Here is a 113009-nt window from a genome sequence, read left to right as displayed (position 1 = left end):
GCCACCGATATCGCGCCCGGCTACGACCACATCACCTCCGCGATCGGCGCGGCGGCGATTGCCATGCACGGCACCGCGATGCTCTGCTACGTCACTCCCAAGGAGCACCTCGGGCTGCCCAACCGCGACGACGTGAAGACCGGTGTCATCACCTACAAGCTCTCCGCGCACGCCGCCGACGTCGCCAAGGGCCACCCCGGCGCCCGCGACTGGGACGACGCCCTGTCCAAGGCCCGCTTCGAGTTCCGCTGGCGCGATCAGTTCGCCCTCTCCCTCGACCCGCACACCGCCGAGTCGTTCCACGACGAGACGCTCCCGGCCGAGGCCAGCAAGACCGCTCACTTCTGCTCGATGTGCGGGCCGAAGTTCTGCTCGATGCGGATCAGCCAGGACGTCCGCGACTACGTCGCGACGGGCATGGCCGAGAAGTCGGCGCAGTTCGTGGAGATGGGCGCATCGGTCTATGTCGAGGATGATGCCTACACTGCGGCACCGTGACCTGGCGACGACCGGTGCCGCTCATCGGTGACCAGACCTCGGCGGCCGAGCGGGCCGCCCAGGTCGGTGCCTGGGCGTTCCCCGACCACGTGCGGGAGGGCTTCTACGACGTCCTCGGCGCTCGCCGGGACATCCGCAGGTACCGGCCGGACCCGGTGGAGCCCGAGATCCTCGACCGGGTGCTCGCCGCCGGCCACATGGCGCCGTCGGTCGGCCACAGCCAGCCCTGGCGGTTCATCGTGGTCTCCGAACCGGCGACCCGGGAGCAGGCCGCCCGGATGGCCGACGAGCAGCGCCTGCGGCAGGCGCGCCAGATGGAACCGGAGGCGGCTCGGCGGCTCCTGGACCTCCAGCTCGAGGGCATCCGCGAGGCCCCGTTGGGGCTGGTGGTGGCCTGTGACCGTCGTACGCCGGCGGGAGGGGTACTCGGTCGCGCGACCTTCCCCGACGCGGACCTGTGGTCGTGCGCGTGCGCCATCGAGAACCTGTGGCTCGCCGCCCGGGTCGAGGGCCTCGGGATCGGCTGGGTGACGTTGTTCGACCAGCAGGAGCTCGCGGACCTGGTCGCGGTGCCCGACGGCGTGGTCACCCTCGGGTGGCTGTGCCTGGGCTGGCCCGACGAACGACCTCCCGCTCCGGGCCTGGAGCGGGCCGGCTGGTCACGGCGCGAGCCGGTGAGCGAGGTGGTGATGACCGAGCGGTGGAACGAGGCCACCGCCGCGCCGCCGTCCCACCTGCGGGCGCCGGACAACGCCACGGTCGTCCACGTCCGAGACGACGCCGACCGCCTGCTCACCCCGCCCGGCTCGCTGGGCCTCCTCGACCGCTACGTCGACCGGGTCGAGGCCGCGACCCGCCGGCGCGACACTCCCGTCGACTCCGGCCGGCTGCTGCTCGTGGCCGGCCGGCACGGGGTGGTCGTCCACGGCGTGTCGGCGTACTCCCCATCGGTCACCGACGACGTCGTGGCCGCGAGCGCGGTCGCGGAGTCGGCCGGCGCCGCGGCGGCCCGGACGGCCGGCCTGGAGTTCGCTGCGGTCGACGCGGGCACCGCCGCCGGCGACCTGGTCGACACCGACGCCATGCCTGTCGAGCAGGTGCGCGCCCTGCTGGCGCAGGGTCGCGGCCTGGGGCAGGCGGCGGGCCACGAGCACGGTCTGCTCGCCCTAGGAGACTGCTGAACAAGGTGGGGTCTTGGTGCGCGTGTGGGCGTGGACGGCGGGCGGAACGCCGCCAAGGCCGTCGAGCGGCGTGTTTGGGTCAGCACTCGTGAGTGCGACAACGGGGTCGTTCCGCCCGCCTGTGAGCCATCGTGCGCGGCTCGGAGAGGATCAGCAAGGGCCCCGCTGGTCCTGTTTCAGGCCAGGACCCAGGTTCCGTTGGTGTTCGTCAGTCCCATCGCAACGAGCCGGCGCAGGTTGAGCGCGGCGACGCGGTGGTGGAGCCAGTTGTTGTTCTTCTCGACCCCGCGGTAGGGCACGCGGCGCGCGCCTCGGGTGAGCCAGGCGATGGAGCGTTCGACCATCGGCCGGTGCTGGCGATATGCGGCCTGGAAACCTTCGTCGGCGGCTCGTTGACGGTGCTCGCGCAGGAGGTGGGCGTGCTCGTGGATCTTGATGCTGCGACCCGCCGCTGAGGTGGTGCACTGCTCGCGGAGTGGGCAACCGCGGCACGCGGTCCCGAACGTTGCGTAGTTCTTCGCGGTGACCTGGCGCGTGACTCCTGCCGGGCAGGTCAGGGTGCCGGCGGCGGTGTCGTGGGCGAAGTCATCGATGGTGAACCCGCCCTCGACTGCTGGGCGCAGCGGCCGCGGCTTCAGCAGCGGCCGCCACTGGTTGTCGTTGAGCTCATCAAGCATGTCGCCACTGGCATAGGCAGAGTCACCCAGCACCTCAATGCCGTTCCCGTTCTCGTCATTGTTCTCGCTGATCGTCAGATCAGCGGTGACGAGCCGAGCTCCCACGCTCGCATCAGAAGTCCCCGCCCCGTTGGCCTTGGTCAACTCACACACCGTGCTCAGCCCGGTGTCCGGTTCGACCACCAGGTGGGCTTTGAACCCGTCCTGGCGCCGTTCGCGGGACTTGTGGGCATGCCGGGTGTCGGGATCGACGGTCGAGATCACCCGGTCCGGCGCGGTCCTGCGCGCGATGCGCCACCGCCCGTCGGTGCCGTCAGAGCCCTCCGCGGGCTCGACGTCTTGGCCGGCAATCAGGGCCAGCAATGCGACCGCATCAGCGGCCTTGCCGCCCTCGGCGGTGATCGCCTCGACATCAAGTCCGGCGAGCAGCGCGAGCGCGTCTCCCACCAGCGCGGTGACCAGCTCCTCGCGAGCGGCCTGGTCGTCCCAAGCGATCGACGGTTTGCCGGGCTGGTCGTAGTCCTGGCCGGTCAGTGTCGCCAGCCGGGTGCACACAGTCGCGATCAAATCCTTTGCGCCCGGTACCTCGCGGCCAACGCGGCGGATCTGGGCGATCAGCTGCGTGACGGTGTCTTGGCGGGCGACCGCGTCATCGAGGATCGTGGAATCCAGTGCCCGGCGCTGCTTGCCGGCCACCGCCCCGGTTTCGGTGATGACCTCGCGGACCACCTCGAAGATCCGCTGCGGGCGGTCGCTCGCGGCCAGCCGGCGCCGCCAGTAGGTCAACGTCGAGGGGTCGAAGCCCTTGGCGTCGATCGCATACCCGCATGCGGCTTTCCACCGCAGGTCGTAAGTGAGCGCATCGATCGCTTCGCGGTCCGAATGGCCATACAGCGCCTGCAGCACGATCACCGAAGCGATCACCTCGCCTGGGATCGAGGGCCGACCCCGCTTTGACGGGAACAGGTCGGCGAACAACTCGCCGGGAAACAGCCGGTCGCGATGCTCGGCCAGCAACGCGAACACGCTGCCCGGCTCGAGCAGATGCCCAGCCACCGACTCCACGTCCAACAACTCACGCTGACGATCCGCCTCACCCTGCACAACCCAAGGATCCCAGCACCCGCATACCGCCCCGGTCAGGCGCGCGGATTGTTCAGCAGTCTCCTAGGGCGTAGGGATCACGGGTTGGGGTGACACCCGGTGAGCCTGCGCGTAGGTGTGGGCCACGGAAGACAGTCTCTGGATTGCTGAGATCTAGAGAACAGGAAGTCATTCCGTGACCCACGACGACATTGTGTACGACAGGCGTGTGCGAGTGCTCGAGTACGCAGCGAGAATCAACAACGTGAGCGAGGCGTGCCGAGTGTTCGGCATCTCGCGCAAGACTTACTACGAGTGGGTCAACAAAGCCGAGCAGTACGGCCTCTCGGCACTGCTGCCGCGTGAGCGACGCCGTCCGCACATGCCGAACGCGATGTCCTCCGAAGAGGTCGCGGTGATCCTCTCCGAAGCGATCGCCAAGCCGACGCTGGGTCCGAAGTCGTTGCTTCGCCACCTCAGCAAGCGCGGTGTCGACCGGTCGGCCTCAGGCGTCGCGAAGGTCCTCAAGCGTCACAACCTGGGCACCGCCAAGCAGCGGATCATCGCGTTGGCCAGTCTGACTGCCACCGAAACCGGGCAGCTCACCGAGGCTGCCCTCGAGGGCCCCTTCGGGTTCTGCCAATACGCCTCCCGCCCGGGCCAGGTCGTAGCCCTGGATGCGTTCTACGTCGGGCGCCTCAAGGGCGTGGGTGCGGTGTGGCAGCTGACCGCGGTCGACATCGCCACCCGGATCGCGGTCGTCCAGCTCGTCGTGGGCGACAAGACAGCCGCCGTCACGGCGCTGCTCCTGGATCATCTGAAGAAGGCGCTGCGCAAGCACGGCATCACCCTCGAAGGGGTCCTGACCGACAACGGTCCAGAGTTCGTCGGCAAGGCGTTCCAAGCCCGCGTCGGCGAGCTCGGGCTGCATCATCACCGGATCCCGCCGAGGTCACCGAACCACAACGCGGTGTGCGAGAGGTTCCACGGAACCGTGCTCCACGAGTTCTACCGGCCCCACTTCCACCGAGGACGGGTCGAAGACATCGCGCTGCTCGACAGGGCCCTGCAGGCCTGGGTCGTCGACTACAACAACGAGCGCCCCAACCACGGCGACTACATGGCCGGCCGCACCCCGCTGCAAGTCAAGAAGGAACTCAAGCGCCGCATCCGGCAGACTGCTGCCTGACCGACCGGTCAAGCAACCCAGAGACACCGACCTGTCACCCCGACCCGTGCGCCGGAAGCCCTAGGGGAGGTGGGCATCGGCAACACGACGGTCGCCGCCGCGTTGGCGGCCCTGCTGCTCGATGTCGCTCCGGCCGAGGTGGTCGGCCTCGGCGCGGGAGCCGACACCGCCATGCTGCGACGCAAGACCGAGGTGGTGGGCGCGGCCCTGGCACGAGTACGGCGGTCCCGCGGCGGAGCGCCCTGCTCGCCGGAGGAGGCGCTCGCCGCCGTCGGCGGGCCCGAGTTCTGCGTCCTGGCCGGCGCCGTGCTCGGAGCGGCCTCGGTCGGCGCCGTCACTGTCCTCGACGGCCTGGCCACCACCGTCGCCGCTCTGGTCGCCATGCGAATCGAGCCGGGCGCATCGGCGTACCTGGTCGCCGGTCAGCGCAGCCGCGAATGCGGACATGACCTCGTTCTGGACCACCTCGGGCTCGAGCCACTGCTCGACCTGCGGTTGCGTGCTGGCGAAGGAGTCGGGGCCGCCTTGGCCGCTAGCATGTTGATCAGTGGACTCACGTTGCGCCGCCGAATCGGCCGAACTGCGCTATGAGCGAGGAAACGTCGTCGGCGCCACGACCTGACGTCACCGGTGAAGTCTCGGTGGAGCCGGCTGCGACGAGGCGCGTCTGACTGCGCACGACTTGTCGCGCGTCGGGCCCAGGCGCCGGTATGGGGCGGTGACTTGGTCGGGCCACGCTCGAGAGGCTCGGTTCCGTCCATGGTCAGGTCGCAGGTCCCGCCCGTCGCCGAGTGGGAGCGCTGCGAATCCGGTCCAAGGCCGTCAGATTCTTCTCGCCGGCGTCCGGCAAGGCGTGCAGGTATTTCTGGGTGGTGGTGATCTGGGCGTGCCCCATGCGGTGGTCGAGGGCCGCTCCAAGGCCGCGTTCAAGGCCTGGCTCGCCGAACGCCCCGCTCAGTGACGTGACGGCGTGGAGGTCGTGGCAATGGGCGGGTTCACCGGCTTCAAGACCGCGACCGCCGAGGAACTGCCCGAGGCGGTCGCGGTGATGGACCCCTTCCACGTCGTCCGCCTGGCCGGCGATGCCCTGGATCGGTGCCGACGTCGGATCCAGCAGATCATCCACGACCACCGCGGCCGCACCGGTGATCCGCTCTACCTGAATGGAGGTGGTCGCGGTGACCGTCACGATCAAGTCGATGCCCGCCGGCCACGGGGTCGACTACCTGCTGCGCAAGTCGTCATCGCCAACAAGGTCAAGACGATGCGTGATGGCAAGTGGCGCACTCCTCGACGGCACCCCGCTGCACCACTGGACCGTCGCCGTGTCCGAACTGGACGGGGCGGCGATCTCGCAACGGTCGCGGGACATCCACGTGACGATCAACAAGCTATCTGCGACCCCGATCTCCGTTCATGCTGCCGTCACTGGCCTCCGCCACCATGCCACCACCGAGCGGAAGGGCGGGTGTCGTCATGGTGCAACCGACCACGCCGACGGCGTACGTGCTCGGGCCCGATGCCGGGGAGGCGCTGTGGTTCCTCGGGAACCTCGTCATCCTGAAGGCAACCGGTGCTCACACGCGCGGGCAGCTCACCGTCGCCGAGTTCGTCAACCCGGCGGGGTTCGCGCCGCCGTTGCACCGGCACGTGGTCGAGGACGCCCGGGCCGCCGGTGAGCCGGCTGCGCGACGCGCCCTTCCGGACCCGGGGCCCATCGACCCGACCGCGCTCGGTCACGCGGCAGCCCAGCACGGCATCGAGCTGTTGGGGCCCCCCGCAGCACTGACCGACGGCCGCGGCGATCCGCCGGACCTTTGCTGCGTCCACGGGTCGACCGCCGGACCTGCGCGAGGTGCATCCACCCCTAGGGTGCCTCGAGCAGCGGAAGGAGCCGTCCCATGAACCGCACCGGCAAGGCCTGGTTGCTCATCCCCATCCTGCTGCTGGTGCTGGCGGCCTTCGTCGTCCCGTACGCCGTGCTCGGCGGCGTCGACGCGTGGTACGGCAGCTTCCTGTTCTGGACGCTGGCGACGGTCGTGGTGATCGCGCTCAACGCGGTCGTCAGCGCGGACTGGAGGGACTGACGTGGACACCGGATGGGTCTGGTTCGGGGTCGCGATCTACGTCGCGATCGCCGTGCTCACCGCCGTACTCTCGCGGTCCGGCAAGTCCGCCGACATGCAGCACTACTTCCTCGGCGACCGCAAGATGGGCGGCTTCGTCTCGGCGATGAGCTACAGCGCCACGACCTACAGCGCGTTCATGATGATCGGCCTGGCCGGCCTGACCTACACCGGCGGCGTCGGTGCGCTCGGGTTCGAGCTGATCTACCTGATGGGCGTGACGCTCGTGCTCGTCTTCGGGCCGCGGTTCTGGCTCGTGGGCAAGAAGTACGGCTACGTCACGCCCTCGGAGATGCTCGGCCACCGCTACGGCGCCCGCAGCGTCGCCACCGTCACCGCGCTGACCAGCTGTGTCTTCCTCATTCCGTACGCCGCCGTGCAGCTCGCCGGCGTCGGCTACCTGGTCTCCGGCATGACCGATGGCGGGATCTCGTTCGTGACCGGCACGGTCATGGCCACCGTCCTGGCGATCGTCTTCGCCCTCGTCGCCGGGCTGCGATCGGTGGCGTGGACCGACTCGCTGCAGGCGATCGTGATGATCATCGGCGCAACCCTCGTGGTCGGCTTCGTGGTCCACCGACTCGGCGGGATCGGCGACTTCTTCTCGTCGCTCTCCGCCGAGCACCCCGGCCACCTGTCGGTGCCGGGCAACGGGTTCTTCTCCCTCAGCATGTTCGTCGGGCTGACCCTGCCGTGGATGTTCTTCGCCATCTCCAACCCGCAGGTCTCCCAGCGGCTCTACACGCCCGGATCGATGCGGGATCTGCGCCGGATGCTGCTGGGCTTCATGGTCTTCGGGCTCATCTACACGCTCGTGTCGGTGATGTGGGGGTTCGCTGCGCGCCTGCGGTTCCCGGACCTCGCCACCGGCGACCTGGCCACGCCGACGCTGCTGGCCTCCGACCTGGTCCCGACCGCGCTCGGCATCGTGGTGATGGTCGGGATCCTCGCGGCTGCGGTCTCGACCATCGACTCGATCATGCTCACCCTGTCGTCCATGGTCAGCCGCGACGTCTACAAAGTCGCCCGCCCCGACGCCTCGGAAGCCAACCAGCTCGCGGTCGGCAAGCTCGTGCTGCCGGTGATCGCTGTGCTCGCCTTCGGCTTCGCCCAGCTCGAGCTGGACCTCATCGCCGTACTCTCCGTGTCGGCCTCGGCCGGCCTGCTGGTGATGGTGCCGTCGATCATCGGCGCGTTCTTCTGGCGTCGCGGTACGGCGGCCGGGGTCCTCGTCTCCACGGTCGTGGCCGGGACTCTCGTGCTCGTTCTGGAGCTGACGAAGACGCGTTTCCTCGACCAGGGCAGCGGCGTGTGGGGATTGGCCGTGGCGATCGTGCTCTATGTGGGGGTCAGCCTCATGACGAAGGCCCCCGCAGATCGCGCCGAGGAGTTCCTCGGACACGTCCGCGAGGGCATGCGCGCGCACCGCGCCATGTAGGCGAGGTCCGGGGGTGAAGCCTCAGATCTGCTGGTCGGGATCCACGACGTGGACCGCGGCCTCCTCGGCGCTGGCGGCTGCGCCGTCGATGCCCACGTCCTCGGCGATCGCGTCGCGCTCGGTGTCAGTCTCGACGCCCTCGTCCGGGGCAACCAGCCGACCGGAGCGCTCGGTGCCGACCTCGCCGCCGACGTCCTCCTTGAGGACCTTCGCCTCCTCATACGGGTCCGGCTCGGGGATCTCCTGCTCCAGGCGCTGGTCGAGCGTCTCGCCCATGGCCTCCTCGAGCGGGGTGTTGCCGTAGCGCTGACCGGCCGACCACTTCTCCGGCGGGCTGTAGCCCTCGTCCAGCGGCTCGGCGAGGCCGCGGTCGTCGACGAGGCTGTCGCCGCTGCCCTGCGGCTGCGTCTCGTCGTCGACGCTGTAGCCGTGGTAGCTCTCGTTGTCTCCTGCGTCGTTGGTGAGGTCGACCGCGGGGTCGGTGCCGATCTCCTCGGACACGTTGTCGGGCTGCTCAGTCATGTCTGGGCTCATACCCACGCGGACGCCTGCCAACCGGACGCGCGCGGCCTCACCTCGGCGCTGGCGCAGCGGGAAGGGGGACCCGGAGGAACCGCGGCCGGTAGCGGAACGGGTCCTCGAGGATCTCGGCGACGTCCTCGCGGTTGCGGCTGTAGGACACGACGACGGTCCCCGGCTCCGGGAGCAGGTCGGGGTGGGCCAGCGGCATGTAGCGCAGCTGACCGGTCGCGGCGTCGGAGGGCAGGGGAGCGACTGCCTGCCCCGCGTCGTACGGACCCCACGGGGTCGGTGCCGACCACACGGTGATGTCGGTGCCGAGGAACTCGTCGCGCTTGCTCAGGGCGTACCACCGGCCGTCCCGCTCGAAGACCGAGAGCGTCTGCGACGTGCCCCCGGTCGCGCCGATCAGCTCGACGGCGTCGCCCGGGCGACGCACCCACGTGGAGCCGTCCCAGAACCGCCACGCCCCGGTGTCGAGGACCTCCTCGGGGCGCACGCGCGCCACCCGCAGGGAGAAGCCGAAGACCAGCGGGGCCGGCTCGTGCGCGGTGCCGTAGAGGTAGAGCCAACCGTCGTCGATCGCGGATGCGGCGCCCCAGGCCGGGCGAGCCGCGTCGGGGGAGTCCTTGCCGATGTCGCGTACGCCGAGCAGCTGGGGTGTCTGCCCCGGCGCGACGACGAAGACGGCGACGGACGGTCCGAGGTTGGCGAAGTCGAACGCGGTCGTGCCGGTGGTCCGCACGCGCTGGAGCATCACGGCGACGAGGTCGTACCCGGGGAAGCTCTCGGCCGCGACCGACATCGGCCAGTAGCCCACCGGCGCCGAGGAGCCCGGGTCCGCGCGATCGGGCACGAGCGCCCCGCCGTCGGCGGGGAGCACGACCTGCAGGCACCCGTCGCCGACCAGCAGCATGGAGTTGCGCACGAAGCGCTGGCCGTCGAAGCGCGCCGCACGCAGCGTGTCGCCGAACATCATCAGTCGGCGGCCGTCCTGCAGCCGGACGCTCGCGCCCACGTCGGCACCCTGGAACTCCGGGCCCGCCCGTAGCTGCGTGGTGACCCGGTTGAGGTCGGCCACCGAGCGGAACTCGCCGGTGCCGACGCACTCCGTCGTCGTCGCGCGCGACGGCGGTTCGACGGCGGCCGCGAGCCGGTCCTCGCCGACGCGGTCCAGAGCCACCTGCAGCACGAGGAGCAGCAGTACGCCGGGGGCGATCGCGGCGAGCACGTGCAGTCGCCATCGCCGCAGCCGCTGCTCCGGTGCCGGCGCGGGCGACGTGCCGAATGCCGGGACCGGTGCGCCGCTCGCCGCCTCCCGCCGCGTCAGGACGAGGACGGCCAGCGCCACCAGCGCCCACGACGTCAGGACCAGGGCGGGGCGAGCAAGACCGTTGCCACCGTGGAGCACGGCAGCAGCGACGGCGTCGAGGGACGCGCCGGGCGGCCCGTGGACGACCAGGTCACCCCACGGACGGGAGAGCAGCAGCGGGTCGACCCGCAGGGTGAGTGGCAGCGACAGACCGACGAAGAGCGCGGCGGCCACGGCCAGCCCGGCGTACCCGGCCAGCGCCTCGAGCGCGAGGGTCACCAGGGCAGCGGTGACCAGCACGGCACCGGCGGCGACCGCGACGACGGCGAGGTCGGTCGCGCCCCCGTCCCCCCGCAACGCCAGGGCGACCGCCAGCCCCGCGGCGGCGGCTGCTGCCAACACGCCGGCGATCCGGGCCAGACCGAGCCTGAACGTACGCGCGAACGGCCCGCGCCAGAAGGAGATCGCGACGACCAGTGCGAATCCACCCCAGCCGCAGCAGAGGACGACCAGGCGCACCGTCGCGATGTCGGGGTCGGTGTCGGGGCGCAGAGCGCGCTCGGTCACGGTGCGGTCGCGACCGGATGCCAGCGCCCGGACCTGCGCCGCGATCGCCTGGTTGAGCGTGGGGTCGGCCGCGCCGTCGATCAGGAGCACGTCGTCGGTGTGCGCGATGTCGACGACCACGACGCCGCGTACGTCTGCGTTGAGCAGCGCTCGGGTCGCCTCCTCCTCCGTCGCGACCGGCAGCGCCGCGAACGGTCGGTTGGGGAGCTCGTTCGCCTCTGCTGCGACGGTGTCCGCGACGACCGGCGGCGCGACGATCGCGAGCGGCACACCCCGCGGCGCGGTCTCGGAGGCGTCGTGGGCGACGACGGCGATCACGAACAGGGGGATGAGCAGCAGGGCTCCCGTCCAGCCCAGCGACCGGCTGCTCATCGGGTTCCGCGCAGCCATCCGCGCACCCGCTCCAGCCAGGTCCGCCGCAGCCGTACGTCGCGCAGCCGGACCGCGCGGCCGGCGGTGCCGAGCTCCGCCACCTGAGCGAGGTAGAGCTCGGCGCACGCCAGGGCGTCGCCGAGGGCGTCGTGGGCCTTGGCGGTCGGGAGTCCGTAGTGCTCTCGGGCCCGCCACAGGCGCAGCGCGCCGCGGGGGATCTCGCCGTACCTGCTGAGGAGTCGGCGCTGCAGGGCGAGCGTGCAGACGATCGGGACGCGGGGGAGCGGCTGGTCGAGCTCGCGGTGGGCTGCCTCGAGGAACGACACGTCGAACGGCGCGTGATGCGCGAGCAGCGCGCGTCCGGCCAGCGAGGCCCGCAGCTCGGCGAGCACCTCGGCCAGCGGGCGTCCGTCGTCGAGGTCGTCGTGGGTGAGGCCGTGGATGGTGACCGCGTCACCGGGCTCGTCCTGGCGTACGACGTGGCGGCGCGCGCCGGATAGGTCGATGCGCGTGCCGTCGACGGGCACCCACCCGATCGCGAGGATCCGGTCCTGGCTGCGGGAGAGGCCGCTGGTCTCGAGGTCGACGGCCAGGAGGCGCAGCTCCTCGACCGGGGTGCCGTCGCCGGAGGTCACATCAGTCCCCGCACCGGGTACCGATGGGCGAGAGCCTCCTGGGCGGTGCGGATGACGCCGAAGGCGTCCTTGAGGTGGCGCTTCTCGAAGTGGCTCAGGGACGCGGGCGCGATCCGGTTGCTCGGCGGCTGGCCGTGCCGCACCTGGTCGACCTGGTTGCGCAACCGGACGTGGGCGAGGAACTCCCAGGCGTCGCGCAGGTCCGCGCCGAGCGCCGCGCTGAGGCGGCCGGCCGCGACGGCGTCCTCGAGACGCGCCACGGTCGAGGTCTCCTCACTTCCGGCGGCGAGCCCGTGGAGGCGGGCGATCTCGACGATGATGTTGATCCCGCCGCGCTTGAGGTCGAGGGTGTCGCGATGCTCGCCGGCGCGGTCGACGACCAGCCCGCGGAAGAACCCCAGCGGAGGCTGGGCCGACGCGGCGTGCGCAGCGAGGTGGGCGAGGAAGACCGCGCCACGTTGCGCTGCGGCGCGCTGGGTTGCTGCCAGCGCGGCGCTCAGCGCTGGGTCGCCGTACAGATGCCGTAGGTCGAAGAAGACGCTGGCCTCCAGCACGGCTTGCGGTGCCGGGTTGTCGACCCACCGCGCGACGTCGGCGCGCCAGGCGGCCAGCGGTTGGCGCCACTGCGGGTTGGTTGCCATCTTCTCGCCGCGACAGCGCGGATAGCCGACGGCCTCCAGGCCGGAGGTGACGTGCTCGGCGAGCTCGCGGAAGTACGCCGCGTGGGCGTCGGGCCGGTAGTCGTCGTGCAGGACGAGCGCGTGGTCCTGGTCGGGCGCGAGGGCCTGCTCGAAGCGGGCGCGCGAACCCAGCGTGACCCAGGCGTACGGCACCGGGGGAGCGCCGAGCTCAGCCTCGGCGAGCTCGAGGAGCCGGGCCTCGATCGCGTCGCCGACGGTCGTCACCACCCGACCCGCGTCGCGCGCTGAGGTGCCTTGCCGCACCAACCCCGCCACCACACCGGGCAGCCGGGCGGCCAGCGCCGCGACGACCGTGACGTCGCGGGCCTTGGCGATGTCGCCGACGAGGAAGACCGGGCTGGCCTGCTGCAGCCGGATCAGGTCGGTGTCGGTGATCATCCCGATCGGGCGGCCGGCGTCGAGGACGGGGAGGTGGTGGATGTTGCGGCGCACCAGCTCCAGAAGGGCCTCGATGGCCAGGGCGTCCGGGCCGACTGTGACCGGGTCCTTGGTCATCACCGCCGCCACCGGCGCGCTCGGGTCGATCCCCGCGGCCAGCACCCGGGTGCGCAGGTCGCGGTCGGTCAGGATCCCGACGAGGCGGTCGTCGTCGGTCACCAGCAGTGAGGAGATCCGCTCGATCGACATCAGCCGTGCGGCCTCGACGATGGGTTCGTCGGCGCGGACCGCGACCGGGGGTCGGCGTACGAGGTCGCGGACGTGGGTCTGCAGCACCGCACGGTCGGCGTCGGTCATGTGGCGCGCGCGCTGGCTGGCGACTGCCTCGCGCAGCTGACCGCCGCGCTGCTCGAAGAACGCCGAGAAGCCGTCGTGCTCGGCACGTAGCTGGTGGAAGACCACTGCCGGGCAGGCCAGCAACAGGGTGTCCTCGATCGCGTGCGCGGCGACGGGCTGCGGTGTACCCGCGGCGAGGGCCGACCCGCCGAGGCACAGTCCGGCGCTCCCGCGCTCGACCAGCTCGCCGTCGGGGTCGCGCAGCTCGACGGCGCCGGAGCGTACGACGAGCAGCTCCTCGGGGACGGTGCCCGCGTCCTGGACCAGCGTGCCGCGTCGGCGGTACACCACGCTCAGGCGCGCGGGGATCGAGCTCAGGACGTCGGGCGGCAGGGAGGCGAAGGGTTCGTGACCCGCGAGGAAGTCGCGGATCTCGGCGAGCTCGACGTCGAGGGGCACCAGCCCATCATCGCAAGCGCTGCGCGATCGGGCCCCGGTGCTGCACGGGCGGGCGAAAATCGGTTGGCCGACACCGAGCGCATCGGTGACCATGGACCCCGTCCCTCGCGAGCGGCTCGCGGGTGTCAGGGGACGAAGCGAAGGACGACGCGTGAGCGAGCACAGGAGCACCTCCGCCGCCCAGGTGCGCTGACGCCGTCTCCGGTGTCGGCGCGTACGTCGACCTCACGGAGCTCTCCTTGTCGTTTCCTTCCGCTGTCGTCCTGCACGACCTCTCCTTCCACTGGCCCGATGGCACGCCGGTGCTCACGCACGTCTCCGGTGCGTTCAGCGCCGGCCGCACGGGCCTGGTCGGTGCCAACGGCGCCGGCAAGTCCACCCTCCTGCGGCTGATCGCCGGCGACCTGCAGCCGACCGACGGCACGCTCACCACCACAGGGACGGTCGCCGTCCTGCGCCAAGACGTGACGCGAGCCGGCGGCACGCTCGCCGACCTCTTGGGCATCGCCGAGGTGCGCGCCGCCCTGGGTGCGGTCGAGTCCGGTTCGGTGGACCCCACGCACTTTGACGTCATTGGCGACGCCTGGGACATCGAGGAGCGCGCCGCGGCCGACCTCGCTGCCCTCGGCCTGCCGACCGACCTCGACCGCGCGGTGCGCACGCTGTCGGGCGGGGAGGCGATGCTGGCCGCGATCGTCGGCGTACGGCTGCGGGGTGCAGACATCACGCTGCTGGACGAGCCGACCAACAACCTCGACCTGCCCACCCGCCGCCGGCTCTATGAGCTGATCGACTCCTGGTGCGGGACGCTGATCGTGGTCAGCCACGACCTCGAGCTGCTCAACAGGCTGGACGCCACCGCTGAGCTGCGGGCGGCCGAGCTCACCGTCTTCGGCGGCCCGTACGACGACTACCGAGCCTGGCTCGTGACCCGGCAGGAGGCGGCGGCGCGCGCGCTGAGGGCAGCCGAACAGGTGCTGCGGCGAGAGAAGCGTGAGCGGATCAAGGTCGAGGAACGGATCGCGCACAGCCAGCGTCAGGGTCGCAGGGACCGGGAGAACCGCAAGTACGTCGCCGCGGTGGTCGACGATCGCCGCAACTCGGCCGAGAAGTCCCAGGGTTCCCGCCGGACGGCGGCGGGAGCCAAAGAGGCTGCCGCCCGGGAGGCCGTCGCCGCCGCGGAACTGCAGGTCCGTGACGACGACGCGATTCGCGTCGACCTGCCTGATCCGCACGTGCCGCGCGGCAGGCGGATCGCGGAGCTGCCGAGTGCGGACGGGCGCACCCAGCGCATCCAAGGGCCGGAGCGCATCGCGCTCGTCGGGGCGAACGGCGTGGGCAAGACGACGTTGGTCGAGGCCCTGCTGCCCACGCTCACCGTCCGCCACGGCTACCTTCCGCAGCGCATCGTCCTCGACGAAACCGCTACCGTGCTCGACCTCGTCCGCGGCTCCTGCCCGCGCATGCCGCCGGGGGAGGTGCGCAACCGGCTGGCCCGGCTGCTCGTCCGCGGCGACATGGTCGACCGTCCCGTCGGCGCACTGTCCGGGGGCGAGCGGTTCCGCGTCGCGCTCGCGCGCCTGCTGCTCGCCGATCCACCGCCGGAGCTGCTGGTCCTCGACGAGCCGACCAACGACCTCGACATCCCGAGCGTCGACCAGTTGGTCACAGCGCTCGCGTCGTTCCGGGGCGCGCTGCTGGTGGTGAGCCACGACCTCCGGTTCCTGCGGCGGCTCGGGCTGGATCGGGTGCTGGAGCTCGACGGCACGGGAACGCTCGCGGAGGGTGACGTGGATCTCCCCGGGGCGGGAATAACCACCTGAGCTCGTCGTTTGAATCTGATGTGCTGACACCCGTGACCCCCGGTGCGACGCTGACGCGTCGACGCGTCGTGGACCTGTCACGGATCAAGGTCGCGCCCTGTTCTCGCTGAGCCCTCGTCTCCGGAACTCCTCTTCATCCTCGCCGCCGCCGCACTCTGATGCGCCTGCGTGACGAAAGGTTCATGTCATGGTGACCACCGCTCCAGCGGGCCAGCCGACCCGCGACCGCCGCACGCTGCGGCTCCCGTCCTTCGGCACCCAGGTTCTCATCGGTCTCGTGCTCGGCGTCATCCTCGGCCTCGTTGCCCGTGCGATGGGTCCCGACGGCGCCGAGGACCCGAACTGGCTGACCGAGACCCTCAGCACGGTCGGCGGCATCTTCGTGACGCTGCTGCGCACGATCGTCCCGCCGCTGGTGTTCCTCGCGATCGTCGCCTCGATCGCCAACCTGCGTGACGTCACCGGCGCCGCCCGGCTCGCGTGGAAGACGCTGATCTGGTTTGCCATCACCGCCCTGATCGCGGTGGCCATCGGCATCACCCTCGGCCTCGTGCTCCGCCCTGGCGACCACGCCAGTGTCACAGCCGACGCCGCGGCGGCCCCGTCGAAGACCGGGTCGTGGCTGGACTTCCTCACCGGCTTGGTGCCGGTCAACGCGGTTGGCCTGCAGGCCAGCGCCGGGTCGGACGGGTCGGTCGGGCTGTCCTTCAACGTGCTGCAGATCCTCGTCGTCGCCATCGCGATCGGCATCGCCACGCTCAAGGTCGGCGAGGCCGCCGAGCCGTTCCTCACTGTCGTCCGCTCCGCGCTCGCCGTGGTGCAGAAGGTGCTGTGGTGGGTCATCCTGCTCGCGCCCATCGCGACCGTCGGCCTGCTGGGCAACGCGGTGGCGTCGTACGGCTGGGACGCGCTCGGCTCGCTCGGCACGTTCACCATCGCGATCTATGTCGGACTGGCGCTCGTGGTCTTCGGCGTCTACCCGGCGCTGCTGCGCCTCAACGGCCTGTCGATCCGGCGGTTTTTCTCCGGCGCCTGGCCGGCGGTCTCGCTGGCGTTCGTCTCGCGCTCCTCGATCGGCACGATGCCGGTCACCCAGTCGGTCACCGAGCGCAATCTCGGCGTGCCGCGCGCCTACTCGTCGTTCGCCGTACCCCTCGGCGCCACGACCAAGATGGACGGCTGCGCCTCGATCTATCCGGCGATCTCGGCGATCTTCGTCGCGCAGTTCTTCGGGCTCGAGCTCTCGGTCACTGACTACCTGCTGATCGTCTTCGTCTCGGTGATCGGCTCCGCGGCGACGGCCGGCGTCACGGGCGCCACCGTCATGCTGACGCTCACCCTGTCGACGCTGGGTCTGCCGCTCGAGGGCGTCGGCCTGCTGCTGGCCATCGACCCGATCCTCGACATGGGGCGTACGGCGGTCAACGTCGCCGGGCAGGCGCTGGTGCCGACCATCGTCGCCAAGCGAGAGGGCATCCTCGACCTCGAGACCTACAACGCCGGTCGCGACGGCAAGGCGTGGCGCGAGGAGCCCACGGAGCTCGTCCGGGCGTCGTGAGACCGTCGCGAATCGGATGTAACGCTTCGCGAGCCTCGTGACAGGTAGTCGGTGACAATGGTTCCGTCGCAAGGAGACACTCTGATGCAGAAGTCCCCCCGGTTCGCCGCTGCCGCCGCAGCTCTCGCCCTCTCGTTCGGTGCGCTGAGCGCACCGGCCGCCCACGCGGACGAGGAGGCCCCGGCCGAGCCGTGCGCCACGCAGAGCGCGCAGGTGCAGAAGGCGGAGGACGCCTTGGCTCGGGTGACCGCGGTCTTCGAGAAGAAGCAGGCCAAGGTCAAGAAGGCCCGCAAGGCCGTCGCCCGCGCGGACAAGGCCAACCAGCGCAGCAAGGCGAAGCAGGCGCTGACCAAGGCCAAGAAGCAGAAGAAGCAGGTCGTGAAGGTGAAGAAGGCCCAGGTTCAGCGCCTCGCCAAGGCCAACGAGCGCCTCGACAAGTGCCTCGCGGCTCAGGAGACGCCTGAGACGCCGGAGACGCCGGAGACGCCCGCAGCCTGAGGGCACGGCATTCCCACAGCGGCACAACGGCGGCGGTGCGCACCGCACCGCCGCCGTTGTCGTACCTGCTCAGATCAGCCGTTGCTCGATGAGCGTCGCTGGGGCGAGCGACTGCTCGCGTCGCAGTCGGCGCAGGCCCCGGTGACGAGCCACGCGCAGTGCCGTCACCGTGATCCCGAGGGCTTCGGCGGCGCTCTGGCTGTCGAGGCCGAGTACGTCGACCAGGCCGATCGCGTCACGCTCGCGCGGCGACAGGGGAGCCAGCACCGACCGGATCCAGTCCAGCCGCTCGTGCACGAGCGCGTGGTCCTCCGCGGGGCCGCTCGACTCCACCAGCGTCTCGGGCTCCTGTGGGGAGGTCGCTCGCCGCTCCGCCGTCCGCCGGGCGTTCGCCGCGACCCGGCGGGCCGTCCCGAACAACCAGCCGACGAAGTCCGCGGAGGTGCCGCGGAAGTCGTGGATCTTGGATGCCGCGACATACCAGGTCTCGCTCGCCACATCCTCGGCCGTCACCGCGGCGTCCCGGGTGGGCCGCAGGCGCAGCCAGGCCAGCAGTCGGCCGGCGTGAGCGGCGTACAGCTCGCGCCACGCCTCGGGATCACCGTCCTTGGCGCGGGTGATCAGCTCGCCGTCAGACATCGTCGCCCGACCCGGGTCGACCGGCGCGTCCTCCGGCATCCGCGCGGGTCCCGGTCGACGTCTCGTCGTCGGTGGCGTTCTTGTCACGACCGGGCGGATCGCCAGGGGACCGGCGCTGGGGCGGCTTGGTGGTGCCGCCCCCAGCTCCCGGCTTCCCGGGTGCCTCGGGCTTGGCCGCCTGACCGGGAGGTGCGGTCGGCATCGCGGGCTTGGGGCGCCCCCGCTCCTCAACGGCCCCACGACCCCGCTCCGGGGGAGGCCCCTGGCGTCCGGCGCCCGGCGCCCCCGGATCGGCGGGTCGGCCGCGAGCGTCGGGATCGTTGCGTCCATCGGGATCCGCCACGCCACGCTCCCGGGCCACTCGGCCGGGCTCGGGACGCTCACCGGGCCGGTCCACGTCGCTTGACCTGGCGGGGGTGTCCGGCGCGGTGGGCGTCTCGGTCTCGTCGTTCGGCGTGGTCGGGCCTGGGCGATCGCCTGGGGGCGGAGCCGGTGTCGGTGCGCCGGGTGCCGGCAGTCCGGGGACCTCGATCGCGCCGGTCGCCCACGCGCCGCCAGCCCCGAGCGCGAGGACCCCGGCCGTCACCATCGCGACGAGAGCGCCACGACGCCGAGCCGGCCGGGGGCTGGTCGCGCTCGCGAGCGCCGCCAGCTGATGCGCCAGGTGGTCGGACGCCTGAAGACGCGGTGGCTCGACGCGAAGGTCACGCAGGTCGGGATTCATGCGCACGACCTCTCTGGACACACGGGGACTGCTGGATTCTAGGTGCGATCTGCCCGTTCGAGGGCGGCCTCACGCGTGGGCTCGGCGGCGACCCCGCGCGCGGGCCGCGAGCGACGCCACGCCACGAACCCCGCAACGAGCATGATCACGGCCGGCAGCACCCACCCGGGGATCGCCGCGGCCCAGGCGGTGACGGCCTGCTGGGCGGCGTACTCCAGGTCGACGGTGTCGAACCCGAGCGCACCGGTCAGCCCGGCGGTCCCGTCGTAGCGCAAGAACAGCGCCCCGATGCCGATGAAGAGCAGCCCGGCGATCACCGACGTGGTGTGCACCCGCCACGGGCCCCACGTGAGCGTGCGCCCGCGCAGCCACGACCGCCGGCCGAGGTCGAACCGGTCCCACACCGCCGCGAGGACGAGCAGGGGAGCGGTCATCCCGAGCGCGTACGCCGCGAGCAGGACGCCGCCCTGCCACGGGGAGTCCTGCACCGCCGCGACGGTCAGGATCGCGCCGAGGACGGGACCGGAGCAGAAGCCGGCCAGGCCATAGACGGCGCCCAGCACGAGCGTCGAGACCCAGCCGGCTCCCTGCCGACGGTTCGACCACGCCTGGAGCCGGCTGCTGAACGGCAGCGCGAAGCCCTTGCCCGCGAGCTGCAGGACGCCGAGCCCGATGATCGTCCAGCCCGCCACCGCGATGAGCGTGCCCCGGTGGCCGTAGAACAGCGACGAGGCCGCCGCTGCGCCCGTGCCGAGCGGGACCAGGGTGAGCAGGAGCCCGAGATAGAACACCAGCGTCCGCACCACCAGCGCACGACGCGTGGTGAAGGCATAGGCGAAGAACGACGGCAACAGCAGCGCGCTGCACGGAGACAGCAGCGCCAGCACGCCGGCCGCGACTGCCGCCAGCAGACCGACGTCGCTCACTGCGCCGCAGCCTCCTCGATGACCTGCTCGAACACCTCGGTCGGCTGCGCGCCCATGACGGGGACGCCGTTGATGACGAACGCGGGTGTGCCGCTGACGCCGATCGTCTGACCCTCCTGGAAGTCGAGGGTTACGCGTCGGTCGGCGACGGTCGAGTCCATCGCCTCACGGAAGGCGGCGACGTCGAGTCCGGCCTCCTCGGCCTTGTCCTCGAGGTAGTCCTGGTCGAGGTTGCCGCTGTTGGGCGGCAGTTGCTCGGCGAAGAGCGCGTCGTGGAACTCCCAGAACTTGTCCTGCTCCGCGGCGGCGACCCCGGCGAGGGCCGCGGTCATCGACTCCGGCCCGAGGTAGGGGAAGTCGCGCCACTCGATGCGCAAGGTGCCGTCGGCGACGTACTTCTCGATCAGGGTCGGCGCGGTGTCACGCGCGAACTTGCCGCAGAACGGGCACTGGAACTCCGAGTAGTTCACCATCACCACCGGCGCGTCGACGTCACCGAGTGCACGGGGATCGTCGGGGTCGCGCCGGGGCAGCTGCACCAGCGGGTCGTCCGCCGGCAGGTCGGCGACCGCGCTCGATCCGGACGACCCGTCCTGCGCGGAGGCGTCGTCATCGTCGCCGGGCAGGCCGACGAAGCCGAGGACGAGGACGGCTGCGGCGATTACGGCGAGGAGCGCAGGCAGCAGCGGGCTCTTGCGGGCGCCCGGCTTGCTGGTGCTCGCCTTGGTGGGGGACGGGGTGCGGGTGTCAGACATGAACTTCCTCGGGACGGATGCGACAGGCGAGCTCGCCGCGCAGACGGGTGCGCAGCGCCCAGGCCAGCACGACGACGGCGAGCAGCTGCAGGAACGGTTGGACGGGCTCGAACCACGTCAGCGCGCCGGTGGTGCCGAGCGCGAGCAGGACGAGCTTGTTGCAGACGGGGCAGCCGACGGCGAAGAACGTCAGGAGACTGCCGGCCCAGCCACCGCGGGTGGTGGCGCGGTCGGTGGGCACGCGCGCGGGGTCCGCGACGTACGACGCCACCAACAGGCCGATGAGGATCGAAGAGACCAGCAGCGCGGGCCACGCCCACCAGGTCGGCGGGATCTCGCGCCCGAAGATCGGGGTCGCGATCAGCGCGGTGGGGATGGCGATGACGAGCGTCGAGCCAAGCGCGACCAGGGCAGCGATCAGCCAGCGGCGCGCCGGCCAGAACCGCAGTGCGGCGATCATGCGCCGACCTCGACCGGGTGGCCGTGGGTGCGCCACTCCAGCATGCCGTCCTCGAGCCGGAGCGCCTCGACGCCCTCACCACTCAGCAGCCTGACCGCGTCATGGGCCAGCACGCAGTAGGCGCCCCGGCAGTAGGCGACGATCGACCGCTCCTGACGCAGCTCGTCGACCGCGGTGGCGAGCTCGCCGAAGGGGAGGTTGCGGGCGCCCGGGATGTGGCCGGCGGCGTACTCCTCCCGCGGGCGTACGTCGAGCACCAGCGGCTCGCCGCGCGTCATCAGGTCGGCGAGCTCAGCACGCGTGATGATGCCGACCTCGTCGCCGTCGGACAGGTTGAGGTAGGCGTCCAAGGCACGCCCGACGTCAGCCGAACGCGTGCGAGCGACGGTCAGCATTGCGTCGTACAACGCCGCCACGTCGTCCCCGGCCAGTCGGTAGTAGATGCGGGTGCCCTCGCGCCGTGTCTGCACCAGGTTCGACAGCTTCAGGACCTGCAGGTGCGCCGACACCGTGCTCAGGCCCATCTCCGCGGCCCGCGCCAGGCTGTCGACGGTCCGCTCGCCCTGGGCGAGCAGGTCGACCAGCTCCAGTCGCTTCGCGCTGCCGAAGGCCTTGCCGACGACGGCGAGCTCCTGGAACACCGCATCTCTCGGGTCGCTCATCTGATCCTCCAAAGAATATTGGAATAGAGCGTAGCGGGCCGCCCGAGCGGTGTCGACTCGCCCCCGTTCGAGACGACCGGCGATGATCGGCCCATGGCGGACAGTGCCCGGGTCGCGGTGATCGGCGGTGGCCAGGCAGGGCTGGCGACCGGCTTCTACCTCCAGCGGGCCGGTCTGGTGCCCGGCGTCGACTTCGTGATCCTCGACGCCGGCGAGCGGCCCGGTGGGGCGTGGCCACGGATGTGGGACGGGCTGCGGCTCTTCTCGCCGGCCGGCTTCTCCTCGCTCCCCGGTTGGATGATGCCGCCCTGGGACGACGCCGCCCTCGGCTTCCCTCCGCGCGACCACGTCGTGGACTACCTGACCCGCTACGAGCAGCGCTACGACCTGCAGGTGCAGCGGCCGCGACGTGTCGCGGCCGTCACCCGGGCCGACGCCGACCCTGAGGGCCCGCTGTTGGTGGCCGTGAGCCACGCCGGGACCCGCGAGACGCTCTCAGCGCGCACGGTGGTCTCGGCCACCGGCACGTGGGAGCGGCCGTTCGTGCCGTCGTACCCGGGGATGGGGGAGTACGCCGGTCGCCAGCTGCACGCCGTCGACTACCGGGTGCCCGGGCAGTTCGCCGGCCAGCGGGTCGTGGTGGTGGGCGGGGGCAACTCCGCAGCCCAGATCCTCGCCGAGGTCTCGACGGTCGCCGAGACGACGTGGGTGGTGTCGCGGCCGCCGCGGTTCCTGCCCGACGACGTCGACGGCCGGGAGCTCTTCGCTGCCGCCCGCGCACGGATCGACGCGCTCGCGCAGGGTCGGGAGCATCCCGGTGTCGGCGGACTGGGCGACATCGTGATGGTGGCCAGCGTCAAGGACGCCCGCGAGCGCGGGGCACTGGTCGCACGCCCGATGTTCTCCCGGCTCACGCGCACCGGCGTCGCCTGGTCCGACGGGACGGAGCAGGAGTGCGACGCGGTGATCTGGTGCACCGGCTTCCGCCCCGCCCTGCGTCACCTGCGATCGCTCGGGTTGCGCACCGAGGCCGGCCGGATCCCCGTGGGTGGCCCGTCGGGCACCCAGGCGCGTGACGAGGCGCGGCTGTTCCTCGTCGGGTACGGCGACTGGACCGGCCCGGCCTCAGCGGCCGAAGAGGCGGCTGAAGAACCCGCCGCCCTGGCGCTCTTCCTTCGGGTGCCCGCCGGGGCACCACTGGTCGGCGGGCACGGTTGCCTTGACCTGCGCGACGTGCTGGCCGCAGCCGGCCCAGGTGGTCTTGCCGCAGGTCTTGCAGGTGGTGGGACGACACATGGGAGCTCCTTGCTCGGTTGTAGGACAGGGGTGGAGAGGTCAGAGAAGGGCGGGAAGGGCCCGGGCCCCGGTGTAGACCGCGACGGCGAGGACGAGCACGGTGAAGGCGATCTGGAGCCGGCCGGTGTCGGCCCGGTCGGCGACCCGCGCTCCGAGCGCCGCGGCGGCCGCGGAGGCGACGGTGAGGGTCGCGACGACGCCCCAGTCGGGGGCGGTGGCTGCACCGGCGCGTACGGCGAGCGCGGCGGCGCTGGTGATGGTGATGGCCACCAGGGAGGTGCCGGCGGCGTACCGCATCGGCAACCCGAGCGCGAGGACGAGCGCCGGGACGACAAGGAAGCCGCCGCCGACGCCGAGGAAGCCGGTCAGCAGCCCGACGGCGGTCGCGGTGATGAGCACCTTCAGCGCCCGCGGGCAGTTGCAGGCGAAGGTGGGGCTGAAGGAGATGATCGGGTCGTCGAGGTGCGGGCGGGCGGAGTGGGCACCGCGGCGGCCGTGGTGCAGCTGCCGCCAGGCCATGATGGCGCCGACGATCAGCATGAGGGCTGCGAACGCAGCCAGCAGGACGTCGTCATCGACGTACGCCGCCCCCTTCGCGCCCAGCGCCGCCCCGCCGATGCCGACCGCCCCGAAGACCGCGCCGCGTCCGAGCAGGACGTTGCCGGCACGCTGCGCGGTGACCGCCCCGATCAGCGACGTCACGCCGACCACCACCAGCGACCCGGTGGTGGCCTGGGTCGCCGTCTGGTCCAGGAGGTAGACCAGGACCGGGACGGCGAGGATGGACCCGCCGCCGCCGAGCGCTCCCAGCGAGAGGCCGATGAGGAGCCCGGCGGCGACGGCGAGGGCGAGCGTCATCTCAGGCGGTGCCCTCGGTGCTGTCCTGCTCGCTGTCCTGGCCGCTGTCCTGCTCGCCGGGGGTGACCAGGTGCAGGTTCACCTTCTCGGCGTTGTCGAAGGTGTCGTCGATCGCGACCAGCTTCCGGCCGGCCGCGGCGAGGAAGGAGGCGGCGATCGAGGCGCGGTAGCCACCGGCGCAGTGCACCCAGACCTCCCCCTCGGGCACCTCGGCCACGCGCTTGGGCAGGTCGTGGATGGGGATGTTGACCGCCCCGGAGATGGCCTGCTTGTCGTACTCGTCGGCACGACGTACGTCGAGCACGACGACCTCGCGGTGGTGGCGCACGTCGGCCAGGTCGGCGAACGTGGCGGTCGGGAACGAGCCGAGCTCGCCGGTGGCCCAGTCCTCGGGTCCGCCGGTGGCCTGCGCCGCGGGCCGGTCGATGCCGATGCGGACCAGCTCGCGCTGGGCGGTGGCGACGTCGTCGGCGGTCTCACCGAGCAGCGTCACCGGCGTGCCCCACTCGATCAGCCAGCCGAGGTAGGTGGCGAAGGCGCCGTCGAGCCCGAAGTTGACGGTGCCCGGCGCGTGCCCGGCCGCGAAGGCGGTGCGGGTGCGCAGGTCGACGACCCACTCGCCGGCCTCGATCCGGCGGCGCAGCTCCGTGGCGTCGGCTTCCTGGACAGGGGACAGGTCCGGGGCGTCCGGGCCGGCGGCGTTGGCGGGACCCATGTGAGCGTAGTAGGCCGGGTAGGCGCCCAGCCCGTCGAGCAGCTCGCGGACGTAGGTCTCCTCGTCCTGGGTGAGCGCAGGGTTCTCCTGCTTCTCCTCGCCGATCGTCGACTCGGTGGCGTCGGACTGGGTGGCCGAGCAGAACGAGCCGAACCCGTGGGTGGGGAAGACCTCGGTGGCGTCGGGCAGCTGCTCGGCGAGCTTGTGGGCCGAGGCGTGCTGGTGGCGCACGAGCGCGTCGGTGTGGTCGGAGCCCAGCAGGTCGGGGCGACCGGTCGCGCCGTACAGCAGCGACCCGCCCGTGAACACCGCGACGGGCTCGTCGCCGTCGGTCAACGCGTAGGACAGGTGGGTGTAGGTGTGCCCGGGGGTGGCGATCGCGCGCACCCGGATCCGGTCGCCGATCGCGACGACGTCGCCGTCGGCGATCGGGGTGCGCGCGAAGGAGACCTCGTCCTCGCCGTTGACGTGGTAGGCCGCCCCGGTCCGCTCTGCCAGGGCGAGCCCGCCGGTGACGTAGTCGTTGTGGATGTGGGTCTCGAAGACGTCGGTGAGGCGCACATCGTGCTCGGCGAGCAGGTCGAGGACGCGGTCGATGTCGCGTTGCGGGTCGACGACGAAGGCGACCTCGCCGTCGTGGACGACGTAGCTGCGGTCACCCAGGGATGCGGTCTCGATCGTAGCGATGGTCAGGTCGGTGCTCATGGGATCTCCCGTGCTGTCGTACGGCGGGGGTGGGCGGGCGGTCAGGAGGGCGCGGGTGCGCCGGTCTCGACGGGTCGCCCAGCCTGCGACCAGGCGGCGGTGCCGCCGGCCACAGAGTAGGCGTCATAGCCCTTCGCGATGAGGAAGTCGGTCATCGCGGCGCTGCGGTTGCCGGACGCGCACACGACGTAGACCGGCCGCGCGCGGTCGATCTCGTCGAGCCGCGAGGGCAGCTGACCCATGGGGATCGGGGTGGCGCCAGGCACGTGGCCGGCGACGTACTCGGCGAATTCGCGGACGTCGATCACCCTCGCGCGATCCGCCTCGGCGGCGAGCTGTGCGATGTCGATCTCCGGGGTACTGCTCATGTGTGGTCCTCCTTCATCCAGTGCTCTACCCGATACGCCGGGGGGTATTCAGGGAGCCGAACGTTAACACCCCAGGGGGTATTCCTGATGGGCGAGGAGGTTCTGCCCGGCAGGTTTCGGAATACACCGGGGGGTATCTTGGTTGGGCGGACAGAACCTGACCCGCACGTCCCGAGAAGGAGGGCCGCATGGCCACCATCGACCTCGGTGCCGAGAACTTCGAGAGCACCGTCAACGACAACGACATCGTCCTGGTGGACTTCTGGGCGTCCTGGTGCGGCCCGTGCCGCATGTTTGCCCCGATCTTCGAGCAGGCGTCCGAGACGCACGCCGACATCGTCTTCGCCAAGGTGGACACCGAGGCCGAGCAGGGCCTGGCTGCGGCCGCACAGATCACCTCGATCCCGACCCTGATGGCGTTCAAGGACGGGGTGCTGGTGTTCTCCCAGCCCGGGGCGATGCCTGCCGCGGGGCTGGAGCAGCTGATCACCGCGGTCCGCGACCTCGACGTCGCAGCCGCCCTCGCCGAGCAGGAGAGGAGCGCCTGATGGCCGACTACACCATCGCCGCGACCCTCGACCAGCCGTACGACGCCGCCGTGGAGGCGGTGCGCGCCGCGCTGGGTGAGCAGGGCTTCGGCATCCTCACCGAGATCGATCTCAAGGCCACGCTGAAGGCCAAGCTCGACGTCGATGTCGCACCGCAGGTCATCTTGGGCGCATGCCGCCCGGCGCTGGCCTACGAGGCGCTCACGACCGAGCCGTCGATCGCCGCCGTGCTGCCGTGCAACGTCGTGGTCCGCGCCCTCGACGAGTCCACCAGCGTCGTCGAGGCGTTCAACCCCGACACCATGATGGGGATGGCCGACGACCCCGGATTGCAGGTGGTGGCGGCCGACGCCAAACAACGCATCGTCGCTGCTCTGGCGTCGCTGCAAGCCGTCGAGGAAGGCCACTGATGGAGCTCGATCCCACGACCATGACCCCCGTCGTCAACCGCATCAAGCGCGCCCGCGGTCAGCTCGACGGCGTCCTGCGCATGCTCGAGGAGGGCCGTGACTGCGAGGACGTCGTCACCCAGCTCGCCGCGGTCTCGCGGGCCCTTGACCGCGCAGGCTTCGCGATCATCTCCACGGGGCTGCAGCAGTGCCTCACCGCCGGCGACGATCTCGACAGCGTCGACGTCAAGAAGATGGAGAAGCTGTTCCTCTCGCTCGCCTGAGCGGCCGGGAGCGGCGTTAGGGTCGCCACCATGGATGAGGACCGGCACGGGCATGGGCACGGGCATTCGCATGGACACGAAGGCGATCGGTTCGACGACGCCGCGGCGACCTGGGACGACGACCCCGATCACGAGCGGCGTCAGCAGGCCGTGGCCGAACTCATCGCCTCGACGGTGCCGCTGAGTCCGCAGAGCCGCGCGCTCGACGTCGGCGGGGGCACCGGCCGGCTGAGCATCCTGCTGGCCGACCGGGTCGGGTCCGTCACCGTGACCGACCCGTCGATCGGGATGGTGCAGGTCGCGCAGGAGCGGATCGAGGCCGCGGGGCTGACCGGCCGGATGCGCGCCGTGCAGGCCGACCTCTCGCAGGACCGGCTCGAGGGGGAGTACGACGTGGTGTGGAGCTCCCTGGCGTTGCACCACGTCCGCGACCTCGACACCCTGCTGACGGTCCTGGCCGGCATGCTGACGGACGGCGGGACCCTGGCGATCGCCGACCTCGAGCGCGACCGCGACGGGGCGTTCCACGCCGACAAGGTCGACTTCGACGGCCACCACGGCTTCGACCGGGTCGAGCTCACCGAGCAGCTCGGGCGCGCCGGCTTCACCGACGTCGCCTTCCAGGACGCGACGAGCATCGCCAAGGACGGTCGCGACTTCGGCGTCTTCCTCTGCACCGCGCGGCGCTCGCCCCGCTGAGGCTCGCCCGCGGCCGGTCTCAGCGCAGGTGCCGTGCGAGGTACGGCGCGGTCACGCTCGTCGTCGACGCGGCGACCTCGTCCGGCGTACCGGTCGCGACGACCTGACCGCCCGCGTCGCCGCCGCCGGGCCCGAGGTCGATGACCCAGTCGGCGGTGGCGATCGTGTCGAGGTCGTGCTCGACGAGCACGACGGTGTTGCCGGCGTCGACGAGCCGGTGGAGTTGGCGCAGCAGGAGCGCGATGTCGGCCGGGTGCAGCCCCGCCGTCGGTTCGTCGAGCAGATAGAGCGCGTGCCCGCGACGCGCCCGCTGCAACTCGGTGGCGAGCTTGATCCGCTGCGCCTCGCCGCCGCTGAGCTCGGTGGCGGGCTGCCCCAGGCGCAGGTAGCCCAGGCCGACGTCCTGCAGGGTCTGCAGGCTGCGGGCGGCACTGGGTACGTCGTCCAGGAACCCCGCCGCCTCATCGACCGTCATCGCCAGGACGTCGGCGATCGAGCGGTCGCGGTAGGTGACCTCGAGCGTCTCGGGGTTGTAGCGCGCACCGTGACACGTCGGGCACGCCGCATAGCTGCCGGGCAGGAAGAGCAGCTCGACGGCGACGAACCCCTCGCCCTGACACGTCTCGCAGCGACCCTCGGCCACGTTGAACGAGAACCGCCCCACGCCGTACCCGCGCGCCTTGGCCTCGTCGGTGGCGGCGAAGACCTTGCGGACGGCGTCGAACATGCCGGTGTAGGTCGCGAGGTTGGACCGCGGCGTACGCCCGATGGGCCGCTGGTCGACGCGCACGAGCCGGTCGAACGACTCCAGCCCGGCGGCGTCGGCGACCTCGAGCTCGAGCTGGGCATCGTCGGGGTCGTCGGGGGACTGGCCGAGGTGGCGGCGTACGACCTCGGCGAGGACTTGGGTGACCAGTGTCGACTTGCCCGACCCGGAGACGCCGGTGACCGCAGTGAGCACGCACAGCGGGATGTCGACCGCGACGTCGCGCAGGTTGTGCCGCGAGGCGCCGCGCAGGTGCAGCCACCCGTTCGGCGTACGCCGCTCGTGGTCCAGCGCGTCGCTGAGCCGCTCCCGGCCGAAGAGATAGCGGGTGGTCGCGGACTCCGCGACGTCCTCGAGCCCGGCCACGGGGCCTGAGTAGAGGATCCGGCCACCGCCCTCGCCGGCGCCCGGACCGATGTCGACGACCCAGTCCGCACGGCGTACGACGTCCAGGTCGTGCTCGACGACGAACAGCGAGTTCCCGGCGGCCTTGAGCCGGTCGAGCACGTCGAGCAGCGGCTCGGCGTCGGCGGGGTGCAGGCCTGCGGACGGCTCGTCGAGGACGTAGACCACGCCGAAGAGTCCCGAGCGCAACTGGGTGGCGATCCTCAACCGTTGCGCCTCGCCGGGCGAGAGGGTGGTGGAGCTGCGCCCGAGCGAGAGGTAACCGAGCCCCAGGTCGAGAAGCACCTCGATGCGGGCGACCAGGTCGGCGCTGATCCGCGCCGCGACCTCGCGTGTCTCGTCGGTCTCCGCGGCGAGAGGCCGCAGCACCTCGGCCAGCTCGGTGAACGGCAGCGCGTTGACGGCAGCGATCGACAACCCGTCGACGGTGACGGCGAGGGCCTCGGGCCGCAGGCCGCTGCCGTCGCACTCCGGGCAGGTCTGGGAGCGGGTGAAGCGCATGGCTCGTTCGCGCATCCGCTCGCTGGTGGAGTTCGCCAGCACGTTCATGACGTGCTTGCGGGCGCTCCAGAATTTGCCGTAGTAGCCGTGGTCGATCCGCCCCGGCTCGGGCTCGACCAACACCGACGGCTGCTCGTCGGTGAACAGCAACCAGTCGCGGTCCTTCTTCTTGAGCTTGCGCCACGGGGTGTCGACGTCGATGCCGAGACCGGTCACGATGCTGCGCAGGTTGGCGCCCTGCCACGCCCCGGGCCAGGCGGCGATCGCGCCTTCGCGGATGCTCAGCGAGGTGTCCGGGACCATCAGCTCCTCGGCGACGTCGTGGCCGACGCCCAACCCGTGGCAGCGCGGACAGGCGCCCGCGGCGGTGTTGGGGGAGAACGTCTCAGCGGCGAGGTGGTCGGCACCGGCGGGGTAGTCACCGGCGCGGGAGAAGAGCATCCGCAGCAGGTTCGACAGCGTCGTGATCGTGCCGACGCTCGAGCGCGAACTGGGTGCACCGCGGCGCTGCTGCAGCGCGACGGGCGGCGGCAACCCGCTGATCTCCTGCACATGCGGCGCGTCGAGCTGCTGGAGCAGGCGCCGGGCGTACGGCGCGACCGACTCGAAGTAGCGGCGCTGCGCCTCGGCGTACAACGTGCCGAAGGCCAGCGACGACTTCCCGGACCCGGAGATGCCGGTGAAGGCGACCATCGCGTCGCGGGGCACGTCGACATCGACGTTCTTGAGGTTGTGCTCGCTGGCTCCCCGGACGCGGACGAAGGGGTCGGTGGGGTCGGGGAGTGCGGCGGGGGCGGTGGTCACGCTCGGGGCATATACCCGGTCGGCACGGGCTACCACCCCACCATGAGCCCTGTGCAGATCCGCCCCCTCGGAGGGGCGACGGGATGCCTGCTGATGATTCTCGTGTCGGTGGTGCTGTCCGTGCTCCTGACCGTCGTGCTGAACGTCATCGTCCGTTGATGCGTCCCGTTCGGTCCCACCGGGCAGGATGGACCCCATGAGCACCACCACGGCTCCCACGAGCGCTCCCTCGGCGCCGGGCGGTCTGACCCCCGACGAGGTCGAGCTGCTCGGCCACGAGCTCGACGCGATCCGCCAGTCCGTCCTCGACGACCGCGGCGAGCGCGACGCGGCGTACATCCGTCGGCTGATCACCGTGCAGCGGGGTCTCGAGCTGGGTGGGCGCCTCACCCTCCTCGCGAGCCGTGGCCGGGCGACGTGGGTGCTGGGGACGACCGCTCTCGCGCTGGCCAAGATCCTCGACAACATGGAGATCGGTCACAACGTCCTGCACGGGCAGTGGGACTGGATGCGCGATCCCAAGATCCACTCCTCGACGTGGCAGTGGGACCACGCCTCGCCGCCGGAGCAGTGGCAGCGCGCCCACAACCAGGTGCATCACACCTACACCAACATCATCGGCAAGGACAACGACCTCGGCTACGGCATCATGCGCGTCGACGAGGCTCAGCCGTGGCGCCAGCGGCACCTCATCCAGCCGTTCTGGAACTTCGTCACCGCCTGCATCTTCGAGCAGGGCATCGCGATGTATGACCTCGACTTCGGCGAGCACATCCGCGAGAAGCGGAAGATGAGCCCGGAGAAGAAGGCCGAGGCGCTGGTGACGCTCAAGCGCGCGGTGCGCCAGGCGTCGAAGGACTACGTCGCGTGGCCCCTGCTCTCGGGTCGGCGCTGGCGCCGGACGGCCGGGGCCAACCTCACCGCCAACCTGGTGCGCAACCTGTGGAGCCACTCGATCATCATGTGCGGCCACTTCCCCGAGGGCGTCGAGGCCTTCGAGCTCGACCAGCTCGACGAGGAGGAGACCCGGGGGCAGTGGTACGTCCGGCAGATGCTCGGCTCGGCCAACATCTCCGGTCCGCCGCTCCTGCACCTGCTCGCCGGCAACCTCTCGCACCAGATCGAGCACCACATCTTCCCGGACCTGCCGAGCAACAGGTACGCCGAGATCGCCCCGCGCGTGCGGGAGGTGTTCGACAAGTTCGGGCTGAACTACTGCTCGCGCCCGCTGGTCCAGCAGGTCGGCAGCGCGTGGCACAAGGTCGTCCGGCTCTCGCTGCCCAACGGGTGGCTCGCCGAGACCAACCGGCGCAACCTGGGCTCGCAGCTGCGCAAGCTCGCGCGGCCGGCGCCGGCGCTCAGCCCCGCCTGAGCGCCCGCTCCGCTAGAGCTCCTGGATGTAGCAGAGCATCCGGTAGTCCTTGCCGGGCTCGACGTTGACGAACCCGTGCCGCTCGTAGAACCGGCGGGTGTCGGTGTCGATCTCGTCGACATTGATGTGCATCTCCACCGCTCCGCGTGCCCGGACCTCCGTCAGCGCCGCCTGCAGCAGGACGGTGCCGATGCCCTGGTCCCGCAACGGCGGTCGCACGTAGAGCTCCTCGAGCTGCGCCAGCGGACCATCGCCGTACGGCGTGGGGCGGAGCGTGAGGTAGGCGAAGCCGGTCGGCTCCGCGCCGCCGCTGAGCAGGACCAGCACGTTGTCGCGCTCGAGGAGCACCGCGAAGCGGCGCCCGAACTCCGCCGCCGACGGCGACGGGGTCTCGAACTCGTGGTTGAAGTCGAACAGCAACTGACCCACGAGGTCGGCGTCGGTGGGAGTCGCGGTGCGGATGGTGCGGTCGCTCATGGCGCATTCTCACGCGATGCGGGCACGATTTGCGACATCTCGCACCGTTTGCGCCGGCGAACTCGTGCGAGATGTCACAAGTCGGGGTCGCCCTCGTCGAGGGCCCCGTCCGAGCACAGACCCGTGACCAGCAGCGCCTGGCGGCACAGCTCGTGCAGGGTCAACGAGTCGTCGGTGGTCAGCCAGTGCTCGAAGGCCTGCTCCGATGCGGCCGCCGCCACCGCGACGTACACCCCGGGCGTGAGGTCGCGCGCCGGGTCGAGGCCCATGCGCCCTGCAATCAGCTCGGTGAGCTCGCGCCGCTCGGCCGCGCTCAGCACGCTGACGCGCTGCAGCTGGTCGGGTGCCTTGGCGATCGCGCGCCGCCAGGTCTGCACCACGCGGCCCGCGCCAGCGAACTCCGCCGTACGCCCGAGGATGGCGTGCGCGAGCGCGTCGAACGGCGCCTCGTCGTCCGGCCGCTCGCGCAGGTGGCGTACGACGTGGTGGGTGTCGAGCTGGGCGGCACCGACGAGCAGGTGCTCCTTGCTGGGGGAGTGCCGGAAGAGCGTGCTCAGCGAGACCCCGGCGGCCGAGGCGATCTGCTCCATCGTCACCGACTCGTAGCCGTGCTCGGCGAACAGCTCCAGCGCCGCCTCCTGGACCTGCGCCCGGGTCGCCTGCCGCTGACGCTCGCGCAGGGTGGGCTTCGGGTCGGCCACGGTCAGCCGCCGAGTGGTGGCACGGGTACGTCGATGGACGGGCGCTCGGTGCCGCCGTCGACCTGGAAGATCTTGCCGGTGACCCAGGACGACGCGGCGCTGGTGAGATAGAGCGCCGCGCAGGCGATGTCCTCCGGCTGCCCCGCCCGGCGCATCGGGGTGTTCGCCTCGAACTGCGCGCGCAGGGCGTCGTCGGTGAGCACCACCTCGAGGCCCTTCGTCGCGACGCCGCCCACGCTGATCGCGTTGATCCGCACGGCGGGAGCGAACTCGACGGCCAGGTTCTGGGTGAGCCGGTTGAGAGCCGCCTTGCCCGCGCCGTACGCCGCCATGCCGCTCATCGTCATGTCGGCCGAGCGCGAGGAGATGTTGAGGATCGCCCCGCCGCCGGCTGTGCGCACCATCAACTGCGCGGCGGCCGTGCTCATGAGGAACGGCACGGTCGCGTTGAACTTCATGGCCGTGTCGAAGTACCGCTCGCTGGTCGCGATCGCCGGCCGCGGCCCCGTGCCACCGGCGTTGTTGACCAGTACGTCGAGCCGGCCGAACGCCTCGATCGTGGCCTCGAAGAGCCGGGCCCGGTCGGCCTCCTCCATCACGTCCGCGCGTACGGCGAGCCCCCGGCGCCCGGTCGCCTCGATCGCGGCGACGACCGGCTCCAGGTCCGCGGCGGTCCGGGCCGCGACCACGACGTCGGCACCCGCCTCGGCCAACCCGATCGCGATGCCGCGCCCGATGCCCTGGCTCGCGCCCGTGACGATCGCGACCTGGCCGGTGAGGCGGAAGTTGTCGAGGATCATCTGCTCGGGCTCAACCTCGTGCGGTGCTGAGGTCGGGGGCGGCCTTGCCGGTGAAGAACGGCAGGTCGAGGTAGGTCTTGATGCCCGGCTCGGCGGCGCAGACGGCCGGGATCGCGTTGACGCAGTGGTTGGCCGTCGAGACGACGCCGGGGTTGCGCTCCAGACCGGCGGCGATGCTCTCGGGCTGCAGGCCGCGGATGATCGCGGTGACAGACGGGTCGCCGACGACCTCGACCTCGAACCGCTCGCCCTCCTCACCGAGGGTCCAGTCCGGGTCGAAGCCCTCCTCGCCCATCAGCCAGTTGACCCGTGCCGACACGACCGGCGCGCCGTCGACGGTGGCCTCCCAGCGGAACCGACGCGCCGCGACCTGACCGGGCTCGATCACGCCGATGGGGGAGTCGATCGGGCGGACGGCGACCGCGACCTCCTCGGTGGTGGAGGTGCGGGCATCGGTGCCGAAGCCCATGGCGTCGACGACCATCCGCAGCGACTGCTTGAACCCCGCGCCGAGCAGGGACGCCATGGGCGAGGCCATCGCCTGCTCCGGGGTGAGGCCGAAGCCCATGATGTCGCGGACGACGTCGGGCGCGCCGTACGTGCGGATGTCGGAGAACTCCTCGGCGCGCACGAAGCGGGCACCGGCGACCCAGCCGGACAGCAGCAGCGGCAGGCGCTCGGTGATGCCGCCGGGGTGGATACCCGTGCCGTGCAGCGTGGCGTCGCCGCGCTCGCACGCCTCGAGCAGCGTGCCGAGCCGGCTCTGGTCGGGGTAGACCCAACCGGTGGGCGTCACGACGTTCTTGCCCGACGCGAGGAGCGCCGCGACCTCCTCGGCGTTGGGCATCAACGGGGCGTAGACGACGCAGTCGGCGTCCAGCGCGAGGATCGCGTCGACGTCGTTGGTCGCGGTCACGCCGATCGCCGCGCCGCCCAGGATCTCGCCGACGTCACGCCCGGACTTCTCGGCGCTGTGGACCCAGCAGCCGACGAGCTCGAGGTCGGGGTGCTGGCGCACGCAGTCGATGGCAGCGCGGCCCACGCCGCCGGTGGCCCACTGGACAACACGGATCGTCATGTCTGATAGTCCATGTCAATCTGACAGTGACTGTCAATAGCCCGCCCGGCGGGCCGAGGGAGGCGTGCGATGGGTGTGCTCGACGAGAAGGTCGCGATCGTGACCGGCGCCGCTCGTGGGGTCGGGGAGGGTATCGCCACCGCGCTGGCCAAGGAGGGCGCCCGGGTCGCCGTCGTCGACCGCGACGCGATCACCGCCGAGGAGACCGCCGCCCGACTGCGCGGTTGGGGCGCCGAGGCGCACTACTTTCACTGCGACATCCGGGTGACGGCTGAGGTCGACGCGTGCGTGGCGCAGGTCGTCGAACGCTGGGGGACCGTCGACATCCTGGTCAACAACGCCGTCGCCACCAGCGCCGGGATGGCGGTGCAGGACATCACCGACGAGGACTTCGACCTGGTCTGGCAGACCGGACCCCGCGCCACCTTGGCGTTCATGCGGGCCTGCTACCCGCACCTGCGCGGTGGCGGCCGGGTGGTGAACCTCCGGTCCGGCTCGGAGTTCCAGACGTTGTTCGGCTACGGGCACTACATCGCGGCGAAGTCGGCGATCGGCGGGCTCACGCGCGCCGCGGCGCGGGAGTGGGGTCGCGACGGGATCACCGTCAACGCCGTCTGTCCGTTCGTCCTCAGCCCGGCGTCCGAGGCGTTCTTCGCCGACAAGCCCCAGCAGCTCGAACGCATCATCAGCGGGTTCTCGATCCCGCGCACCGGGGACGCCGAGGCCGACGTCGGCCGCGCGGTGGTCTATCTGGTCGGCCCCGACGCCGGCTACGTCACCGGCATGACGCTCAGCGTCGACGGGGGAGCGGTCTTCACGGCCTGACCAGATGCGTTCAGGCGTCCTCGACGACGCGTACGCCGACCACGCCCGGGACCGACCGAGCGAGCGCGGTCGCCAGCGTGCGCTCGGGCGCGCTCGGCGGACCGCTGATCTCGGCCACCCCGTGGTCGACGGTGACGTCCCAGTCGCCACGCCCCGCGGCGGTGAAGAGGTCAGCGACCTCCTGCTCGAGCACGTCGTCGTCGCGTGCGAGCACCCGCACGACGTCACGTCGGCTGAGGACACCGACGACGCGGTCGTCGTCATCGACGACCGGCAGGCACTTCATGCCCTTGGTGAGGACGAGATCGATGGCCTCGGTCAGGTCGCTGTCGGGCTTCACCGTCACCGCCGGCGAGCTCATCACGTCCTCGACGAAGGTGAACGGGGGTGGCGGGTCCTCGATCGTGCGCATCACGTGCAGCCGCGGATCCGGGCTGATGAGGTCGCGCAGCAGGTCCGCCTCGCTGACCACGCCGCGGATGCGGTGGTCCTCGTCGACCACCGGGAGCGAGGTGATGTCGTTCTCGTCCAACAGCTGCAGTGCCGCCTTCACCGACCGGGCAGCGCGCGTCGTGACCGGGTCGGGCGTCATCAGTTCATGGACCAGCACGGTTCCCCCTCGGGTCAGGCGACGGGTGCCTCGTAGGTCCGCAGCCGCTCGGCGAGGCCGATGGCGATCTGGCGGGTCACGCTCGGGTGGGAGTCGAGCAGCGTGGAGAAGCTGCGCGGGTCGAGCACCAGGAGCTCCATGGCGGTCTTCGCCGTCACGGTGGCCGAGCGCCGGCTCGTGCGGTCGAGCAGACTCATCTCGCCGATCATCTCGCCCTCGCCGACGGTGGCCACGACGCGTCCGTCGACCACGACGTCGGCCTCGCCGGACACCACCACGAACGCCTGCGTGCCGACGTCGCCCTGCGTGGTCAGCCCGTGGCCGGCCTCCACCGAAGCCTCGTCGAGGAGCGCCTCGATCTGCTTGAGCTCCTTGGGCGAGCAGGCGCGGAACAACGGCAGCGACGCGAGCAGGTCGCGCTTGGACGTACGAGCCATGGCAGTTCTCCTGACGGCGAGGGGACAACCGGGTCGGTCGGTGCGGGGCGCGGCCCCATGACTCATGTGTACCCCAACTGACCAGCCGGCGGCAGCCGAAGCGCACGTCGATGCCGCGCCCGGGGTAGCGCGGGGACCTGCGTGATCGGGGTGGGTCTGGTGCATCGGCTGCATTGAACCCACCCCGTTGTCATGTCGGAGTGCCTCCGTCACGGTGCTCGCGCAGCATCCGGACCGCCTTCGGTCCGACGCCGTGCAACGGGAGCAGCTCGTCCAGGTCCGCCGGCAGGTCGGCGATGGACCGGTAGCCCGCGTCTATCAGTGCACCGGTCGCCGGCCGTCCGATGCGGATGCCGTCGAAGAGTGGGCCGCGGTCCTCCATGGCAGGCAACCTAGCGTCGCACTAGCCTGACCGCCATGCTGAAAGCCGTCGTGGTCGGTGCCGGGCTGGCCGGACTCGCCGCCGCGCGGCAGCTCGTTGCCGACGGTCACGAGGTCGTCGTGCTCGAGGCGCGCCACCGGGTCGGCGGGCGGGTCGAGGGGATGACGCTCGAGGACGGTACGCCGCTCGAGCTCGGCGGTCAGTGGATCGGCGAGGGTCACGACCGCATGCGGGCGCTGGTGGCGGAGCTGGGGCTGACGACGTTCCGGACCTACAACGACGAGGGACGCCTCACCCTCGAGCTGCTGGGCAGGCGGACCACGATGGCCGCGCACAAGGGCGCCGTACCCACGCTGTCGCCGTTCGCGCTGGCCGACCTCGCCCAGGGGTTGAGGCGCTTCGAGCGCCTGGCACGGCGTACGGATCTCGAGCGCCCGTGGGCGACACCGGACGCCGCGCGACTGGACGGCCAGACCTTCGAGACCTGGGTACGGCGCAACCTGCGCACCCGGGCGGGGCGGGCGTACTTCCGCATCGCGTGTGAGGCCGTCTGGGCCACCGAGACCGCCGACGTCTCCTTGTTGCACGCGCTCTTCTACGCCCACTCCAACGCCGATCTCGAGACCCTGCTCGCCGTCGACCGTGGCGCCCAGCAGGACCGGGTGGTCGGTGGGAGCGTGCGGATCGCCGAGGCGATGGCGGCCGAACTGGGGGAGCGGGTCGTGCTCGGGAGTCCGGTACGCCGCATCGTCCAGACCGCCGACGGGGTGCGGGTCGAGACACGTGCCGGCGAGGTGCACGCCGCCGACCACGTGATCGTCACCCTCCCGCCCACGCTCGCGGGCCGCCTGGAGTACGACCCGGTGCTGCCGTCGTGGCGCGACCAGCTGACCCAGCGGGTGCCCGCCGGCTCGGTGATCAAGGCTTTCGCGGTCTATCCCGAGCCGTTCTGGCGTGCGCGCGGGCTCAACGGCCAGGTCGCCTCCGACGTCGGACCGGTCAAGGTCGTCTTCGACAACTCACCGCCGACGCCGGGCCCGGGCGTGCTGATGGGGTTCTTCGAGGGTGCCGCGGCGCGCACCTGGGCCCGGCGTACGCCGGACGAGCGGCGCGCCGCCCTGGTCGCGTGCCTCGTCCGCTCCTTCGGCCCGGATGCCGCTGAGCCGGTGGGCTACTACGAGCGCGACTGGATGGCCGAGGAGTTCACCCGCGGTTGCTACGGCGCCCACTTCGGGCCCGGCGTCTGGACGGCGTACGGCGAGGCCCTGCGCGCCCCGATCGGACGCATCCACTGGGCCGGCGCGGAGTGCGCACCGCGGTGGAACGGCTACATGGAAGGTGCGGTGCGCTCGGGCGAGGACGTGGCGCGCGAGGTGGGCCGGTGAGCCCCAAGGTCGACTTCAAGAAGTCTCTCGACAGCTACCAGGCGAAGGCAGGCGAGCTGCGCTTCGTCGAGGTGCCGGAGCTGCAGTACCTCATGATCGACGGCGAGGGCGACCCCAACACCGCGCCGGCGTTCACCGAGGCGGTCGAGACGCTCTACCCGGTGGCGTACGCATTGAAGTTCCACAGCAAAAGAGAGCTCGAGAAGGACTACATCGTCCCGCCGCTGGAGGGATTGTGGACCGTGCCCGACGGCGCGGAGACCGACAAGGCGCGCTGGACCTAGACGCTGCTGCTGATAGTGCCGGATTGGCTCGACGACCAGGCGTACGCCGCCGCGGTCGCCCGGGTGGCCGCGAAGGGCAGGGCGCCGCGGCTCCCCGACCTCCGGTTCGCGCCGTTGGCCGAGGGCCGCTGCCTGCAGACCCTGCACCTGGGACCGTTCGACGACGAGGCGCCCCTGATCGCGCGGATGCACGACCACATCGCGGAGACCGGGCACTCCCTCGGAGGGCGCCACCACGAGATCTACCTCAGCGACCTGCGGCGTACGGCGCCGGAGAAGCTGCGCACGATCCTGCGCCAACCGGTCGACCTGTCCTGACCGGGCGCCGTCGGCGGCACCACCTACCCTGTGGCGGGACGAGGAGCGAGGTGCAATGGAGTACGGCGAGATCGAGTCGCTGCGCGAACGGCAGGCCGCATGGCGACTCCTGCGCGCAGGCAACGTCAGCCTGGTCTTGTCCTTCCTCGGAGAATTCTTCGTCGAGGCCAACCGTGGTGCGACCCCCGCCTCTGAGGTGGTGGCGGCGCTTGACGACCACCTCTATGTCGTCAACGCGGCCGTGAGCGACCGCGAGGCGGACCCTCGCTTCCCGAAGTCGCCGCGTGCCTACCTCGACGACTGGGCGGCGACCGACGCCGGCTACCTCCGCCGGTTCTATCCGGCCGGCGACGAGGAAGTGCACTACGAGGTCACCGCTGCCCTGGAGAAGGCCTACTCGTGGGTGACGACGCTGCGCGGCCGGTCCTTCGTCGGCACGGAGTCGCGCTTGCACACCGTCGTGGAGTTGTTGCGCCAGATCGTGCACGGCACCGATGACGATCCGCGAGCCCGGCTGGTCGAGCTGCGCCGGCGCCGTGACGAGATCGACGCGCAGATCCTCGCCGTGGAAGCTGGCGAGGTGCCGGTGCTGGACGCGACCGGCGTACGCGACCGCTATCAGCAGTTCGCCGCCACGGCTCGGGACCTGCTCGCGGACTTCCGGGAGGTGGAGGAGAACTTCCGCCTGCTCGATCGCGCTGCACGCGAGAAGATCGCCGGCTGGGACGGTTCGAAGGGGGAGCTGCTCGCCGACCTCGTCGGTTCCCGCTCCGACATCGCTGGCTCCGACCAGGGCCGCAGCTTCCAGGCGTTCTATGACTTCCTCCTCTCCGACTCCCGGCAGGAGGAGCTGTCGGTGTTGCTGGGCAAGGTCGCCGGGCTGGACGAGATCGACGCCGACGTGCGGCTGCGCACCATCCACCATGACTGGTCGGAGGCCGCCGAGCGGGCTCAGCGCACCGTGCGCCAGATCTCCGAGCAGCTGCGTCGGTTCCTCGACGACCAGGTGTGGTTGGAGAACCGGCGTGTGCTCGAACTCGTCCGCGCGGTCGAGACAGCGGCCCTGGCGGTGCGGCCGGCGCCACCCGACTTCGGCATGCACGTCGACCAGCCCGGCATCGACATCGTGCTGCCGTTCGAGCGTCCCCTCTACGATCCGCCTGCCGCGGCGGAGGTGCGCAGCACGATGCCCGAGCTCGGCGACGAGGACCTCGCAGCCGACCTGCTGTTCGCCCAGTCCTTCGTCGACGCCGCCCGCCTGGCGGCCAACATCCGCGCCGTCGTCCCTGAGCGGGCGACCGCTCTGCTCTCCGACATCATCGCGATGTATCCCGTCGAGCAGGGGGCGGCCGAGATCGTCGGCTACCTGGCGCTCACCGACGCCGATCTGTCCGTGGAAATGGACGAGTCCGAGGAGACTCTGGTGGAGTACGCTGATCCCAACGACCCGGCCATCCGCCGGCGGGCCCGCCTCCCGAAGGTGACGGTGAGCCGTCGATGAACGACGAGCACGCCCTGGGCGCGGCGATCATCCGATTGATGCAGGGGGTGGTCTATCGCGAGCACGACGAGTCGACGTGGCAAACCCTGCAGCGCTCGGGCGCCGGCGTCCGCGACCACTTCGCCACCATCGGGGTCGAGCTCGTCATCGACGAGATCGAGGGCTACGCCTATCTCAAGTCCCGTCCCGAGATCGAGGGTGAGGACACGCTGCCACGATTGGTCCGTCGCCGTGCGCTGACCTACAACGTCAGCCTGCTCCTGGTGCTGTTGCGCAAACGGCTGTTGGAGTTCGAGACGTCGGGAACCGAGGGCCGATTGGTGCTGTCCCGCGAGGAGATCGTCGAGCTGCTGCGCACCTTCCAGCCCGACTCGTCCAACGAGGCCAGGACCGTCGATCAAGCCGATCGGACGATAGCCAAGACCGTAGAGCTCGGCTTCCTCGGCGCGGTGCGCGGAGCACGGGATCAGTGGGAGGTGCGCCGGATCCTCAAGGCCTACGTCGATGCGCAGACCCTGGCAGACTTCGCCGGCAAGCTACGCGAGTACGCCGGGGAGGTCGCCGATGAGTGAGGGCCTGTTCTCCGCCGTCGAGCTCGCCGACGCCAGCCGCGCCGGCTACCGGCTGCATCACCTCGAAGTCTTCAACTGGGGCACATTCGATCAACGCGTCTGGCGGTTCACCGCCGACGGAGACACCGCGCTGCTGACCGGCGACATCGGCTCCGGCAAGTCCACGCTGGTGGACGCGGTGACGACGCTGCTGATGCCCTCGCACCGCATCTCTTACAACAAGGCGGCCGGAGCGGAGTCGAAGGAACGCACCCTGCGCTCCTACGTCGAGGGTCACTACAAGTCCGAACGCCTGGAGTCCTCGGGCGTCTCGCGCGCGATCGGCTTGCGCCAGGACGGTGCGACGTACTCCGTCATCCTGGGCGTCTTCACCAACGGCGGGTACGACGAGACGATCACGCTGGCGCAGGTCTTCCAACAGCGGGAGCGCGCCGGCCAGCCCTACCGCTTCTATGTCACCGCGCCCAAGGCACTCGAGATCGCCGGTGACTTCGCCGACTTCGGCACCGACCTGCGCGACCTGCGGCGGCGGCTGCGCGCCGGCGGGGCCGAGGTGTTCGACGACTTCCCGAAGTACTCCACCGCGCTGCGTCGCCTGCTCGGGATCCGTTCCGAGCAGGCGTTGGAGTTGTTCCACCAGACGGTCTCGATGAAGTCGGTCGGCAACCTCAACGAGTTCGTGCGCGACCACATGTTGGAGCCGGCCGACGCGACCGGGCGGGTACGCGACATCATCGCGCACTTCGACGACCTCACCCGCGCCCACGACGCCGTCAAGCGGGCACGCGAGCAACTCGAGGCGCTGACGCCGATCGTCGCCCTGGCCGACCGCTACGACGAGACCTGGGACGAGCGCGCCAAGACCGAGCGTCAGCGCGACGCCGTACGCCAGTTCGTCGCCGAGCTGCGCCTCGAGCTGCTCACCGCCGAGATCGAGGCGCTGAAGGAGGAGACCGACCGCCTTCAGGTCGAGCAGGACGACGCCCGTCGCAGCCAGGCGGCGCTGTCGCACGAGCGTGACGCACTGATCGCCGAACGCGCGCAGGCGGGCGGCGACCGGATCAGCGAGCTGGAGCGGGTGGCGCGCGAGGCGCGGGCGCTCGCCGAGGAGCGCCAGGTCCGGCGGGTCGACTTCGATCAGGCAGTGACCGCAGCCGGACAGGCGCCGATCGACAACGCGGCCGGATTCACCGCACTGCGCACGACCGTGGCCTCCGCCCGACCCGACCTGGCCGAGGTCAAACGCACCCTGGACGCGGAGTACGCCGAGCAGCTCGGGCGCGCTCGTGACCTGCAGACACGTGCCGCCGGCATCGAGCAGGAGCTCGAGAGTCTGCGGCAACGCACCGACAACCTCCCTCCGGAGTACGTCGAGCTGCGGGCTGCGCTCTGTGCCGACCTCGGCCTGTCGACGGCGGAGCTGCCCTACGCCGGCGAGATGCTCGACGTCGCCGACGAGCACGCGGCGTGGCGCGGCGCCGCCGAGCGCGTGCTGCGTGGGTTCGCGCTGTCGTTGCTCGTGCCGCAGGAGCACTACGACGCGGTGAGCGCGTGGGTGGACGGGCGACGGCTGCAGGTGCGTGGGTCCCACGGGCGCCTGGTCGGCGCCCGCCTGACCTACGAACGGGTGGCGGCGCGGCGGGTGCCGCTGCAGCGAGACCACCACGAGGGGTTGGTGCTGGCCGATTGTCTGGAGGTCAAGGACGGTCCGTTCGCCGACTACCTGCGCGCCGAGCTGATCAAGCGCGCCGACCACCGGTGTGCCGTCGACCTCGCCGAGTTCCGTGCCCACCGACGTGCGGTGACCCTCCACGGACAGGTCCGCTCCGGAGAGCGGCACGTGAAGGACGATCGTCATCCGGTCGACGACCCGCGTCGCTGGGTCCTGGGATGGGCCAACGAACGCAAGGTCACTGCCTTGCAGGACGAGCTCGTGCAGGTCGCCGAGCAGCGCGCGGTTGTCGACGAGGACGTGGCGCGGGTCCAGGACCGGCGCGACGAGGTGCAGCGACGCGGCGATGCCTTCGCCCGGCTCGACGCCTACCGCTCGTGGTCCGACGTCGACGTCGCTTCGGCGCACAGCCGCGCGGCGACCGCCGACGCCGAGCGCGCCCGGCTCACGGCCGGCTCCGACCGGTTGCAGGAGATCGCCGAGGCGTTGCAAGCCAACGAAGACGCCACGAAGGAGGTCGGAGACACCCTCGAGCGCCTGACCGGCGCGTTGGCGCGGTGGCAGGCTGAGCGGCAACGCAAGGCGGGCGAGCGCGACCGCGACCAGCAGGAGGTCGGTTCCCGGCCGGAGACAGAGCGCGATGCCGCCCGGTCGGCGTACCCCGCGCTCCGCGAGCGTCTCGGTCGGGCGGTCCCGACGCGGTCCGAGGATTGTGGGCAGGCTGCGGATCGGCTGAGCGAGGAGCTGCACCGACGGGTCGAACGCCTCGGCGGTGAGCTCAACGGTCTGGCGCTCAACCTCACCAAGCTCATGAACGACATCGTGCGGCGTTGGCCGGAGGCGGGGGTTGACATGGACGCCAGCGTGGAGGCGCGTTCCGACTTCCGGACGTTCCACGAACGGGTCGCGACCGATGACCTGCCGCGTTTCGAGCAGGAGTTCAAGCGGCAACTCAACACCAACACGATCCGCGAGCTGGCGCAGTTCAGCAACTGGCTGCGCCGGCAGGCCGAGGAGATCGACGTCCGCGTCGGACGGATCAACGACGCACTGGGAGCCATCCCCTACAACCCTGGTCGCTACATCCGCCTCGAGAAGCAGCCGACCCCCAACCAGGACGTCGCCGCCTTCCGCGCCGAGCTGCGTGCCGCCACCGACGACACGCTCGTCGGGGACGACGACCAGTACTCCGAGCAGCGGTTCCTGGACGTCAAACGGATCATCGACCGGTTCCGCGGACGGGAGGGCTACTCCGACGCCGATCGAGCGTGGACCCGGCGGGTGACCGACGTCCGCAACTGGTTCGTCTTCTCCGCCTCCGAGCGCGACCTCGAGTCCGACGAGGAGTGGGAGCACTACTCCGACTCCGACGGCAAGTCGGGCGGGCAGAAGGAGAAGCTCGCCTACACGATCCTCGCGGCATCGCTGGCCTACCAGTTCGGTCTCGAGTGGGGCGCGCGGACCTCGCGCGACTTCCGGTTCGCCGTCATCGACGAGGCATTCGGGCGCGGGTCGGACGTCTCGACCCGCTACGCACTCGAGCTCTTCGCCAAGCTCGGCCTGCAGCTGCTGATCGTGACGCCGTTGCAGAAGGTGCACGTGATCGAGCCCTACGTCCGCTCGATCGGTTATGTCGACAATCCCGGCGGCACCGCTTCGCGATTGCAGACGATGACCATCGAGGAATACCACGCTCGCCGCGATCGGCACCGCGCCGCTCCGGGCGCCCCGACCCGCTGATGGCGCACCCGTGGACCCGTCCCGCTGACATCGCGGCCAAGGTACGCCGGCGTTGGGACGACGGGTCGCTGTTGCGTGCCTTCGGTGCCGGGGAGGAGTTCGGAGTCCTCGAGGTCCCCGTGCGAGGACCACGACCGGGCGACATCGGCGACGATCTGGACGCCGTGCGTGCGTGGATCGCTGAGCTCGACGATGGTCGACGCGGCGACAGTCGCTACGGGCTCGTGTGGGGTGACATCGGTGGTCGCCACATCGGACGCAACCGGATCCCGACGCGAGCGGTGCTGCAGACCTACGACCAGGCATGGGCGCTGCTCGGTGTGCGCGCCGACGTCGAGCGGTTCACTGCGATGCTCGCAGAGGCCGAGAGTGCCGGCGCGTTGCACGCGTGGGTTCTGCGTCATCCGGTGCGCGCCCTCGCCGTCGCCGACGTCTGGCCCGGGTTGGTGGCGGCCTACTCCTGGCTGGACGAGCATCGCGGATCCGGCCGCCACCTGAGAGAGATCAGCGCGCCCGGCGTCGACACAAAGTTCGCCGAGCGGCACCGAGCGGTGCTGGCCTCGATGCTGGAGGTCGGTGGCAGTGCTCGCGCGTTCGTCGCCGACCTGGGACTGCGGAGCAAGGCGGAGTTCGTGCGTTTGCGGGCCGGGGCCGACGTCGGGTTGCCTGCGTCGCTCAGCGAGGTCGCGGTCCGGGTCGACGAGCTCGCCCGCTGGGGCCTGCGGCCGCAGTCGGCATTGATCGTGGAGAACGAGATCACCTACCTCAGCGTGCCCGTGCCCGAACGCGGCATGGTGCTGTGGGGCAAGGGCTTCGAGGTCGACCGGATCGGACGATTGCCCTGGCTGGCCGGGGTCCCGGTGGCCTACTGGGGAGATCTCGACACCCACGGCTTCGCGATCCTCGATCGGTTGCGCGCCTGGCTGCCGCACGCCGAGTCGGTGCTGATGGATCGCGAGACCCTGCTGGGTCATCGCGACCGCTGGGGCAGGGAGGCCAGCCCCGCCCGCTCCCAGCTCACTCGGCTGACGAGCGCTGAGCGCGACCTCTATGAGGACCTCGTGACCGATCGTCACGGCGAGCAGGTGCGACTGGAGCAGGAGCGCATCGACTGGAAGTGGGCGCTCGCGCGGATGGGACAGCTACGGTGACCCGGATGGAACCCGTCGTGCAGACACGTCAGGGCCGCGTGCGCGGCACGGTCGAGGATGGCGTCGCCCGCTACCTCGGCATCCCGTACGCCGCCAGCCCCGTCGGCGAGCGGCGCTTCGCCGCCCCGGTCCCTCCGGACCCGTGGGATGGGGAACGCGCGGCGCTGGAGTTCGGGCCCACCCCGCCCTCGCCGGGGTACAGCCCGCCGTACGCCCGGATCCTGCACCAGCCCTCGATCCCCGGTGATGACTGGCTGACGCTCAACGTGTGGACCCCGGACAATGCGGCCGGGCTGCCGGTCATGGTGTGGATCCACGGTGGCGCGTTCACGATGGGCAACAGCGCAGCCGGGATGTATGACGGGAGCGCCTTTGCCCGCGACGGCGTGGTGCTGGTGACGATCAACTATCGCCTCGGTGTGGACGGGTTCGGCTACCTGCCCGACGCGCCGGCGCCGGTCAACCGCGGCCTGCTCGACCAGGTCGCGGCGCTGGAGTGGGTGCGCGACAACATCGCCGCTTTCGGTGGCGACCCGGACCGCGTGACGATCTTCGGCGAGTCCGCCGGGGCGATGAGCGTCGTCAGCCTGATGGCGATGCCCAGCGCACGTGGCTTGTTCGCCGGAGCCGTCGCGCAGAGCGGCGCGGCCCAGGCCGCCGCGACGCCCGAAGACGCAGCACGCGTCACCGACGAGGTTGCGCGCCAGCTCGGTGTGGAGCCGCGAGCCACGGAGATCGCGGCGGTCGGCATCAAGGAGCTCAACGCCGCACAGAACGCCGCGGGCAACGCGGTGAGCGCCGCCCCGAAGGAGTACGGCGAGTCGATCGCAGCCGCGCAGATGGCGTTCGTGCCCGTGGTCGACGGGGAGATCCTGCCCGAGCACCCGCTCGCCGCCATCCGCTCCGGGAGCGCGCAGCAGGTGCCGCTGCTGACGGGGACGACGACGGAGGAGTACCGCTTCTTCCTCGTGCCCGAGGGGCTCGTCGACGAGATCACCGACGCCCGCCTGGCGAAGATGGCGCAGGCGCGTGGAGTGCCAGACGAGATCATCGCGGTCTACCGCGCCAACCGTCCCGACGCGACACCGGCCGACGTGGCCGTCGCCCTCCTCAGCGACGCGTTCTTCCGGCTGCCGGCGCTCGACCTGGTCGACGCCCACGACGGTCCCGCGTGGGTCTATGAGTTCGCCTGGCAGAACCCCCACCTGGGACTCGGCGCGGCCCACGCGATGGAGATCCCGTTCGTCTTCGACACCTTGCGCGCACCCCACGCCGCCGACCTGGCCGGGCCCCAGGCACCGCAGACCCTGGCCGACACCATGCACGCCGCCTGGGTGCGCTTCGCCCGCGACGGCGACCCGGGCTGGGCGACGTACGACGTCGAGCGACCGGTCATGGTCTTCCGTGAGACCAACTCCGCGGTGGTCGAGGATCCGCGCGGCGACGAGAGGATGGCGTGGCGATGATCATCGGTCAGCGGGACGAGCCCGGGATGCCGCGTTATGGCGGGATCGCGACCTTCGCGCTGCTCCCGCGCATCGAGGACGTGGAACGCGCCGACATCGCGGTGCTCGGCATCCCGTTCGACGCCGGCACGAGCTTCCGCCCGGGTGCGCGGTTCGGTCCGTCGCACATCCGCGAGAACTCCCGGCAGTTGCACCCCTACCACCAGATCCACGACGCCTACCCGTTCCGCGACCTGCAGGTCGTCGACGCCGGTGACGTCGCGGTCGGGCCCTACGACATCCCCGCCGCGATCGACGACATCCAGGCGCACGCGGAGCGGCTCACCGACGCCGGGGCGCGGGTCGTCGCGCTCGGCGGAGACCACACCGTCGCGCTGCCGCTGCTGCGGGCCGCCGCCAAGCACCACGGGCCGCTGGCCGTGCTCCACTTCGACGCACACCTCGACACCTGGGACGTCCTGCACGGCGCCGACATCTGGCACGGATCACCCTTCCGTCGCGCGGCCGAGGAAGGCCTGCTCGACCTCGACCACTGCCAGCACGTCGGTATCCGTGGCGGCGTCTACGGGCCCGAGGAGCTCGAGGACGACGCGCGCGCCGGCTTCGCGCTCATCCGCAGCGAGGAGTTCGCGACCAGCTCGGTCGAGGCGATCGCCGAGCGCGTACGCCGCCGCCTCGGCGACCGGCCGGTCTACGTCTCCATCGACATCGACGTGCTCGACCCGGCGCACGCGCCCGGCACCGGTACGCCGGAGGTGGCCGGCCTCAGCACGCGCGAGATGTTCACGCTGCTGCGGCTCTTCCGCGGCCTGGACATCGTCGGCGCGGACGTCGTCGAGGTGGCCCCGGCGTACGACCATGCGGGGCTGACCGGGCTCGCCGCTGCGCACACGGCGTGGGAGCTGATCACCTTGATGGGCTTGCGCTGAGTCGCCACTGCATCTCGATACGCCGGTGCCGCCTTCGCGAGCTCAGGCGCCTCCGGCTACTCGATGACCGGTTGTGCTGCGGCGATCGTCGGCGTGCCGCGTGGTGAGCCCGGCGCGGTCGAGGTGTGCGAGCAGGGGGAGCGCGACCCGGCGGCTGGTGCCCAGTCGCTGACGCGCCTCGCTGGTCGTGAAGGGCTGGGGGATTTCGCTCAACCACGCGGCCGCACGACTCGCTGCGTCGGGGAGCAGCACGATGCCGTCCCCGAGATCGAGCAGCCGACCGGCGCGTGCGGCGACGGCGATCGCCTTGTGGTGCAGGCCGAGCTCGCGCAAGCGGTCCGCGGTGGGGGCGGCGAAGGGTTCCTGGGCCAGGTCCGTCTCGACGGCAGCGACGCCGCGCTCGATCGCGTCCGGCAACCCGATCCGCGGCGCGGTTGCGGTCACCCGGCCCTGCTCGAGGCGGAGCTCCTGCGGCATGAGCCGCCCGACGAGCTCGGGCGAGGGGAGCCGCAGGGCACGCGCCAGGGCGGGCAGCGCCATCCCCGGCTCGAGCGGGTGCTGGTCGTCGTACGCCTTCACGACCGCCACCATCCGCTCGGCGATCAGCCTGCGCGCACGGTCACCGACCAACCACTCGTCGGCTTCCGCAGGCACCGGTACGCCGATCCGCCGCAGCAGGTCGGCCGGTGCGACGCCGCGCCGCTCGAGCTCGGAGGCGAGGCTGGGTCGGTCGTCGAGGTCGGCGAGCACCTGTGCTCGTCGGGCACTCGCTCCCCGGCGACGAAGCGCCGGGGGCGACGGGTCGAGGACGCGGACGCCCCACAGCTCGCGGGTGCCGGGGTCGCGCAGGAGGGCGCGGTCACCGATGCGCAGGGGCAGGGCGCGATCCAGGGTCAGCCGGGCGTGCGCGTCGTCGAAGCGCCGTGCGCGCACCTGCATCGAGGTCGCGCCGATGTGCAGGACCGGGTGCTCCGGCAGCGCGCCGTCGCCCACGACCCGGACGTCGACCGAGGTGGTGAAGTGCCACGCGTCCGGGGTGACGAGCACGGTGTCCCGCTCGATCTCGACCTTGTCGTCGGCGACGACGTTGAGCGCGACCCGAGCGACTCCGGATACCTGATCGCGCTGGGTGCCGAGCGCCTGCACGCCCCGGACCCGGACAGTCCCGTCACCCGTCGCCAACCGGTCCCCGACCCGCACGGTCCCGGCGGGCAGCGTCCCGGTGACGACGGTGCCTGCACCGCGGGCGTGGAAGGCGCGGTCGGCCCAGATGCGGACATCGGTGCCGGGGTCCTGTGCCGGCATCCGTCCCAGCAGCGCCGCCAACGCCGTGCGCAGCTCGTCCAGTCCCGCACCGGTCGCGGCGCTCACGGCCAGCACCTGCGCGTGCCGCAACGAGGTGCGTGCGACCTCCTCCCGGGCGCGCGCCAGCATCGGAGCTGGATCGGCGAGGTCGGAGCGCGTCACGGCGACCACGCCGTGGGAGACGCCGAGGGCGTCGAGGGCGGCGAGGTGCTCGGCGGCCTGCGGCATCCACGGGTCGTCGGCGGCGACGACCAAGAGCACCGCCGGCACCGGACCGACGCCGGCGAGCATCGTGCGCAGGAACTTCTCGTGACCCGGTACGTCGACGAACGCCACCTCGCCGGCCTCCGGCAGCGTCGTCCAGACGTAGCCGAGCTCGATCGACAGGCCGCGGCGCCGCTCCTCCTCGAGCCGGTCGGGCTCGGCGCCCGTCAGCGCCTTGACCAGCGTGGACTTGCCGTGGTCGACGTGTCCTGCGGTGGCGATCACGTGCATCGGCGTACGGCCTCCACCAGCACCGGGTCGTCCGCGGGGTCCACGGCGAGCAGGTCGAGCAGGAGGCGACCGTCGTGCACGCGTCCCACCACCGGCCGGTCACCGGTGCGCAGCGGCTCTGCCAACCCCGCGGGCAACGACACCGCGGCGCTGGGCAGCTCGACGCCGGGAGCGCCGCCACCGCCGACCGCTCCCGCCGTCACGACGGCCTCGACCGCCAGGCCGGGGACCGTCGCCAGCTCCTCGACGATCCGCTGCGCACGAGCCAGCAGGTCGTCGGGCATGCGGGCCAGCGCAGCCGCGACCGGCGGTGTCGGACCGGTGAGCGTCGCCTCCAACGCAGCGAGCGTCAGCTTGTCGACGCGCAGGGCGCGGGCGAACGGGTGGCGGCGCAGTCGCTCGACGAGCTCGGCGTCGCCGAGCAGCAGCCCCGCCTGCGGGCCCCCGAGCAGCTTGTCGCCCGATGCGGTCACGATCGTCGCCCCGGCACGCAGCGCCGAGTCGGCGTCCGGCTCCTGCGGCAGCCGCGGATGGGGACGGAGCAGACCGGACCCGATGTCGACGACGACCGGCACGGGCAGCCCGGCGAGCTCGCGCACGCCCACGGCCGCGGTGAAGCCCTCCACGACGAAGTTGGACGGGTGGACCTTGAGGACGAACGCCGTCCGCTCGCTCAACGCCGCCTCGTAGTCGGCCAGCCGCACGCGGTTGGTGGTGCCGACCTCGACGAGCCGCGCGCCGATCGACTCCAGCAGCTCGGGGATGCGGAAGCCGTCGCCGATCTCGACCATCTCGCCGCGGGCGACCACGACCTCGCGACCTGCCGCGAGTGCGAGCGTCACCAGGCCGAGGGCCGCGGCGCCGTTGTTGACCACGTGTACGCCGCCCGCAGCCGGCACCGCGGCCGCCAGGGCTGCGAGTGTGCCGCGACCACGACGGTCCCGGCGTCCGGTGGCGAGCGAGAGCTCGACGTCGGTCGCGCCGGCCGCGATGGTCATGGCGTCGACCGCAGCGGACGAGAGCGGGGCGCGGCCCAGGTTCGTGTGGACCACGACGCCCGTGGCGTTGATGACCGACCGCAGCGTCGTCGCCGCCGACGGCAACCCGGCCACCGCGGCGTCGGCGACCTCGCCGGGCGACAGCTCGCCCGTGCGGCACCGGGCGAGCGCCTCGAGGACCACCTGCTTCACCAGCCCCGGCCCCAGCCGGTCGGCTGCCCCGACCAGGCGCGGATCGGCCAGGACCTCGTCGGTGCGGGGCACGTGTCGTCGAGGATCCTCCACCCGCAGCATGCTAGCCAGCAGGCGGGTCCCCGAGGTCAGTGGCGTCGCGTGGTGTGCCGGGGTCCTCGGTCGAGCCGCGGGACGACCACGTGGAGGATCACCGTGGCGGCAGCAGGGCCAGGAGGATGATGAACGCGGCGACCATGACGATCCCCGTCTGCGCGGGATGCTGAGCATCCGGTGACTGCTCCGCTGCTGAGGGCTCGGAGTCGATGCCCCGGGGGAGGGCCGCCCAAACGCCCCAGAAGACCTGGCGGAGGCGGACGGGAATCGAACCCGCCGGGGACAGCTACTGCCCCCCTACGGTTTTGAGGACCGCGCCCGTCACCAGACGAGGTACGCCTCCGCCGTCACCGTACCCTCGGGCACATGACGACCGACGAGCGCGTTCGCCTGACCCAGTTCGCCGCCGGTGGCGGGTGTGCCTGCAAGGTCCCGCCGGGGGAGCTCGAGGCGGTGCTGGCCGGTCTGCCCAACAGCCTGGCGGGCGGTGACCTGCTCGTCGGACTCGACCACGGCGACGACGCGGCCGCCGTACGCATCTCGGGCGACCAGGCCGTCATCGCCACCGCCGACTTCTTCACCCCGGTCGTCGATGACGCCTTCGAGTGGGGTCGCATCGCCGCCACCAACGCGCTGTCGGACGTCTATGCCATGGGCGGTACGCCGATCGTCGGCGTCAACCTGCTCGGCTGGCCGCGCGACAAGATCCCCTTCGAGCTCGCCGCCGAGGTGCTGCGTGGCGGGGGAGAGGTGTGCGCGGCGGCGGGCGCCTACCTCGCCGGCGGCCACAGCATCGACGACCCCGAGCCGAAGTACGGCGTCGCCGTCACCGGCCTGGCCCACCCCGACAAGCTCCTGCGCAACGACGCCGCCGAGCCCGGCACTCCGCTCACCCTCACCAAGCCGATCGGCGTCGGCATCCTCAACAACCGGCACAAGGCGACCGGTGAGTGGTTCGCGGAGGCGGTCGCCGTGATGACCACCCTCAACCGCGAGGCCAGCGAGCAGGCGGTGGCGCTCGGGCTGCGTGCCGCCACCGACATCACCGGATTCGGGCTGCTGGGCCACCTCCGCAAGATGATGCGCGCCTCCGGCACGACCGCGGTGATCGACGCCGCCGCGGTGCCGTACGTCGAAGGGGCCCGCAGGTCGTTCGCCGAGGGCTTCGTCCCCGGCGGCAGCCGGCGCAACCTCGACTGGGTGCAGCCCGACCTCGACAGCGCCGTCAGCGAGGACGAGCTCGTCCTGCTCGCGGATGCCCAGACCTCCGGAGGGTTGCTGGTGGTCGGGGAGATCCCGGGCTACCCGGTCGTCGGCGAGGTGGTCCAGCGCGGCGAGCACGCCATCGTCGTGCGCTGAGTCACAGCGCGGGCGCATGACCCGGCATCCGCCTGGGTAGGGCCCCCGCATGGCAGACAACGACGTCACGCCGGGTCGCTTCCGTTGGTTGCTGGTCGCTGCCGCCCTCCTGCTGCAGTTCTCGATCGGTGCGGTCTACGCGTGGTCGGTCTTCGGAGGCGCGTTCGAGGAGGCCGACAACTTCGAGGTGTCGAAGCTGCAGTCCTCGTTGCCGTTCACGGTGACGATCGGGATGATCTTCGTCGGCACCTACCTCGGCGGCCGGCTGCAGGACCTGCGCGGACCCCGCACCGTGGCGATCATCGGCGGCGTCGTCTACTCCGCCGGCATCATCCTCGCCTCCTTCGCCAACAGCGCCGACACCTACTGGCTGGTGATCCTCGGGTACGGCGTCATCAGCGGCTTCGGTCTCGGACTGGCCTACATCGTCCCGATCGCGATGCTGCAGAAGTGGTTCCCCGACAAGACCGGCCTCATCACCGGACTGGCCGTCGGCGGGTTCGGCTTCGGCGCCGTGGCAACCTCGCCGGTCGCGCAGTGGCTGATCGACCGCAACCCCGACGACCCGGCCAACGCGTTCCTCCCGTTGGGCATCGCCTACCTGATCATGTCGCTCATCGGTGCGTCGTTCTTCCGCAACCCGCCGGAGGGCTACACCGTCCCAGGCCACGACTCAGGCGGCGGGGAGAGCGGGACCGCCGGCAAGGACTACACCCAGGGCGAGGCGCTGCGGACACCGCAGTGGTATCTCCTCACCGCCATCCTCACGCTCAGCGTCGGTGCCGGCATCGCCCTGATCTCGCAGGCCGCCGCGAGCGCGACCGACATCGCCGGCTTCAGCGCTGCCGGTGCGGCCACCGTGGTCGGCGTCCTCGCCGTCTTCAACGGTGCCGGCCGGATCGTGTGGGCGACGATCTCCGACTACATCGGTCGGATGCCGACCTTCGCACTGATCCTCGGGCTGCAGGGCGTGTGCCTGATCGTCCTGCCCCACGCCAGCAACGCGGTGCTCTTCGTCGTGCTCGCCTCGGTCATCTACCTCTGCTACGGCGGTGGCTTCGGCACCATGCCAGCGACCGCGGGCGACTTCTTCGGCGTCCGCAACGCCGGCGCCATCTACGGCCTGATGCTCATCGGCTGGAGCCTCGGCGGCGTCGTCGGGCCGATCGTGGCCTCGAGCCTCATCGGCAGCGACGAGGCCTACACGCTGGCCTACACCGTCATCGGTGCCGTCGCCGTCGCCTCGGTGCTGCTGACGTTCATCACCCGGGTGCCAAAGGACCGCAAACCGGATACGGTCGACTCCAGCCAACCCGGAGGTGGTCGATGACCAGGCGTTCGTTGTTGCCGTGGCCCGTGCTGCGTCAGCTCACCGGCAAGGACTTCCTCGGTCGCGGCTCCGCGGCGCGGTCCAAGCGGACCGACGAGATCACCCCGCGGACGGCCACCGCCGACCGGGTCGCCAACAGCGTCTGCCCCTACTGCGCGGTGGGCTGCGCGCAGAAGATCTTCGTCAAGGACGAGCAGATCGTGCAGATCGAGGGCGACCCCGACTCACCCGTCAACCGCGGGCGACTGTGCCCGAAGGGCTCGGCGAGCAAGAACCTCGTGACCAGCGAGCTGCGGGAGACCACGGTCCGCTACCGCCGCCCCTACAGCACCGAGTGGGAGGACCTCGACCTCTCGACCGCCATGGAGATGGTCGCCGACCGCGTGATGAAGACGCGCAAGGAGACCTGGCAGGAGCACGACGAGAAGGGCCGCAAGGTCCGCCGCACCATGGGCATCGCCAGCCTGGGCGGAGCGACCTTGGACAACGAGGAGAACTACCTCATCAAGAAGCTCTTCACGGCGATGGGCGCGATACAGATCGAGAACCAGGCCCGTATTTGACACTCCGCCACCGTCCCCGGTCTGGGGACCAGCTTCGGACGCGGCGGCGCCACGACCTTCCAGCAGGACCTGGCCAACGCTGACTGCATCATCATCCAGGGCTCCAACATGGCCGAGGCCCACCCCGTGGGCTTCCAGTGGGTGGTGGAGGCCAAGAAGCGTGGCGCCCGGGTGATCCACGTCGACCCGCGCTTCACGCGCACGAGCGCGATCGCGGACACGTTCGTCCCGATCCGCGTCGGCACCGACATCGCGTTCCTCGGCGGCATCGTCAACTACGTGCTGCAGAACGAGCTCGACTTCCGCGAGTACGTCGTCAACTACACCAACGCCAGCCACCTGGTCAGCGAGGACTTCCAGGACACCGACGACCTGGACGGGCTGTTCTCCGGGTTCGACCCGGAGACCCGGACCTACGACCCGACGAGCTGGCAGTACGACGTGGAGGACTCCGACGCCGAGCTCGGCGATGCCCAGCAGGAGACCTCCGAGGAGTCCGAGCAGGACCGCGAGACCGCCAACGCGCTGCAGCACGAGACTCACGGGCAACAGGTGGGCAGCCACCCGCGCCGCGACGAGACGCTGCAGGACCCGCGCTGCGTCTACCAGGTGCTGAAGCGGCACTTCTCGCGCTACACCCCGGAGATGGTGGAGCAGACCTGCGGGATCTCGCAGGAAGCGTTCCTGGACGTCTGCCGCGCCTGGGTGGAGAACTCCAACCGCGAGCGCACCACTGCGCTGGTCTACAGCGTCGGCTGGACCCAGCACAGCGTCGGCGTGCAATACATCCGCACCGGCTCGATCCTGCAGCTGCTGCTGGGCAACATGGGTCGTCCCGGTGGCGGCATCATGGCGCTGCGCGGTCACGCCAGCATCCAGGGCTCGACCGATATCCCGACGCTGTTCAACCTGCTGCCCGGCTACCTGCCGATGCCGACCCCCGACGACCACGAGACCTTGCAGGACTGGGTCGACTCGATCCGCAAGCCGGGGTCGAAGGGGTTCTGGGCCAACGCGGGCGCGTACGCCGTCAACCTGCTCAAGGCCTACTGGGGTGACGCCGCCACCGCCGACAACGACTACTGCTTCGACTACCTGCCGCGCATCACCGGCGACCACGGCACCTACCGGTCCGTGCTCGACATGATCGACGGCAAGGTCAAGGGCTACTTCCTGCTCGGCCAGAACCCGGCCGTCGGCTCGGCCCACGGCCGCGCCCAACGACTCGGGATGGCCAACCTCGACTGGCTGGTCGTGCGCGACCTGTTCGAGATCGAGAGCGCGAGCTTCTGGAAGGACTCCCCGGAGGTCGAGACCGGCGAGATCGTGCCCGAGGAGTGCCGCACCGAGGTGTTCCTCTTCCCGGCGGCGTCGTACGCCGAGAAGGAGGGCACCTTCACCCAGACGCAGCGCATGCTCCAGTGGCGCGAGAAGGCCGTGAACCCACCCGGCGACGCCCGCTCGGAGCTGTGGTTCTTCTACCACCTGGGCCGGCTGCTGCGTGAGCGGTTGGAGGGCTCCACCGATGAGCGCGACCGCCCGCTGCTCGACCTCGCCTGGGACTACGACACCCACGACGAGGCCGAGCTCGACGGATGGGGCGAGCCCAGCGCCGAGCAGGTGCTCATGGAGATCAACGGCTACGAGATCGAGTCCAAGCGCCCGTTGTCGGCGTTCACCGAGATGAAGGACGACGGCTCCACGCTCGGCGGCTGCTGGATCTACACCGGGGTGTTCGCCGACGGCGTCAACCAGGCCCACCGGCGCAAGCCGGGATCCGAGCAGTCCTACGTCGCCCCCGAGTGGGGCTGGGCGTGGCCCGCCAACCGGCGGATGCTCTACAACCGTGCCTCCGCCGACCCCGAGGGCAGGCCCTGGAGCGAGCGGAAGAAGTACGTCTGGTGGGACGAGGAGGCCCAGGAGTGGACCGGTCTCGACGTGCCCGACTTCCAGAAGACGAAGCCCCCGTCCTATCGCACCCCGGAGGGCGCCGAGGGCACCGACGCGATCGAGGGGATCGACCCGTTCATCATGCAAGGTGACGGGAAGGGTGCGCTCTATGTGCCGCAGGGCCTGATCGACGGACCGATGCCGACCCACTACGAGCCGGTCGAGTCACCGTTCCGCAACCCCCTCTACGGGCAGCAGTCCAACCCGACCCGCAAGGAGTACCGCCGCGACGACAACCCGATGAACCCGTCGCCGCCGGAGGAGCACGGCGACGTGTTCCCGTTCATCTTCACGACCAGCCGGCTCACCGAGCACCACACCGCCGGCGGGATGAGCCGCTACCTCGAGCACCTCGCCGAGCTGCAGCCGGAAATGTTCGTCGAGGTCTCGCCCCAGCTCGCCGAGCTGCAGGGCCTGGAGCACCTCGGCTGGTGTCACGTGGTGACGGCGCGGTCGGCGGTGGAGGGTCGGGTGCTGATCACCGAACGGCTGCGACCGCTGCGGGTCGAGGGTCGCACGGTCCACCAGGTGTGGCTGCCCTACCACTGGGGCACGGGCGGCATGGTGACCGGTGACTCCGCCAACGATCTCTTCGGGATCACGCTCGACCCCAACGTGCTGATCCAGGAGAGCAAGGTCGGCACCTGCGACGTGCTGCCCGGTCGCCGCCCCACGGGGGTCGAGCTGCGGCGGTTCATCGCCGACTACCGGCTCCGCGCCGGGGTCAACGACGACGAGTACCCACCGATCGTGACCAGCTCCTCGGCGCGCCAGCCGACCCACGACGTGCACGACGAGACCGGGAAGGGGACGAGCCAGGAGTGATCGGGCGCAACAGTCTCTTCGGGCCGGTGGACCCGGCCGCCGATGCCGGGTACGACGACCACCCCAAGCGCAAGGGCTTCTTCACCGACACCAGCGTGTGCATCGGTTGCAAGGCCTGCGAGGTGGCGTGCAAGGAGTGGAACGACGTCCCGGAGAACCTCTTCGAGATGCTCGGCACCTCCTACGACAACAGCCACTCCCTGAACGCGAACCAGTGGCGCCATGTCGCGTTCGTCGAGCGGCCGGCCAAGCCGCCGGTCGACCTCGGGATGCCGTCGATGGGTCCGGGTGGGGTCGCGGTCGACGCGGTGACCCAGCAGACCGAGGTGGCGGGCTCGGCCGAGGACATGGACTTCCGCTGGCTGATGTCGTCCGACGTCTGCAAGCACTGCACCCACGCTGCCTGCCTCGACGTGTGTCCCACGGGGTCGTTGTTCCGCAGCGAGTTCGGCACGGTCGTGGTGCAGGACGAGATCTGCAACGGCTGTGGCTACTGCGTGGCGGCGTGTCCGTACGGCGTCATCGACCGCCGCAAGGGACCCGACGGTGCCGACAACATCGGCATCGCCCAGAAGTGCACGCTCTGCTACGACCGGCTCACCGAGGACCAGGTCCCCGCGTGCGCCAAGGCGTGTCCCACCGAGTCGATCCTCTTCGGTGACGTCGAGGAGCTGCGGCAGACGGCCAACGACCGGGTCGCGCGCCTGCACGAGCAGGGCGTGATGGACGCGCGGCTCTATGGCAACGACCCGGAGGACGGCGTCGGCGGGACGGGTGCGTTCTTCCTGCTGCTCGACGAGCCCGAGGTCTACGGCCTCCCGCCGGACCCGGTCGTCACCACCAAGGACCTGCCGGCGATGTTCAACAGGGCCGGCATGGCCGCGCTCGCACTGCTTGCCGGTGGGGTCGTGTCGTTCCTGGGGCGCAAGCGATGAGCGCGAAGCAGCGGGAGGGACACCAGCAGGGCGAGCGCGAGGGCAAGCACCGCGGGTCGCCCGCGCGCGACAGCATGGTCCCGGAGGCGGAGTTCGAGTCCTACTACGGCCGGCAGATCGTCAAGCCGGCTCCGTGGGAGCACGACATCGCCTACTACCTGTTCACCGGAGGCGTGGCAGCCGGCAGCGCGATCCTCGGCACGGGCGCCGAGCTGACCGGTCGTCCCGGGCTGAGCCGCGTCGCGCGCGCCGGCTCGCTGGTCGGCCTGCTGTCCAGCGTCTTCTTCCTCATCCACGACCTCGGCCGGCCCTCGCGCTTCCTCAACATGATGCGCGTGGTGAAGCTGACCTCACCGATGTCCGTCGGCACCTGGCTGCTGGCGCTGCACGGCCCGTTCGCCGGTCTCGCCTCGGTCGGCGAGGTGCTGCGCGTGCTGCCGCAGCGGTGGCAGCGCGGTCCGTTGGGGCTGGCCCTGAAGCTCAGCCGGCCCGCCGGGATCGTCGCCGCCGCGACCGCGCCTCCGGTTGCGGCGTACACCGCGGTCCTGCTCTCCGACACCGCGACGCCGGCGTGGCACGACGCCTACAAGGAGCTGCCGTACGTCTTCTGCGGCTCGGCAGCGGCAGCCTCGGGCGGCCTCGGGCTGATCGGCGCACCCCTGCACGAGGCCGGGCCGGCTCGGGCGTTCGCCGTCGGCGGCGCGCTCGTGGAGCTCGTGGTGGAGCACAAGATGGAGGAGTCCATGGGGCTCTCCGCCGAGACGCTGCACACCGGCACCGCCGGCAAATGGATGAAGGCGGCCAAGGTGCTCACGATCGCCGGTGCCGCAGGAGCAGTGCTCGGTCGGCGCTCGCGGGCGCTGTCGGTGCTCAGCGGCGCGGCGCTGATGGCCGGCTCGCTCAGCACCCGCCTCGGTGTCTTCGAGGCCGGTCTGGCCTCGGCGCGGGACCCGAAGTACACCGTCGTCCCGCAGCGCGAGCGGGTCGCGGCCGGCAACCCGGTGCGCTACGAAGGCTGATCTTCCGATCCTCTCCGCCACATCTGAGTAGGATCCGGTCCGCCCGTCATCGCGGTGTGTCCACGGGGGACATGCGGGCGGGGCACGAGAGCGGGGGAGCGGTATGCGCGTGCGCGCAGCAGCGATCAGTACGGCGCTGGTGAGCGCCACGCTGGTGGGCATCGGAAGTACGGCGACGGCCGTGGCGCCGGCGCCGGAGGCGGTCACGAAGACCGCGTCGGTGACGTTCCCCAGCTGCGAGCTGCGCGACCAGGACGACGAGCGCATCGGTGACCGGTTCCCGTGGACGACCGCGCTGACGCTCACGGTGGAGACTCCGGTCTCCGCCCGCGACCTCAACCACGTCGTCCGCGTCGACGTAGGTACGCCGATCGACTGGCCCGGCGGCGTGCTGCAGCTCGACACGGTCCGCGTGACGAAGACGTTCCGGTTCGCCGCCGGTGACGACACCGGCACCTTGCAGAGCGTGCGCACCAGTGACACAGCCAGCTTCGGTCCGCAACTGGCGATCGGCGAGCTCGAGGACACCAGCCACGTCTACGGCCGGTCGGGGTTCAAGGCGTGGAAGCCGCGGTCGCTGGAGGTGAAGATCACCGGCAACGCGGCAGGCACGACCGACTTCCGCTCCTACACGTTGTCGTGCGACCCGCTGCGCAACGCCCCGACGGTCGTCACCGCGGCGGTCTATGACGAGGCGAAGGCAGCGCGGCTCGACCTCAGGCGTCCCGATGGGCGCGCGATCGCCACCGCTGCGCAGGGCACCCGGGTGCGCTACGTCGGCCAGGACTTCGAGCCCCTCGGCACGGTCGTGCTGCGCCTGGGCCAGCACCGCGTAGTGACCACAAAGGCCGACCTCACCGGCGCGATCGTCGGCACCTTCCGCGTGCCTCCCACCCTGAAGGCGCGTGCCTGGCGCCTGGACGCGGTGGGCTCGAGTGCACTGAAGTCGGCCGAGCACAAGCACGTGTACGTCGTCCATCCGAAGGTGCGCGTCACGGCGCCGGCCCGCCGGCCGGCGGGTGCCCGGGTGAAGGTCGTCGGCGCGAAGTTCGTCGCCCAGGAGCGGGTGCGCGTGCAGCTGCGGGTCTACGGCAAGCGCACGGTGCGCGCCACGACCGTCGTGCGGGCCACGAAGGCCGGCCGGGTGACCGCACAGCTGCGCACCCGCCCGGCGCTGCGGGGCAACTACTACGAGATCGTCCTCACCGGTCTCGCGTCCGGGCGGAGCGCGACGACGTCGATCTACCTGCGCTGACGGGCGGGAGCCGGCGGGGGCTCCGGCTCAGTGCGTGTGGGCGATGTAGACGTCGCAGTCGGCGTGGCGCGCCACGTCGGCTGCGATGCTGCCCAGCACGCGCGCCAGTCCCTGCACGCGCTTGTTGCCGACGACGATCAGGTCGGCTCCGTGGTCGCGCGCGGCGTCGACCAGCGCCTCGGCCGGCTTGCCGCCGATGGCACGCGGGTTGACGGTGAGCCCGTCGAACTCGCCACGCAGCGTGCGCGCGACCTCGGTGGCGAGGGTCTGGGCCTCGTTCTCGTTGGAGAAGAAGAACTCCTCGCCACCGGCGTCGATGCGCTCGACCTCGAGCTTGCCGTAGGCGACCGCCACGTCGAGCTCCGCACCGGTCGCCGCGGCCAGGCCGGCGGCCTTCCGGGCGGCAGCCGCTGCGGTCTCGCTGCCGTCCACACCGACGATGATCCTGCTGACCATGCTGCCTCCTGAGGTCGTGGGATCCCACCGTAGCGGTGCCCACGGTTGTGACCGACGACGCGGGGTACCTCCCGGGCTGACCCCGCCACCCCGGAAGGAACCGCATGCGCGCATCTCGCACGGACGCCCTCGCCGACCTCGTCGTCGACGCGCTGGCGACGTACCGTCTCGTCAAGCTGATCCGTGACGACAAGATCACCGAGCCGGCCCGCGACGCCGTCGTCGACAAGCACGGGCCGCCAGCGAAGTCGAAGGTGTCCTACCTCGTCCACTGCCCGTGGTGTCTGTCCTTCTACTTCGGCGCGGCCCTGACCCTCGGGCGGCGGTTCGCCCCCGGCCCGACCAACGGTGTGTCCCGGACCTTCGCGCTCTCCGCGCTCGCTGGCATCGGCACCCAGCTCCTCGACAGCTGAGGCAGCGATGACGACGGCCACACCGAGCTCGCTCACGTTCGGGGGTACGGCGACCACGCTGTTGCGGCTCGGGGCGTTCACGCTGCTGACCGACCCGAACTTCCTGCACAAGGGCCAGCGCGCCTACCTCGGCAAGGGGCTGTGGTCCAAACGCCTGACCGAGCCGGCGCTGCAGCCCGGTGACCTCCCGCCGCTCGACGCGATCGTGCTGTCCCACCTGCACGGCGACCACTTCGATCGCATCGCGCGCCGCGAGCTCGCCCGTGAGCAGCCGGTCCTCACCACGCCTGCGGCTGCCCGCAAGCTCTCCCAGTGGGGCTTCGAGGCCGAGGGGCTGCGCGACTGGGAGCAGGTGCGGCTGACCAAGGGCGACGAGGAGCTCGTCGTCGAGGCGGTGCCGGGGATCCACGCCCGGGGCGTGCTGGGTGCGCTGCTGCCTCCCGTGATGGGCTCGGTGCTCGAGCACCGCGTGGGCGGCGAGGTGCAGCGCCGTGTCTACATCAGCGGCGACACCCTGACCGGCGACCACGTCTCCCAGATCGCCGAGCGGCATCCCGACCTCGACCTGGCGATCGTCCACCTGGGCGGCACCCGCGTCCTGTTCCACACCGTCACGATGGACGCCGAGCAGGGCGTGGACTTCCTGAGCCGGGTGCGTCCGCGCCACGCCGTGCCAGTCCACTACGACGACTACGGCGTCTTCGTCTCGCCGCTGCAGGACTTCCTCGACCGCGCCGCCGACGCCGGCCTGCCCACCGAGGTCCGCAAGGTCGAGCGAGGTCAGACGATTCAGCTCGGCTGACGCATGGGGCCACGGGGGTCGGGTACGCCTCGGACATGAGCGACTTCAAGGACATCCTGCAGGCCGCCGGACCGTTCGCGACCGTCCTCGTGGACGTGAGCACCGAGACCGAGACGGGGGAGCACGAGCGTCAGCTGCGCGTCCGCGAGTGCGTCGACGCGCTGCAAGAGCAGGGCGCACCCGAAGGAGTCCGTGACGCGGTGGCGCAGGCACTGGCCGACCCGACCGAGGGTCCCTCGCCGCGGTCGCGCTACGTCGTGGTCGGTGCCGACGGGTCCGTCCTGTGCGACGAGGTGCACGCGATGCGCACCCAGGGGCAGGCGACCTGGGCGCCGTTGCCGGACCTGTTCCCCGTCCTGGCGGCCGCGGCCGACGCGACGTCTCTGGTGCTGGTCTCCGTCGAGCACACCGGCGGCAGTGTCACGACGTACGACTCCCGCACCCTGGACCTGACCGACGTCGAGCAGTTCGACGGTGAGGAGCAGTACGCGCAGAAGGTGCGCAGCGGCGCCCTCGCCCACCGGCGCATGCAGCAGACCTCCGAGGACGTCTGGCGTGACAACGCCCGCGAGCTCGCCGACCTCGCACTCTCGCAGGTGCGCGCCGGCCGTCGGCTGGTCGTGGTGGCCGGCAGCCCCGAGTCCCGGGGCGAGGTTGTCTCGGCGCTCGAGAGCGCGGCAGAGGTGATCGAGCTCGACCGGGCAGGCGAGTCGAGCACCGACGGCGGCGAAGAGGCGCTCCTCACCGAGTTGCAGACCGTGGCCGAGCAGCACCTGGAGGAGCGTCGCCAGCAACTGGTGGCGACCGTGCAGGAGCGTCGCGGCCAGGGCCAAGCGATCGCCGACGACGTGCCGACGGTCCTGGACTGTCTGGTCCGCGGACAGGTCGAGACCCTGCTGCTCGACCCCGACGCGCTCCGCGAGCACGACGTGGACCCGGGCCAGCACCCCGGCCTGCCGCTGCCGGCGCTGGACGGCCCCGTGCGGACCGACCTCCTGCTGGTCGCGGCGGCGGTGAGCACCGATGCTGCGGTGCGGGCGCTCCCGCACGACGTCGACGGCCCGGTAGCCGCCCTGCTGCGGTGGGACCAGAGCGCCTGAACCGCGGGTCAGTCGGCCATCGAGATGATCGGGTCCAGCCGGGTCACCTCACGGGTGCCCAGGTCGATCATCACGGCGGTGTCGGCGGGCACGGGATCCCAGCCCGGCTCATCGAGACCGCTCGACACGATCTGGATGCTGTCGTCGGTGACCCGGTAGTCCATCGCGAAGTACTCGTCGGTGTGCCGGTCGGGGATGTCGTCCTCATCGTCGAAGAGCTCGCGCAGCGCACGCAGGGGTGAGTCCGCCTTCGAGTTGATGTGGATCGCATACATCCGCTCCGGCGTCAGCATCAACGCGTTCAGGCTCGAGTGCGGGAAGCGCTGGATCATCGTGCCGAGGGCGCGGGTGAAGCCGCCGACCTCATTGTCGTCCTCGCGCATGCACTGCAGCACGAACCGGAAGTAGCGCTCGCTGTCGGTGTCTCCGATCAACGCGGATCGGCTCTCGCGGGTCAGCAGCGCCTCGATCCGCGAGATCGGCGACACGTGCCCGTTGTGGGCGAACGCGTAACCGTCCTCGAAGAACGGGTGGGTGTTCTCCGGTCGCACGGGCAGACCGCCGGTCGCCCAGCGCAGGTGTACCAGCCCGGCGGCGGCGAGGGGTTGCCGCACGAGCCGCTGGTATTCGTCGTCGGTCGCGGCGGTGCGCGGTGAGGTCGCGGTGCGGGTGGCCTCGGCGTCCTCGTCACGCCACGCCATGCCCCAGCCGTCGGCGTGGACCGCTGTCAGGGAGGTGAAGGACTCGACGCCGTCCTCGCCCAGCAGGTCGGCGACAGCACGGGGACGATCGGAAACATAACCGAGTAGACGGCACATCGGGTGGGGACGCTCCTTGTCGAGGTCGGACCGGTTCCGCCTACCCCTCCCGGCCCGCTGTCACACGAAGAAGAGGTCCCGCATGAGTCAGATCGCACGACCGCGCACGGTCGGCGTCGAGGAGGAGCTGTTGCTCGTCGACGCTTCCACGGGCGACGCGAGCTCTGTCGCCAGCGAGGTGCTGCGCGTCGCGAAGGCCCGGGGCATCACCGGTGAGGAGAGCGCGGAGCCGTCCGGCGGGCTCGGGCCGGAACTGCAGGAGCAGCAGGTCGAGACCGACACCGCACCCGAGGAGGACCTCGGGCGGATCGAGGCGGATCTGCGTCTGTGGCGCGAGCGTGCCCGCCTCGCCGCCGCCGAGACCGGCTCGCTCGTGCTGGCCAGCGGTACCTCGCCGCTGCCGGTCGAGCCGCAGCCAGCCCAGGGTTCGCGCTACGAGCAGATGGCCGACCGGTTCGGACTCACGGTGGCCGAGCAGCTCAGCTGCGGCTGCCATGTCCACGTGGCCATCGAGTCCGAGGAGGAGGCGATCGCGGTCGTCGACCGGATCCGCAGCTGGCTGCCCGTGCTGCTGGCCCTCAGCGCGAACTCGCCCTTCTGGCAGGGCCAGGACTCACGCTATGCGAGCTACCGCTCCCAGTTGATCGGACGTTGGCCCACCAGCGGCCCCACGGCGGTCTACGGCAGCGTCGAGGGGCACCGTCGGCACCTCGACCAGCTGCTGGCCACCGGGGTGCTGCTGGACGAGGGCATGGTCTACAACGACGTACGCCTCGCCCAGCAGTACCCGACGGTGGAGATCCGGATTGCCGACGTATGCCTCGACGTGCACGACACCATCCTCATCGCCGCGCTGAGTCGCGGACTCGTCGAGACCGCCGCCCGCGAGTGGCGCGCCGGCACTGCCTCGCCGGACGCTCCGATCTCCCTGCTGCGGCTTTCGAGCTGGCAGGCGGGCCGCTTCGGTCTCTCCGGTGACCTCCTCGACCCGGTCGAGCACCGTCCCCGGCCGGCGAGCGAGGTGGTCTCCACCCTGGTCGACTACGTGAGTGAAGCGCTGGACGCCGCGGGCGACACCGCCCGGGTCGAGAAGGGACTGGCGGAGCTGCGCGACCGCGGCACCGGCGCGGACTGGCAGCGTGCCCGCGTCGCGGAGACCGGCGACCTCGCGGCGACGGTCCTGGAGATGGCGCGACTGACCGCACCGGAGCCGGGTACGGAGCAGGGGTGAGCCAGCGCCGCTGGTGAAGTCGACGAGAGGAGACGTCATGGCCAGCAAGAAGAGCAGCCGCGACCCGGGTCCGAGCGTGAAGGACAAGAAGGTCTACGAGGGTCTGCGCGACGACGGTGCGAGCAAGGAGAAGGCCGCCCGCATCGCGAACTCGGCCGCCAACAGCTCCCGCTCCGACGTGGGCAAGCGCGGGGGCACGTCCGGTTCGTACGACGACTGGACGGTCGACGACTTGCGCAAGCGCGCCGGCGAGATCGGCATCGACGGGCGCTCGAAGATGAAGAAGGACGAGCTCATCGAGGCGCTGCGCAACCACTGAGCCGCAGCGCCTCGCGGCCTCAGGACGGCGGGTAGGGCGCGTCCTTCAACAGCCGGGCGAGATGGGCGGCGTTGGCGGCTAGCGTGCTGGTCGTCTGCGCCGTCTTCTCCGGCGTCGGCTGCTTGTCCTTGAAGTCGACGCCCTGCATGGCTTCGCCGACCCAGTAAGTCGAGCCATTGGCCGGGATCGTGAAGCCGGTGTCGGACAGCGCCTGCGACAGCTCGGCGACGACGTGGTGTGCGCCGTCCTCGTTGCCGACGACGGCGATGCCGGCCACCTTGCCGAAGGTCAGCATCCGCCCCTGGTCGTCGGTCTCTCCGAGCTCGGCATCGAGTCGCTCGAGCACCATCTTGCACACCGGACGGCTGCCCCAGCCAGATCGGGGTGGCGAGCACGAGGATGTCGGCAGCCAGCATCTGCTCCCGCAACTGCGGCCACGCGTCGCCGTCGCCCTCGTCGGTGCTCACCCCGAAGGCGACGGGGTGGTCGACCACCCGCTCCATCGTGCCGGTCACGTCGTGCTCGGCCAGCGCGTCGAGCACCTGGCGACCCAGGAGCTCCGCGCTCGACTCCGCCGGCGACTTCTTCAGGGTGCAGTTGAGGACGAGTGCATGCAGTGCCATGAGTGTTCTGTGCCCGCCGGTCCCCACCTCATGCGGTTCGTCGAGTCGAGGGTCGTCCTCGGTGAGCCGGGCGAGGGATCTGGAGGTGCGCGTCCAGGGGCATGCCGGATGACAGCGGGGGTACCGCGCACAGCAGTACCCACGAAGCCGCAGGAGAACCGCCGAGATGAGCATCGCCGAAGTCGCCCGGCCGCAGTCGCACCGCACCATCACCGTCGCGTCGGTCCCGGCCGGTCACGTCTACGTGCGCCACCTCGACCCGGTCGAGCCCCCCGGCCCTCCCGGCGTACGTCGGCTCCCCGACCCGCCTGTGCCCGGAAGTGAGGACCGCGCGGCGGACCAGCGGTGGTGGCCGCCGGTGATGCTGGACCCGCGCTGGGCCGCCGAGGCCGACTACGACGTCTTCCACCTCCACTTCGGCTTCGACGCCCGCGACCCCGAGGACCTCGCGGAGCTGGTGCGCACGATCCAGGGTCGCGGCAAGTCCCTCGTCTACACCGCCCACGACCTGCGCAACCCGCACCACCGCGACCGCGAGCTCCATGACCGCCAGCTCGACGTGCTCGTGCCCGCCGCCGACGCGCTGGTGACCCTGACGACCGGGGCGGCAGCCGAGATCGAGCGCCGCTGGGGGCGTACGGCGCTCGTGGTCCCGCACCCGCACGTCGTCCCGTTCGCCCGCATGCGCGCAGCCCAGGCGATGCGGGAGGCGCAGCGTCGCGCGGGCACACCTGCCCGGGCGTTCCGGGTGGGGCTGCACGTCAAGAGCCTGCGCGAGTCGATGGACCCCGAGCGACTGCTGCCGACGCTGATCCGCGCGGTGGACGCGATCCCGGGCGGCGAGCTCGTCGTCAACGCCCACACCGACGTGATGGCCGCGACCGAGGGACGCCGCGCCAGCCTGGCCCGCGTCCTGCGGGAGGCCGCCGCCCGCGAACAGATCACGCTGCAGGTCCACGACTACTACTCCGACGACGAGCTGTGGGACTACCTGTGCGGTCTCGATGTCTCCGTGCTGCCCTACCGCTTCGGCACGCATTCGGGGTGGCTGGAGGCGTGCCGCGACGTCGGGACCGCGGTCATCGCCCCGACGTGCGGCTACTACGCCGACCAGGCGCCCGTGATGAGCTACACCCACACCGAGGACGACTTCGACCCGGCGAGCCTCGAGGAGGCCGTCCACCAGGCCCACCGCGGGCGACCCGCCACCCCCGTCGGCCCGGTCGCGCGCCGCCGGCAGCGCGAGGAGATCGCTGCGGCACACCTCGCCCTGTACGCCGACCTCGTGGACGCCCGATCGTGAGCGCGTCGTGAGGGTCTGCGTCGTGGCCGCCAGCGGGCATCCGGTCGCCGAGCCCTTCGCCGGCGGTCTGGAGTCGTTCACCCACACGCTCGTGCGCGGGCTGGCGCGCCGGGGCCACGAGGTGACGCTGTTCGCCCCGGCGGGCACGGATCCCGACCTGCCGGCGACGCTGCGCACCCCGCCGGAGTTCGCGCCGAGCAACGTCTCGTTGGCCGACCGCAACGCGCCGCCGCTGCGGTGGATGCAGGAGCACCACGCCTATCTCAGCCTGATGCTCGACCTGAGCCAGGACCGTGGCGTCGACATCGTCCACGACACGAGCCTGCACCACCTCCCGGTGGCGATGGCCCCGTTGTTGCCGGTGCCGACGGTGACGACCCTGCACGCCCCGCCGCTGCCCTGGATCGAGTCGGCGGTCACCCTCGCGCCGCAGTGCGCGCACTTCGCCGCGGTGAGTCGCGCGACCGCTCGGGCTTGGTCTCACCTGGTGCGCGCCCAGGTCGTGCCCAACGGCGTCGACCTCACCCGCTGGACCCCGGGACCGGGCGGGGAGCACGCGGTGTGGGCGGGACGGATCGTGCCGGAGAAGGCACCCCATCTGGCGATCCGGGCCTGCGCCGAGGCGGGCGTCCGGCTGCTGCTCGCCGGACCGATCCACGACCGGGCTTACTACACCCGCGAGGTGCGGCCGTTGCTGGGCGCGGCCGCCGACTACGTGGGACATCTCAGCGACGCCGGGCTGCGGGACCTGGTGCAGCACGCCGGCGTCTTGGTCGCCACGCCCGACTGGGAGGAGCCCTACGGGCTGGTCGCCGCGGAGGCGATGGCGTGCGGCACCCCGGTGGCCGCGCTCGCCCGGGGCGCGCTGCCGGAGGTGGTCGGCCGTGCCGGCGGCGTCGTCGTGCCGGCCGGCGATCCCCAGGCACTGGCCGCGGCAGTGCGCCAGTGCTTGCAGCTCGACCGTGCTGCGGTGCGCGCCCACGCCGAGGCGCAGTGCTGCGCCGATCGCATGGTCGCCCGCTACGAGCGGCTCTACGCCTCGCTCATCAGCGCCGGACGGGCGGCGTGATCGGCTACTACGTCCACCATGTCGGGCGCGGCCACCTACGCCGCGCGCGGGCTCTGGCGTCGGTCTGGGACGGACCGGTCACCGGGCTGTCGACCCTGCCGCGGCCGGACGACTGGCGCGGGGACTGGGTGCGGCTCGCCGCCGACGACAGCGGCCGCATGGTCGATTCGACCGCTCACGGTCAGCTGCACTGGGCGCCCGTGGGGCACCCGGGCCACCGGGACCGGATGGCCGCGATCTCGGCCTGGATCGCCGATGCGGCACCCGACGCGCTCGTGGTCGACGTCTCGATGGAGGTCCTGCAGCTCGCGCGCCTGCACGGCGTCCGCACCGTGGGTGTCGTCCTACCCGGTCACCGCGGCGACGTCGCGCACCTGCGCGGGCTCACGCTCGCCGACGCCCTCGTCGGCTTCTGGCCCGACCACATCCGGACGCCGGTCGAGGGGGTGCCCGAGGACCTCGCTGCGCGCATCCGGCCGCTGGGGGCGCTGTCCGGACTGACCGGCACCGACGCGGCGGCCGATGCGCGCGCGGTCACGGTCCTGCTCGGGGCGGGTGGTCATGGCGTGGGACCGGCCGACCTGGCAGCGGCGCAGGCGCAGACCCCCGAGTGGAGCTGGACCGTGCTCGCGCCGGGCATCGGCGACTGGGTCGCGGACCCGGCGCCGGTGCTGGCGCGAGCTGCCGTCGTCGTGACGCACGCCGGCGAGGGGGCCCTGGCCGACGTCGCGACCGCGCGCCGCCCCGCCGTCGTGCTCCCGCAGGAGCGCCCCCACGACGAGCAGTGGGCCACCGCGCGCGCCCTCACCCCCGCAGGTCTGCCGGTCGCGGTCCTCGGACAGTGGCCCGACCACGGATGGGCCGCGTTGCTCGACCGGGTCGCGGCACTGCCCGGCGCCGACTGGAAGCGGTGGTGCGACGGCGAGGCGGCCACCCGGTTCGCCGCGCTCGTGCGGGAGATCTGCTGATGGGGCGGGTCGGCGTGGTGACCCTCGCCCGTGGTCGGCACCGCCACCTCGCCCGCCAGCACACGAGCCTGGCCGCAGGGAGCCGTCGACCCGATGCCTACGTCGTGGTCGCCATGGGGGACCCCGACATCGAGGCTGCGGACGTCGACGGGCTGCACCGCGACGTGGTGCACCTCCCGCTCACCGAGCGGCTGCCGCTGGCCAAGGCCCGCAACACCGGTGTCGCGTGGCTGCTCGACCGGGAGGTCGATGTCGTCGTGCTGCTCGACGTGGACTGCATCGCCGGTCCCGACCTCGTCACGGCGTACGCCGCGGCGGTGGACGAGCACCCCGCGACGGTGTGGCTCGGGCCGGTCACCTATCTCCCACCCGAGGCCGACAGACTGAACCCGAGCGAGGTCGCGGCGCTGGATGACCCGCACCCCGCCCGGCCCGCGCCGCAGCCGGGGGAGCGGCGTACGGACGCCACCGTCGACCACTTCTGGTCGCTGTCGTTCGCGCTCAGCGCGGAAGCGTGGCAGAAGGTCGGTGGCTTCTGCGAGGAGTACGACGGGTACGGCGGCGAGGACACCGACTTCGCGCGGCTCGTGGTGGCCGCGGGACTCGACCTGGGGTGGGAGGGCTCGGCACGGGCCTACCACCAGCACCATCCGGTCTCGGACCCGCCGGTGGAGCACCTGGCGGACCTGGTGCGCCACGGGGCGCTCTTCTATCGCCGGTGGGGGACGTGGCCGATGCAGGGCTGGTTCGAGGCCCTCGAGCGCACCGGCCACGTCGTCCGCGACGGCGACGGCTGGCGTCGCGCCGACGACTCAGCCTGACTGGCGGTCCGAGCCGCGCTCCGCCCGCTCGTCGCGGCCCGGGGCGTCCGGTGTGTCGGCCTGCTCGCGCGGGGTCGCGTCGGGTCCGGCGCTGCCCTCCTGGGGTCCGTCGTCACCGGCCTGGGTGGGGTGTCCGGCGACGGCGTCGCCGGGCGTGATCTCCTCACCGGCGTCATCCATCGACGAGACCTCCGAGACCTGGCCCTTCTCCTGATCGCTCATCACTGTGCTCCTTCGGTCGGGTCGGTGGATCCGGTCGGTGGCGTCGGCACGCGACGCAGGCCGCAGGTGGCGGGAGCGTCGAGCACCTCGCCGTCGGCGGCGAAGCGGGACCCGTGCAAGGGGCAGTCCCAGCTGCGCTCGGTGTCGTTCCAGGTGAGGGCGCCACCCATATGGGTGCAGATCGGTCCGCGGCGGCGGTTGCGCACGACGTGGACGACGCCGCGCCCCATCGCCAGGCCGACCTCGGCGTTGTGCTGGGCGGCGCGCGGTGTCGTGCGGAGGTCGGCGACCTGCCACGGGTCGAAGGCCTCGGCCCACGGCACCTGTCCGCCGGTGATCCGGGCGGTGAGTGCCAGGGCGGCGGCGACGCCGTTGGTGAACCCCCACTTCGCGAACCCACCGGCGACGAGGACGCCCGGCAGGCGGGGAAGCGCGGGACCGACGTGGGGCAGACCGCGGGTGGGGGCGTAGTCCTGCGCGGACCACGACGTCACCGGCGAGGCGCCGGGGAAGTGCTCCGCGGCCCAGGAGGTGAGCTGCTCGACGTGGCGCGAGGTCGGCACCGAGCGGCCGGTACCGTGCCCCGCGCCGCCGACCAGCAGCACCGGCGTGCCCTCGGCACCCACCGTCGAGCGCAGCGAGCGCGACGGGGGATCCACGGAGAGGTACTGCCCGCGCACCGCGAGGTCCGGAGCCTTCAGCGCGACGGTGTAGGAGCGTTCGGCTTTCATGCGGGCGAACGCCGCGCTGCGGTCCAGGATCGGCATGCCGGTAGCGAGCACGACGGTGTCGGCCCGGATGTCGCCGCGTTCGGTCTCGACGAGGACCGGGCGGCGATGACCCACCGAGCGCACCCGGGTCCCCTCCACCACGACCACGCCGTGGGCGCGCGCCTGGTCGGCAAGGGCGGCGATCATCGCCACCGGGTCGACCTGGCCCTGGTCGGGGAGCCGGATCGCGCCGCGGACGTCGTACGGCAGCTCGGGGGTCTGCGCCCACGCCACCGGGATGCCGGCTGCGTTGCTGGCCGACAGCTCCTTCTCGAGCATGCGCAGCCCGGCGTCGGTGTTGGCGTAGGTGAAGCCGTCCCGGTCGTCCCACGGGACGTCGTGCTCGAGGCAGAACCGGCGCAGCCAGGCCTGGCCCTCGCGGTTGGCCTCGGCGTACTGCCGCAGCCGTTCGACGGACTGCCACCGCGAGATCTCGGAGAACCGCGACCCCTGCAACAGGCTGACCTTGGCCGTGCTGCGACTCGTGGTGCCGGCGCCCAGGGTGTGGGCCTCCAGGACCACGACCCGGACGCCGGCCTTGGACAGCTGCAGCGCGGTGGTGAGACCGGTCAGCCCACCGCCCACGACGACCACCTCGGCCCGCTCCGGGACGGGCTCGGGGGAGGCGGTCGGCGCGGCGGGGCGGTGGACCGACCACCAGGACGGACGCTGGCTCACAGAACCACGAGCCCGATGACGAGCATGATCGCCAAGACGGTCACGAACAGCGCCACCACGACGGTGGGCTGCATGAACTTCTTCGGGTTCTCCTCGGTCATGCCGTGCTCCCTTCCTCTCGCTCCCACACGCGGTGCTTGGCGAGCATCGCCAGCACCTCCTCGGTGACCTGGTCGGCCGATGTGGCCGCCACGACACCGGGCACCTGCTCCAGTCGGAACGACCGCAGCAGGTCGGCACCCGCGCCCCAACCGACGATCGGCTTGGAGTGGCGGAAGCACTCCTCGACGAGAAGGCGTACCCGAGGATCGAGTGGGCTACTCGGATCGGCGAGGTCGCGGGCGTCGAACGGCGCGGTCGCCGCACGGCTGGGGGCCGACAGCACGATGAGCGCGTCGAACTCGACCGAGCGGGCGGTGTCGAAGGTGCGCTGCACGGGGAGTCCGTCGGCGAGCATGCCGCCGCGGGAGGCGATGATCAGCGGGAGCGTGCCCTTGCCGCGCAGCGCGGTACGGATGGCGGCGATCTCCGCGAGCGCCCCGGCGTCGTCGGGGTCGACCACGATGCCGACCATGCGGCCGTCGACCGGCCACTCCTTGCCGATCTGACTCACGGCCGGGCTGGTCATCCGCGGCGGCTCGGGGGCGCTGTCGGGCACGGCGAGCCCCAGGCCGGTGGCGACCGCGGTGGCGAGGTCGCGGTCGATCTCGGCGAGCAGCGCCACCTGCCGCTCCTTGATCGCCTGCTCGAAGCACTTGCCCCAGCTCGAAGGTGTAGGCGTGGATCGTGTGCTGCTGCTCGACGGGCGAGAGGCTGTGCCAGAACATCCGCACCTGGCTGAGGTGGTCGTCGAACGACGCCGGCAGCTCGCGCACCTTGCGGGCGGCGGGCACCTCGGCGGGGAACTCGACGAACGGCCGGTCGCCCGCCCCCGGGATGAACGGGCACCCGCCGTCGAGGGAGTTCGGCTGGTACGGCGCCACGCCGGCGTGCACCGCGTGCTGGTGGAAGCCCTCGCGGAACATGTCGTTGACGGGCACGTGCGGGCGGTTGACCGGGATCTGGTTGTAGTTCGGTCCGCCCAGCCGGCTCAGCTGGGTGTCGACGTAGGAGAACAGCCGTGTCTGCAGCAGCGGGTCGTCGGTGACGTCGATGCCCGGGACGAGGTGGCCCACGTGGAAGGCGATCTGCTCGGTCTCGGCGAAGAAGTTGGTGGTGTTGCGGTGCAGCGTCAGCCGTCCGATCGGCTGCACCGGCGCCAACTCCTCGGGCACGATCTTCGTCGCGTCCAGCAGGTCGATGCCCTCGAAGAACTGGTCCGGGGTGTCGGGGAAGACCTGGATGCCCAGCTCCCAGGACGGGTACGCGCCGGCCTCGATCGCGTCGGCCAGGTCGCGGCGGTGGTAGTCGGGGTCGATGCCGCCGAGCATCTGCGCCTCCTCCCAGGTGAGGGAGTGGACGCCGAGCTCGGGCTTCCAGTGGAACTTCACCAGCGAGGTGGCGCCCTCGGCGTTGGTGAGCCGGAACGTGTGGACGCCGAAGCCCTCCATCATCCGGTAGGACCGCGGGATGCCCCGGTCGGACATGTTCCACATCGTGTGGTGCTGGGCCTCGGTGTGCAGCGAGACGAAGTCCCAGAAGGTGTCGTGGGCACTCTGGGCCTGCGGGATGTCGCGGTCGGGGTGCGGCTTCGCCGCGTGCACGACGTCGGGGAACTTGATGCCGTCCTGGATGAAGAAGACGGGGATGTTGTTGGCCACCAGGTCGAAGTTGCCCTCGGAGGTGTAGAACTTCGTGGCGAACCCGCGGGTGTCGCGCACCGTGTCGGCGGAGCCCCGGTTGCCGAGCACGGTCGAGAACCGGGTGAAGACCGGGGTCTCGACGTCCTTGGCGAGGAACGCCGCACTCGTCACCGTCTCGGCCGTGCCGTAGCCGACGAAGACCCCGTGTGCACCGGCGCCGCGGGCGTGCACGACCCGCTCCGGGATGCGCTCGTGGTCGAAGTGGGTGATCTTCTCGCGCAGGTGGTGGTCCTGCAGCAGGGTGGGCCCGCGCTCACCCGCCTTCAGCGAGCGGTCGGTGTTGCTCACCCGGGTGCCGGTGGCCGTCGTGAGGAAGGCGCCCTGCTGGTGGCGCGCGTCGGCCGGTCCGACCTCGCCGCCGGTCGCCGAGCGGCCGGCCGGTGCGGCCTGGTCGCCCTTCGGCGGCAGGGGCTCGCGGGGCTCGGTCGGCTCGGCCAGCGTCGGCGTGCCCGAGGCGGGTGCGCCGGGGACGTCGGGCGGGGTGTCGCCCTCGCTCAACAACCGCTCAGCGGTACGACGGACGATGTCTGCGGGATCCATGGTGCTCCTTCGCGCGGCGGTCGGGAGTGCGGGCGTACCCGCGCGGTGGGCCCGGGGAAACCGCCACGGGGTCACGTCACAGGATCGGGCGACCACCCGTGACGGCGACCCGGGCGCCGGAGACGTAGCTGCCCTCGTCGGAGGCCAGCAGCACGTAGACCGGGGCGAGCTCGGCCGGCTGCCCGGGGCGCCCCAGCGGGGTGTTCTCACCGAAGCTGCCGACGGCCTCGGCCGGGAGCGTGGAGGGGATCAGCGGGGTCCAGATCGGGCCGGGTGCGACGCTGTTGACCCGGATACCGCGGTCACCGAGCATCTGGGCGAGCGAGGCGCAGAAGTTCGCGATGGCGGCCTTGGTGGCGGCGTACGGCGCGAGTGTGGGGTTGGGGGAGTCGGAGTTGACCGACGAGCTGCCGATGATGGCGCTGCCCTCGCCCATGTGGGGCAGCGCCGCCTTGGTGAGGTGGAACATCGCCGACAGGTTGGTGTTGATCGTGAAGTCCCACTCCTCGTCGGGGATGTCCTCCAGCCGTTCGCGCGACATCTGGAAGGCGTGGTTGATCACGAGCACGTCGATCCTGCCGAACTCGCGGACGGCGGTGTCGATCACCTCGCGGCACTGTGCCGGGGCGCTGAGATCGCCGCCGACCAGGACGGCGCGCTGCCCTGCGTCCCGGACGAGACCGGCCACCTCCTCGGCCTCCTCGTGCTCGTCGAGGTAGGAGATGAGCACGTCCGCGCCCTCCCGGGCGTAGGCGATCGCGACGGCGCGGCCGATGCCGCTGTCGGCGCCGGTGATGACCGCGACCTTGCCGGTCAGCTTCCCGGAGCCGCGGTAGGAGCTCTCCCCGCAGTCCGGCACCGGCTCCATCCGCCGCTGGTCGCCGGGGAAGTCCTGGGTCTGCTCTGGCTGGCTCATGGTGATCCTCTCGTTGGGCACGTACGCCGTGCGGGGGTCGTACCCCGCGTCGCGCCCGGGCATGAGTCCTCCGGCGCCGGGTATGAGGGACGCGTGACCACGCTGCGCGCGCCGATGGGCGCCACCGAGACGATCGCCTTCGGCCCGCTGGACATCACCTTCAGCGAGGGCGTGATCCGTCCGCGGCCCTGGACCACCGCTCAGTCGGAGTGGGCGGCCGAGATCCTGCTCGACGCGCCGGCCGGCCGGGTCCTCGAGCTGTGCTCGGGCGCCGGCCACATCGGGCTGCTCTCCGTCCTGGGCAGCGGGCGCGACCTCGTGTGCGTGGACCGCTCGGAGATCGCCTGCGTCAACGCCCGCTTCAACACCGAGTGCGCCGGTCTCGCCTCCCAGGTCGAGATCCGCAACCGTCCCCTGGAGGAGGCGGTGGCCGATGGCGAGGAGTTCGCGCTGGTGGTCGCCGACCCGCCGTGGGTGCGGCACGCCGAGATCGGCCGGTTCCCCGAAGACCCCGTCACCGCGATCGACGGCGGCGACGACGGCCTGGTCATCGCCCGGTTGTGCCTGCAGGTGATCGCCAAGGCGCTGATGCCGGGTGGCTCCGCGATCCTCCAGCTCGGTCCCGAAGGTCAGGTCGAGACGCTCGCCGACGAGCTGGCGGCGTACGCCGAGGACCTCGTCCACACCGACACGCGCCGGTTCCCGCGGGGTGCGCTGATGCGGGTCGACCGCGTCCCGAGCTGCCGCAGCTGACCCGGCCGACCCACCGTCAAGCCGGGCGCTTGTCGGGCGGCAGCAGCTTGTGGGTGCCGTCGCACCACGGTTTGATCGACGACTTCAGGCAGCGGCAGAGCGCGACGATCGGCTTGTCGACCTCGTGGACCGTCCCGTCGGAGTCCCGGATCGAGCCCGCGTTGCGCACGAGCATCGGTCCGCCGGCGCAGATCTCGACGTCGGCGTGGGGGTAGGTCGGCGCCTCGCTCATGCCGACACCCCCCCATCGGGCGAACGCGGCGTGGGCCGCGCGTGACTCCATGTCCATGCAGACGAAGGCTCCGAAGAAGACCTCCTCGGCCTGGTCGGGCTCGTCCTCGACCAGCGTGCCGCAGATCGACCGGACCGCGAGCTGGTCGTGGACGGCGTCGGCGGTGACGTGCTCGTCGTAGTACTCCGCGAGCTCCTCGGCCAGCTCCAGGCGGCGCAGCCCCTGGGCGATCCGGCGCGACGGCTCGGAGCTGGTGGTCTCGAACGCCGCCAGGTGGCCCAGCGACGCCGACCGGAGCCGCCGGTGCAGGCCCAGCATGGACAGCGCGTTGTTCATCTCGAGGAACTCCGTGGGTGCCTCGTTGACGTAGCGGCCGTACTTCTCGTTGAGCCCGACAGCCCGCATGCCACGGGTGAAGAGGTTCTGATGCAGGCGGTTGGGGTTGCCGCCGCCGTACTCGTCGTACTGCAGCTCCGCCAGCGCGGCCTTCGCCCGGACGGGGAGCCGAGGGATCACCCAGGCGGTCGGGTCGGCCTCCTTGAGGTGGTAGATCGAACGCCAGCGCAACAGCTCCAGGACCTGGTCGCGGGTGGCGTCGGTCTGCACGAACCGCGCGAGCGAGGGTCCCTGGAAGTTCTCGATGTAGCTGAACAGGTCGGCGGCCAGGTCGCCGGTGTCGGGACGCGGGTCGGCCGCCGCCCAGCGCTCCCGCATCCGCGCCTCGAGGTCGTCCTCGAGGCGGCGCCGCACGGCCAGCGCGCCGAGGTCCCACTCGGCGGCGTCGTCGACGTCGTCGAAGCCGCGGTAGGAGAGCTCGTGCAGCACCCACAGTGCAAGGGTGGCGTCGTCGAGGCCGGCCTCGGCGCACAACGCCTCGACCGAGGCATCGACAGGCGACCGGGGACTGGTGCGCAGGGCGGCGAAGAGGGCCTCGCTCAGGGCGCCTCGGGGCTCAGGCAGCAACATGCCCCAGCAAATACCCCCCGATCCGTGCTGTTAGTCGCGCGCGGCTGTGACGTGCGCGGCGCGGCTCAGCAAGGGCCTCAGGGCCGGTCGGGCATGTTGGTCCAGCCCTTGCCGTCGGCCCGGGCGTACCAGCCCGACGCGGCGAGCGTCCCGCCATCGACGGGCAGGGTGTGGCCGGTGACGAAGCGGGCCTCGTCGGAGGCGAGGAACGCCACCACCGCGGCGTAGTCGTCGACGTGGCCGAAGCGTCCGAGCGGCAGCCAGTGCCGTACGAGGTCGGGGTCCCGGCCGCGCAGCATCGCCGCCGCCGGTGTCTGGTCGGTGTCGGCGAGGTCGGGGGCGACGGCGTTGACCCGGACGCCGTGGCGTCCGACCTCGACCGCGAGGGTCTTGGTGAAGGCGGAGACACCCGCGTTGAAGGCGGTGTAGGGCGCGTGGCCGGGGTTGCCGCGGAAGGCCTCGACGGTCGAGTTGTTGACGATCGCGCCCCGCCCGGCCTCGACCATCCGGGGCAGCAGCGCGTGGGTGACGGCGAGGACGTGGTGGAGGTTGAGCTCGTAGAGCCGTTGCCACTGCTCGGGCGTGCTGTGCAGGAAGGTCCGCGACGCGGGGCGGAAGTCCCCGACGTTGTTGACGAGCACGTCGAGGCGGTCGAGCTCGTCGACGGCCTCCCGCAGGGCGGCGACGGTGGCTGCCTCGGTGATGTCGCCGACGACGATGCGGACGCTGCCACCGGCCCGCTCGATCTCGGCGGCGGTCTGCGCGGCGGCGTCGGCGTCGACGTCGTTCAGCACGACGAGGTCACCGTCGGCGGCGAGCCGGCGACTGACCGCGCCGCCGATGCCCCGGGCGCCGCCCGTGACCACGCTGACGCGACTGCTGGTCGTGCTCATCGTGCCTCCCGGGCGTGGGCGACCGAGCGGGACTCGATCAGGTCGAGGTGGAGCTCGCGGCGGGCGATGCGCCACCCGTGCGGCGTACGGCGGAAGTCGTCGAGGTAGCGCAGGTGCCACACGACGTCGCGCAGGGCCCCGTCGTGCTCCGTTACGTGGTGCGCGGTGGCCGTCGTGCGCCCGCGTACGTGGTCGTCGGTCTGCGGATCGAGCACGATCCCGGCCACGGCGTGGACCGTCAGGCGCAACGCGGACAGGCCGGCGATCGCCGTGGCGATGGCCTCGTGCCCGCGGGCCTCGTGGACGGGCGCGAGCTCGCGCGGAGGGTCGGGGGAGACGAGGACACCGTCGGCGAGGAAGAGGTCGGCCAGAGCGGTCGCGGCTCGGTCGTCGGCGAGCGCGGCGTAGCGATGCACCAGATCGGTCAGTGCCCACCGGTCGTCCGGGCTCAGCGCGGCTGACGTCATCGCGGCGTGAGGCCCAGCCGCTCGGCGCACGCAGAGACCTCGTCGCACGCCTCCTCGATGTCGGCGGTATCGCTCATGGCCAGCGCCAGGCGGGTCGCGCCCTGCTCGGCGAGACGCGCGGCCCGCCCCTCGTCGATGCGGGCCACCAGGTGCCCGAGGGTGAGCTCGAGGGCGTCGGGGTCGCGACCGGCGTCCTCCGCGGCCCCGCGCATCGTGGCGACGAGGGCGGCCAGCTCCTCGCCGGCGACACCGAGCGGCTGCAGGCCGTTGCCGAGGCGGCCCGCGCGCCGCGCCGCCGCCTTCGTGTGACCGCCGATGTGCAGCGGCACGTCGCCGCGGACCGGCTTCGGCCAGGTCATCGCGCCCCGGAAGGAGAAGAACTCGCCGTCGTGGTCGACGCCCTCGGCCGAGGTGTCGGACCAGAGGTCGCGCAGGATCCGGATCTGCTCGTCGGCCCGTCGCCCGCGGGCCTCGAACGGCACGTCGCACGCCTCGAGCTCCTCACGCAGCCACCCCATGCCGAGCGCGAGCCGCACCCGTCCGCCCGACAGCACGTCCAGCGTCGCGATCCGCTTCGCGAGCACCACCGGGTGGTGGACCGGCAGGACCAGGACCCCGGTCGCCAGCCCCAGCGTGGTGGTCCGGCCGGCGACGAAGGAGAGCAGCTCGAGCGGGTCGGGGATCGGCAGGTCGGCGGCGAGCTCGACCCGGCCCGACGGTGCGTAGGGATAGACGCTGTCGTAGCGGCTCATCATCACGGCGTGCTCGACGACGACCAGCGACTCGAAGCCGCAGGCCTCGACGTGCTGGGCGAACCGGGTGATCCACGCGGGGTCGGCGGTCCTGCCGTTGGCGACAGGTGCGATGACGGCGTACTTCAACGGGTCGGTCATGGCGGGTGACGCTAGGGACTCGCGTACGCCGACCTGCCCGGACTCCCGGTCATCGGGAACGTCGCCGTGCCGGAGGCCACCGGTGGCGGAGCATGCGCGAATGCGCACCGTCACCCCCGACCAGGCCGTCGCGGTCGTCCGCGGATACGAGGGCAACCGCTACACCATGGTCGACTACCTCGGCACGTTCGCCGACACGCTCCCGGGGGAGCAGGCCTACCTGGTCCGGCAGCAGGCTCCCGAGCTGCGCCCGCACTTCCACGAGGTCGACCAGTTCCAGGTGATCACCGCCGGCGAGGGCACCCTGGGGCGCGACCGCGCGGTCGCGGGCGTGCTGCACTACACCGACGCCTACACGTCCTACGGCCCCATCTGCACCGACCCCGAGATCGGGCTGTCCTACTTCACCCTGCGGCGCCAGCCGACCACGGGCGTCAACTACATGCCCGAGGAGCGCGAGAAGCGCGCCCGGGAGGCCGGTGCCAGCCAACACTTCACGGTCCTGCTCGACGACCGGTGCACGGTGGGAGCCGGGCTCCACGAGCTGGCCCGCACCGACCGCGGCGCGGCGGCGTACGGCGTACGGCTGGGCGGCGGCGAGGAGCTGCGCGCGCAGACGCTGCCGACGGGCCAGGCGGGCTACGTGGTCGTGCTGGGCGGAGTGGTCACGGGGCCGCACGGGCGGATGCCGGCCGAGAGCCTGGTGTCGTTCGACGACACGAGCGAGCTCCAGGACCTGCGCGCCGAGCGCGGCGCCACCCTCGCGGTGCTGCTGTTCCCGTGCGTCGCGGTGGCCGGCGCGGCCTGACGGTTTCGTCCAGCGGGACCTTCAACGGCCCGCTCCGACCCGGCGCCTACTTTGCGGAACATGCCCAACCCGGTCCTCATCGATGCCGCCCGCACCCCCTACGGACGCCGGGGTGGGGTGCTGTCCGGCTTCCACGCCGTGGAGCTCCTCGCCCGCACCCAGCGCGCCCTGCTCGAGCGGGTCGGCCTCGATCCGGCCGAGGTCGAGCAGGCCATCGGCGGATGTGTCACCCAGGCCGGCCAGCAGTCCGGCAACGTGACCCGGATGGCCTGGCTGCACAACGGCTTCGCCGACGACACCGGTGCCGTCACGATCGACGCCCAGTGCGGTTCGGCCCAGCAGGCCGTGCACCTGCTCGCCGCGCAGATCGCCGCCGGTGAGATCACCACCGGTCTGGCGTGCGGCGTCGAGGTCATGTCACAGGTCCCGCTGCTGGCCAACCTCGGCGGCGAGGAGCGGCCGTACGGCGTCCCGCGTCCGCCGAGCTGGGAGGTCGACCTGCCGGCGCAGTTCGAGGCGGCCGACCGGATCGCCGCCCGTCGCGGCTTCACCCGGGAGGACCTCGACGCCTTCGGGCTCGCGTCCCAGCAGCGTGCGGCGCAGGCGTGGGACGAGGGACGCCTCGATCGTCAGGTCATGCCGGTCACCCGCGACGACGGCACCCGCGTGACCCGCGACGAGGGGCTGCGCGAGACCAGCACCGAGGCACTCGCCGGGCTGCGCACCATCCGCGAGGGCGGACTGCACACGGCCGGCACGTCCTCACAGATCTCCGACGGCGCGACCGCGGCCCTCGTCATGGACGAGGACCGGGCGCGGGCCCTGGGGCTGCGCCCGCGCGCCCGGATCGTCGCCCAGGTCCTCGTCGGCGCGGAGCCGGAGTTCCTGCTCGACGGCCCCGTCCGTGCCGGCGAGCGGCTGCTCGCGCGCACGGGCATGAGCATCTCCGACATCGACGTGTTCGAGGTCAACGAGGCGTTCGCCGCCGTCCCGATGTCGTTCCGCCAAGTGCACGGCGTCGACCCCGACAAGCTCAACGTCAACGGCGGCGCGATCGCGCTCGGCCACCCGGTGGGCTCCACCGGAATCCGGCTGCTCGCCACCGCGATGGACGAGCTCGAGCGCACCGACGGCACGCTCGCCATGGTCGCCATCTGCACCGGTGGCGCGATGGCCACCGGCGCCATCGTGGAGCGGCTCGCGTGAGCACCGCCGCGATCGACCCCACCCGCGTCACCACGCTCGAGCCCGCACACCGCGAGGCCCTCGAGCAGCTGGTCGACGCGACCTACCGGCTCAACCTTGCCGTCGCCACCAGCGACCTCGACGAGGCCGTCCTGCGCGAGGCACGCGCGCAGCTGGACGCGGTCAGCGACCGGCTCGGGGCCCGCACCCGCACGCGCGCCATGCGCAACAGCTTCGAGGCGCCCCGGCAGGCGCGGCGGGAGGGGACGCCGTACCGACTGTGCGGCTACACGCCATGGGGCGTGCCGATCGAGGCGCGGTTCGAGGACGACGGCCAGGCCGTGCGCTCCCGCTTCGTGCCCAACGCGCTGCACGAGGGCCCGCCCGACGGCATGCACGGCGGCGTCGGGGGCTACCTCATGGACTGCGTGCTGGGGATCCTCATCCAGGCGCAGGACAAGCGGGCGGTGACGGCGCGGCTCGAGATCGACTACCGCGCCCGGACCCCGCTGGACCAGGAGATGGAGCTCTACGGGCGCATCACCCGCCGCGAGGGGCGCAAGATCTGGGCCGAGGGGTGGATCGAGTCCGGTGGCACCCGCACGCTCGAGGCCTCCGGGCTGTTCATCGAGATCGAGCACCCCGTCGTGAGCGCGGCCCGATGAGCTACGCGCTGACCGGCCTCGACGGGAAGGTCGCCGTCGTCACCGGTGCCGGCCGCATGCGGTCGATCGGCCGGTCCATCGCCGTCGAGCTCGCCCGGGCCGGCTGCGACGTCGTCATCACCGGCACGGGACGCTCGCCGGAGACGATGCCGGCCGACGAGCAGGCCGCCGGCTGGCGCGACATCGAGTCGGTGGCCGACGAGGTCCGTGCGCTCGGGCGACGTGCCCTGCCGGTCGTCGCCGACGTGGCCTCCGAGGACGGCGTACGACGGCTCTTCGACCAGGTCGCCTCCGCGCTGGGCGAGCCCGCGGTCCTGGTCAACAACGCTGCCGCGAGCCGCGGCGCCGACCGCGTGCCGGTCGTCGACCTCGAGGTCGGCAGCTGGGACACCGTGATGGCGGTGAACCTGCGCGGGACCTTCCTCATGAGCAAGGAGTTCGCGCGCCGGTGTGCCGACGCCGGGCGGGGCGGGGCGATCGTCAACGTCTCCTCCATCGGCGGCAAGCTCAGCGGTGCGTCCACCGCGGCCTACTCCGCCTCGAAGGCGGCCGTGCAGTCACTGACCTCGTCGATGGCCAAGGAGCTCGGCTCGCACGGCGTGCGGGTCAACGCGATCTGCCCCGGCGTCGTCGCGACCTCGCGGCTCGACGACTGGGACGACGACACCTGGCAGGCCTACGTCCGCGGCAACATCCCCGTCCAGCGCGTGGGCGACCCCGCCGAGGTCGCCGCGGTCGTCGTCTTCCTCGCCAGCGACCAGGCGTCCTTCGTCACCGGACAGAGCTGGAACGTCGACGGTGGCCAGCTCACCGTCCGTTGATGGCCCCGACAGGAGCACCATGACCACCACCACCCCTGCCCCTGCGCCCGCGCGGACGCGCGACGAGGCACTCGCCCGGATCACCGCGCAAGGCCAGCGCTTCGAGCTGCGTGTCGAGGACGTTCGCGGTCAACAGCTCGAGGTCTTCGCCCACCGCCAGCGCACCCTCGGTGAGCTGCTGCGCGCGTCGGCCGACCACGGCGACCGGCCCTACCTCGTCACCGAGCAGCGCCGGATCACCTACCGCGAGCACCTCGAGCAGGTCGCGGCGCTCGCGACCGCGCTGCGCGATGAGCATGGGGTCACGAAGGGCGACCGGGTCGCGATCTGTGCGGCCAACTGCCCGGAGTGGGTGCTCGCGTTCTGGGCGACCACCGCGCTCGGTGCGGTCGCGGTGGGGCTGAACTCCTGGTGGGCCGGTCCCGAGATCGCGTACGCCGTGGACCTGGCGGCGCCGAAGGTGGTCTTCGCCGACGAACGTCGCCGGGAGATCGCCGGCGACCTCGGCGTCCCGGTCCTGTCCGTCGAGCACGACCTGCCGGCTGCCGTCGCTCGCCACCTGGGCGCCGCACTGCCGGCGGAGCCGGTCGACCTGGGCGAGGACGACCCGGCGGTCGTGCTCTTCACCAGCGGCACCACCGGTCGTCCGAAGGGTGCCACCCACTCGCACCGCAACGTGATCGGCGCGGCCTGGTTCCACCTGCTCAACGACGCGGTCGCCGCGGAGATGGGGATGCCGCCGGCGCCGGACCGTCGGTTCTTCGCCGTGACCCCGCTGTTCCACATCGCCGGCCTGCACAACCTCGTCGTCCCGCGGCTGGTCGTGGGCGACACAGCGGTCATGCACCTGGGGCGCTTCGACATCGAGCGCGTGCTGCGGCTGATCGAGGCCGAGCGGGTGACCAGCTGGGGGATGGTCCCGACCATGGCGGCGAAGCTCGTGGAGCACGCCGAGGAGCACGGGCTCGACGACTACGACCTCAGCTCGCTGCGGATGGTCAGCGTGAACTCCGCACCGTCGTCGGCCGCACTGAAGTCCCGGCTGCGCGAGGTGCTGCCCGTGGCGGGGCGGGCACTCGGGACGACGTACGGCCTGACCGAGTCGTCCACGGCGGCGACGTTGGCCAGTGCGGCCGAGCTCGCCGCGGACCCCGAGACGGTGGGCCGCGCGGTGCCGACGATGCAGGTCGAGATCCGCGACGAGCAGGGCGAACGCGTGCCCGACGGCGTCGAGGGCGAGGTGTGTCTGCGCAGCCCGCTGGTGATGATCGGCTACTGGGACGACCCGGACGCGACCGCCGCCGCGACGACCCCGGACGGGTGGTTCCGCACCGGTGACCTCGGGATCCTCGTCGACGGCGCCCTCCGCATCAACAGCCGCCGTTCCGACCTGATCCTGCGCGGGGGCGAGAACATCTACCCCGCCGAGGTCGAGGCCGCCCTCGAGACGCACCCGGACGTGCGCGAGTGCCTCGTGATCGGGGTGCCGCACCCGAGCTACGGACAGGAGGTCGGTGCCGTCGTGGTGCTGACCCCCGAGGGCACGGCGAGCGCCGAGTCGCTGCAGGCCTACGTCGCCGAGCGGATCGCGCGCTACAAGGTGCCGTCCCGCTGGCGGGTCACCACCGAGCCGCTTCCGCGCAACGCCACCGGCAAGGTGATCCGCAAAGAGGTGCCGCTGCCGTGAGCCACCGCGACGAGTGGCAGCCGCTGCTCGAGGACCTCGATCGACGACGGACCGCCGCACGTGCGATGGGCGGGCCCGAGAAGGTGCAGAAGACCCGCGCAGCCGGGCGGCTGCCGGTCCGCGACCGGGTGGCGGCCCTGCTCGATCCGGGCACCTTCGTGGAGCTCGGGGTGCTGGCCGGCGACGGCGCCGCACCGGCGGACGCGTTCGTCGCGGGGTCGGGTCTGATCGACGGCCGGCCGGTGCTGGTCGGCGCCGAGGACTTCACCGTCGCCGGTGGCTCGATCGGCACCGCCGGGGCGACCAAGCGGGCCCGGCTCGCCGCGCTCGCGCTGCAGGAGCGGGTGCCGCTGGTGATGATGCTCGAGGGCGCCGGACATCGCGCCACCAACGCCCTGCACCCGCACCGTCCCGCCCCCAACGACCTGCAGGCGATGGTCGACCTGGCCGGCCTGGTGCCGACCGTGGCCGTCGTGACCGGACCGTCGGCGGGCCACGGCGCCCTGACCGCGCCGCTCTCGGACCACGTCATCATGGTCGCCGGCCAGGGGGCTCTGTTCACCGCCGGACCGCCGCTCGTCAAGGCGTCCCTCGGCGAGGTCGTCGACAAGGAGACCCTCGGGGGCGCGAGCGTCCACGGCACCCACAGCGGCGTCGCGCACGAGGTCGTCGCCGACGTCCGCAGTGCCCTGGCCGCCGTACGCCGGTGGCTGTCGTACCTGCCGTCCAACGCGTGGGAGCACCCGCCGCACGTGCCCGGCGTCGACACCGGACCGCGATCGGTCGATGCGCTGCTGGACCTGATCCCGCCCAACTCGCGCCAGCCCTACGACATGCGCGCGGTGCTGACGGAGCTGTTCGACGCCGGCTCGGTGACGGAGTCGCAGCCCGACCACGGCGCGTCCGTGATCACCGCGCTGGCACGGCTCGGCGGCGACCCGGTCGCGGTGGTCGCCAACCAGCCGGCCGTCCTCGCAGGAGCGATCGACGCGCCCGCGGCGGAGAAGGCGGCGCGGTTCGTGGAGCGGGCGGCCGCCTTCCACCTGCCGCTGGTGCAGCTCGCCGACAACCCCGGCGTCCTGGCCGGCAGCGCCTCGGAGCGCGCGGGCATCCTGCGGGCGGGGGCGCGGATGTTCGCCGCGCAGCACCGGGCGCGCGTGCCGAAGCTGCACGTGACCCTGCGCAAGGCCTTCGGCTTCGGCAGCTCGGTGATGGGCCAGAACGCCTTCGGGGGCCAGACCGTCTCGCTCGCGCTGCCCGGCGTCACGCTCGGCGGCATCCCCGCCGCGGTCGGGGGCGCCACGGCGAAGGCCGACGACGCCACGCGGGCGTCCCTGGTCGAGAACGAGAACGCCGGGCCCTGGCGGCTGGCCTCGACTGCGACGTACGACGACGTCGTCGACCCGCGTGAGCTGCGAGACGCGCTCCTGGCCGCGCTCCGGCTCTCGCGCCGCAGCGGGACGCCGGAGCCGGTGAGCCGGGTCGGCTACCTGCCCTGAGCCGGGTCAGCCGGTCAGGCGGTCTCGGACTCGGCGAGCCGCAGGTTGCGGCCGCCGACGGTGCCCCCGAGGTCGGTGGTGAGGTGCCGGGCCGCGGACAGCAGCAGCGGCGCGACGTGCTCGGGGACGAGCTGGCCGTCACTGCAGGAGACGCCGATCGAGGCGAGCAGGCCGTCCGGACCGTGGACCGGGGCGCCCAGGGCGTTGATCCGCTGGTGGGGGCCGCCGTTGCGGACGATGTCGACGCCGCCGCGCTGGCGGCAGGCACCGAGGCGCCGGTGCAGGTCCATCAGGTCCAGCGGTGCGCGGCGCGGGTGGTCGGCCGTGCTGGCGACGAGCGCGTCGACGCGCTCGGGGGAGAGAGTCGCGAGCATCGCGCGGCCCATCGGGGTGGTGTCGGCCGGGACGCGGGTGCCGACCGTCGACGGGATCGAGTCGAGCACCGGGCCGCCGACCTTGTCGAGGTAGTAGAGCAGCCCGCCCTCGAGCACCGCGAGATGCACGACCGCACGGGTCTGCAGGTGCAGGCGGTTGAGCATGCGCGCCGCCATCGAGCGCAGCCCGCCGTGGTCGTGGGTGCGTGCCGACATGCCGATGGCCCGGGCGCCGAGGCGGTAGCCGTGGGCGTCGTGGTCGAGCCAGCCCAGCTCCACCAGCTGCGTCATCAGCCGGAACGCCGTCGACCGCGGGAGGGAGGTGATGGCGGTGACGTCCTCGAGGAGCAGGCGGTCCGGGGACTGCTGGAAGGCGTCGAGGATCTGCGTCACCCGCTCGACCACGGACGGTCGCTGCACGCGCTCGTCCGATCCAGCGATCGGGGTGTTCTCCTCCGGCGTGAACGACATCGCACTCCTCCCAGGTGCTAGCAACCAAACATTTGCTTGGTGCCAGTGTAGGTGTCCGTCCGTGGGATTGACACTACCCCTCGGGTCGCGGTGTGGTTATATCTATTAGGAATACTTCGACAAGTTTTACTCGACGTGTCAGAGGGAGACCGTGGACTTCGAACTCGACCCCGGCCAGCGCCAGTGGCTGCAGGAGGTGCGGGCGTTCCTGCGCGAGCACGTGACTCCCGCGCTCGTGGCAGAGCTCGCCGAGCACGACCTGGAGAAGCGCGACGGCGAGCTGGCGGCGTTCCGGCGCAAGATCGGCGACAAGGGCTGGTTCGGCCTCAACTGGCCCACGGAGTACGGCGGCCTGGGTCTCGGCCCGATCCACCAGCACCTGCTGGTCAGCGAGTTCGAGCGCTGGGGCGTGCCCGGTCCTGACCTCACCGTCACGTCGGTGGCGCCGATGATCATGCGCCACGGCACCGAGCAGAACAAGGCGGAGTTCCTCCCGCCGATCGCCCGCGGCGAGATGGTGTGCGCGGTCGGCTACTCCGAGCCCGACGCCGGCACCGACCTGGCCAGCCTGCGCACCCGCGCGGTGCTCGACGGCGACGAGTGGGTCATCAACGGCTCCAAGATCTGGAACTCCGGCGCGCAGCGGTCCACCCACGAGTGGCTGTGCGTGCGCACCAACCCCGACGTCCCCAAGCACAAGGGGATCTCGGTCATCATCGTCCCGATCGACGCGCCGGGCATCTCGATCCGCCCGTTGATGGCGTGGTCGGGCTACCGCACCAACGAGACGTTCTTCGACAACGTGCGGGTGCCGGCGACCAACCTGATCGGCGAGGTCGACAAGGGCTGGCGCTACATCACCGGTGCGCTCGACCTCGAGCGCGGAGCGCTCACCAACGCCGGTGACCTGCGCCGGGCGGTCGACGACCTGCTCGCCCTGGCGCGCGAGCCGCGCCGCGACGGCGTCGTGCCCGTGCACGACGCGGGCGTACGCCGCCGGCTGGCCGAGCTCGACGCCGACGTCGAGGTGGCCACGCTCATGGGCTTCGAGGCGGCCTCCCTGCTGGAGGACGGCACGATCCCCAGCGTCGAGGTCAGCACCGAGAAGATCTTCACCTCCGAGCTGCGCCAGCGCATCGCCGAGGCCGCGCTCGACCTGCTCGGGCCCGACGGCCTGCTGGGTCACAACACCGCTGCGGCGCCGTTGGCCGGCAGCTTCGAGCGGCTCTACCGCGCGGCCCCGTTGCTGCGCTTCGGCGCCGGCACCAACGAGGTGCTGCGCGACGTCATCGCCCAGCGCGGGCACCGGATGCCGTCCTACGGCCGCTGACCGACTCGCCGACTGAAGACCTGAGAGAGGACCCGACGTGAAGCTGGTGGCCACGGAGGAGGAGCGCGACCTCGCTGCGGCGATGCGCGACCTCTTCGCCACGCACTGCCCGACCACGCTGGTGCGCGCGCTGCGCGAGCCCGGCGGCGAGCGGTTCCCGCAGAAGCTGTGGGAGGCGCTGACCCGGGCGGAGGTGTTCGCCCTGCCGTTCGGCGAGGACGTCGGCGGATCCGGCGGGACCCTCGACGACCTCGCGGTGGTGTACGCCGAGGCCGGCCGCGCGCTGTGCCCGAGCATCGTGCTCAACACGCTGCACCTCGGTCTCGCCATCGACGCGCTCGCGGGGCCCGAGCAGCGCGCCGCGGTGCTGGCGCCGCTGGTCCGTGGCGAGCTGCGGGGGAGCGTGGCGCTCGCCAGCCCGTACGACGCCGGTGACGTCCGCCCGGTGCTGCGCGCCGAGCGCGTAACTGAGGGGGTGCGCGTCTCGGGCCGGGTCGACCACGTCGGCGACGCCGACCTGGCCGACCGGCTCCTGGTCACGGCGGAGCTCGCGACCTACGGGGAGCCGGCCAGGACCATCGCGCTGCTGCTCGACCCGAGCGCGCCGGGCGTGACCCGCACGGCACTGCCGACCAGCGACGGCGACCGCGGACACGCGGTCGAGCTCGACGGGGTGGCCGTCGCGACCGACTCCGTCATCGAGGACGTCGACCTCGCGACCCTGCGCCGGGTGGCGCTGACCGTGCGGGCGCTGCAGTGCGTCGACATGGCCGCGGGCGCCGAGGCCGTGATCGAGCGGACCGTCGCCCACACCACCTCGCGCGAGCAGTTCGGCCGGGCGATCGGCTCGTTCCAGGCCGCGCAGCACCTCGTGGCCGACATGCACATCGCCACCCAGGCCGCGCGTCTGGCCGCGCGCAGCGCGGTCTTCTGGCTCGGCCGCGGCAGGCCCGGACAGCGCGAGACCGCCGTCGCGGTGCTGAAGGCCGCCACGGCGTACCGCCGGGTGACGCTCGACGCCCACCAGCTGCACGGCGGCATGGGCTACGTGCTCGAGACCGACCTGCACCTGTGGTCCGAGCGCGCCCGCCGCCTCGGCGTGGAGGGCGGCGGCCCGGACGCGGCCGCCGGCTGGATCGAGGAGGCGATCGGCCTTGTCTGAGCAGACGACCGACCCGATCTCTGGGCAGCAGCAGGCGCTCGCGGGCCTGCGCGTCCTCGACCTGAGCCGGTGGGTCGCCGGTGAGTACGCCACCAAGCTCTTCGCTGACTTCGGTGCCGACGTCGTCAAGGTCGAGAAGCCGGGCGAGGGCAGCCTCACGCGGGCCTGGGGGCCGTTCCCCGACGACGTGCCGGACCCCGAGCGCAGCGCGCTCTTCCTGCATCTCAACACCAACAAGCGCTCCGTCGCACTCGACCTCACCGATGCCGACGACCGGGCGGTCCTGCTCGGTCTGGTCCGCGACGCCGACGCGCTCGTCGAGTCCTTCCGCCCCGGCCATCTCGAGGCGCTGGGGCTCGGACCCGAGGTGCTGCGCGAGCTCAACCCCCGCCTGGTGATCACCCGGATCAGCGCGTTCGGCCAGACCGGGCCGTGGCGCGACCGGGAGGCCAGCGGCCTGGTGCTGCAGGCGGCCGGCGGGCCGATGCACGCCACCGGCCAGGCCGACCGGTCCCCGCTGCGCAAGCCGGGCCTGCTGGAGCACTACACGGTCGGGCGCAGCGCCGGCCAGGCGACGATGGGTGCGCTGCTGCGCGCCCGGCGCACCGGTCGCGGTGCCGTGCTCGACATCTCCGGCCAGGAGGTGCTGCTCGCCGGCGCCGACCGGCGCGCGTCGTACCTGCTGTCGGCGTCGTACTCCGGCATCACCGCACCGCGCGGCGCCCGCAGCCCGCACCGGCACGGCGCGACCTTCACCGGACCGTTCCGCGCGGCCGACGGGTTCGTCATGGTCTACGTCACCAACCAGGCCTTCTGGAACCGGTTCGTCCACCTGGTCGGTGCCGAGGACGAGGCGTTCCGGGAGCGCTACCTCGACCGACAGACCGTGATGGACGCCGACCGCGACGACTTCATGGCCTACGTCGCGCAGTGGATCGCGAAGCGGCCCAAGATCGAGGTGATGGAGGCGGCCGAGGCCGCCCGGATCCCGGTGACCGCCTATCTGTCGGTCTCCGAGGTCCTGGCCCACCCGCACTTCCGCGAGCGCGGGGCCTTCGTCGAGGCCGAGCACCCGGTGGCCGGGCGGTTGGAGTACGCCGGCCCGCCGTGGCGGATGGATCGCGGCTACGCCCTGCGCTGCACCGCACCCCTGCTGGACCAGCACGGCGACGCCGTGCGTGAGGAGGCCCTGTCGTGAGCGCGCCGTACACCCCCGACCCGGACCTGCCCCTGAGCGGGGTCCGCGTCATCGACCTCACCGTCGTGTGGTCCGGGCCGGGCTCCACCGCGCTGTTGGGGGACCTGGGCGCCGAGGTCATCCGGGTCGAGGGCAACGACCGGGTCAGCCGGCAGGTGTCGGCGCGGACGACCAAGGAGTCGATCGCCAAGACCGGCTATCACGGGGGCACCTATCCCGACAAGGATCCCGGCGAGCGCCCCTACGACCGCTCCGCGCTGTTCAACTGGCACGCGCGCAACAAGCTCGCGGCGTGCATGAACCTCGACACCCCGGAGGGGCACGAGGCGTTCCTGGAGCTGGTCGCCGTCAGCGACGTGCTGGTGGAGAACAACTCCAACGGCGTGCTCGAGAAGCTCGGCATCGGCCACGAGCGGCTGCTCGAGGTCAACCCGCGGCTGATCGTGGCGCGGATGCCACCCCTCGGCATGAGCGGGCCGATGAGCAACTACCTCGGCTACGGACCCAACTTCAACAGCCTGGTGGGCATCGCCGCGATGGACGGCTACGAGGGCGAGGAGCCCGACTCCGCCGGCGAGAACTACCACATGGACGAGGCCGCCCCCGCGGGTCTGGCCTTCGCCGTCATGGCGAAGCTGTGGGACCGCGAGACGACCGGTCAGGGCGGCCTGATCGAGTTCGCCCAGGCCGAGACGGTGATGGCCGAGATCGGCGAGTTCGTCCTCGACCACCAGCTCAACGGCAGGGACCCCGCGGTGCTCGGCAACGGCGACCCGTGGGTGGTCCAGGACGTCGTACGCGTGGTGGGGGAGGACGCCTGGGTCGCCTGGAGCATCCGCGACGACCGCGACTGGGCCGGGTTGCTCGGCGTCCCCGGCCTGGGTGACGACCCGCGGCTTCCTGGCGTCGACGCGGACGCGGAGACCCGGCGCGCGTCGACCGTGGAGATCCGCGCCGCCGTCGCCGACTGGGCGGCGGACCGCACCGCCGACGAGGTCGTCGAGGCCCTGGTCGCCCGGCGGGTGCCGGTGGCCGAGGTGGTGACCGAGCCGCAGCTGCTCGCCGACGAGCACCTCGCCGCGCGGGCGTGGTGGCGCGAGCGCAACCACCCGTCGGTGGGCACCCACCGCTACCCGGGCCATCCGTGGCGCGCCGATGACTTCGACCTCGCCTTCGGCCGGCCGGTGCCGGGCTTCGGCGAGGACAACGAGCACGTCTACCTGGCCGTCCTGGGCTGGCCCCGCGAGCGCTACGACGCCCTCGTGGAGCGCGGCCTCATCACCGACCGCCAGCTGGCCTGACGCCCGCCGGCACCCCCTTGATCGAAGGAGAGCAGTGAGCACGAGCAGCACGCAGACCCCGGACCTGATCCCGCCCGAGGCGCTCGAGCAGGTCGGCGAGGTCGTGGCGACCAAGACCGGCGCGGTCGACCAGCGGGAGTGGCAGCGCTGGGCAGTCGCCGTCGGCGACCACAACCCGCTGTGGTTCGACGCCGACCACGCCCGCGCCCACGGCTACGACGACGTGATCGCCCCGCCGCTCTACGTCCAGTACGCCGTCCTGGGGGTGACCCGTCTCGACGAGCTGCGTCCCGACGGCTCTTCGGGAGCGTCGTCGGGCAACCTCGCGTTCCCCGCCGCGCCGAAGCGGATGGCTGGTGGGGAGAGCACGACCTTCCACGCGCCGTGCTACCACCGCGACGAGATCACGATGGAGCGCCGCGTCGAGTCGATCGTGCAGAAGCAGGGCCGCTCCGGCGCCTTCGTGCTCGTCACCTGGCGCACGACGTACACCAACCAGCGCTCCGAGCTGGTGGCCGAGGCCACCACCTCGATGATCGCGCGGCCGTGAGGAGGACGAGATGACCACGAGCACGACCCAGCTGTACTTCGAGGACGTCGCCGAGGGCGACGAGGTCACCCCGCTGACGGTGACCCCCGACGCGACCCAGCTGTTCTTCTTCAGCGCCGCGACCTACAACGGCCACCGCATCCACTACGACCGGACGTGGGCCGTCGACGTCGAGGGCTACCCCGACGTGCTCGTGCACGGTCCGCTGCAGTCGGCCCTGCTCTCGCGCGCCGTGACCGACTGGATCGGCGGGCACGGTCGCCTGGTGAGCTTCTCGGCGCAGAACCGCGCCGTGGCCCACCCCGGCCAGGAGCTGACCTTCGGTGGCCGGGTGTCCGGCGTACGCGTGGAGGAGGGCCGGGGTCTGGTCGACCTGGAGCTCGCCGGGCGCCGGGGCGAGGACGTGCTGATGCCGGGGACCGCCACCGTCGAGCTGCCCCTGCGTGGGAGCGCCGGCTGATGGGGCTGCGTGGTGAGGCCGCGATCATCGGGATCGCGGAGCTGCCGGCGGAGAAGAAGCAGAGCGGACCGGCCCGCTTCACGCTCGAGCAGTACGCCGAGCTCGCCAAGCTGGTCATCGACGACGCCGGCGTGCCGGCATCGGTGGTCAACGGCCTGGTCACCCACGGGATCCAGGAGTCCGACATGTTCGCCCCGGCGACGCTGTCGGAGTACCTCGGCCTGCCGGTCGACTTCGGCGAGCGGGTCGACCTGGGTGGAGCCACGTCGGCGGGCATGGTCTGGCGCGCCGCCGCCGCGGTCGAGCTCGGGATCTGCGACGCGGTGCTGTGCGTCGTGCCCGGCTCGATGATCCTGCCGCGCGCCGCCGAGCCGAAGCCGCCCGCGCAGCCGCTGTGGATGGGTGCCTCGAGCGGCAAGTACGGCTCGCCCCAGGCGGAGTTCGAGATCCCCTACGGCAACGTCGGCCAGAACGCGCCGTACGCCCAGATCGCCCGGCGCTACGCCGCGGAGTTCGGCTACGACCCGCGCGCGACGGCCAAGATCGCCGTCGACCAGCGCACCAACGCCTGCGCCCACCCCGGTGCGGCGTTCCATGGCAAGCCGATCACGGTCGACGACGTGCTTGCGAGCCCGATGATCGCCGACCCGATCCACATGCTCGAGGTCGTCATGCGGGTCCAGGGCGGGACCGCGGTGCTGGTCGGCAACGCCGACGTGGCGCGCCGGTCGAAGAACCGTCCGGTGTGGATCAAGGGGTTCGGCGAGCACGTCGCGTTCAAGACCCCGACGTACGCCGAGGACCTGGTGCGCACGCCGATCGCACGCGCGGCCGACAAGGCGTTCGCGATGGCGGGCCTGGAGCGCAGCGACGTCGACATGGCCTCGATCTACGACTGCTACACGATCACCGTGCTGATGAGCCTCGAGGACGCGGGGTTCTGCGAGAAGGGCACCGGAATGTCGTGGGTGCTCGAGCACGACCTGACCTTCCGCGGGGACTTCCCCGTCAACACGGCCGGGGGACAGCTGTCGTTCGGACAGGCGGGGATGGCCGGGGGCATGCACCACGTCGTGGACGCGGCGCGGCAGCTGATGGGGCGCTCCGCGGACGCCCAGGTCGCCGACTGCAACACGGCGTTCGTCTCGGGCAACGGCGGCATCATGAGCGAGCAGGTCGCCCTCCTGCTCCAGGGCGAGTGAGGACGACCATGACCACGACGACGACCGAAGCGATCCCCCTTCCGGAGCCGACCCCGGTCTCCCGTCCCTTCTGGGACGGGCTGGCCGAGGAGAAGATCCGGATCCAGTACTCCCCGTCGCTGGGCGCGTATGTCTTCTACCCGCGGCTGTTGGCGCCCGGGACGCTCGCCGACGACCTCGAGTGGCGCGAGATCAGTGGCCTCGGGACCCTGCACACGTTCACCGTGGCCGACCGCCCGACGGCACCGCCGTGGGCAGACCACGTGCCGCAGGTGCTCGCCGTGGTCGAGTGGGACGAGGGACCGCGGATCAGCACGGAGATCGTCGAGGCGGATCCCGCGCAGCTGGAGGTCGGCATGCGGGTGCAGCCGGTCTTCTGCCCGGTCCCGGAGGCCGGGATCACCCTCCTGCGCTACCGCCCGGCCACGTAGAAACGCCCACCAGCGTGGCGAGCGCCACTCCGCGCTCCCACTGACATGAACTAGTTCACATCGAAATATGACGCGTCGTTAGTGTCGCGCCCATCGACCCCGACGCCTCGGGGTGCAACACAGGAGGAAGCATGAAGCGACTCAGGACCGGGCTCCGGCCCGCAGTGGCGCTCGTCGCAGCGGCACTGGTGCTCACCGCGTGCGGTGGCGGCTCCGACGACGACCAGGACTCGAACGCCGCGCCCGAGCAGGGCTCGTTCGAGTACGTCGATGGCATGTTCGGACCCGAGGACGACGCCAGTGACCCCCAGCAGGGCGGGACATTGACCTACGCGGCGTACTCCGAGGCCCGCAGCCTCGACCCCGCGGTCTCCATCGCCGCCGCCTCGACCGGCGGTATCGAGATGGCCGCGCTCTACGACGTGCTCATGCGCTACGACGCGGAGAGCGAGGAATTCGTCCCGCAGCTCGCCGAGGGCCTCGAGAGCAACGACGACCTCACCGAGTGGACGCTGACGCTGCGCGAGGGCGTGGAGTTCTCCGACGGCACCCCGCTCGACGCCCAGGCCGTCGCCGACAGCCAGGAGCGCTACTACTCCCACACGGCGCCCGACGCCGGTCTGTGGAACGCCAACATCGCGTCGGTCGACGTCCAGGACCCGCGCACCGTCGTCTACACGATGAAGCAGCCCTTCGCCTGGTTCGACTCGCTGCTCGCCAGCGGTCCGGGCATGATCGTCGCGGAGGCCGCCGGCCCCGTCGGTGACGCGTTCAAGCCGGTCGGTGCCGGTCCGTTCGTCCTCGAGCGGCAGCGCGCGGGCGAGGAGCTGGTCCTCGCCGCCAACGAGAACTACTGGAACGGTCGCCCCCACCTCGACGAGCTCCGCTTCGTCTTCCTGGGAGAGCAGACGACGGTCCAGGACTCCTTCGAGAGCGGCAGCATCCAGGCCGGCTACTTCCGTGACCCCGACGTCGTCGACCCGGTCCTCGAGAGCGGCGTGCGCGGCTACTCCAACCTCGTCGCCATCAGCGACACCGCCCTGATCAACGGCACCGAGGGTCGCCCCGGCGCCGACGTCCGGGTCCGCAAGGCGATGCAGCTGGCGCTGGCCCCGGAGATGGTCCGGACCCGCGTGTACGACGGTCACGGCATGGCGAGCGCCCGGATCTTCCCGGAGTACTCGCGCTGGTACGCCGAGGACGTCGACGTCCTCGAGCCGGACGTGGAGGAGGCCAAGACGCTCCTCGAGGAGGCCAAGGCCGACGGGTACGACGGCAAGATCACCTACCTCGACTCCAACACCTCCGCGGGTCGTGACACCGGCCAGGTCGCCAAGTCCGCTCTGGAGGCCGTCGGCTTCGAGGTCGACATCGAGCTGCTCCCGACCGTCACCGACCTCATCAACCGGATGGCCGTCGAGCGTGACTACGACTTCGCCGGCTGGGGTCTGAACTACCGCGAGGCCGACCCGTTCTCCAAGCTGTTCACCACGCTGCACAGCACGGCCACGCAGACCTACGGGATGCCGACCAGCCCGGAGATGGACGCGGCGCTGGAGAAGCTCCAGGGTGCCCAGGACGACGCCACCGCCCAGGAGGCGCTCGCCGAGGTCCAGGAGGCCTACAACGAGACCGTGCCGTTCCTGACCTGGATGCCGTTCGCCGAGCTCAGCGCCTGGGCCGACAACGTCCACGGCGTCAAGGGTGCAGCCAACTCGATCGTCTTGTTCGACGAAGCGTGGATGGACTGACCACCGTCCCTCGCAGCACCTGTTCCACCGCTTGCACCGATCGCCCGGCAGCCCCCTGGCTGCCGGGCGATCGGCGTCCGGGGGAGGCGCCAGAGCCGGCGTCGAGCCGGCGCACGGTCGCCCCAGGGGCGGGGTTGCACGGCGATGGGACCCCCGATTTGCGAACCGCCCCGCGGGTGCGTACTGTTCTCTCTTGTCGCCACGGAGCGGCGGGACGCAAGGCCGAAAGGCCGGGCGGCCGGCCCCGGGAGACCAGCTTCCACCAGTTCCACTCCATCGAGATCGATGAGGCGCGCTCCGGCCCGCTTGACTCGAGATCGACGCGTGCTGAGACGGTGGGGGAGCCGAACAGCAGCCCGGTTTGACCCGGGCCCGCCAAGTCGGTAAGTTTGATCGGGTTGCCCCGCGACGAAGGCCGAGAGGCTGGGACGTGGGCGCGCTTGATCCTTGAGAACTCAACAGTGTGCTAAAAGTCGACGAATTAATTTGTAACGCCCCGTCGGCATCTTCCGGTGGCTGCTCTCTTTTTGGGGGTGGTTGTTGATAGGTGTTGACGGTTCCTTTGGTAAGACGCTTGGCATGGGCCTTTTGGTTTGTGTCGGGTTTTTCTTGCCGGGATACTCCTAAATGGTCGATGGACTGCTCGTTTCGGCGGGTGGGCATCAGCATTTTTCTATGGAGAGTTTGATCCTGGCTCAGGACGAACGCTGGCGGCGTGCTTAACACATGCAAGTCGAGCGGTAAGGCTCCTTCGGGAGTACACGAGCGGCGAACGGGTGAGTAACACGTGAGCAATCTGCCCTTCACTTCGGGATAACCACCGGAAACGGTGGCTAATACCGGATATGACCACTTCAGGCATCTGATGGTGGTGGAAAGTTCTGGCGGTGGAGGATGAGCTCGCGGCCTATCAGCTTGTTGGTGGGGTAATGGCCTACCAAGGCAACGACGGGTAGCCGGCCTGAGAGGGTGACCGGCCACACTGGGACTGAGACACGGCCCAGACTCCTACGGGAGGCAGCAGTGGGGAATATTGGACAATGGGCGAAAGCCTGATCCAGCAACGCCGCGTGAGGGATGACTGCCTTCGGGTTGTAAACCTCTTTCAGTAGGGACGAAGCGCAAGTGACGGTACCTACAGAAGAAGCACCGGCCAACTACGTGCCAGCAGCCGCGGTAATACGTAGGGTGCGAGCGTTGTCCGGAATTATTGGGCGTAAAGGGCTCGTAGGCGGTTTGTCGCGTCGGGAGTGAAAACTCAGGGCTTAACCCTGAGCCTGCTTCCGATACGGGCAGACTAGAGGTATGCAGGGGAGAACGGAATTCCTGGTGTAGCGGTGAAATGCGCAGATATCAGGAGGAACACCGGTGGCGAAGGCGGTTCTCTGGGCATTACCTGACGCTGAGGAGCGAAAGTGTGGGGAGCGAACAGGATTAGATACCCTGGTAGTCCACACCGTAAACGTTGGGCGCTAGGTGTGGGGCTCATTCCACGAGTTCCGTGCCGCAGCTAACGCATTAAGCGCCCCGCCTGGGGAGTACGGCCGCAAGGCTAAAACTCAAAGGAATTGACGGGGGCCCGCACAAGCGGCGGAGCATGCGGATTAATTCGATGCAACGCGAAGAACCTTACCTGGGTTTGACATATGCCGGAAAGCCGTAGAGATACGGCCCCTTTTAGTCGGTATACAGGTGGTGCATGGCTGTCGTCAGCTCGTGTCGTGAGATGTTGGGTTAAGTCCCGCAACGAGCGCAACCCTCGTCTTATGTTGCCAGCACGTTATGGTGGGGACTCATAAGAGACTGCCGGGGTCAACTCGGAGGAAGGTGGGGATGACGTCAAGTCATCATGCCCCTTATGTCCAGGGCTTCACGCATGCTACAATGGCCGGTACAAAGGGCTGCGATACCGTAAGGTGGAGCGAATCCCAAAAAGCCGGTCTCAGTTCGGATTGGGGTCTGCAACTCGACCCCATGAAGTCGGAGTCGCTAGTAATCGCAGATCAGCAACGCTGCGGTGAATACGTTCCCGGGCCTTGTACACACCGCCCGTCACGTCACGAAAGTCGGCAACACCCGAAGCCGGTGGCCCAACCCTTGTGGAGGGAGCCGTCGAAGGTGGGGCTGGCGATTGGGACGAAGTCGTAACAAGGTAGCCGTACCGGAAGGTGCGGCTGGATCACCTCCTTTCTAAGGAGCATTTGTATGGGAGGCTTACCGGTTAGCCGGTGGTCTCTCCAGACATGTTGGTTTCGAGGGCGAATGTTCCTCGGCTGGCATTGCTCACTAGTGGAACGTCGATTATTTGGTCGCGCTGTGAGGCGCTTCGTCAGTACAGCCGCCTCGCTTCCTTTGGGGAGTGGGGTGGAGTGGAACCTCGAAGCTTCGAGCAGTTCGGTCTAGCACACTGTTGGGTCCTGAGGGATCGAGATTCTTCGATCGCCTCGTCGGGCCATCAGCGCCATGAACTGTTGCTCCCTGTGGGGGGTGGTAAGCGTGGAGTTGGCTGGTGGTGCCGCCCGTATCTTGAGAACTACACAGTGGACGCGAGCATCTTTGTAGAACGACAAGCTACTAAGAGCACATGGTGGATGCCTTGGCACCAAGAGCCGATGAAGGACGTAGGAGCCTGCGATAAGCCCCGGGGAGTTGGCAACCGAGCTGTGATCCGGGGATTTCCGAATGGGGAAACCCAGCTGGAGTCATGTCCAGTTACCTCTGCCTGAACACATAGGGCAGTTGGAGGGAACGTGGGGAAGTGAAACATCTCAGTACCCACAGGAAGAGAAAACAAGAGTGATTCCGAGAGTAGTGGCGAGCGAAATCGGAACAGGCCAAACCAGTTGCGTGTGATAGCCGGCAGGCGTTGCGTGACTGGGGTTGTGGGGCCGTCTTGTTGGTTCTGCCGAACCAACGCAGAGTAAGAAACCATCGTTGAAGTTGAAGTGGATTGGAAAGTCCCGGCGTAGAGGGTGATACCCCCGTACACGTAAGACGATGGCTCTGAGACGTCACCCCAAGTAACACGGAACCCCTGAAATTCCGTGTGAATCTGGCGGGACCACCCGTTAAGCCTAAATACTCCTTGGTGACCGATAGCGGACAAGTACCGTGAGGGAAAGGTGAAAAGTACCCCTGGCGGGGAGTGAAATAGTACCTGAAACCATGTGCTTACAATCCGTTGGAGCGAGATCTTTGGATCTTGTGACAGCGTGCCTTTTGAAGAATGAGCCTGCGAGTTAGCGTTGTGTTGCGAGGTTAACCCGTGTGGGGAAGCCGTAGCGAAAGCGAGTCCGAATAGGGCGTTTGAGTAGCGCGACCTAGACCCGAAGCGGAGTGATCTATCCATGGGCAGGTTGAAGCGCGGGTAAGACCGCGTGGAGGACCGAACCCACTTAGGTTGAAAACTGAGGGGATGACCTGTGGATAGGGGTGAAAGGCCAATCAAACTCCGTGATAGCTGGTTCTCGCCGAAATGCATTTAGGTGCAGCGTCGCGTGTTTCTTACCGGAGGTAGAGCACTGGATGGTCTAGGGGGCCCACAAGCTTACCGAAATCAACCAAACTCCGAATGCCGGTAAGTGAGAGCGCGGCAGTGAGACTGCGGGGGATAAGCTCCGTAGTCGAGAGGGAAACAGCCCAGACCATCAGCTAAGGTCCCTAAGCGATAACTAAGTGGAAAAGGATGTGGAGTCGCAAAGACAACCAGGAGGTTGGCTTAGAAGCAGCCACCCTTGAAAGAGTGCGTAATAGCTCACTGGTCAAGTGATTCCGCGCCGACAATGTAGCGGGGCTCAAGTTATCCACCGAAGCTATGGCATTCACATATTAAGCTAGGCCTTTGTGGTCCAGGTGTGTGGATGGGTAGGCGAGCGTCGTGTGGCGGGTGAAGCGGCGGTGTGAACCAGTCGTGGACGCTACACGAGTGAGAATGCAGGCATGAGTAGCGAAAGAAGAGTGAGAAACTCTTCCGCCGAATGATCAAGGGTTCCAGGGTCAAGCTAATCTGCCCTGGGTAAGTCGGGACCTAAGGCGAGGCCGACAGGCGTAGTCGATGGACAACGGGTTGATATTCCCGTACCGGCAAAATAGCGCCCATGGCGAACCTAGTGATGCTAAGTGCCCGAAACCATCATTGATCCTTCGGGACGATGGTGGCGGAGCGCATGACCCGAACTAGTAGTAGCCAAGCGATGGGGTGACGCAGGAAGGTAGTCCAACCGTGGCGATGGTAGTCCACGGCTAAGAGTGTAGGGCGATGAGTAGGCAAATCCGCTCATCATGTGCCTGAGACTCGATGGGGAGTCCTTTTGGACGAAGTGGATGATCCTATGCTGTCGAGAAAAACCTCTAGCGAGCTATGCGCCGCCCGTACCCCAAACCGACTCAGGTGATCAGGTAGAGAATACTAAGGCGATCGAGTGAACCATGGTTAAGGAACTCGGCAAAATGCCCCCGTAACTTCGGGAGAAGGGGGGCCGGATCCGTGAACCACCTTGCGTGGGGAAGCGGTGATGGCCGCAGAGACCAGGCCCAAGCGACTGTTTACTAAAAACACAGGTCCGTGCGAAGTCGTAAGACGATGTATACGGACTGACTCCTGCCCGGTGCTGGAAGGTTAAGGGGACGTGTTAGCACTTTGTGCGAAGCGCAGAACTTAAGCCCCAGTAAACGGCGGTGGTAACTATAACCATCCTAAGGTAGCGAAATTCCTTGTCGGGTAAGTTCCGACCTGCACGAATGGAGTAACGACTTGGGCGCTGTCTCAACCATGGACTCGGCGAAATTGCATTACGAGTAAAGATGCTCGTTACGCGCGGCAGGACGGAAAGACCCCGGGACCTTTACTACAATTTGGTATTGGTGTTTGGTTCGGCTTGTGTAGGATAGGTGGGAGGCTGTGAAGCGGCGACGCCAGTTGTCGTGGAGCCATCGTTGAAATACCACTCTGGTCGTACTAGATGTCTAACCTAGGTCCGTTATCCGGATCAGGGACAGTGCCTGATGGGTAGTTTAACTGGGGCGGTTGCCTCCTAAAATGTAACGGAGGCGCTCAAAGGTTCCCTCAGCCTGGTTGGCAATCAGGTTTCGAGTGTAAGTGCACAAGGGAGCTTGACTGTGAGAGTGACAGCTCGAGCAGGGACGAAAGTCGGAACTAGTGATCCGGCGCTGGCATGTGGAAGCGGCGTCGCTCAACGGATAAAAGGTACCCCGGGGATAACAGGCTGATCTTCCCCAAGAGTCCATATCGACGGGATGGTTTGGCACCTCGATGTCGGCTCGTCGCATCCTGGGGCTGGAGTAGGTCCCAAGGGTTGGGCTGTTCGCCCATTAAAGCGGCACGCGAGCTGGGTTTAGAACGTCGTGAGACAGTTCGGTCCCTATCCGCCGCGCGCGCAGGAGTCTTGAGAAAGGCTGCCCCTAGTACGAGAGGACCGGGGTGGACGAACCTCTGGTGTGCCAGTTGTTCTGCCAAGAGCACGGCTGGTTAGCTACGTTCGGAAGTGATAACCGCTGAAAGCATCTAAGCGGGAAGCACGTTTCAAGATGAGGACTCCCACCGGGTTAACCGGGTAAGGCCCCCAGTAGACGACTGGGTTGATAGGCCGGAGGTGTACAGCAGTAATGCCTAGCCGACCGGTACTAATAGGCCGAGGGCTTGTCTCTCAAAGATGTTGCGCGTCCACTGTGTGGTTCCCGAGTTGCGGTCGGTGAACCGATCGACAATTCCATAGAGTTTCGGCGGCCATAGCGATGGGGAAATACCCGGCGCCATTCCGAACCCGGAAGTCAAGCCCTTCAGCGCCGATGGTACTGCGACCGGGAGGTCGTGGGAGAGTAGGACGTCGCCGGACAATTCTTTGGTAGAGGCCACCCCTTTGGGGTGGCCTCTACGCTTTTCAGCACACCTCAAGAGGATTCAAAGGAGATGCCCGATGCCAGCCGATCGTCGTCCGTCTGCAAACGGCAACCCCCGCAAGCGCGGCGGAGGCGCACCCCAGGGCAGGGACGAGGGCCGCGGGCGCGGTGGCCCCGGTGGTCGGGGCGGCCCGCAGCGTGGGTCGTCCAGCGCCGGACGCCCGAGCGATCGCCGCGAGCGACCCGACCGTCGTGACGCCGAGTCGCGCTCGGACTCGCAGGCGAAGTACGACGGTCCGCCGATCCCCGAGGCCATCACGGGCAAGGAGCTCGACCGCAACGTCTACGCCCAGCTGAAGGGTCTGCCGGAGAAGCTTGCCGCGCGGGTGGCGCGCCACCTCGCCGCGGCCGGCATGCTCATCGACGAGGACCCGCGCACGGCGTACGAGCACACGCTCGCCGCCCGCGCCCGGGCCGCGCGCGTGGCGATCGTGCGCGAGGCGTGTGGCGAGGCGGCGTACGCCGCAGGGGAGTACGCCGAGGCGCTCTCCGAGCTCCGTGCCGCCCGCCGGATGAACGGCGTCAACGACTACCTGCCGATCATGGCCGACTGTGAGCGTGCCCTGGGGCGCCCGGACCGCGCCCTGAAGCTGGCGCAGTCGCCGTCGGTGCCGAACCTCCCCGTGGGGCTCAAGGCCGAGATGACGATCGTCGAGGCCGGGGCCCGGCGCGACCGCGGCGAGGTCGACGCCGCGTTGCGGACGCTGGAGCAGGCGCCGCTGTCGAGCACCCACCGTGAGTCGTGGGTCGCCCGGCTGCGCTACGCCTATGCCGACGCCCTGCTGGCGGCAGGCCGCGAGGAAGAGGCGCTGGAGTGGTTCCACCGCGCCGACGCCGCGGACCGCGAGCAGGCCACCGACGCCGCTGCACGGGCCGAGCAGCTCGAGCGCGACCGGGGCTGACCCGGGTCGCTCGTCGTCCCCAGGCGCGCATCCTCCGATCGCGTCCACAGCCGGCGCCGGACTGGCGAGCGTGGAGACGCCGGTCGACCACGCTCCGCGTGGAGGTGGTCGACATGACGATGCAGAACCCAGACCCGGACGAGGCGTGCACGGTGCACCTTCGTGGCCGGGTCTCCGGCGAGCCTGAGCACCGGGTGCTGCCCAGCGGCGACGAGCTGTGGACCGTCCGGGTGGTCGTACGCCGCCCGCCCGGCGACGTACGCGCGGGCGGACCCGTCTCGGACTGGATCGGCTGCACCGCCCGCAGCGGCGCCGCGCGGCGCTCGGTGCAGTCCTGGCGCGACGGTGACGCCGTCGAGGTCGAGGGCGCCCTGCGGCGGCACTACTACCGCTCCGGCACGGGTGCCGCCCTCAGCCTCGTCGAGGTCGAAGTGGCGCGTGCCCGCCGCCGACGACGGGCCGTGCCGCCGCCCTGAGGCGCCGGCACGACACCGTTGGTCAGGTCGTGCTGGGCGCGCGGAGGGCGAAGCCGGGGTAGCCGTCCGCGGCGATCTTGGCGCAGTGCTCGCGGTAGTAGCCGACGCCGCCGATGTAGGGCAGGAACACGCGCGGCTTGCCGGGGATGTTGGCGCCCATGTACCACGAGTCGGTCTCGGGGTAGAGGGTCGCGCGACCGGCGACCTGGACGTGCTCGGTCCACGCGACCTCGGCGTCGGGCTCGGCCTCGACGACCGCGATGCCCTGCTCCTCCAGATGGGTGAGCAGGTCGGCGACCCACTCGACGTGCTGCTCGATGGAGACGACGGCGTTGCTCAGCGCCGACGGACTCCCGGGGCCGCAGATCATGTACATGTTCGGGAAGCCGGCGGTGGAGATGCCCAGGTAGGTCACCGGGCCGTTCTCCCACTTGTCGGCCAGCCGGGCCCCGTCGCGGCCGCGGATGTCGATGCCGAGGAGCGGGCCGGTCATGGCGTCGTACCCGGTGGCGAAGACCAGCGCGTCGAGCTCGTGCTCGGTGCCGCCGGCGATGATGCCGGTCGCGGTGATGCGCTCGATCGGGTCACGCCGGACGTTGACGAGGGTGACGTTGTCGCGGTTGTAGGTCGCGTAGTAGTTCGTGTCGAGGCAGGGCCGCTTGGTGCCGTAGGCGTAGCCACGAGGGGTGAGGTCGTCGGCGACCTGCGGGTCGTCGACCATCTCGGCGATGCGCTTGCGGACGAACTCCGAGGCGTGGTGGTTGGCCTCGTGGTTGCGCACGGTGTCGTTGTAGGCCTGGAGGATGCCGGTGAGCGTCCCCTCCTCCCACCGCTCGCGGTAGGTCGCCTCGCGCTCCTCGTCACTGACCTCGAGGACGCTCTTGGTGGGCGGCTCGAGCAGGATGCCGTACGACGAGCTGCGCAGCTGCTCGCGCGTGCCCTCGAAGTCCTCGTGGAACTTCCTCACGAATCGCGGGTCCGGGTCACCGTTGCGGGCGGGCAGGGAGAAGTTCGCCGTGCGCTGGAAGACGGTGAGGTGGTCGGCCTGCTCCGCGACCAGCGGGATGAGCTGGATGCCGGAGCTGCCGGTGCCGATGACACCGACGCGCTGCCCGGTGAAGTCGACGGGCTCGTGCGGCCAGGCGCCGGTGTGGTAGGTCGGTCCCGCGAAGTCGTCGCGGCCGAGAATCTGCGGCAGGTTGGTGCTGGACAGCAGGCCGACGCCGAGCACGAGGTGCTGCGCCGAGACGGTCTCACCCTGGTCCGTGGTGACCGTCCAGCGCTCGGTCTCCTCGTCGAAGTGCGCGGACTCGACGCGCGTCGACAACGTGATGTCCCGGCGCAGGTCGAAGCGGTCGGCGACGTGCTGGAGGTAGGCGAGGATCTCGGGCTGCGCGGCGTACCGCTCGCTCCACTGCCATTCCTTCTTCAGGTCCTCGTCGAAGGAGTAGGAGTAGAAGATGCTCTCGATGTCGCAGCGGGCGCCGGGGTAGCGGTTCCAGTACCAGGTGCCGCCGACGTCGTCGCCGGCCTCGAAGACGCGGACGTCGAGGCCGCGCTGGCGCAGCAGATGCAGGGCGTAGAGCCCGGCGAACCCGGCGCCCACGACGACGACGTCGGGACGGTCCGTCCCCGTGCTGGGGCCGGTGCTGGGGCCGGAGGTGGGGGTGCTCATGACTGCTCCTCGTGCGTGGTGGTCAGCAGGGGCTCGAGCTCCGCGGCGACGTGGGCCAGCGCCTCGGCGCCGGCGGGCAGCAGGCCCGACATGGTGAAGAAGCCGTGCATCTGGCCGTCGAAGCGGCGCAGGGTGGTGCGGACGCCGGCGGCACGCAGCTGCTCGGCGTACTTCTCGCCCTCGTCGCGCAGGACGTCGTGCTCGGCGGTGACCACGATCGCCGGCGGCAGGCCGGAGAGGTCGTCGGCGCGGGCGGGGGAGACGTCGGGGTGGTCGCGGTGCTCTGCGTCGACGTAGTGGTCCCAGAACCATTCCAACGTCTGCCGGTTGAGCGCCAGCTGGTTGGCGGGGTCGGTGTAGGACCCGTTGTCGAAGTCGGCCTCGGTGACCGGGTAGACGAGCACCTGGGCCGCGATCGCCGGCCCGCCCTCGTCGCGGGCGCGGCGGGCGATGATCGTGGCCAGGTTGCCGCCGGCGCTGTCGCCGGCGACGACGAGGGGCGAGCCGGCGGGCGCGAGCTCACCGTGGTGCGTGGAGATCCAGCTCAGCACGTCCCAGGCGTCCTCGACCGCTGCGGGCCAGCGGTGCTCAGGAGCGAGCCGGTAGGCACCGAGCACGACCGCGCACCCGGTGCGGACAGCGAGCTCGCGTGCGAGCGTCTCGTGCTCGGCCGGCGAGCCGACGACCCAGCCCCCGCCGTGCAGGTAGAGCAGGACCCCGCGGGGTGACTCCGGGGCCACGAGTCGGCAGGCGGCACTGCCGGCGCGCGTGGGGACCTCGAGGTCCTCGGCGCGCGCGACCTCGGGACCGGTCGGGTACAGCGTCGCCATCCCTGCCATCCGCGCTCGTGCCTCGGCCGGGGTCGTCTCGTGCATGGGTGCGCCGCCCGCCTCGGCGAGCTTGGCGAGCAGTGCGGTGGTGGCAGCGTCGAGTGCCATGAGGAGCTCCTGGAGTCGTGGTCAGGCGGTCTGATCAGGCGGTCTGATCAAGGGGTGGCGGGCGGCTGGATGGACTTGACCTCGAGGAACTCCTCGATGCCGAAACGTCCGTACTCCCGGCCGAGCCCGGACTGCTTGTAGCCGCCGAAGGGCGCCAGCCGGTTGGAGTTGAGGCCGTTGACGTGCACGACGCCCGACCGGATCCGTCGGGCGACGGCGATCGCCCGGTCCTGGTCGCGGCCGAACACGCCGGCGGAGAGGCCGTACTCGGTGGCATTGGCCAGCCGGACGGCGTCGTCGTCGCCGGTGTGGGTCTGGATGGCGAGCACGGGGCCGAAGATCTCCTCACGACCCACGCGCATCTCGGTCGTCACCCGACCGAGGATCACCGGCGCGAGGTGGAACCCGCGCTCGGGCAGGGCGGGGGAGGCGTCGCCATGCTCGACGACCGCGCCCTCCTCCACCGCGGAGGCGAGGTAGCCGGTCACGCGGTCCCACTGGGCGCGCGAGGCGACCGGACCGAGCGTCTCGCCCGGGACGGCCGCCCCGGCCACCTGTCCCGCGATCGCGACGGCCTCGTCGTAGCGCGCCTCGGGCACGATCAGCCGGGTCCATGCCGCGCAGGTCTGGCCGGCGTTCATCAGGCCGAACCCGACGCTCGTGCGGACCGCGGTCGCGAAGCCCTCGTCGTCGAGGTCGTCGAGCAGCACGCTGGGGGACTTGCCACCGAGCTCGAGCGAGAGCCGCTTCAGGGACGCGCCCGCGCCGGACGCGATCGACCGACCGACGGCCGTGGACCCGGTGAAGGAGACCGCGTCGACGCCCGGGTGCGTGGCCAGCGCCGCCCCGACGACCGTGCCGCGGCCGGGGAGCAGCTGCAGCCAGCCCGCCGGGACGCCGGCCTCCTCGGCCGCCTCCATCAGGAGGTACGCCGACAGCGGGGTGGTCTCGGCCGGCTTGAGGATGACCGGGCAGCCGGCGGCCAGCGCCGACCCGATCTTGGTCAGCGACTGGTGCAGGGGGAAGTTCCATGGCGTGATCGCCGCGACGACGCCCATCGGCTCGCGGGCCACGACGATGCCGGCGAGGTGCTCGTCGAAGGCATAGTCCTCCAGCACGTCGATCGTGGTGGCCAGCGTCGCCAGGCCCATCCCGACCTGCACCTGGCGGGAGAACTGCGCCGGAGCGCCCATCTCGGCCGAGATCACCTCAGCGATCTCCTCGGTGCGGGCCGCGATCGCGTCGTGCAGGCCGCGCAGGGCCTTGACCCGCTCCTCCACCGGCCAGGCCGGCTCCTCGTCGAAGACCCGGCGGGCGACCGCGACGGCACGATCGACGTCGACCTCGTCAGCGTGCCGGACGCGGGCGAACACCTCGCCGCTGCGCGGGTCCACCAGCTCGTGGACCTCCGTCCCGTGCGGCTCGACCCAGCGGCCGTCGAGGTGGACCTGGTCCCGTGTCTGCATTGCGCCGTCCTTGACTGGTTGCGGTGTACTAGGTTGAACTATTCCTAAACGACATACATCGAAATGGCAAGGTACTCGCTGTGACGGATGAACTGCTGCAGGCCCCCCTCGCCCTCGAGCCGGGCGCGAGCCGCACCCCCGTGCGGGCCGCCGTGCTCGCTGCGGCCCCCGGTCGCCTGGAGACCGAGGAGCTGCTCCTCGACGACTGGCTCGCCCCCTCCGAGGTGCGCGTGCGGGTGGCCGCCTGCGGGCTGTGCCACTCCGACCTGCACATGATGGAGGCGGAGCTACCGGTGCTCCTGCCCACCGTCGTGGGGCACGAGGTCTCCGGCATCGTCGAGGCCGTTGGCGCGGATGTCACCGACCTGGCGGTCGGGGACTACGTGGTGGCCTGCCTGTCGATGTATTGCGGGCGGTGTCGCGCGTGCGGCGAGGGCCGGACGTTCCTGTGCGAGCGGCGCAACGACCTCGGCCGCGCCGAGCGTCCCGTCCCGCGGCTCGTGCGCGCAGACGGCGAGCCCGTCGGCCAGGTGGCGGGCATCGGAGGCCTGATCGAGCGCACGATCCTGCACCGCAACTCGGTGGTCGCGGTCCCGGCCGAGGTGCCGGCCGATCGCGCCGGGCTGCTCGGCTGCGCGGTGCTCACGGGCTACGGCAGCGTGGTCCACGGTGCGCGCGTGCGCGCCGGCGAGACGGTGGCCGTCATCGGCTGCGGCGGGGTCGGGTTGAACCTCGTGCAGAGCGCCGTGCTCGCCGGTGCCCGCGAGGTCATCGCGGTCGACCTGGGCGCGGCCAAGCTCGAGACCGCCCGCCGGTTCGGCGCGACCCAGGTGATCGACGCCGGCGAGACGGACCCGGTCGCCGCCGTCCAGGCCCTCGTGCCCGGCGGCGTCGACCACGCCTTCGACGTCGTCGGTCGCAGCGCGACCGTCACCCAGGCCGTCGGGATGGTGCGCGCGGGGAGCACGGCGTACGTCGTCGGCATCCCGCCCGTGGGCGAGCAGTTCAACCTCATGGGCATCGGCGTGGTCACGCAGGCCAAGGGCCTGCGGGGCCTGCTCATGGGTGCCAACCACTTCCCGCGTGACATCCCCGCGCTGGCCGACCTCTACCTCCAGGGCCGTCTCGAGCTCGACGCGCTGGTGTCACAGCGGGTCGGTCTCGACGACGTCAACCGCGGCTTCGACCTGATGCGCAGCGGCGAGGCCGCCCGGGTCGTGACCGTCATCGAGCCGGGTCTGCCGTGACCCGGGTCCTGCCCAGCGAGAACGACCGGCGGTCGGTGCCGTCGGTTTGCCAAGATCCTCCGCGCGTGGCGACCGCCACGTCCACTGGGAGGGGAGACTGATGACCACGACGGTCGAGCCGACACCGGCTCCGGCGCCGCCGCGCCCCGCACGGCGTCGTCGGCGTACCGATGGTCGGTTGCGCGGCGTGCTCGGTCGGCTGACCGAGCTCGTGCTGGTCCTGCTGGTCGTCAGCTTCGGCACCTTCGCCCTGGTGTCCCTGATGGACGTCGACCCCGCGGTGTCGATCCTCGGTGAGGGCTACGCGGCGGAGGACTACGAGAAGGTCCGCGAGGACCTCGGGCTCAACGACCCGATGCTGGTCCGCTACTTCGACTGGCTGGGCGGCGCGCTCACCGGTGACCTCGGCCGGTCCGTGATCCCGCCGTACCACGACGTGGTCGACCGGATCCTCGGCGCGCTCCCCGTGAGCGTCGAGCTCGCCGCGCTCGGCATGGGCATGGCGCTGCTGTTCAGCATCCCGCTGGCGATGTGGTCGGCCTTCCACGCCGGTGGACGCGTGGACCGGTTCGTCAGCGCCGGCACCTTCGCGGTGCTCTCGCTGCCGAGCTTCCTCGTCGGCCTGCTGGTCATCCTGGTCTTCTCCAACACGCTGGGGTGGTTCCCGCGGGCGGAGTGGTCACGGCTCAGCGAGGGGCTGGGCGACAACCTCTACCACGCGTTCCTGCCGGCGCTGACGATCGCGCTCGCCGAGACCGCGATGTTCACCCGCATCCTGCGCAACGACCTGATCGGCACGCTGCAGGAGGACTTCATCCTCGCCGCGAAGGCCAAGGGCATGGGCACGGTCCACGTCCTGTTCAGCGACGCGCTGCGTCCGTCGTCGTTCTCCCTGATCACGCTCATGGGCATCAGCCTGGGCCGCCTGATCGGCAGCACGGTGATCGTGGAGTACCTCTTCGCGCTGCCCGGCATGGGCACCTTGGTGATCGGTGCGGCCAACACCGGTGACTACGTGACCGTGCAGGGAGCGGTGTTGGTGATCGCGGTGATCTATGTCGTCACCAACGCCCTGATCGACATCTCCTACGGCTACCTCGACCCGCGCGTGCGGAGGTCCCATGTCTGAGCAAGTTTCCGGGCCCCGGTCTGGGCAGGTCGTCGACTCCGCGGCCCCCGAGGTCACCCGCGACGAGGTCGCGCGCAAGCCTGCCTGGCGGGGACCGCTGGTCGCCGCGGTCGGCCTGGCCATCACCGTCGTGGCGATCGTCGCCATGGCGGGTCAGGGCTGGGCCCAGGCGGGCGTGGTCCTGCTCGGCCTCGTCGTGCTCTACGTCGGTGCGGTCGAGGTCGGTCAGCGCCGGTTCGGTCCGGAGTTCGACCTGACGACCTGGCTGTGCCTGGTGTGGCTGGTCGTGCTGATCACGGCCGCGATCGCCGCACCGCTGCTGCCGATCGGGGAGCACGAGAACCTCGCCGCCACGATGATGGACCCGGCGATGGCGCGGCCCGACCTGTTGTCGGACCACCCGCTGGGCACCAACAACTTCGGTCTCGACCTGCTCGCTCGCGTGCTCTACGGCGCCCGGGCCTCGCTGGTCGTCGCGCTCGGCGCGGTGCTCATCGGCATGGTCGTCGGCGGCGCGATCGGCATCCTCGCCGGCTACCGACGCAAGTGGACCGACCAGGTCGTGGCGATCTTCGCCAACTCGCTGCTGGCCGTGCCGCCGCTCATCCTGCTCATCGCGCTGGCGACCGTGCTCGACCCGAGCCTGCGCAACATCGCCTTCGCCCTGTCGCTGATGGCGCTGCCGAGCATGATCCGGGTCGCGCGGGCCAGCACGATGTCCTTCGCGCAGCGCGAGTTCGTCCTCGCCGGACGCGCGATGGGCGCCTCCAACGTCCGGATCATGGTGCGTGAGCTGCTGCCCAACGTGCTGCTGCCGCTGGCGTCGTACGCGATGGTCATGGTCTCGGTCCTGATCGTCGCCGAGGCCTCGCTGAGCTTCCTCGGTCTCGGCATCCAAGCGCCCACGCCGTCCTGGGGGAACATGATCTCCGAGGGGCAGGGACGCGTGTTCGAGCAGCACCCGCACATCGTGATGGTGCCGGGGACCGTGCTCTTCTTGACGGTGTTCGCCTTCAACGCACTCGGGGAGCGGGCGCGCAAGCGCTTCGACCCGCGCGCGGGCAAGCTCTAGGAGAACCTGATGACCCAGTCCACCTCTCAGGTCCTCCCCGGCGCAGCGCCGGCGACCGACCAGCCGATGCTGGTCGTCAACGACCTGCGCACGGTGATCCAGACGGCGCGCGGCCCGCTGCGCGCGGTCGACGGTGTGTCGCTGACCCTGCGCAAGGGGGAGTCGCTCGGCATCGTCGGTGAGTCCGGCTCGGGCAAGTCCGTGCTTGGGCGCACCATCATGGGCCTGCACCGCACCGAGGGCCCCATCACGGTCACCGGTCAGGTGCTGCTCGACGGCGTCGACGTGCAGCAGCTCGGCCGCAAGCAGCTGCCGGGCCTGTGGGGGAGCAAGGTCGGCATGGTCTTCCAGGACCCGCTCACCGCGCTGAACCCCGTGAAGAAGGTCGGCGTCCACCTGACCGAGACCGTGCGCAAGCACCGTGGGCTCAACCGTGCCCAGGCCCGTGAGCGTGCGCTGGAGCTGCTCGACCTCGTCGGCATCCCCGACTCGCGCCGGCGCATCGACCAGTACCCGCACGAGCTGTCCGGCGGCATGCGTCAGCGCGTCGTGATCGCGATGGCCCTGGCCAACGAGCCGGAGCTGCTGATCGCCGACGAGCCGACGACCGCGCTCGACGTGACGGTGCAGCGCCAGATCCTCGACCTGCTCGACCGGCTGCGTGCCGAGCTCGGCATGGCGTTGATCCTGATCAGCCACAACCTCGGGGTGGTCGCCGGTCGCACCGACCGGGTCGCGGTGATGTATGCCGGCCGGGTCGTGGAGACCGCCGACGCGCGCTCGCTGTTCACCCAGCCGCACCACCCGTACGCCGAGGCACTGCTCGCGGCGATCCCCGAGCTCGACGACGCACCGCACCTGCGGCTGGCGGCGATCGACGGCTCCCCGCCCGACATGACCTCGCCGCCCCCCGCGTGCCGGTTCGCCCCGCGCTGCCGCTACGCCCAGGAGGACTGCGTGACCATCACCCCGCCGCTCGACGGTCCGGGTGGTCACCTGTTCGCGTGTCACCACCCGGTCGGATTCGGCGGCCGGTCCGAGCGAGGAGAGAGCTGATGGCTGGTTCCGGCAGCATGCACCTGCGTCCCGAGGGCGAGCGGGTGCTCAGCGTCGAGGAGCTGGTCGTCGAGTTCCCGGCCAAGGGCGGCCAGACGGTGCACGCCGTCTCCGGCATCAGCTTCGACCTGGTCGAGGGGGAGACGCTCGGCATCCTGGGGGAGTCCGGCTGCGGCAAGTCCAGCGCCGGTCGCGCGATCATGCAGCTCCCACCGCCCACGTCGGGCTCTGTCCGGCTGGCCGAGGAGTCGCTCACCGATAACCAGGGCGAGAAGCTGCGCCAGGCGCGCTCGCACATGCAGATGATCTTCCAGGACCCGGTGTCGTCGCTGAACCCGCGCCGCAAGGTCAAGGACCTCGTCGCCGAGGGTCCGCGGATCTGGGGTCGTGAGGTCAGCGACGAGAAGATCCGCGAGGTGCTGGACGCGGTCGGGCTCAACCCCGACGTGGTCTGGGACCGTCGCCCCCACGAGCTGTCCGGTGGACAGTGCCAGCGCGTGTGCATCGCCCGCGCGCTCATGCTCGATCCGCGCGTGCTCATCTGCGACGAGCCGGTCTCCAGCCTGGACGTCTCCGTCCAGGCACAGATCCTCAACCTGCTCGAGGACACCAAGGCCCGCTACGACCTGAGCATGGTCTTCATCGCCCATGACATCGCGGTCGTGAAGAACATCAGCGACCGGATCATGGTGATGTACCTCGGCAAGGTGTGCGAGGTCGTGCCTTCCGGGCGCCTGGCCAAGGAGGCGGTCCACCCCTACACGCGGCTGCTGCTGGAGTCGGTCCCGACCGCCCACCACGACGGCGACCAGCAGGAGCACGAGCTCGCCAGCGCGCTGTCCGCGGAGCTGCCCTCCCCGCTCGACCCCCCGAGCGGGTGCCGCTTCCGCACGCGCTGCCCGTTGGCCACGGAGCTGTGCGCGGAGCGCGAGCCGGAGCTGCGACCGGCCGGCGACGGGCACTTCGTCGCCTGCCACCACGCGGAGGTCGTCGCCCAGCGACCGCCCGTCGCAACCGGGCTCGTGGAGGCCGGCGCGTGACCACGATCGCGGAGATCCTGCGCAGCCGCCACGGGGACACGAAGGTCGGACTGCGCTTCGAGGACCAGGAGTGGACCTGGGACGAGATCGTGCAGGAGAGTTGCGACCGCGCGGCCGCACTCCTCGACACCGTCCCCCGTCCAGCGGACCGCCAGGTGCATGTCGGCGTGCTTCTCGACAACGTGCCCGACTTCGTCTTCTGGGTCGGCGCCTGCGGGATGGCCGGTGCCGTGCTCGTCGGCCTGAACTCGAGCCGCAGCGGC

At 70.9% G+C, this 113009-nt stretch carries 104 protein-coding genes, 1 tRNA gene, 3 rRNA genes and 5 pseudogenes (2 of these 113 only partly in view); 70 read left to right on the top strand and 43 right to left on the bottom strand.

The features are described 5' to 3' along the window. Both thiC and bluB read left to right on the top strand, forming a co-directional pair. On the top strand, positions 1-498 hold the 3' portion of the coding sequence (gene thiC / locus J2S59_RS19265) for a phosphomethylpyrimidine synthase ThiC (protein ID WP_068121416.1). It extends 1188 nt beyond the left edge of the window; the window shows 498 of its 1686 coding nt (coding positions 1189-1686); the start codon falls outside the window, past its left edge; its stop codon occupies positions 496-498. Beyond that, positions 495-1679, top strand: coding sequence for a 5,6-dimethylbenzimidazole synthase (gene bluB / locus J2S59_RS19260; RefSeq protein ID WP_306825408.1), 1185 nt, complete (start codon positions 495-497; stop codon positions 1677-1679). The genes thiC and bluB overlap by 4 nt, the downstream gene beginning before the upstream one ends. 176 nt (positions 1680-1855) lie before the next feature. On the opposite strand, the gene J2S59_RS19255 is transcribed toward bluB, so the two are convergent. Further along, positions 1856-3460 (bottom strand): IS1182 family transposase, encoded by a 1605-nt coding sequence (locus J2S59_RS19255; protein ID WP_306825407.1) that lies wholly within the window; start codon positions 3458-3460, stop codon positions 1856-1858. Between the two features lie 175 nt (positions 3461-3635). Between J2S59_RS19255 and J2S59_RS19250 the strand changes: the two genes are divergently transcribed. The 6 genes and pseudogenes from J2S59_RS19250 to J2S59_RS19225 all read left to right on the top strand — a co-directional run bounded on the left by J2S59_RS19250 (position 3636) and on the right by J2S59_RS19225 (position 8192). Next, positions 3636-4628, top strand: a complete 993-nt coding sequence (locus tag J2S59_RS19250) for a helix-turn-helix domain-containing protein (RefSeq protein WP_306825406.1) — start codon at positions 3636-3638, stop codon at positions 4626-4628. Between the two features lie 69 nt (positions 4629-4697). Continuing rightward, positions 4698-5219, top strand: a complete 522-nt coding sequence (locus J2S59_RS19245; protein WP_068119127.1) for a nicotinate-nucleotide--dimethylbenzimidazole phosphoribosyltransferase — start codon at positions 4698-4700, stop codon at positions 5217-5219. A gap of 307 nt (positions 5220-5526) precedes the next feature. After that, positions 5527-5787, top strand: a pseudogene (locus J2S59_RS19240) (ISL3 family transposase); the annotation flags it as partial. A 317-nt stretch (positions 5788-6104) separates the two neighbouring features. Next, complete coding sequence (locus tag J2S59_RS19235) at positions 6105-6533, top strand: cupin domain-containing protein (protein ID WP_068119122.1); 429 nt, start codon at positions 6105-6107, stop codon at positions 6531-6533. Further along, on the top strand, positions 6530-6715 hold the full coding sequence (locus tag J2S59_RS19230) for a hypothetical protein (protein ID WP_068119117.1): 186 nt from the start codon (positions 6530-6532) through the stop codon (positions 6713-6715). Before J2S59_RS19235 ends, J2S59_RS19230 begins: the two co-directional genes overlap by 4 nt. A gap of 1 nt (position 6716) precedes the next feature. Further along, positions 6717-8192, top strand: a complete 1476-nt coding sequence (locus tag J2S59_RS19225; protein WP_068119113.1) for a sodium:solute symporter family protein — start codon at positions 6717-6719, stop codon at positions 8190-8192. Positions 8193-8213: 21 nt separating this feature from the next. Here the strand turns inward: J2S59_RS19225 and J2S59_RS19220 are convergent, their stop codons facing one another. The 4 genes from J2S59_RS19220 to J2S59_RS19205 are packed head-to-tail and all read right to left on the bottom strand — an operon-like array spanning position 8214 to position 13471. Further along, on the bottom strand, positions 8214-8714 hold the full coding sequence (locus J2S59_RS19220) for a DUF5709 domain-containing protein (RefSeq protein ID WP_220138359.1): 501 nt from the start codon (positions 8712-8714) through the stop codon (positions 8214-8216). A gap of 49 nt (positions 8715-8763) precedes the next feature. Further along, complete coding sequence (locus tag J2S59_RS19215; RefSeq protein WP_068119110.1) at positions 8764-10980, bottom strand: DUF5005 domain-containing protein; 2217 nt, start codon at positions 10978-10980, stop codon at positions 8764-8766. Beyond that, entirely contained in the window at positions 10959-11597 is a 639-nt protein-coding gene (locus tag J2S59_RS19210; RefSeq protein WP_181641705.1) for a 3'-5' exonuclease, read from the bottom strand. The genes J2S59_RS19215 and J2S59_RS19210 overlap by 22 nt, the downstream gene beginning before the upstream one ends. Then, positions 11594-13471 carry a putative nucleotidyltransferase substrate binding domain-containing protein gene (locus tag J2S59_RS19205; protein ID WP_068119104.1) on the bottom strand — a complete coding sequence of 626 codons (1878 nt, stop codon included), beginning with the start codon at positions 13469-13471 and terminating at the stop codon, positions 11594-11596. The genes J2S59_RS19210 and J2S59_RS19205 overlap by 4 nt, the downstream gene beginning before the upstream one ends. A 239-nt stretch (positions 13472-13710) precedes the next feature. Here J2S59_RS19205 and J2S59_RS19200 point away from each other — a divergent pair, with 239 nt between their 5' ends. The 3 genes from J2S59_RS19200 to J2S59_RS19190 all read left to right on the top strand — a co-directional run bounded on the left by J2S59_RS19200 (position 13711) and on the right by J2S59_RS19190 (position 17350). Then, on the top strand, positions 13711-15294 hold the full coding sequence (locus J2S59_RS19200; RefSeq protein ID WP_068119101.1) for an ABC-F family ATP-binding cassette domain-containing protein: 1584 nt from the start codon (positions 13711-13713) through the stop codon (positions 15292-15294). Positions 15295-15481: 187 nt separating this feature from the next. Then, positions 15482-16852: a dicarboxylate/amino acid:cation symporter gene (locus J2S59_RS19195; protein ID WP_068119099.1), complete on the top strand. Its 1371-nt coding sequence runs from the start codon at positions 15482-15484 to the stop codon at positions 16850-16852. A gap of 84 nt (positions 16853-16936) precedes the next feature. Continuing rightward, positions 16937-17350 (top strand): hypothetical protein, encoded by a 414-nt coding sequence (locus tag J2S59_RS19190; RefSeq protein WP_068119096.1) that lies wholly within the window; start codon positions 16937-16939, stop codon positions 17348-17350. Between the two features lie 69 nt (positions 17351-17419). On the opposite strand, the gene J2S59_RS19185 is transcribed toward J2S59_RS19190, so the two are convergent. The 6 genes from J2S59_RS19185 to J2S59_RS19160 are packed head-to-tail and all read right to left on the bottom strand — an operon-like array spanning position 17420 to position 21516. Beyond that, on the bottom strand, positions 17420-17989 hold the full coding sequence (locus J2S59_RS19185; RefSeq protein WP_181641704.1) for an RNA polymerase sigma factor: 570 nt from the start codon (positions 17987-17989) through the stop codon (positions 17420-17422). Then, positions 17982-18713, bottom strand: coding sequence for a chromosomal replication initiator protein DnaA (locus J2S59_RS19180; RefSeq protein ID WP_181641703.1), 732 nt, complete (start codon positions 18711-18713; stop codon positions 17982-17984). Before J2S59_RS19180 ends, J2S59_RS19185 begins: the two co-directional genes overlap by 8 nt. 38 nt (positions 18714-18751) lie before the next feature. Next, positions 18752-19639, bottom strand: coding sequence for a cytochrome c biogenesis CcdA family protein (locus tag J2S59_RS19175; RefSeq protein ID WP_306825405.1), 888 nt, complete (start codon positions 19637-19639; stop codon positions 18752-18754). Beyond that, positions 19636-20394: a DsbA family protein gene (locus J2S59_RS19170; RefSeq protein WP_068124035.1), complete on the bottom strand. Its 759-nt coding sequence runs from the start codon at positions 20392-20394 to the stop codon at positions 19636-19638. The genes J2S59_RS19175 and J2S59_RS19170 overlap by 4 nt, the downstream gene beginning before the upstream one ends. Continuing rightward, the gene (locus J2S59_RS19165; protein ID WP_068124037.1) at positions 20387-20854 is read right to left on the bottom strand and encodes a hypothetical protein; all 468 of its coding nucleotides are present in this window, start codon (positions 20852-20854) and stop codon (positions 20387-20389) included. The genes J2S59_RS19170 and J2S59_RS19165 overlap by 8 nt, the downstream gene beginning before the upstream one ends. Further along, positions 20851-21516 (bottom strand): ArsR/SmtB family transcription factor, encoded by a 666-nt coding sequence (locus tag J2S59_RS19160; protein WP_068124042.1) that lies wholly within the window; start codon positions 21514-21516, stop codon positions 20851-20853. The genes J2S59_RS19165 and J2S59_RS19160 overlap by 4 nt, the downstream gene beginning before the upstream one ends. A gap of 93 nt (positions 21517-21609) precedes the next feature. Here J2S59_RS19160 and J2S59_RS20410 point away from each other — a divergent pair. Then, a pseudogene (locus J2S59_RS20410) lies at positions 21610-22590 on the top strand (ArsO family NAD(P)H-dependent flavin-containing monooxygenase); the annotation flags it as partial. Positions 22591-22641: 51 nt separating this feature from the next. Here the strand turns inward: J2S59_RS20410 and J2S59_RS19155 are convergent. Genes J2S59_RS19155 through J2S59_RS19140 form a run of 4 tightly spaced genes read right to left on the bottom strand, consistent with a single transcriptional unit; the run spans position 22642 to position 25458 of the window. Further along, the gene (locus J2S59_RS19155; protein WP_181642506.1) at positions 22642-22812 is read right to left on the bottom strand and encodes a DUF8730 family Cys-rich protein; all 171 of its coding nucleotides are present in this window, start codon (positions 22810-22812) and stop codon (positions 22642-22644) included. A 39-nt stretch (positions 22813-22851) separates the two neighbouring features. Further along, on the bottom strand, positions 22852-23670 hold the full coding sequence (locus J2S59_RS19150) for a TSUP family transporter (protein WP_068124046.1): 819 nt from the start codon (positions 23668-23670) through the stop codon (positions 22852-22854). Between the two features lies 1 nt (position 23671). Then, positions 23672-25090 (bottom strand): MBL fold metallo-hydrolase, encoded by a 1419-nt coding sequence (locus J2S59_RS19145; protein WP_068124048.1) that lies wholly within the window; start codon positions 25088-25090, stop codon positions 23672-23674. Between the two features lie 41 nt (positions 25091-25131). Beyond that, complete coding sequence (locus J2S59_RS19140; protein ID WP_068124050.1) at positions 25132-25458, bottom strand: rhodanese-like domain-containing protein; 327 nt, start codon at positions 25456-25458, stop codon at positions 25132-25134. 188 nt (positions 25459-25646) lie between these two features. Here J2S59_RS19140 and trxA point away from each other — a divergent pair, with 188 nt between their 5' ends. The 4 genes from trxA to J2S59_RS19120 are packed head-to-tail and all read left to right on the top strand — an operon-like array spanning position 25647 to position 27378. Then, complete coding sequence (gene trxA, locus J2S59_RS19135; RefSeq protein WP_068124052.1) at positions 25647-26006, top strand: thioredoxin; 360 nt, start codon at positions 25647-25649, stop codon at positions 26004-26006. Then, the gene (locus tag J2S59_RS19130; RefSeq protein ID WP_068124054.1) at positions 26006-26416 is read left to right on the top strand and encodes a DUF302 domain-containing protein; all 411 of its coding nucleotides are present in this window, start codon (positions 26006-26008) and stop codon (positions 26414-26416) included. Before trxA ends, J2S59_RS19130 begins: the two co-directional genes overlap by 1 nt. After that, complete coding sequence (locus J2S59_RS19125; RefSeq protein WP_068124056.1) at positions 26416-26679, top strand: metal-sensitive transcriptional regulator; 264 nt, start codon at positions 26416-26418, stop codon at positions 26677-26679. The genes J2S59_RS19130 and J2S59_RS19125 overlap by 1 nt, the downstream gene beginning before the upstream one ends. 30 nt (positions 26680-26709) lie before the next feature. Then, positions 26710-27378, top strand: a complete 669-nt coding sequence (locus J2S59_RS19120) for a class I SAM-dependent methyltransferase (RefSeq protein WP_068124058.1) — start codon at positions 26710-26712, stop codon at positions 27376-27378. 19 nt (positions 27379-27397) lie between these two features. Here the strand turns inward: J2S59_RS19120 and uvrA are convergent, their stop codons facing one another. Continuing rightward, on the bottom strand, positions 27398-29854 hold the full coding sequence (gene uvrA / locus J2S59_RS19115) for an excinuclease ABC subunit UvrA (RefSeq protein ID WP_306825404.1): 2457 nt from the start codon (positions 29852-29854) through the stop codon (positions 27398-27400). Positions 29855-30050: 196 nt separating this feature from the next. Between uvrA and J2S59_RS19110 the strand changes: the two genes are divergently transcribed. Continuing rightward, positions 30051-31226 (top strand): fatty acid desaturase family protein, encoded by a 1176-nt coding sequence (locus J2S59_RS19110; protein ID WP_068117878.1) that lies wholly within the window; start codon positions 30051-30053, stop codon positions 31224-31226. 12 nt (positions 31227-31238) lie between these two features. On the opposite strand, the gene J2S59_RS19105 is transcribed toward J2S59_RS19110, so the two are convergent. The 4 genes from J2S59_RS19105 to J2S59_RS19090 all read right to left on the bottom strand — a co-directional run bounded on the left by J2S59_RS19105 (position 31239) and on the right by J2S59_RS19090 (position 34282). Further along, complete coding sequence (locus tag J2S59_RS19105) at positions 31239-31703, bottom strand: GNAT family N-acetyltransferase (protein WP_068117875.1); 465 nt, start codon at positions 31701-31703, stop codon at positions 31239-31241. 74 nt (positions 31704-31777) lie between these two features. After that, positions 31778-32404 (bottom strand): TetR/AcrR family transcriptional regulator, encoded by a 627-nt coding sequence (locus tag J2S59_RS19100; RefSeq protein WP_068117872.1) that lies wholly within the window; start codon positions 32402-32404, stop codon positions 31778-31780. Positions 32405-32406: 2 nt separating this feature from the next. Next, positions 32407-33204 (bottom strand): glucose 1-dehydrogenase, encoded by a 798-nt coding sequence (locus tag J2S59_RS19095; RefSeq protein ID WP_306825403.1) that lies wholly within the window; start codon positions 33202-33204, stop codon positions 32407-32409. A 10-nt stretch (positions 33205-33214) separates the two neighbouring features. Next, positions 33215-34282: an NAD(P)H-dependent amine dehydrogenase family protein gene (locus tag J2S59_RS19090; RefSeq protein WP_068125038.1), complete on the bottom strand. Its 1068-nt coding sequence runs from the start codon at positions 34280-34282 to the stop codon at positions 33215-33217. A 69-nt stretch (positions 34283-34351) separates the two neighbouring features. Between J2S59_RS19090 and J2S59_RS19085 the strand changes: the two genes are divergently transcribed. After that, positions 34352-35107, top strand: a complete 756-nt coding sequence (locus J2S59_RS19085; protein WP_068125040.1) for an SDR family NAD(P)-dependent oxidoreductase — start codon at positions 34352-34354, stop codon at positions 35105-35107. A gap of 10 nt (positions 35108-35117) precedes the next feature. Here the strand turns inward: J2S59_RS19085 and J2S59_RS19080 are convergent, their stop codons facing one another. The 3 genes from J2S59_RS19080 to J2S59_RS19070 form a co-directional block, all read right to left on the bottom strand. Then, the gene (locus J2S59_RS19080; RefSeq protein WP_181642661.1) at positions 35118-35699 is read right to left on the bottom strand and encodes a CBS domain-containing protein; all 582 of its coding nucleotides are present in this window, start codon (positions 35697-35699) and stop codon (positions 35118-35120) included. A gap of 32 nt (positions 35700-35731) precedes the next feature. Next, entirely contained in the window at positions 35732-36154 is a 423-nt protein-coding gene (locus J2S59_RS19075) for a cyclic nucleotide-binding domain-containing protein (protein ID WP_068125044.1), read from the bottom strand. Between the two features lie 190 nt (positions 36155-36344). Beyond that, on the bottom strand, positions 36345-36536 hold the full coding sequence (locus J2S59_RS19070) for a hypothetical protein (RefSeq protein WP_068125047.1): 192 nt from the start codon (positions 36534-36536) through the stop codon (positions 36345-36347). 35 nt (positions 36537-36571) lie between these two features. Here J2S59_RS19070 and J2S59_RS19065 point away from each other — a divergent pair, with 35 nt between their 5' ends. From J2S59_RS19065 to speB, 9 genes are read left to right on the top strand one after another with little or no spacing between them, the layout of a single operon-like run. Next, entirely contained in the window at positions 36572-37921 is a 1350-nt protein-coding gene (locus J2S59_RS19065; protein WP_068125048.1) for a flavin monoamine oxidase family protein, read from the top strand. Then, positions 37918-38205 carry a hypothetical protein gene (locus J2S59_RS19060; protein ID WP_246360656.1) on the top strand — a complete coding sequence of 96 codons (288 nt, stop codon included), beginning with the start codon at positions 37918-37920 and terminating at the stop codon, positions 38203-38205. The genes J2S59_RS19065 and J2S59_RS19060 overlap by 4 nt, the downstream gene beginning before the upstream one ends. 15 nt (positions 38206-38220) lie before the next feature. After that, positions 38221-38523 (top strand): GyrI-like domain-containing protein, encoded by a 303-nt coding sequence (locus tag J2S59_RS19055; protein ID WP_246360660.1) that lies wholly within the window; start codon positions 38221-38223, stop codon positions 38521-38523. Between the two features lie 55 nt (positions 38524-38578). Beyond that, the gene (locus tag J2S59_RS19050) at positions 38579-40024 is read left to right on the top strand and encodes a DUF3375 domain-containing protein (RefSeq protein WP_306825402.1); all 1446 of its coding nucleotides are present in this window, start codon (positions 38579-38581) and stop codon (positions 40022-40024) included. Beyond that, positions 40021-40596, top strand: coding sequence for a DUF4194 domain-containing protein (locus tag J2S59_RS19045; protein WP_068123896.1), 576 nt, complete (start codon positions 40021-40023; stop codon positions 40594-40596). The genes J2S59_RS19050 and J2S59_RS19045 overlap by 4 nt, the downstream gene beginning before the upstream one ends. Continuing rightward, positions 40589-44008 carry an ATP-binding protein gene (locus J2S59_RS19040; protein WP_306825401.1) on the top strand — a complete coding sequence of 1140 codons (3420 nt, stop codon included), beginning with the start codon at positions 40589-40591 and terminating at the stop codon, positions 44006-44008. The genes J2S59_RS19045 and J2S59_RS19040 overlap by 8 nt, the downstream gene beginning before the upstream one ends. Then, the gene (locus J2S59_RS19035; protein WP_068121284.1) at positions 44008-45159 is read left to right on the top strand and encodes a Wadjet anti-phage system protein JetD domain-containing protein; all 1152 of its coding nucleotides are present in this window, start codon (positions 44008-44010) and stop codon (positions 45157-45159) included. The genes J2S59_RS19040 and J2S59_RS19035 overlap by 1 nt, the downstream gene beginning before the upstream one ends. A gap of 5 nt (positions 45160-45164) precedes the next feature. Then, on the top strand, positions 45165-46625 hold the full coding sequence (locus J2S59_RS19030; RefSeq protein ID WP_068121292.1) for a carboxylesterase/lipase family protein: 1461 nt from the start codon (positions 45165-45167) through the stop codon (positions 46623-46625). After that, on the top strand, positions 46622-47554 hold the full coding sequence (gene speB, locus J2S59_RS19025; protein ID WP_068121293.1) for an agmatinase: 933 nt from the start codon (positions 46622-46624) through the stop codon (positions 47552-47554). Before J2S59_RS19030 ends, speB begins: the two co-directional genes overlap by 4 nt. A gap of 42 nt (positions 47555-47596) precedes the next feature. Here speB and selB read toward each other — a convergent pair whose 3' ends face one another. From selB to J2S59_RS19010, 3 genes are all read right to left on the bottom strand, one after another. Continuing rightward, positions 47597-49348, bottom strand: a complete 1752-nt coding sequence (gene selB / locus J2S59_RS19020) for a selenocysteine-specific translation elongation factor (protein WP_220138472.1) — start codon at positions 49346-49348, stop codon at positions 47597-47599. Then, positions 49345-50616, bottom strand: a complete 1272-nt coding sequence (gene selA / locus J2S59_RS19015) for an L-seryl-tRNA(Sec) selenium transferase (RefSeq protein WP_306825400.1) — start codon at positions 50614-50616, stop codon at positions 49345-49347. Before selA ends, selB begins: the two co-directional genes overlap by 4 nt. 272 nt (positions 50617-50888) lie before the next feature. Further along, positions 50889-50983, bottom strand: a tRNA-Sec gene (locus J2S59_RS19010). Positions 50984-51006: 23 nt separating this feature from the next. On the opposite strand from J2S59_RS19010, the gene selD reads away from it, so the two are divergent. From selD to J2S59_RS18980, 7 genes and pseudogenes are all read left to right on the top strand, one after another. Then, positions 51007-51999, top strand: coding sequence for a selenide, water dikinase SelD (gene selD, locus J2S59_RS19005; RefSeq protein ID WP_068117939.1), 993 nt, complete (start codon positions 51007-51009; stop codon positions 51997-51999). Positions 52000-52048: 49 nt separating this feature from the next. Next, entirely contained in the window at positions 52049-53329 is a 1281-nt protein-coding gene (locus tag J2S59_RS19000; RefSeq protein WP_068117942.1) for an L-lactate MFS transporter, read from the top strand. After that, complete coding sequence (locus tag J2S59_RS20465) at positions 53326-53892, top strand: dehydrogenase (protein ID WP_068117945.1); 567 nt, start codon at positions 53326-53328, stop codon at positions 53890-53892. Before J2S59_RS19000 ends, J2S59_RS20465 begins: the two co-directional genes overlap by 4 nt. A 12-nt stretch (positions 53893-53904) precedes the next feature. Then, positions 53905-56667, top strand: a pseudogene (gene fdh / locus J2S59_RS18995) (formate dehydrogenase); the annotation flags it as partial. Further along, the gene (locus tag J2S59_RS18990; protein ID WP_068117951.1) at positions 56664-57602 is read left to right on the top strand and encodes a 4Fe-4S dicluster domain-containing protein; all 939 of its coding nucleotides are present in this window, start codon (positions 56664-56666) and stop codon (positions 57600-57602) included. The pseudogene fdh and the gene J2S59_RS18990, both read left to right, overlap by 4 nt. Beyond that, positions 57599-58621, top strand: coding sequence for an NrfD/PsrC family molybdoenzyme membrane anchor subunit (nrfD, locus tag J2S59_RS18985; protein WP_220138321.1), 1023 nt, complete (start codon positions 57599-57601; stop codon positions 58619-58621). Before J2S59_RS18990 ends, nrfD begins: the two co-directional genes overlap by 4 nt. A 109-nt stretch (positions 58622-58730) precedes the next feature. After that, on the top strand, positions 58731-59876 hold the full coding sequence (locus J2S59_RS18980) for a hypothetical protein (protein ID WP_181641596.1): 1146 nt from the start codon (positions 58731-58733) through the stop codon (positions 59874-59876). A 27-nt stretch (positions 59877-59903) separates the two neighbouring features. On the opposite strand, the gene J2S59_RS18975 is transcribed toward J2S59_RS18980, so the two are convergent. Further along, positions 59904-60332 carry a universal stress protein gene (locus tag J2S59_RS18975; RefSeq protein WP_068117958.1) on the bottom strand — a complete coding sequence of 143 codons (429 nt, stop codon included), beginning with the start codon at positions 60330-60332 and terminating at the stop codon, positions 59904-59906. A gap of 104 nt (positions 60333-60436) precedes the next feature. Here J2S59_RS18975 and J2S59_RS18970 point away from each other — a divergent pair, with 104 nt between their 5' ends. Genes J2S59_RS18970 through J2S59_RS18960 form a run of 3 tightly spaced genes read left to right on the top strand, consistent with a single transcriptional unit; the run spans position 60437 to position 62647 of the window. Further along, positions 60437-60745 carry a DUF1360 domain-containing protein gene (locus J2S59_RS18970; RefSeq protein WP_068117961.1) on the top strand — a complete coding sequence of 103 codons (309 nt, stop codon included), beginning with the start codon at positions 60437-60439 and terminating at the stop codon, positions 60743-60745. Positions 60746-60752: 7 nt separating this feature from the next. Then, positions 60753-61547, top strand: a complete 795-nt coding sequence (locus J2S59_RS18965; RefSeq protein ID WP_068117963.1) for an MBL fold metallo-hydrolase — start codon at positions 60753-60755, stop codon at positions 61545-61547. A 35-nt stretch (positions 61548-61582) separates the two neighbouring features. Continuing rightward, positions 61583-62647 carry a baeRF2 domain-containing protein gene (locus J2S59_RS18960; RefSeq protein ID WP_068117966.1) on the top strand — a complete coding sequence of 355 codons (1065 nt, stop codon included), beginning with the start codon at positions 61583-61585 and terminating at the stop codon, positions 62645-62647. An 8-nt stretch (positions 62648-62655) separates the two neighbouring features. On the opposite strand, the gene J2S59_RS18955 is transcribed toward J2S59_RS18960, so the two are convergent. Continuing rightward, positions 62656-63465: a class II glutamine amidotransferase gene (locus J2S59_RS18955; protein ID WP_068117969.1), complete on the bottom strand. Its 810-nt coding sequence runs from the start codon at positions 63463-63465 to the stop codon at positions 62656-62658. An 82-nt stretch (positions 63466-63547) separates the two neighbouring features. On the opposite strand from J2S59_RS18955, the gene J2S59_RS18950 reads away from it, so the two are divergent. Both J2S59_RS18950 and J2S59_RS18945 read left to right on the top strand, forming a co-directional pair. After that, on the top strand, positions 63548-64696 hold the full coding sequence (locus J2S59_RS18950) for a carboxylate-amine ligase (protein WP_068117973.1): 1149 nt from the start codon (positions 63548-63550) through the stop codon (positions 64694-64696). A gap of 37 nt (positions 64697-64733) precedes the next feature. Beyond that, positions 64734-65015 (top strand): DUF7218 family protein, encoded by a 282-nt coding sequence (locus J2S59_RS18945; protein WP_068117976.1) that lies wholly within the window; start codon positions 64734-64736, stop codon positions 65013-65015. A gap of 19 nt (positions 65016-65034) precedes the next feature. Here the strand turns inward: J2S59_RS18945 and J2S59_RS20405 are convergent, their stop codons facing one another. After that, entirely contained in the window at positions 65035-65364 is a 330-nt protein-coding gene (locus J2S59_RS20405; RefSeq protein ID WP_246360146.1) for a hypothetical protein, read from the bottom strand. Positions 65365-65428: 64 nt separating this feature from the next. Further along, a pseudogene (locus tag J2S59_RS20400) lies at positions 65429-65638 on the bottom strand (NADPH-dependent oxidoreductase); the annotation flags it as partial. A 166-nt stretch (positions 65639-65804) separates the two neighbouring features. Here J2S59_RS20400 and J2S59_RS18935 point away from each other — a divergent pair. From J2S59_RS18935 to J2S59_RS18920, 4 genes are read left to right on the top strand one after another with little or no spacing between them, the layout of a single operon-like run. Beyond that, the gene (locus J2S59_RS18935) at positions 65805-66941 is read left to right on the top strand and encodes a glycosyltransferase family protein (RefSeq protein ID WP_306825399.1); all 1137 of its coding nucleotides are present in this window, start codon (positions 65805-65807) and stop codon (positions 66939-66941) included. Positions 66942-66963: 22 nt separating this feature from the next. Further along, complete coding sequence (locus tag J2S59_RS18930) at positions 66964-68010, top strand: glycosyltransferase (RefSeq protein WP_220138410.1); 1047 nt, start codon at positions 66964-66966, stop codon at positions 68008-68010. Next, the gene (locus tag J2S59_RS18925; protein ID WP_068120219.1) at positions 68007-68978 is read left to right on the top strand and encodes a glycosyltransferase; all 972 of its coding nucleotides are present in this window, start codon (positions 68007-68009) and stop codon (positions 68976-68978) included. The genes J2S59_RS18930 and J2S59_RS18925 overlap by 4 nt, the downstream gene beginning before the upstream one ends. Then, the gene (locus J2S59_RS18920; protein WP_306825398.1) at positions 68978-69799 is read left to right on the top strand and encodes a glycosyltransferase family 2 protein; all 822 of its coding nucleotides are present in this window, start codon (positions 68978-68980) and stop codon (positions 69797-69799) included. The genes J2S59_RS18925 and J2S59_RS18920 overlap by 1 nt, the downstream gene beginning before the upstream one ends. Here J2S59_RS18920 and J2S59_RS18915 read toward each other — a convergent pair. The 5 genes and pseudogenes from J2S59_RS18915 to J2S59_RS18895 form a co-directional block, all read right to left on the bottom strand. Next, positions 69791-70021, bottom strand: coding sequence for a hypothetical protein (locus J2S59_RS18915; RefSeq protein WP_068121990.1), 231 nt, complete (start codon positions 70019-70021; stop codon positions 69791-69793). The genes J2S59_RS18920 and J2S59_RS18915 overlap by 9 nt on opposite strands. Further along, on the bottom strand, positions 70021-71469 hold the full coding sequence (locus J2S59_RS18910; protein ID WP_306825397.1) for an FAD-dependent oxidoreductase: 1449 nt from the start codon (positions 71467-71469) through the stop codon (positions 70021-70023). Before J2S59_RS18910 ends, J2S59_RS18915 begins: the two co-directional genes overlap by 1 nt. Positions 71470-71566: 97 nt before the next feature. After that, a complete protein-coding gene (locus J2S59_RS18905; RefSeq protein ID WP_281366750.1) occupies positions 71567-72043 on the bottom strand; it encodes a hypothetical protein in 477 nt (158 codons plus the stop codon). 229 nt (positions 72044-72272) lie between these two features. Then, positions 72273-73811: pseudogene (locus J2S59_RS18900) on the bottom strand (catalase); the annotation flags it as partial. Positions 73812-73887: 76 nt separating this feature from the next. Continuing rightward, complete coding sequence (locus J2S59_RS18895) at positions 73888-74727, bottom strand: SDR family oxidoreductase (protein ID WP_068121962.1); 840 nt, start codon at positions 74725-74727, stop codon at positions 73888-73890. A gap of 93 nt (positions 74728-74820) precedes the next feature. Here J2S59_RS18895 and J2S59_RS18890 point away from each other — a divergent pair, with 93 nt between their 5' ends. After that, the gene (locus J2S59_RS18890; protein WP_306825396.1) at positions 74821-75480 is read left to right on the top strand and encodes a methyltransferase; all 660 of its coding nucleotides are present in this window, start codon (positions 74821-74823) and stop codon (positions 75478-75480) included. A gap of 16 nt (positions 75481-75496) precedes the next feature. On the opposite strand, the gene J2S59_RS18885 is transcribed toward J2S59_RS18890, so the two are convergent. The 4 genes from J2S59_RS18885 to J2S59_RS18870 all read right to left on the bottom strand — a co-directional run bounded on the left by J2S59_RS18885 (position 75497) and on the right by J2S59_RS18870 (position 78931). After that, complete coding sequence (locus tag J2S59_RS18885) at positions 75497-76678, bottom strand: iron-containing redox enzyme family protein (RefSeq protein ID WP_181641670.1); 1182 nt, start codon at positions 76676-76678, stop codon at positions 75497-75499. A 77-nt stretch (positions 76679-76755) separates the two neighbouring features. Continuing rightward, complete coding sequence (locus tag J2S59_RS18880) at positions 76756-77571, bottom strand: SDR family NAD(P)-dependent oxidoreductase (RefSeq protein ID WP_068118690.1); 816 nt, start codon at positions 77569-77571, stop codon at positions 76756-76758. Beyond that, positions 77568-78038 (bottom strand): nuclear transport factor 2 family protein, encoded by a 471-nt coding sequence (locus J2S59_RS18875; RefSeq protein ID WP_068118702.1) that lies wholly within the window; start codon positions 78036-78038, stop codon positions 77568-77570. The genes J2S59_RS18880 and J2S59_RS18875 overlap by 4 nt, the downstream gene beginning before the upstream one ends. Further along, positions 78035-78931: an LLM class F420-dependent oxidoreductase gene (locus J2S59_RS18870; protein ID WP_220138342.1), complete on the bottom strand. Its 897-nt coding sequence runs from the start codon at positions 78929-78931 to the stop codon at positions 78035-78037. Before J2S59_RS18870 ends, J2S59_RS18875 begins: the two co-directional genes overlap by 4 nt. 100 nt (positions 78932-79031) lie before the next feature. Here J2S59_RS18870 and J2S59_RS18865 point away from each other — a divergent pair, with 100 nt between their 5' ends. The 6 genes from J2S59_RS18865 to J2S59_RS18840 are packed head-to-tail and all read left to right on the top strand — an operon-like array spanning position 79032 to position 85596. Next, complete coding sequence (locus J2S59_RS18865; protein ID WP_068118694.1) at positions 79032-79739, top strand: hypothetical protein; 708 nt, start codon at positions 79032-79034, stop codon at positions 79737-79739. 60 nt (positions 79740-79799) lie between these two features. After that, positions 79800-80945, top strand: a complete 1146-nt coding sequence (locus J2S59_RS18860) for a steroid 3-ketoacyl-CoA thiolase (protein WP_068118695.1) — start codon at positions 79800-79802, stop codon at positions 80943-80945. After that, positions 80942-81589 carry a PaaI family thioesterase gene (locus tag J2S59_RS18855; RefSeq protein ID WP_306825395.1) on the top strand — a complete coding sequence of 216 codons (648 nt, stop codon included), beginning with the start codon at positions 80942-80944 and terminating at the stop codon, positions 81587-81589. The genes J2S59_RS18860 and J2S59_RS18855 overlap by 4 nt, the downstream gene beginning before the upstream one ends. Beyond that, positions 81586-82410, top strand: coding sequence for an SDR family NAD(P)-dependent oxidoreductase (locus J2S59_RS18850; RefSeq protein WP_068116609.1), 825 nt, complete (start codon positions 81586-81588; stop codon positions 82408-82410). Before J2S59_RS18855 ends, J2S59_RS18850 begins: the two co-directional genes overlap by 4 nt. Positions 82411-82429: 19 nt before the next feature. Further along, positions 82430-84097 (top strand): steroid-24-oyl-CoA synthetase, encoded by a 1668-nt coding sequence (casG, locus tag J2S59_RS18845; protein ID WP_068116611.1) that lies wholly within the window; start codon positions 82430-82432, stop codon positions 84095-84097. Then, positions 84094-85596 (top strand): acyl-CoA carboxylase subunit beta, encoded by a 1503-nt coding sequence (locus tag J2S59_RS18840; RefSeq protein WP_068116613.1) that lies wholly within the window; start codon positions 84094-84096, stop codon positions 85594-85596. The genes casG and J2S59_RS18840 overlap by 4 nt, the downstream gene beginning before the upstream one ends. 14 nt (positions 85597-85610) lie before the next feature. Here the strand turns inward: J2S59_RS18840 and J2S59_RS18835 are convergent, their stop codons facing one another. After that, positions 85611-86441 carry an IclR family transcriptional regulator gene (locus tag J2S59_RS18835; RefSeq protein WP_068116615.1) on the bottom strand — a complete coding sequence of 277 codons (831 nt, stop codon included), beginning with the start codon at positions 86439-86441 and terminating at the stop codon, positions 85611-85613. A gap of 151 nt (positions 86442-86592) precedes the next feature. Here J2S59_RS18835 and J2S59_RS18830 point away from each other — a divergent pair, with 151 nt between their 5' ends. The 14 genes from J2S59_RS18830 (at position 86593) to J2S59_RS18765 (ending at position 103123) form a co-directional block, all read left to right on the top strand. Continuing rightward, positions 86593-87771: an acyl-CoA dehydrogenase family protein gene (locus J2S59_RS18830; RefSeq protein ID WP_306825394.1), complete on the top strand. Its 1179-nt coding sequence runs from the start codon at positions 86593-86595 to the stop codon at positions 87769-87771. A 37-nt stretch (positions 87772-87808) separates the two neighbouring features. Then, on the top strand, positions 87809-88933 hold the full coding sequence (locus J2S59_RS18825; protein WP_306825393.1) for an acyl-CoA dehydrogenase family protein: 1125 nt from the start codon (positions 87809-87811) through the stop codon (positions 88931-88933). Then, a complete protein-coding gene (locus J2S59_RS18820) occupies positions 88926-90131 on the top strand; it encodes a CaiB/BaiF CoA transferase family protein (protein WP_068116902.1) in 1206 nt (401 codons plus the stop codon). Before J2S59_RS18825 ends, J2S59_RS18820 begins: the two co-directional genes overlap by 8 nt. Then, complete coding sequence (locus tag J2S59_RS18815) at positions 90128-91432, top strand: CaiB/BaiF CoA transferase family protein (RefSeq protein WP_068116900.1); 1305 nt, start codon at positions 90128-90130, stop codon at positions 91430-91432. Before J2S59_RS18820 ends, J2S59_RS18815 begins: the two co-directional genes overlap by 4 nt. 34 nt (positions 91433-91466) lie before the next feature. Beyond that, complete coding sequence (locus J2S59_RS18810) at positions 91467-91982, top strand: MaoC family dehydratase (RefSeq protein ID WP_220138277.1); 516 nt, start codon at positions 91467-91469, stop codon at positions 91980-91982. A gap of 10 nt (positions 91983-91992) precedes the next feature. Next, positions 91993-92442 (top strand): hotdog family protein, encoded by a 450-nt coding sequence (locus J2S59_RS18805; RefSeq protein WP_068116896.1) that lies wholly within the window; start codon positions 91993-91995, stop codon positions 92440-92442. Next, positions 92442-93644 carry a thiolase family protein gene (locus tag J2S59_RS18800; protein ID WP_068116895.1) on the top strand — a complete coding sequence of 401 codons (1203 nt, stop codon included), beginning with the start codon at positions 92442-92444 and terminating at the stop codon, positions 93642-93644. The genes J2S59_RS18805 and J2S59_RS18800 overlap by 1 nt, the downstream gene beginning before the upstream one ends. 8 nt (positions 93645-93652) lie before the next feature. Next, positions 93653-94075 carry a Zn-ribbon domain-containing OB-fold protein gene (locus J2S59_RS18795; protein ID WP_068116894.1) on the top strand — a complete coding sequence of 141 codons (423 nt, stop codon included), beginning with the start codon at positions 93653-93655 and terminating at the stop codon, positions 94073-94075. Positions 94076-94206: 131 nt separating this feature from the next. Next, positions 94207-95826, top strand: coding sequence for an ABC transporter substrate-binding protein (locus J2S59_RS18790; protein ID WP_181641490.1), 1620 nt, complete (start codon positions 94207-94209; stop codon positions 95824-95826). 672 nt (positions 95827-96498) lie between these two features. Further along, positions 96499-98016, top strand: a 16S ribosomal RNA gene (locus J2S59_RS18785). A gap of 374 nt (positions 98017-98390) precedes the next feature. Next, positions 98391-101493 (top strand): 23S ribosomal RNA (locus J2S59_RS18780). Positions 101494-101564: 71 nt separating this feature from the next. Beyond that, positions 101565-101681, top strand: a 5S ribosomal RNA gene (gene rrf / locus J2S59_RS18775). Together the 16S, 23S and 5S rRNA genes form the textbook arrangement of a ribosomal RNA operon. Positions 101682-101762: 81 nt before the next feature. Continuing rightward, positions 101763-102647, top strand: a complete 885-nt coding sequence (locus J2S59_RS18770) for a tetratricopeptide repeat protein (RefSeq protein ID WP_181641577.1) — start codon at positions 101763-101765, stop codon at positions 102645-102647. Positions 102648-102760: 113 nt separating this feature from the next. Then, a complete protein-coding gene (locus J2S59_RS18765; protein ID WP_068117704.1) occupies positions 102761-103123 on the top strand; it encodes a single-stranded DNA-binding protein in 363 nt (120 codons plus the stop codon). A 22-nt stretch (positions 103124-103145) separates the two neighbouring features. Here the strand turns inward: J2S59_RS18765 and J2S59_RS18760 are convergent, their stop codons facing one another. Genes J2S59_RS18760 through J2S59_RS18750 form a run of 3 tightly spaced genes read right to left on the bottom strand, consistent with a single transcriptional unit; the run spans position 103146 to position 107202 of the window. Then, complete coding sequence (locus J2S59_RS18760; protein WP_068117690.1) at positions 103146-104798, bottom strand: flavin-containing monooxygenase; 1653 nt, start codon at positions 104796-104798, stop codon at positions 103146-103148. Further along, entirely contained in the window at positions 104795-105736 is a 942-nt protein-coding gene (locus tag J2S59_RS18755; RefSeq protein WP_068117686.1) for an alpha/beta hydrolase, read from the bottom strand. The genes J2S59_RS18760 and J2S59_RS18755 overlap by 4 nt, the downstream gene beginning before the upstream one ends. A gap of 47 nt (positions 105737-105783) precedes the next feature. Further along, complete coding sequence (locus J2S59_RS18750; protein WP_068117683.1) at positions 105784-107202, bottom strand: aldehyde dehydrogenase family protein; 1419 nt, start codon at positions 107200-107202, stop codon at positions 105784-105786. Between the two features lie 80 nt (positions 107203-107282). Here J2S59_RS18750 and J2S59_RS18745 point away from each other — a divergent pair, with 80 nt between their 5' ends. From J2S59_RS18745 to J2S59_RS18720, 6 genes are all read left to right on the top strand, one after another. Continuing rightward, complete coding sequence (locus J2S59_RS18745; protein ID WP_220138307.1) at positions 107283-108449, top strand: Zn-dependent alcohol dehydrogenase; 1167 nt, start codon at positions 107283-107285, stop codon at positions 108447-108449. 100 nt (positions 108450-108549) lie between these two features. After that, complete coding sequence (locus J2S59_RS18740) at positions 108550-109578, top strand: ABC transporter permease (RefSeq protein WP_306825392.1); 1029 nt, start codon at positions 108550-108552, stop codon at positions 109576-109578. After that, positions 109571-110650 carry an ABC transporter permease gene (locus J2S59_RS18735; RefSeq protein WP_068118662.1) on the top strand — a complete coding sequence of 360 codons (1080 nt, stop codon included), beginning with the start codon at positions 109571-109573 and terminating at the stop codon, positions 110648-110650. The genes J2S59_RS18740 and J2S59_RS18735 overlap by 8 nt, the downstream gene beginning before the upstream one ends. Positions 110651-110659: 9 nt before the next feature. Next, complete coding sequence (locus J2S59_RS18730; RefSeq protein ID WP_068118659.1) at positions 110660-111706, top strand: ABC transporter ATP-binding protein; 1047 nt, start codon at positions 110660-110662, stop codon at positions 111704-111706. Further along, on the top strand, positions 111706-112746 hold the full coding sequence (locus tag J2S59_RS18725; protein ID WP_068118653.1) for an ABC transporter ATP-binding protein: 1041 nt from the start codon (positions 111706-111708) through the stop codon (positions 112744-112746). The genes J2S59_RS18730 and J2S59_RS18725 overlap by 1 nt, the downstream gene beginning before the upstream one ends. Further along, positions 112743-113009, top strand: partial view of an AMP-binding protein gene (locus tag J2S59_RS18720; protein WP_068118643.1) — the 5' portion only. The gene runs 1416 nt beyond the window's last position; only the first 267 of its 1683 coding nucleotides appear in the window; it begins with the start codon at positions 112743-112745; its stop codon lies beyond the right edge, outside the window. The genes J2S59_RS18725 and J2S59_RS18720 overlap by 4 nt, the downstream gene beginning before the upstream one ends.

Source organism: Nocardioides massiliensis, from assembly GCF_030811215.1.
Classification (GTDB): Bacteria; Actinomycetota; Actinomycetes; order Propionibacteriales; family Nocardioidaceae; genus Nocardioides_A; species Nocardioides_A massiliensis.
Note: the sequence above shows the minus strand (reverse complement) of the source record. Positions and strands in the feature narration are given on the sequence as shown.

Bases quoted from the DNA above. Each gene is read 5' to 3' on its own strand.
- J2S59_RS19235 (WP_068119122.1), top strand. From the start codon at position 6,105: ATGGTGCAACCGACCACGCCGACGGCGTACGTGCTCGGGCCCGATGCC.
- J2S59_RS19230 (WP_068119117.1), top strand. From the start codon at position 6,530: ATGAACCGCACCGGCAAGGCCTGGTTGCTCATCCCCATCCTGCTGCTG.
- J2S59_RS19220 (WP_220138359.1), bottom strand. From the start codon at position 8,714: ATGACTGAGCAGCCCGACAACGTGTCCGAGGAGATCGGCACCGACCCC.
- J2S59_RS19215 (WP_068119110.1), bottom strand. From the start codon at position 10,980: ATGGCTGCGCGGAACCCGATGAGCAGCCGGTCGCTGGGCTGGACGGGA.
- J2S59_RS19195 (WP_068119099.1), top strand. From the start codon at position 15,482: ATGGTGACCACCGCTCCAGCGGGCCAGCCGACCCGCGACCGCCGCACG.
- J2S59_RS19190 (WP_068119096.1), top strand. From the start codon at position 16,937: ATGCAGAAGTCCCCCCGGTTCGCCGCTGCCGCCGCAGCTCTCGCCCTC.
- J2S59_RS19185 (WP_181641704.1), bottom strand. From the start codon at position 17,989: ATGTCTGACGGCGAGCTGATCACCCGCGCCAAGGACGGTGATCCCGAG.
- J2S59_RS19180 (WP_181641703.1), bottom strand. From the start codon at position 18,713: ATGAATCCCGACCTGCGTGACCTTCGCGTCGAGCCACCGCGTCTTCAG.
- J2S59_RS19170 (WP_068124035.1), bottom strand. From the start codon at position 20,394: ATGTCTGACACCCGCACCCCGTCCCCCACCAAGGCGAGCACCAGCAAG.
- J2S59_RS19165 (WP_068124037.1), bottom strand. From the start codon at position 20,854: ATGATCGCCGCACTGCGGTTCTGGCCGGCGCGCCGCTGGCTGATCGCT.
- J2S59_RS19160 (WP_068124042.1), bottom strand. From the start codon at position 21,516: ATGAGCGACCCGAGAGATGCGGTGTTCCAGGAGCTCGCCGTCGTCGGC.
- J2S59_RS19155 (WP_181642506.1), bottom strand. From the start codon at position 22,812: ATGTGTCGTCCCACCACCTGCAAGACCTGCGGCAAGACCACCTGGGCC.
- J2S59_RS19150 (WP_068124046.1), bottom strand. From the start codon at position 23,670: ATGACGCTCGCCCTCGCCGTCGCCGCCGGGCTCCTCATCGGCCTCTCG.
- J2S59_RS19145 (WP_068124048.1), bottom strand. From the start codon at position 25,090: ATGAGCACCGACCTGACCATCGCTACGATCGAGACCGCATCCCTGGGT.
- J2S59_RS19140 (WP_068124050.1), bottom strand. From the start codon at position 25,458: ATGAGCAGTACCCCGGAGATCGACATCGCACAGCTCGCCGCCGAGGCG.
- trxA (WP_068124052.1), top strand. From the start codon at position 25,647: ATGGCCACCATCGACCTCGGTGCCGAGAACTTCGAGAGCACCGTCAAC.
- J2S59_RS19130 (WP_068124054.1), top strand. From the start codon at position 26,006: ATGGCCGACTACACCATCGCCGCGACCCTCGACCAGCCGTACGACGCC.
- J2S59_RS19125 (WP_068124056.1), top strand. From the start codon at position 26,416: ATGGAGCTCGATCCCACGACCATGACCCCCGTCGTCAACCGCATCAAG.
- J2S59_RS19120 (WP_068124058.1), top strand. From the start codon at position 26,710: ATGGATGAGGACCGGCACGGGCATGGGCACGGGCATTCGCATGGACAC.
- J2S59_RS19110 (WP_068117878.1), top strand. From the start codon at position 30,051: ATGAGCACCACCACGGCTCCCACGAGCGCTCCCTCGGCGCCGGGCGGT.
- J2S59_RS19105 (WP_068117875.1), bottom strand. From the start codon at position 31,703: ATGAGCGACCGCACCATCCGCACCGCGACTCCCACCGACGCCGACCTC.
- J2S59_RS19095 (WP_306825403.1), bottom strand. From the start codon at position 33,204: ATGATCCTCGACAACTTCCGCCTCACCGGCCAGGTCGCGATCGTCACG.
- J2S59_RS19090 (WP_068125038.1), bottom strand. From the start codon at position 34,282: ATGACGATCCGTGTTGTCCAGTGGGCCACCGGCGGCGTGGGCCGCGCT.
- J2S59_RS19085 (WP_068125040.1), top strand. From the start codon at position 34,352: ATGGGTGTGCTCGACGAGAAGGTCGCGATCGTGACCGGCGCCGCTCGT.
- J2S59_RS19080 (WP_181642661.1), bottom strand. From the start codon at position 35,699: ATGACGCCCGACCCGGTCACGACGCGCGCTGCCCGGTCGGTGAAGGCG.
- J2S59_RS19075 (WP_068125044.1), bottom strand. From the start codon at position 36,154: ATGGCTCGTACGTCCAAGCGCGACCTGCTCGCGTCGCTGCCGTTGTTC.
- J2S59_RS19070 (WP_068125047.1), bottom strand. From the start codon at position 36,536: ATGGAGGACCGCGGCCCACTCTTCGACGGCATCCGCATCGGACGGCCG.
- J2S59_RS19065 (WP_068125048.1), top strand. From the start codon at position 36,572: ATGCTGAAAGCCGTCGTGGTCGGTGCCGGGCTGGCCGGACTCGCCGCC.
- J2S59_RS19050 (WP_306825402.1), top strand. From the start codon at position 38,579: ATGGAGTACGGCGAGATCGAGTCGCTGCGCGAACGGCAGGCCGCATGG.
- J2S59_RS19045 (WP_068123896.1), top strand. From the start codon at position 40,021: ATGAACGACGAGCACGCCCTGGGCGCGGCGATCATCCGATTGATGCAG.
- J2S59_RS19040 (WP_306825401.1), top strand. From the start codon at position 40,589: ATGAGTGAGGGCCTGTTCTCCGCCGTCGAGCTCGCCGACGCCAGCCGC.
- J2S59_RS19035 (WP_068121284.1), top strand. From the start codon at position 44,008: ATGGCGCACCCGTGGACCCGTCCCGCTGACATCGCGGCCAAGGTACGC.
- J2S59_RS19030 (WP_068121292.1), top strand. From the start codon at position 45,165: ATGGAACCCGTCGTGCAGACACGTCAGGGCCGCGTGCGCGGCACGGTC.
- speB (WP_068121293.1), top strand. From the start codon at position 46,622: ATGATCATCGGTCAGCGGGACGAGCCCGGGATGCCGCGTTATGGCGGG.
- selD (WP_068117939.1), top strand. From the start codon at position 51,007: ATGACGACCGACGAGCGCGTTCGCCTGACCCAGTTCGCCGCCGGTGGC.
- J2S59_RS19000 (WP_068117942.1), top strand. From the start codon at position 52,049: ATGGCAGACAACGACGTCACGCCGGGTCGCTTCCGTTGGTTGCTGGTC.
- J2S59_RS20465 (WP_068117945.1), top strand. From the start codon at position 53,326: ATGACCAGGCGTTCGTTGTTGCCGTGGCCCGTGCTGCGTCAGCTCACC.
- nrfD (WP_220138321.1), top strand. From the start codon at position 57,599: ATGAGCGCGAAGCAGCGGGAGGGACACCAGCAGGGCGAGCGCGAGGGC.
- J2S59_RS18975 (WP_068117958.1), bottom strand. From the start codon at position 60,332: ATGGTCAGCAGGATCATCGTCGGTGTGGACGGCAGCGAGACCGCAGCG.
- J2S59_RS18970 (WP_068117961.1), top strand. From the start codon at position 60,437: ATGCGCGCATCTCGCACGGACGCCCTCGCCGACCTCGTCGTCGACGCG.
- J2S59_RS18965 (WP_068117963.1), top strand. From the start codon at position 60,753: ATGACGACGGCCACACCGAGCTCGCTCACGTTCGGGGGTACGGCGACC.
- J2S59_RS18960 (WP_068117966.1), top strand. From the start codon at position 61,583: ATGAGCGACTTCAAGGACATCCTGCAGGCCGCCGGACCGTTCGCGACC.
- J2S59_RS18955 (WP_068117969.1), bottom strand. From the start codon at position 63,465: ATGTGCCGTCTACTCGGTTATGTTTCCGATCGTCCCCGTGCTGTCGCC.
- J2S59_RS18950 (WP_068117973.1), top strand. From the start codon at position 63,548: ATGAGTCAGATCGCACGACCGCGCACGGTCGGCGTCGAGGAGGAGCTG.
- J2S59_RS18945 (WP_068117976.1), top strand. From the start codon at position 64,734: ATGGCCAGCAAGAAGAGCAGCCGCGACCCGGGTCCGAGCGTGAAGGAC.
- J2S59_RS20405 (WP_246360146.1), bottom strand. From the start codon at position 65,364: ATGGTGCTCGAGCGACTCGATGCCGAGCTCGGAGAGACCGACGACCAG.
- J2S59_RS18935 (WP_306825399.1), top strand. From the start codon at position 65,805: ATGAGCATCGCCGAAGTCGCCCGGCCGCAGTCGCACCGCACCATCACC.
- J2S59_RS18920 (WP_306825398.1), top strand. From the start codon at position 68,978: ATGGGGCGGGTCGGCGTGGTGACCCTCGCCCGTGGTCGGCACCGCCAC.
- J2S59_RS18915 (WP_068121990.1), bottom strand. From the start codon at position 70,021: ATGAGCGATCAGGAGAAGGGCCAGGTCTCGGAGGTCTCGTCGATGGAT.
- J2S59_RS18905 (WP_281366750.1), bottom strand. From the start codon at position 72,043: ATGGTCGGCATCGTGGTCGACCCCGACGACGCCGGGGCGCTCGCGGAG.
- J2S59_RS18895 (WP_068121962.1), bottom strand. From the start codon at position 74,727: ATGAGCCAGCCAGAGCAGACCCAGGACTTCCCCGGCGACCAGCGGCGG.
- J2S59_RS18885 (WP_181641670.1), bottom strand. From the start codon at position 76,678: ATGTTGCTGCCTGAGCCCCGAGGCGCCCTGAGCGAGGCCCTCTTCGCC.
- J2S59_RS18880 (WP_068118690.1), bottom strand. From the start codon at position 77,571: ATGAGCACGACCAGCAGTCGCGTCAGCGTGGTCACGGGCGGCGCCCGG.
- J2S59_RS18875 (WP_068118702.1), bottom strand. From the start codon at position 78,038: ATGACGTCAGCCGCGCTGAGCCCGGACGACCGGTGGGCACTGACCGAT.
- J2S59_RS18870 (WP_220138342.1), bottom strand. From the start codon at position 78,931: ATGACCGACCCGTTGAAGTACGCCGTCATCGCACCTGTCGCCAACGGC.
- J2S59_RS18865 (WP_068118694.1), top strand. From the start codon at position 79,032: ATGCGCACCGTCACCCCCGACCAGGCCGTCGCGGTCGTCCGCGGATAC.
- J2S59_RS18860 (WP_068118695.1), top strand. From the start codon at position 79,800: ATGCCCAACCCGGTCCTCATCGATGCCGCCCGCACCCCCTACGGACGC.
- J2S59_RS18850 (WP_068116609.1), top strand. From the start codon at position 81,586: ATGAGCTACGCGCTGACCGGCCTCGACGGGAAGGTCGCCGTCGTCACC.
- casG (WP_068116611.1), top strand. From the start codon at position 82,430: ATGACCACCACCACCCCTGCCCCTGCGCCCGCGCGGACGCGCGACGAG.
- J2S59_RS18835 (WP_068116615.1), bottom strand. From the start codon at position 86,441: ATGTCGTTCACGCCGGAGGAGAACACCCCGATCGCTGGATCGGACGAG.
- J2S59_RS18805 (WP_068116896.1), top strand. From the start codon at position 91,993: ATGACCACGAGCACGACCCAGCTGTACTTCGAGGACGTCGCCGAGGGC.
- J2S59_RS18800 (WP_068116895.1), top strand. From the start codon at position 92,442: ATGGGGCTGCGTGGTGAGGCCGCGATCATCGGGATCGCGGAGCTGCCG.
- J2S59_RS18795 (WP_068116894.1), top strand. From the start codon at position 93,653: ATGACCACGACGACGACCGAAGCGATCCCCCTTCCGGAGCCGACCCCG.
- J2S59_RS18790 (WP_181641490.1), top strand. From the start codon at position 94,207: ATGAAGCGACTCAGGACCGGGCTCCGGCCCGCAGTGGCGCTCGTCGCA.
- J2S59_RS18770 (WP_181641577.1), top strand. From the start codon at position 101,763: ATGCCAGCCGATCGTCGTCCGTCTGCAAACGGCAACCCCCGCAAGCGC.
- J2S59_RS18765 (WP_068117704.1), top strand. From the start codon at position 102,761: ATGACGATGCAGAACCCAGACCCGGACGAGGCGTGCACGGTGCACCTT.
- J2S59_RS18760 (WP_068117690.1), bottom strand. From the start codon at position 104,798: ATGAGCACCCCCACCTCCGGCCCCAGCACCGGCCCCAGCACGGGGACG.
- J2S59_RS18755 (WP_068117686.1), bottom strand. From the start codon at position 105,736: ATGGCACTCGACGCTGCCACCACCGCACTGCTCGCCAAGCTCGCCGAG.
- J2S59_RS18750 (WP_068117683.1), bottom strand. From the start codon at position 107,202: ATGCAGACACGGGACCAGGTCCACCTCGACGGCCGCTGGGTCGAGCCG.
- J2S59_RS18740 (WP_306825392.1), top strand. From the start codon at position 108,550: ATGACCACGACGGTCGAGCCGACACCGGCTCCGGCGCCGCCGCGCCCC.
- J2S59_RS18735 (WP_068118662.1), top strand. From the start codon at position 109,571: ATGTCTGAGCAAGTTTCCGGGCCCCGGTCTGGGCAGGTCGTCGACTCC.
- J2S59_RS18730 (WP_068118659.1), top strand. From the start codon at position 110,660: ATGACCCAGTCCACCTCTCAGGTCCTCCCCGGCGCAGCGCCGGCGACC.
- J2S59_RS18725 (WP_068118653.1), top strand. From the start codon at position 111,706: ATGGCTGGTTCCGGCAGCATGCACCTGCGTCCCGAGGGCGAGCGGGTG.